At 43.7% G+C, this 115343-nt stretch carries 105 protein-coding genes and 1 tRNA gene (2 of these 106 cut by a window edge); 82 read left to right on the top strand and 24 right to left on the bottom strand.

The annotated features are described in order from the left end of the window. The 12 genes from rplR to rplQ all read left to right on the top strand — a co-directional run. Positions 1-197, top strand: partial view of a 50S ribosomal protein L18 gene (gene rplR / locus RA086_RS04275; protein ID WP_308702651.1) — the 3' portion only. It extends 169 nt beyond the left edge of the window; only the last 197 of its 366 coding nucleotides appear in the window; its start codon lies off the left edge, out of view; it ends in the stop codon at positions 195-197. A gap of 20 nt (positions 198-217) precedes the next feature. Then, positions 218-718, top strand: coding sequence for a 30S ribosomal protein S5 (gene rpsE / locus RA086_RS04280; RefSeq protein WP_308702652.1), 501 nt, complete (start codon positions 218-220; stop codon positions 716-718). Between the two features lie 14 nt (positions 719-732). Beyond that, a complete protein-coding gene (gene rpmD / locus RA086_RS04285; RefSeq protein ID WP_308702653.1) occupies positions 733-915 on the top strand; it encodes a 50S ribosomal protein L30 in 183 nt (60 codons plus the stop codon). Between the two features lie 31 nt (positions 916-946). Then, a complete protein-coding gene (gene rplO / locus RA086_RS04290; RefSeq protein ID WP_137624882.1) occupies positions 947-1378 on the top strand; it encodes a 50S ribosomal protein L15 in 432 nt (143 codons plus the stop codon). Between the two features lie 13 nt (positions 1379-1391). Beyond that, the gene (secY, locus tag RA086_RS04295; protein ID WP_407659082.1) at positions 1392-2675 is read left to right on the top strand and encodes a preprotein translocase subunit SecY; all 1284 of its coding nucleotides are present in this window, start codon (positions 1392-1394) and stop codon (positions 2673-2675) included. Between the two features lie 65 nt (positions 2676-2740). Beyond that, positions 2741-3391, top strand: coding sequence for an adenylate kinase (locus RA086_RS04300; RefSeq protein WP_308704413.1), 651 nt, complete (start codon positions 2741-2743; stop codon positions 3389-3391). Between the two features lie 179 nt (positions 3392-3570). Next, on the top strand, positions 3571-3789 hold the full coding sequence (infA, locus tag RA086_RS04305) for a translation initiation factor IF-1 (protein ID WP_003638082.1): 219 nt from the start codon (positions 3571-3573) through the stop codon (positions 3787-3789). A gap of 35 nt (positions 3790-3824) precedes the next feature. Continuing rightward, entirely contained in the window at positions 3825-3944 is a 120-nt protein-coding gene (rpmJ, locus tag RA086_RS04310; RefSeq protein ID WP_003638083.1) for a 50S ribosomal protein L36, read from the top strand. Positions 3945-3971: 27 nt separating this feature from the next. Beyond that, positions 3972-4337 (top strand): 30S ribosomal protein S13, encoded by a 366-nt coding sequence (rpsM, locus tag RA086_RS04315; RefSeq protein ID WP_105448034.1) that lies wholly within the window; start codon positions 3972-3974, stop codon positions 4335-4337. A gap of 24 nt (positions 4338-4361) precedes the next feature. Next, positions 4362-4751, top strand: coding sequence for a 30S ribosomal protein S11 (gene rpsK / locus RA086_RS04320; protein WP_308702655.1), 390 nt, complete (start codon positions 4362-4364; stop codon positions 4749-4751). 86 nt (positions 4752-4837) lie between these two features. Continuing rightward, positions 4838-5782 (top strand): DNA-directed RNA polymerase subunit alpha, encoded by a 945-nt coding sequence (locus RA086_RS04325; RefSeq protein ID WP_137606032.1) that lies wholly within the window; start codon positions 4838-4840, stop codon positions 5780-5782. 21 nt (positions 5783-5803) lie between these two features. Then, positions 5804-6187: a 50S ribosomal protein L17 gene (rplQ, locus tag RA086_RS04330; RefSeq protein WP_308702656.1), complete on the top strand. Its 384-nt coding sequence runs from the start codon at positions 5804-5806 to the stop codon at positions 6185-6187. A 379-nt stretch (positions 6188-6566) separates the two neighbouring features. Here rplQ and RA086_RS04335 read toward each other — a convergent pair whose 3' ends face one another. The 4 genes from RA086_RS04335 to RA086_RS04350 form a co-directional block, all read right to left on the bottom strand. After that, positions 6567-7556, bottom strand: a complete 990-nt coding sequence (locus tag RA086_RS04335; protein WP_308702657.1) for a polyprenyl synthetase family protein — start codon at positions 7554-7556, stop codon at positions 6567-6569. 7 nt (positions 7557-7563) lie between these two features. After that, a complete protein-coding gene (locus RA086_RS04340) occupies positions 7564-8124 on the bottom strand; it encodes a Gx transporter family protein (protein ID WP_308702658.1) in 561 nt (186 codons plus the stop codon). 6 nt (positions 8125-8130) lie between these two features. Then, a complete protein-coding gene (locus tag RA086_RS04345; protein ID WP_308702659.1) occupies positions 8131-8622 on the bottom strand; it encodes a NusG domain II-containing protein in 492 nt (163 codons plus the stop codon). A gap of 92 nt (positions 8623-8714) precedes the next feature. Then, a complete protein-coding gene (locus RA086_RS04350) occupies positions 8715-10583 on the bottom strand; it encodes an NAD(P)/FAD-dependent oxidoreductase (RefSeq protein WP_308702660.1) in 1869 nt (622 codons plus the stop codon). 285 nt (positions 10584-10868) lie between these two features. Here RA086_RS04350 and pplA point away from each other — a divergent pair, with 285 nt between their 5' ends. The 10 genes from pplA (at position 10869) to RA086_RS04400 (ending at position 29106) form a co-directional block, all read left to right on the top strand. Further along, positions 10869-11795: an extracellular electron transfer flavoprotein PplA gene (gene pplA / locus RA086_RS04355; RefSeq protein WP_308702661.1), complete on the top strand. Its 927-nt coding sequence runs from the start codon at positions 10869-10871 to the stop codon at positions 11793-11795. Positions 11796-11941: 146 nt separating this feature from the next. Next, entirely contained in the window at positions 11942-13051 is a 1110-nt protein-coding gene (locus RA086_RS04360) for an FAD:protein FMN transferase (protein ID WP_308702662.1), read from the top strand. Positions 13052-13120: 69 nt separating this feature from the next. Then, complete coding sequence (locus RA086_RS04365; RefSeq protein ID WP_308702663.1) at positions 13121-13963, top strand: energy-coupling factor ABC transporter ATP-binding protein; 843 nt, start codon at positions 13121-13123, stop codon at positions 13961-13963. Next, positions 13939-14826 carry an energy-coupling factor ABC transporter ATP-binding protein gene (locus RA086_RS04370; protein ID WP_308702664.1) on the top strand — a complete coding sequence of 296 codons (888 nt, stop codon included), beginning with the start codon at positions 13939-13941 and terminating at the stop codon, positions 14824-14826. Before RA086_RS04365 ends, RA086_RS04370 begins: the two co-directional genes overlap by 25 nt. Beyond that, positions 14816-15616 (top strand): energy-coupling factor transporter transmembrane component T family protein, encoded by an 801-nt coding sequence (locus RA086_RS04375; RefSeq protein ID WP_308702665.1) that lies wholly within the window; start codon positions 14816-14818, stop codon positions 15614-15616. Before RA086_RS04370 ends, RA086_RS04375 begins: the two co-directional genes overlap by 11 nt. Before the next feature lie 60 nt (positions 15617-15676). After that, entirely contained in the window at positions 15677-16459 is a 783-nt protein-coding gene (gene truA / locus RA086_RS04380) for a tRNA pseudouridine(38-40) synthase TruA (RefSeq protein WP_308702666.1), read from the top strand. 107 nt (positions 16460-16566) lie between these two features. Further along, positions 16567-17010: a 50S ribosomal protein L13 gene (rplM, locus tag RA086_RS04385; RefSeq protein ID WP_308702667.1), complete on the top strand. Its 444-nt coding sequence runs from the start codon at positions 16567-16569 to the stop codon at positions 17008-17010. Positions 17011-17023: 13 nt separating this feature from the next. Next, entirely contained in the window at positions 17024-17416 is a 393-nt protein-coding gene (gene rpsI, locus RA086_RS04390; RefSeq protein ID WP_308702668.1) for a 30S ribosomal protein S9, read from the top strand. A gap of 365 nt (positions 17417-17781) precedes the next feature. Next, complete coding sequence (locus tag RA086_RS04395) at positions 17782-22950, top strand: SpaA isopeptide-forming pilin-related protein (RefSeq protein ID WP_308702669.1); 5169 nt, start codon at positions 17782-17784, stop codon at positions 22948-22950. A gap of 396 nt (positions 22951-23346) precedes the next feature. Further along, entirely contained in the window at positions 23347-29106 is a 5760-nt protein-coding gene (locus RA086_RS04400) for a SpaA isopeptide-forming pilin-related protein (RefSeq protein ID WP_308702670.1), read from the top strand. A gap of 95 nt (positions 29107-29201) precedes the next feature. Here RA086_RS04400 and RA086_RS04405 read toward each other — a convergent pair whose 3' ends face one another. Further along, positions 29202-30065 carry an oxidoreductase gene (locus tag RA086_RS04405; RefSeq protein ID WP_308702671.1) on the bottom strand — a complete coding sequence of 288 codons (864 nt, stop codon included), beginning with the start codon at positions 30063-30065 and terminating at the stop codon, positions 29202-29204. A 141-nt stretch (positions 30066-30206) separates the two neighbouring features. Between RA086_RS04405 and RA086_RS04410 the strand changes: the two genes are divergently transcribed. The 5 genes from RA086_RS04410 to rbsU all read left to right on the top strand — a co-directional run bounded on the left by RA086_RS04410 (position 30207) and on the right by rbsU (position 34361). Then, positions 30207-30797, top strand: coding sequence for a TetR/AcrR family transcriptional regulator (locus tag RA086_RS04410; RefSeq protein ID WP_308702672.1), 591 nt, complete (start codon positions 30207-30209; stop codon positions 30795-30797). Between the two features lie 220 nt (positions 30798-31017). Further along, complete coding sequence (gene rbsR, locus RA086_RS04415; RefSeq protein ID WP_308702673.1) at positions 31018-32016, top strand: ribose utilization transcriptional repressor RbsR; 999 nt, start codon at positions 31018-31020, stop codon at positions 32014-32016. A 101-nt stretch (positions 32017-32117) separates the two neighbouring features. After that, positions 32118-33038, top strand: a complete 921-nt coding sequence (rbsK, locus tag RA086_RS04420) for a ribokinase (RefSeq protein ID WP_308702674.1) — start codon at positions 32118-32120, stop codon at positions 33036-33038. A 3-nt stretch (positions 33039-33041) separates the two neighbouring features. Next, positions 33042-33437, top strand: a complete 396-nt coding sequence (gene rbsD / locus RA086_RS04425; protein ID WP_308702675.1) for a D-ribose pyranase — start codon at positions 33042-33044, stop codon at positions 33435-33437. Between the two features lie 39 nt (positions 33438-33476). Continuing rightward, complete coding sequence (gene rbsU, locus RA086_RS04430; protein ID WP_308702676.1) at positions 33477-34361, top strand: ribose/proton symporter RbsU; 885 nt, start codon at positions 33477-33479, stop codon at positions 34359-34361. 710 nt (positions 34362-35071) lie between these two features. Here the strand turns inward: rbsU and RA086_RS04435 are convergent. Continuing rightward, positions 35072-35494, bottom strand: coding sequence for a hypothetical protein (locus RA086_RS04435; protein ID WP_308702677.1), 423 nt, complete (start codon positions 35492-35494; stop codon positions 35072-35074). 222 nt (positions 35495-35716) lie between these two features. On the opposite strand from RA086_RS04435, the gene RA086_RS04440 reads away from it, so the two are divergent. Genes RA086_RS04440 through RA086_RS04450 form a run of 3 tightly spaced genes read left to right on the top strand, consistent with a single transcriptional unit; the run spans position 35717 to position 38258 of the window. Further along, positions 35717-36460, top strand: coding sequence for a metal ABC transporter ATP-binding protein (locus RA086_RS04440; protein ID WP_308702678.1), 744 nt, complete (start codon positions 35717-35719; stop codon positions 36458-36460). Beyond that, a complete protein-coding gene (locus RA086_RS04445; protein ID WP_308702679.1) occupies positions 36457-37317 on the top strand; it encodes a metal ABC transporter permease in 861 nt (286 codons plus the stop codon). Before RA086_RS04440 ends, RA086_RS04445 begins: the two co-directional genes overlap by 4 nt. After that, positions 37314-38258 carry a metal ABC transporter solute-binding protein, Zn/Mn family gene (locus tag RA086_RS04450; protein WP_308702680.1) on the top strand — a complete coding sequence of 315 codons (945 nt, stop codon included), beginning with the start codon at positions 37314-37316 and terminating at the stop codon, positions 38256-38258. The genes RA086_RS04445 and RA086_RS04450 overlap by 4 nt, the downstream gene beginning before the upstream one ends. A gap of 234 nt (positions 38259-38492) precedes the next feature. Here the strand turns inward: RA086_RS04450 and RA086_RS04455 are convergent, their stop codons facing one another. The 3 genes from RA086_RS04455 to RA086_RS04465 all read right to left on the bottom strand — a co-directional run bounded on the left by RA086_RS04455 (position 38493) and on the right by RA086_RS04465 (position 40406). Continuing rightward, positions 38493-38939, bottom strand: coding sequence for a hypothetical protein (locus RA086_RS04455; protein WP_308702681.1), 447 nt, complete (start codon positions 38937-38939; stop codon positions 38493-38495). Positions 38940-39147: 208 nt separating this feature from the next. Beyond that, positions 39148-39459: a hypothetical protein gene (locus RA086_RS04460; RefSeq protein WP_308702682.1), complete on the bottom strand. Its 312-nt coding sequence runs from the start codon at positions 39457-39459 to the stop codon at positions 39148-39150. 59 nt (positions 39460-39518) lie between these two features. Then, on the bottom strand, positions 39519-40406 hold the full coding sequence (locus tag RA086_RS04465) for a LysR substrate-binding domain-containing protein (protein ID WP_308702683.1): 888 nt from the start codon (positions 40404-40406) through the stop codon (positions 39519-39521). A gap of 217 nt (positions 40407-40623) precedes the next feature. Here RA086_RS04465 and RA086_RS04470 point away from each other — a divergent pair, with 217 nt between their 5' ends. The 4 genes from RA086_RS04470 to RA086_RS04485 all read left to right on the top strand — a co-directional run bounded on the left by RA086_RS04470 (position 40624) and on the right by RA086_RS04485 (position 45649). After that, positions 40624-42255: a malolactic enzyme gene (locus tag RA086_RS04470; RefSeq protein WP_308702684.1), complete on the top strand. Its 1632-nt coding sequence runs from the start codon at positions 40624-40626 to the stop codon at positions 42253-42255. Between the two features lie 67 nt (positions 42256-42322). Beyond that, positions 42323-43294, top strand: a complete 972-nt coding sequence (locus RA086_RS04475) for an AEC family transporter (RefSeq protein ID WP_308702685.1) — start codon at positions 42323-42325, stop codon at positions 43292-43294. A 240-nt stretch (positions 43295-43534) separates the two neighbouring features. After that, positions 43535-44959, top strand: coding sequence for an amino acid permease (locus RA086_RS04480; protein ID WP_308702686.1), 1425 nt, complete (start codon positions 43535-43537; stop codon positions 44957-44959). A gap of 99 nt (positions 44960-45058) precedes the next feature. Beyond that, a complete protein-coding gene (locus RA086_RS04485) occupies positions 45059-45649 on the top strand; it encodes an ECF transporter S component (RefSeq protein WP_308702687.1) in 591 nt (196 codons plus the stop codon). 652 nt (positions 45650-46301) lie between these two features. On the opposite strand, the gene RA086_RS04490 is transcribed toward RA086_RS04485, so the two are convergent. Then, entirely contained in the window at positions 46302-46478 is a 177-nt protein-coding gene (locus RA086_RS04490; RefSeq protein ID WP_308702688.1) for a hypothetical protein, read from the bottom strand. Positions 46479-47035: 557 nt separating this feature from the next. Between RA086_RS04490 and RA086_RS04495 the strand changes: the two genes are divergently transcribed. The 4 genes from RA086_RS04495 to cydC all read left to right on the top strand — a co-directional run bounded on the left by RA086_RS04495 (position 47036) and on the right by cydC (position 53055). Next, a complete protein-coding gene (locus tag RA086_RS04495) occupies positions 47036-48475 on the top strand; it encodes a cytochrome ubiquinol oxidase subunit I (RefSeq protein ID WP_308702689.1) in 1440 nt (479 codons plus the stop codon). Further along, a complete protein-coding gene (gene cydB, locus RA086_RS04500; protein ID WP_308702690.1) occupies positions 48468-49463 on the top strand; it encodes a cytochrome d ubiquinol oxidase subunit II in 996 nt (331 codons plus the stop codon). The genes RA086_RS04495 and cydB overlap by 8 nt, the downstream gene beginning before the upstream one ends. Before the next feature lie 116 nt (positions 49464-49579). Then, positions 49580-51313, top strand: a complete 1734-nt coding sequence (cydD, locus tag RA086_RS04505; RefSeq protein WP_308702691.1) for a thiol reductant ABC exporter subunit CydD — start codon at positions 49580-49582, stop codon at positions 51311-51313. Then, positions 51313-53055, top strand: a complete 1743-nt coding sequence (gene cydC, locus RA086_RS04510; RefSeq protein WP_308702692.1) for a thiol reductant ABC exporter subunit CydC — start codon at positions 51313-51315, stop codon at positions 53053-53055. Before cydD ends, cydC begins: the two co-directional genes overlap by 1 nt. A gap of 731 nt (positions 53056-53786) precedes the next feature. On the opposite strand, the gene RA086_RS04515 is transcribed toward cydC, so the two are convergent. Both RA086_RS04515 and RA086_RS04520 read right to left on the bottom strand, forming a co-directional pair. Beyond that, on the bottom strand, positions 53787-54068 hold the full coding sequence (locus tag RA086_RS04515) for a DUF3781 domain-containing protein (RefSeq protein WP_308702693.1): 282 nt from the start codon (positions 54066-54068) through the stop codon (positions 53787-53789). Between the two features lie 22 nt (positions 54069-54090). Beyond that, positions 54091-55068, bottom strand: a complete 978-nt coding sequence (locus RA086_RS04520) for a polyprenyl synthetase family protein (RefSeq protein WP_308702694.1) — start codon at positions 55066-55068, stop codon at positions 54091-54093. 120 nt (positions 55069-55188) lie between these two features. Here RA086_RS04520 and RA086_RS04525 point away from each other — a divergent pair, with 120 nt between their 5' ends. The 3 genes from RA086_RS04525 to RA086_RS04535 all read left to right on the top strand — a co-directional run bounded on the left by RA086_RS04525 (position 55189) and on the right by RA086_RS04535 (position 57148). Then, a complete protein-coding gene (locus tag RA086_RS04525) occupies positions 55189-56103 on the top strand; it encodes a 1,4-dihydroxy-2-naphthoate polyprenyltransferase (RefSeq protein WP_308702695.1) in 915 nt (304 codons plus the stop codon). Positions 56104-56685: 582 nt separating this feature from the next. Next, positions 56686-56943, top strand: a complete 258-nt coding sequence (locus RA086_RS04530; RefSeq protein ID WP_308702696.1) for a hypothetical protein — start codon at positions 56686-56688, stop codon at positions 56941-56943. A gap of 76 nt (positions 56944-57019) precedes the next feature. Further along, positions 57020-57148, top strand: a complete 129-nt coding sequence (locus RA086_RS04535) for a hypothetical protein (protein ID WP_308702697.1) — start codon at positions 57020-57022, stop codon at positions 57146-57148. Between the two features lie 102 nt (positions 57149-57250). Here RA086_RS04535 and RA086_RS04540 read toward each other — a convergent pair whose 3' ends face one another. Further along, on the bottom strand, positions 57251-58225 hold the full coding sequence (locus tag RA086_RS04540) for a Gfo/Idh/MocA family protein (protein WP_308702698.1): 975 nt from the start codon (positions 58223-58225) through the stop codon (positions 57251-57253). 136 nt (positions 58226-58361) lie between these two features. Here RA086_RS04540 and RA086_RS04545 point away from each other — a divergent pair, with 136 nt between their 5' ends. The 12 genes from RA086_RS04545 to rlmD all read left to right on the top strand — a co-directional run bounded on the left by RA086_RS04545 (position 58362) and on the right by rlmD (position 73676). Beyond that, the gene (locus RA086_RS04545) at positions 58362-59012 is read left to right on the top strand and encodes a glycoside hydrolase family 73 protein (protein WP_308702699.1); all 651 of its coding nucleotides are present in this window, start codon (positions 58362-58364) and stop codon (positions 59010-59012) included. Between the two features lie 42 nt (positions 59013-59054). Next, complete coding sequence (locus tag RA086_RS04550) at positions 59055-59639, top strand: xanthine phosphoribosyltransferase (RefSeq protein WP_308702700.1); 585 nt, start codon at positions 59055-59057, stop codon at positions 59637-59639. A 23-nt stretch (positions 59640-59662) separates the two neighbouring features. After that, positions 59663-60208, top strand: a complete 546-nt coding sequence (locus RA086_RS04555) for a DUF2179 domain-containing protein (protein WP_308702701.1) — start codon at positions 59663-59665, stop codon at positions 60206-60208. Between the two features lie 99 nt (positions 60209-60307). Then, positions 60308-61480: a 5-(carboxyamino)imidazole ribonucleotide synthase gene (locus RA086_RS04560; protein WP_308702702.1), complete on the top strand. Its 1173-nt coding sequence runs from the start codon at positions 60308-60310 to the stop codon at positions 61478-61480. Between the two features lie 685 nt (positions 61481-62165). After that, on the top strand, positions 62166-64424 hold the full coding sequence (gene pcrA / locus RA086_RS04565; RefSeq protein ID WP_308702703.1) for a DNA helicase PcrA: 2259 nt from the start codon (positions 62166-62168) through the stop codon (positions 64422-64424). 21 nt (positions 64425-64445) lie between these two features. Then, a complete protein-coding gene (gene ligA / locus RA086_RS04570; protein WP_308702704.1) occupies positions 64446-66488 on the top strand; it encodes an NAD-dependent DNA ligase LigA in 2043 nt (680 codons plus the stop codon). Further along, entirely contained in the window at positions 66485-67660 is a 1176-nt protein-coding gene (locus RA086_RS04575; RefSeq protein WP_308702705.1) for a CamS family sex pheromone protein, read from the top strand. Before ligA ends, RA086_RS04575 begins: the two co-directional genes overlap by 4 nt. 29 nt (positions 67661-67689) lie before the next feature. Further along, positions 67690-68004, top strand: coding sequence for an Asp-tRNA(Asn)/Glu-tRNA(Gln) amidotransferase subunit GatC (gene gatC, locus RA086_RS04580; protein WP_308702706.1), 315 nt, complete (start codon positions 67690-67692; stop codon positions 68002-68004). After that, on the top strand, positions 68004-69467 hold the full coding sequence (gatA, locus tag RA086_RS04585; protein ID WP_308702707.1) for an Asp-tRNA(Asn)/Glu-tRNA(Gln) amidotransferase subunit GatA: 1464 nt from the start codon (positions 68004-68006) through the stop codon (positions 69465-69467). Before gatC ends, gatA begins: the two co-directional genes overlap by 1 nt. Next, positions 69467-70891: an Asp-tRNA(Asn)/Glu-tRNA(Gln) amidotransferase subunit GatB gene (gene gatB / locus RA086_RS04590; protein ID WP_308702708.1), complete on the top strand. Its 1425-nt coding sequence runs from the start codon at positions 69467-69469 to the stop codon at positions 70889-70891. Before gatA ends, gatB begins: the two co-directional genes overlap by 1 nt. A gap of 182 nt (positions 70892-71073) precedes the next feature. Next, complete coding sequence (locus RA086_RS04595) at positions 71074-72084, top strand: diacylglycerol kinase (protein ID WP_308702709.1); 1011 nt, start codon at positions 71074-71076, stop codon at positions 72082-72084. Positions 72085-72305: 221 nt separating this feature from the next. Continuing rightward, positions 72306-73676, top strand: a complete 1371-nt coding sequence (gene rlmD / locus RA086_RS04600) for a 23S rRNA (uracil(1939)-C(5))-methyltransferase RlmD (RefSeq protein WP_308702710.1) — start codon at positions 72306-72308, stop codon at positions 73674-73676. A 133-nt stretch (positions 73677-73809) separates the two neighbouring features. Here rlmD and RA086_RS04605 read toward each other — a convergent pair whose 3' ends face one another. Both RA086_RS04605 and RA086_RS04610 read right to left on the bottom strand, forming a co-directional pair. Beyond that, positions 73810-74559: a DUF4811 domain-containing protein gene (locus RA086_RS04605; protein WP_308702711.1), complete on the bottom strand. Its 750-nt coding sequence runs from the start codon at positions 74557-74559 to the stop codon at positions 73810-73812. Further along, positions 74556-75998 carry an MDR family MFS transporter gene (locus RA086_RS04610; RefSeq protein ID WP_308702712.1) on the bottom strand — a complete coding sequence of 481 codons (1443 nt, stop codon included), beginning with the start codon at positions 75996-75998 and terminating at the stop codon, positions 74556-74558. Before RA086_RS04610 ends, RA086_RS04605 begins: the two co-directional genes overlap by 4 nt. Positions 75999-76165: 167 nt before the next feature. On the opposite strand from RA086_RS04610, the gene RA086_RS04615 reads away from it, so the two are divergent. The 5 genes from RA086_RS04615 (at position 76166) to RA086_RS04635 (ending at position 80994) form a co-directional block, all read left to right on the top strand. After that, positions 76166-76723, top strand: coding sequence for a TetR/AcrR family transcriptional regulator (locus tag RA086_RS04615; RefSeq protein WP_308702713.1), 558 nt, complete (start codon positions 76166-76168; stop codon positions 76721-76723). A gap of 142 nt (positions 76724-76865) precedes the next feature. Beyond that, positions 76866-77225 carry a PadR family transcriptional regulator gene (locus RA086_RS04620; RefSeq protein ID WP_308702714.1) on the top strand — a complete coding sequence of 120 codons (360 nt, stop codon included), beginning with the start codon at positions 76866-76868 and terminating at the stop codon, positions 77223-77225. Continuing rightward, positions 77209-78576, top strand: a complete 1368-nt coding sequence (locus RA086_RS04625) for a DUF4097 family beta strand repeat-containing protein (protein WP_308702715.1) — start codon at positions 77209-77211, stop codon at positions 78574-78576. The genes RA086_RS04620 and RA086_RS04625 overlap by 17 nt, the downstream gene beginning before the upstream one ends. 224 nt (positions 78577-78800) lie before the next feature. Continuing rightward, positions 78801-80126 (top strand): PTS transporter subunit EIIC, encoded by a 1326-nt coding sequence (locus tag RA086_RS04630; RefSeq protein WP_308702716.1) that lies wholly within the window; start codon positions 78801-78803, stop codon positions 80124-80126. Then, a complete protein-coding gene (locus tag RA086_RS04635) occupies positions 80116-80994 on the top strand; it encodes an alpha/beta hydrolase (protein ID WP_308702717.1) in 879 nt (292 codons plus the stop codon). The genes RA086_RS04630 and RA086_RS04635 overlap by 11 nt, the downstream gene beginning before the upstream one ends. Positions 80995-81263: 269 nt before the next feature. Here the strand turns inward: RA086_RS04635 and RA086_RS04640 are convergent, their stop codons facing one another. Further along, on the bottom strand, positions 81264-82775 hold the full coding sequence (locus RA086_RS04640) for a gluconokinase (protein ID WP_308702718.1): 1512 nt from the start codon (positions 82773-82775) through the stop codon (positions 81264-81266). A gap of 104 nt (positions 82776-82879) precedes the next feature. Between RA086_RS04640 and RA086_RS04645 the strand changes: the two genes are divergently transcribed. Together RA086_RS04645 and RA086_RS04650 are read left to right on the top strand one after the other, a co-directional pair. Further along, positions 82880-83770, top strand: a complete 891-nt coding sequence (locus tag RA086_RS04645; protein ID WP_308702719.1) for a MurR/RpiR family transcriptional regulator — start codon at positions 82880-82882, stop codon at positions 83768-83770. Positions 83771-83798: 28 nt separating this feature from the next. Further along, positions 83799-84575: a GH25 family lysozyme gene (locus RA086_RS04650; protein ID WP_308702720.1), complete on the top strand. Its 777-nt coding sequence runs from the start codon at positions 83799-83801 to the stop codon at positions 84573-84575. Positions 84576-84629: 54 nt separating this feature from the next. Here the strand turns inward: RA086_RS04650 and RA086_RS04655 are convergent, their stop codons facing one another. After that, positions 84630-85013, bottom strand: a complete 384-nt coding sequence (locus tag RA086_RS04655; protein WP_308702721.1) for a DUF4828 domain-containing protein — start codon at positions 85011-85013, stop codon at positions 84630-84632. 272 nt (positions 85014-85285) lie between these two features. Here RA086_RS04655 and RA086_RS04660 point away from each other — a divergent pair, with 272 nt between their 5' ends. The 3 genes from RA086_RS04660 to RA086_RS04670 all read left to right on the top strand — a co-directional run bounded on the left by RA086_RS04660 (position 85286) and on the right by RA086_RS04670 (position 87778). Beyond that, a complete protein-coding gene (locus RA086_RS04660) occupies positions 85286-86296 on the top strand; it encodes a Gfo/Idh/MocA family protein (RefSeq protein WP_308702722.1) in 1011 nt (336 codons plus the stop codon). 12 nt (positions 86297-86308) lie between these two features. Further along, the gene (locus RA086_RS04665) at positions 86309-87655 is read left to right on the top strand and encodes a DEAD/DEAH box helicase (protein ID WP_308702723.1); all 1347 of its coding nucleotides are present in this window, start codon (positions 86309-86311) and stop codon (positions 87653-87655) included. Between the two features lie 50 nt (positions 87656-87705). Beyond that, positions 87706-87778: transfer RNA gene (locus RA086_RS04670), tRNA-Arg, on the top strand. A gap of 92 nt (positions 87779-87870) precedes the next feature. Here the strand turns inward: RA086_RS04670 and RA086_RS04675 are convergent. Continuing rightward, positions 87871-88644 (bottom strand): DUF1828 domain-containing protein, encoded by a 774-nt coding sequence (locus RA086_RS04675; protein ID WP_308702724.1) that lies wholly within the window; start codon positions 88642-88644, stop codon positions 87871-87873. 35 nt (positions 88645-88679) lie between these two features. Continuing rightward, the gene (locus tag RA086_RS15945) at positions 88680-88889 is read right to left on the bottom strand and encodes a DUF6978 family protein (protein WP_407659083.1); all 210 of its coding nucleotides are present in this window, start codon (positions 88887-88889) and stop codon (positions 88680-88682) included. A 372-nt stretch (positions 88890-89261) separates the two neighbouring features. Between RA086_RS15945 and RA086_RS04680 the strand changes: the two genes are divergently transcribed. Continuing rightward, positions 89262-89798, top strand: a complete 537-nt coding sequence (locus tag RA086_RS04680) for a DUF1697 domain-containing protein (RefSeq protein WP_308702725.1) — start codon at positions 89262-89264, stop codon at positions 89796-89798. Between the two features lie 58 nt (positions 89799-89856). On the opposite strand, the gene RA086_RS04685 is transcribed toward RA086_RS04680, so the two are convergent. Further along, complete coding sequence (locus RA086_RS04685; protein WP_308702726.1) at positions 89857-90297, bottom strand: universal stress protein; 441 nt, start codon at positions 90295-90297, stop codon at positions 89857-89859. A gap of 138 nt (positions 90298-90435) precedes the next feature. On the opposite strand from RA086_RS04685, the gene RA086_RS04690 reads away from it, so the two are divergent. Both RA086_RS04690 and RA086_RS04695 read left to right on the top strand, forming a co-directional pair. Then, positions 90436-91752 (top strand): PTS transporter subunit EIIC, encoded by a 1317-nt coding sequence (locus RA086_RS04690; RefSeq protein ID WP_308702727.1) that lies wholly within the window; start codon positions 90436-90438, stop codon positions 91750-91752. After that, positions 91742-92605, top strand: a complete 864-nt coding sequence (locus RA086_RS04695) for an alpha/beta hydrolase (protein WP_308702728.1) — start codon at positions 91742-91744, stop codon at positions 92603-92605. Before RA086_RS04690 ends, RA086_RS04695 begins: the two co-directional genes overlap by 11 nt. Before the next feature lie 59 nt (positions 92606-92664). On the opposite strand, the gene RA086_RS04700 is transcribed toward RA086_RS04695, so the two are convergent. Together RA086_RS04700 and RA086_RS04705 are read right to left on the bottom strand one after the other, a co-directional pair. Beyond that, positions 92665-93486: an IS3 family transposase gene (locus RA086_RS04700; protein WP_308702431.1), complete on the bottom strand. Its 822-nt coding sequence runs from the start codon at positions 93484-93486 to the stop codon at positions 92665-92667. Positions 93487-93524: 38 nt separating this feature from the next. Beyond that, positions 93525-94052 (bottom strand): helix-turn-helix domain-containing protein, encoded by a 528-nt coding sequence (locus tag RA086_RS04705; RefSeq protein ID WP_308702430.1) that lies wholly within the window; start codon positions 94050-94052, stop codon positions 93525-93527. A gap of 496 nt (positions 94053-94548) precedes the next feature. On the opposite strand from RA086_RS04705, the gene RA086_RS04710 reads away from it, so the two are divergent. The 3 genes from RA086_RS04710 (at position 94549) to RA086_RS04720 (ending at position 97548) form a co-directional block, all read left to right on the top strand. Beyond that, positions 94549-94995, top strand: a complete 447-nt coding sequence (locus RA086_RS04710) for a hypothetical protein (RefSeq protein WP_308702729.1) — start codon at positions 94549-94551, stop codon at positions 94993-94995. 542 nt (positions 94996-95537) lie between these two features. Then, positions 95538-96101: a hypothetical protein gene (locus RA086_RS04715; protein WP_308702730.1), complete on the top strand. Its 564-nt coding sequence runs from the start codon at positions 95538-95540 to the stop codon at positions 96099-96101. Between the two features lie 208 nt (positions 96102-96309). After that, positions 96310-97548 (top strand): ISL3-like element IS1165 family transposase, encoded by a 1239-nt coding sequence (locus tag RA086_RS04720; RefSeq protein WP_308702118.1) that lies wholly within the window; start codon positions 96310-96312, stop codon positions 97546-97548. 182 nt (positions 97549-97730) lie between these two features. Here the strand turns inward: RA086_RS04720 and gdhA are convergent, their stop codons facing one another. Beyond that, positions 97731-99086: an NADP-specific glutamate dehydrogenase gene (gdhA, locus tag RA086_RS04725; RefSeq protein WP_308702731.1), complete on the bottom strand. Its 1356-nt coding sequence runs from the start codon at positions 99084-99086 to the stop codon at positions 97731-97733. Positions 99087-99619: 533 nt separating this feature from the next. On the opposite strand from gdhA, the gene RA086_RS04730 reads away from it, so the two are divergent. From RA086_RS04730 to RA086_RS04760, 7 genes are all read left to right on the top strand, one after another. Further along, on the top strand, positions 99620-100783 hold the full coding sequence (locus RA086_RS04730; protein WP_308702732.1) for a serine hydrolase domain-containing protein: 1164 nt from the start codon (positions 99620-99622) through the stop codon (positions 100781-100783). Positions 100784-100800: 17 nt separating this feature from the next. Further along, positions 100801-102348 (top strand): serine hydrolase domain-containing protein, encoded by a 1548-nt coding sequence (locus tag RA086_RS04735; RefSeq protein ID WP_308702733.1) that lies wholly within the window; start codon positions 100801-100803, stop codon positions 102346-102348. An 86-nt stretch (positions 102349-102434) separates the two neighbouring features. Next, the gene (locus tag RA086_RS04740; protein WP_308702734.1) at positions 102435-104126 is read left to right on the top strand and encodes a serine hydrolase domain-containing protein; all 1692 of its coding nucleotides are present in this window, start codon (positions 102435-102437) and stop codon (positions 104124-104126) included. A gap of 123 nt (positions 104127-104249) precedes the next feature. Next, positions 104250-105365: a non-hydrolyzing UDP-N-acetylglucosamine 2-epimerase gene (gene wecB / locus RA086_RS04745; protein WP_308704414.1), complete on the top strand. Its 1116-nt coding sequence runs from the start codon at positions 104250-104252 to the stop codon at positions 105363-105365. A 184-nt stretch (positions 105366-105549) separates the two neighbouring features. Then, positions 105550-105888, top strand: a complete 339-nt coding sequence (locus RA086_RS04750) for a helix-turn-helix domain-containing protein (RefSeq protein WP_308702735.1) — start codon at positions 105550-105552, stop codon at positions 105886-105888. Next, positions 105881-106705 carry an ImmA/IrrE family metallo-endopeptidase gene (locus RA086_RS04755; RefSeq protein WP_308702736.1) on the top strand — a complete coding sequence of 275 codons (825 nt, stop codon included), beginning with the start codon at positions 105881-105883 and terminating at the stop codon, positions 106703-106705. The genes RA086_RS04750 and RA086_RS04755 overlap by 8 nt, the downstream gene beginning before the upstream one ends. Then, positions 106686-107321, top strand: a complete 636-nt coding sequence (locus RA086_RS04760) for a hypothetical protein (RefSeq protein ID WP_407659053.1) — start codon at positions 106686-106688, stop codon at positions 107319-107321. Before RA086_RS04755 ends, RA086_RS04760 begins: the two co-directional genes overlap by 20 nt. A 146-nt stretch (positions 107322-107467) precedes the next feature. Here RA086_RS04760 and RA086_RS04765 read toward each other — a convergent pair whose 3' ends face one another. Further along, positions 107468-108409: a glycosyltransferase family 2 protein gene (locus tag RA086_RS04765; protein WP_308702737.1), complete on the bottom strand. Its 942-nt coding sequence runs from the start codon at positions 108407-108409 to the stop codon at positions 107468-107470. 124 nt (positions 108410-108533) lie between these two features. Here RA086_RS04765 and RA086_RS04770 point away from each other — a divergent pair, with 124 nt between their 5' ends. The 6 genes from RA086_RS04770 to RA086_RS04795 form a co-directional block, all read left to right on the top strand. Further along, positions 108534-109442, top strand: a complete 909-nt coding sequence (locus RA086_RS04770; protein WP_308702738.1) for a YihY/virulence factor BrkB family protein — start codon at positions 108534-108536, stop codon at positions 109440-109442. A gap of 186 nt (positions 109443-109628) precedes the next feature. Then, positions 109629-110342 carry a D/L-lactic acid transporter LarD gene (gene larD / locus RA086_RS04775; RefSeq protein ID WP_308702739.1) on the top strand — a complete coding sequence of 238 codons (714 nt, stop codon included), beginning with the start codon at positions 109629-109631 and terminating at the stop codon, positions 110340-110342. Positions 110343-110623: 281 nt separating this feature from the next. Beyond that, positions 110624-111739 carry a UDP-galactopyranose mutase gene (gene glf / locus RA086_RS04780; RefSeq protein ID WP_308702740.1) on the top strand — a complete coding sequence of 372 codons (1116 nt, stop codon included), beginning with the start codon at positions 110624-110626 and terminating at the stop codon, positions 111737-111739. A 93-nt stretch (positions 111740-111832) separates the two neighbouring features. Further along, positions 111833-112411, top strand: coding sequence for a YveK family protein (locus tag RA086_RS04785; protein ID WP_308702741.1), 579 nt, complete (start codon positions 111833-111835; stop codon positions 112409-112411). Then, positions 112398-115019, top strand: coding sequence for a YfhO family protein (locus RA086_RS04790; protein ID WP_308702742.1), 2622 nt, complete (start codon positions 112398-112400; stop codon positions 115017-115019). Before RA086_RS04785 ends, RA086_RS04790 begins: the two co-directional genes overlap by 14 nt. A gap of 2 nt (positions 115020-115021) precedes the next feature. After that, a protein-coding gene (locus RA086_RS04795) for a sugar transferase (RefSeq protein WP_308702743.1) crosses the window boundary here: on the top strand, positions 115022-115343 show its 5' portion. Its footprint extends 290 nt past the window's final position; the window shows 322 of its 612 coding nt (coding positions 1-322); the start codon lies at positions 115022-115024; its stop codon lies off the right edge, out of view.

The following is a 115343-nucleotide window of genomic DNA, read 5'->3' on the forward strand; positions in this document are numbered from 1 at the left end:
CAAGTGCCTCAACATTAGATAGCGAAGTAACAGGCAACACCAAGTCTGAAAAGGCTGCTTCTGTTGGTGAAGTTGTTGCAAAACGTGCTGCCGAAAAGAAGATTGCTGAAGTAGTCTTTGATCGTGGCGGTTACTTATATCACGGCCGGGTTCAAGCTTTAGCTGAAGCTGCTCGTGAAAACGGACTTAAATTCTAATAAAGGAGGAATAATACCACATGACTTTCATTGATCCATCAAAATTAGATCTTGACGATAACGTTGTTGCCATTAACCGGATTACCAAAGTTGTTAAAGGTGGTCGTCGTCTACGTTTTGCCGCATTGGTAATCGTTGGTGACCACAAAGGACACGTTGGTTTCGGTACTGGTAAGGCTCAAGAAGTTCCAGAAGCAATTCGGAAAGCCTCCGAAGCTGCTAAAAAAAACTTGATCACTGTACCAATGGTCGGTACAACCATTCCTCATGAAACTCTCGGTGTATTCGGTGGTGGCCGCATTATGCTTAAGCCTGCCGTTGAAGGTTCTGGTGTTGCCGCTGGTGGCGCCGTCCGTGCCGTCATGGAATTGGCTGGTATTGATGATGTTACAAGTAAGCGTCTTGGCTCAAACACCCCAGTGAACGTTGTTCGCGCAACATTCGAAGGCTTGAAGAGCTTACGAAAAGCAGACCAAATTGCTGCTTTACGTGGCGTTTCAGTTGAACATTTAGCTGAATAGGGAGGACAAACAACATGGCTCAATTAAAGATCACTTTAGTGCGCAGTGCGGCTCATCGTCTTCCTAAGCAACGTAAAATTGTTAAGGAATTAGGTTTAGGCCGAGTTAACAGCTCTGTTCTTAAACCTGATGACGCAGCAACTCGCGGTCAAATCTTCCTCATTGCTCATTTGATCGATGTTGAAGTAATTAAGTAATTAAAATTTTTAAAGAGGAGGTGCCTACTAGATGAAGTTACATGAATTAACTCCAAGTGAAGGTTCACGTTTTTCACGCCGTCGCATTGGTCGTGGCGACTCAAGTGGCCAAGGTAAAACTTCTGGTCGTGGTCAAAAAGGTCAAAAGGCGCGTGGGAAAGTTCGTGTAGGGTTCGAAGGTGGCCAAATGCCATTGTATCGTCGGATTCCAAAACGTGGATTTACTAATATCAACCGTAAAGAATATGCGGTTGTCAACCTTGATGGCTTGAACCGTTTTGACGATGGTGCCGAAGTAACACCAGAATCATTGAAAGAAGCTGGCTTGGTTAAGAAGAGTGCTGCCGTTAAGATCCTTGGTAACGGTAAACTCGACAAAAAGTTAACAGTTAAGGCAAACAAGTTCTCCGAAACTGCCGTAAAGGCAATCGAAGCTGCTGGCGGTAAAACTGAGGTGATCTAACTTGCTGACTACCATGAAGGACGCTCTGAAAGTTAAGGATATTCGGAATAAAATTCTGTTCACGTTGGGCGTTTTGATTGTATTTCGTCTTGGCTCTTATATCACAGTCCCAGGGGTTAATGCACAAGCGCTGCAATCCGTTGCATCCTCTGGGCTGATAAGTATGTTGAATACATTCAGTGGTGGCGGTTTAACTAATTATTCCATCCTTGCTATGGGGGTATCCCCTTACATTACTGCACAAATCATTGTTCAGCTGTTACAAATGGACATTGTTCCGAAGTTTGTTGAATGGGGCAAACAAGGTGAAGTTGGTCGACGTAAGCTTAATCAAGCGACGCGTTGGTTGACGATTATCTTGGCCTTTGTTCAATCAATTGGGATTACGGCTGGTTTTAACTCTTTAAGTTCACTTAAACTTGTTAATAACCCAAGCGTGTCGACTTATCTAACGATTGGGGTCATCTTAACTGGTGGCGCCATGTTGACTACTTGGATGGGTGATATGATCACTGATCGTGGGATGGGTAATGGTGTTTCCATCATTATCTTTGCTGGGATCATTGCTCGGACACCAACCTCGTTATACCAAATTTACCAAGAACAATTTGTCAATGTTTCAAAGAGTCAATGGTGGCAGAGTGGTTTGTTTGTCTTGGGTCTGTTATTAATTGTTTTGATTATCGTCATGTTTGTGACGTGGGTCGAACAAGCTAATGACCGGATTCCAATTCAATACACTCGGCGTGCAGCTGGTGCACCTGATAGTAGTTATCTACCATTAAAGGTGAACGTTGCTGGGGTTATTCCTGTTATCTTCGCGAGTTCATTCATTGCAACACCACAAACGATTTTGCTTGGTTTCCAATCCAGTCATGGTGACGAAACTTGGTACACAGTCATGAGTAACATCTTTAACATGCAGTCAACGACCGGAGCAATATTGTATACTGTTCTGATTGTGCTTTTCACTTTCTTCTATGCGTTTGTTCAGGTCAATCCTGAAAAACTGTCGAAGAACTTACAAAAGCAAGGCAGCTATATCCCAGGCGTCTGGCCTGGTAAAGATACCCAAGACTGGGTTTCAAAATTGTTGATGCGACTAAGTACGGTCGGAGCCCTTTACCTTGGATTAATTTCCTTGATTCCATTGTTAGCCTCAGATATCTTTGGCTTAGATGAATCAATTGGTTTAGGTGGGACGAGTTTACTAATCGTTGTTGGGGTTGCCCTTGAAACAATTCGTCAAATTAAAGGGTTAATGATGAAGCGAGATTACGTCGGTTTTATTCGTTAATCAGCGAGTGTGTTGGGGAGACTCAGCACATTTGTGCATTATAGGAGGAAATTACGATGTCAACAATGAACCTGATTTTAATGGGTTTACCAGGTGCCGGTAAGGGTACTCAAGCACAGAAGATCCTTGAAGATTTTGATATTCCTCATATTTCAACGGGTGATATCTTCCGGGCAGCAATTAAGAACGAAACCAAGATGGGTTTGGAAGCTAAAAAGTATATTGACCAAGGCAACTTGGTCCCAGACGAAGTCACTAACGGCATCGTCAAGGATCGTTTGGCCGAAGCTGATACGGCTAATGGTTTTCTCTTGGACGGTTATCCTCGAAATATTGATCAAGCTCATGCGCTCGATCAAATCGGAAAAGATTTGAACAAGCCATTGGACGGTGTCATTAATATTCACGTTGAACCTGCAGTGTTAGTGGAACGGCTTTCGGGTCGTTTCATTTGCCGGACTTGTGGCGCAACTTATCATAAGTTGTACAAAATGCCAAAAGTTGAGGGGACTTGTGATGTTTGTGGCGGTCATGATTTCTATCAACGGGATGATGACAAACCTGCGACTGTTAAGAATCGTTTGGATGTCAACGTTAAGTTGAACACACCATTAATTGATTTTTATGGTCAAGAAAAATTGCTTTACAATGTCGATGGTGATCGCGACATTGATGACGTTTATAAAGACATCAAGTCAATTCTTGATAACCTTTAGTCTCGTAAGCCCGCTAACTCGCGTGGTATTTGCTTTTAAAGTACTGTTGTGATAAACTTATTCAGGTTTAGCCGTTGAATAATTTTAATGTTTTTAAACATAATTTAGATAACGACTGGTTCAAAAGTGGACCATCAACGTGGCAACACGAAACCATATAATAAGGGAGGGACTCATACTTGGCAAAGGAAGACGTCATCGAAATTCAAGGCACCATTAAAGAAACATTGCCAAATGCAATGTTTAAGGTTGAACTTGAAAACGGCGCTGAAATCTTGGCACACGTCTCAGGTAAAATTCGGATGCATTACATTCGGATCTTGCCTGGTGACAAGGTTACAGTCGAAATGTCACCTTATGATTTAACTAAGGGCCGGATTACCTACCGTTTCAAGTAGGCCGACGCTTTGTACCTTATAGGAGGTAAATATTCATGAAAGTAAGACCATCTGTAAAGCCTATGTGCGAACACTGCAAAGTTATTCGTCGTAAAGGCCGTGTGATGATTATCTGCTCTGCTAATCCAAAGCATAAGCAACGCCAAGGTAAATAATTTAACTAAGTCGGAGGTGAAAAATTAATGGCTCGTATTGAAGGAATTGACTTACCACGTGACAAGCGTATTGTCATCGGTTTGACTTACATTTTCGGTATCGGTAATACTTCTGCTCAGAAGATTCTTGCTGAAGCCGGTGTTTCAGAAGACGTACGTGTACGCGACTTAACTCCTGAACAAGAAGATAAGATCCGTGCCGTCGTTGACGGTTACAAAACTGAAGGTGACTTACGTCGTGAAGTTAGCTTGAACATCAAGTTACTTCAAGAAATTGGCTCATACCGTGGGATGCGTCATCGTCGTGGCTTACCAGTTCGTGGTCAACACACGAAGAACAACGCTCGTACTCGTAAGGGTAAAAAAGTCAGCATTGCTGGACGTAAAAAATAATTATAAGGGAGGTTTTCGAATTTTATGGCAACTAGAAAGACAACCCGTCGTCGTCGGGTAAAGAAGAACATTGAATCCGGTGTGGCTCACATCCATTCAACGTTTAACAACACGCTTGTTATGATCACTGATATGCAAGGTAATGCAATTGCCTGGTCATCAGCTGGTTCATTAGGTTTCAAGGGTAGTCGTAAGTCAACACCTTTTGCTGCCCAAATGGCCGCAGAATCTGCTGCTAAGGCATCAATGGAACATGGCATGAAGACTGTTGAAGTCGCTGTTAAAGGACCTGGTTCAGGTCGTGAAGCTGCTATCCGTGCTTTACAAGCCACTGGTTTGGAAGTTAGTGCAATTCGCGATGTTACGCCAGTTCCTCATAATGGTTCTCGTCCTCCAAAGCGCCGTCGTGTTTAATCTGTGACGTTCATTTTGAGGGCTAACTTCATTTTGTACGCACAACTACTAAACACCACGCGTTTTGAAAGGGGTAAAAGATAAGAATGATTGAATTTGAAAAACCTAACATTCATAAAATTGATGAAAACGACAACTATGGTAAGTTTGTTGTAGAACCACTTGAACGTGGTTATGGTACAACTTTAGGGAATTCACTTCGTCGGATTCTTCTTTCTTCTTTACCTGGCGCTGCTGTTACCAGTATTCAAATTGATGGTGTGCTTCATGAATTTTCAACGGTTGAAGGGGTAACGGAAGACGTTACGGCCATCATCTTGAATGTGAAGAAGATCGCACTTAAGTTGGAATCAGACGAAACTAAGACATTGGAAATCGATGTTAAGGGTCCTGCGAACGTTACTGCCGGTGATATCATTGGTGATGCGGACGTTGAAGTCTTGAATCCAGACTTGGCAATTTGTACGGTAGCAGACGGGGCACACTTCCATATGCGTATGACCGCTAATACTGGTCGTGGTTATGTTTCCGCTGAGGATAACAAACATCGTGAAGATGATATGCCAATTGGCGTTTTGCCTGTTGATTCATTGTATTCTCCAATCGAACGTGTCAACTACCAAGTTGAAAATACGCGGGTTGGTCAACGTGATGATTTCGATAAGTTAACCTTAGACGTTTGGACAAATGGTTCAATCACTCCAAGTGAAGCCATTAGTCTATCAGCCAAAATCCTGACTGATCACCTTTCAATCTTCGTAAATCTCACTGATGAAGCTAAAAATACTGACGTGATGGTTGAGAAGGAAGAAACGCATAAGGAAAAGATGTTAGAAATGACGATTGAAGAGTTAGATCTCTCCGTTCGTTCATACAATTGTTTGAAACGTGCTGGTATCAACACGGTTCAAGAATTAACTAACAAAACTGAAGCTGATATGATGAAGGTTCGCAACCTTGGACGCAAGTCACTTGAGGAAGTTAAAGCAAAATTAGCTGACCTTGGGTTATCATTACGCAAAGAAGACTAATACAAGGGAGGATATCCGTTCATGAGTTACCGTAAATTACAACGTACAAGTTCACAACGTCGTGCCTTACTTCGCGATTTAACAAGTGCATTGGTCGTAAACGGCCGTATCGAAACAACTGAAGCTCGCGCTAAAGAAGTTCGTTCAACGACTGATAAGATGATTTCATTGGCTAAGAAGGGCGATTTACATGCTCGTCGTCAAGCTGCTGCTTTCATGCGCGACATTGTTGCTGATGTTAAAGAAGAAGACGACAACGTCACTGTACAAACTGCATTGCAAAAGCTATTTAGTGACTTAGCTCCTAAATATGCTGATCGCAATGGTGGTTACACACGAATTTACAAGACTATGCCTCGTCGTGGCGACGGTGCACAAATGGTTGTCTTGGAACTCGTTGACTAATTAAATTATTTTACGGATCACTGGGATTGATGGTTGACGGACGCTATGATGTTGGTTACTGCAATAGGTAACTTTAGTCTAGTTCGGAAGTTGTTTATGTTATACATAGATGGCATATCGCAATCTTAAGTGATTTTTTTTGGCGCCAGCCAACGGAAGCCTCAGCTTTGTAAGTTAACTAACTTACGAGCTGAGGCTTTTTGTCTTGGACTTTTTTGGCTAATAAACCGAAATTATTGGCGAATTTCCAGAGGTAAGGTGGGTCTACAGCGTCAACTTCAGTCTAACGATCCGTTGCAGCCGAGTCCGTACGGGATTTATTGTGAGACAAAAAAAGGGCCCTGATTCAGCGACGAATCAAGGCCCAATTGAGTTTTGATTAATTATGGCGTGTGAGTAACTGTTGTGTTAGACGAATCAAGTTATCACGCGCTGGAACAGCTGGTAACTTGTTTAAGAGTTTGAGTGCGTCATTGGTGTACTTGGTGGCAAGCGCTTGTGCTTGTGTCACACCACCAGCGTCAATGACGAGCTGCTGAACACGTTCTAAGTCAGTTTGGCTAATATTACCTTGTAAACGTAGTAAGGGTAATAACTCGCGTCGAGCATCTGTCTGTAATGCGAAGATCAATGGTGAGGTGTACACCCCTTCGACGACATCTTCCAAAATTGGTTTGCCAATTTCGTGACTAGTTTCTTGATAGTCGAGAATATCATCGAGAATCTGAAAAGCCATCCCAATCGCCATCCCGGCTTTTTGGGCCCGCGCAGCGAAACGATCGCTAGTGCCAGATTCGAAGGCCCCTAAGAAACAGCTGAGCGCAAATAATTCGGCTGTTTTCCCTTGGATCTGTTCCTGATACTGTGCCATGGTGATATCAATATGATAATGTCGATCTTTTTGCTGGACCTCGCCGACTAAAATTTTTTCCATTTTTGAAGAGTTCAATTGAATACTCTTAAAACTACTAGAATAATGAGACAAAATCTTGAAAACAACAACGAACAAGTAATCGCCAGCATAAACGGCGACATCTTTCCCAAATTGGGCCTGAATGCTCGTCGTATGGCGTCGGAGCGTAGCATCGTCAATAATATCATCATGGATCAGGGTGGCCGTGTGCAGTGTTTCTAGGGAAGCTGCCAACGCGATCATTCGCTGCCGATCTGTGGACTTAAATTGCGAAAATAATAAACAATAAGCGGGGCGTAACAGCTTACCACCACTATGAATCATTTCCAAAATGGCTTCGGTAATGGCCGTATCCGAAATATTGATATTGTCGTTCATCAACTGCATGACCTGTTTTAGTTCCGGCTGAAGTGTCGGGTAATCGTGCCAGATTGGATGTAATTGCGTTGCTTGCATGGTAGCGTTAGTCCTTTCTTGATTTTTCATGGTTAAAACGTAGGTACTTTAAGATGGTCACATGAGTAAATAAATAATTGGCGGCAATCCCCAAGGCGCCACCGGCTGCTAAACCGATGATCGATAGGACTGGTAAGTAAAGCATGACGGTCCAAGTCTGCGCAATTAAGCTGGCAACTAACAATTGGCCAACGTTGTGCATCACCCCACCAGTGGCGGAAATACCAATCAAACTGACACGCTTAGGCCCAAGTTGCTTCACTAAAATCATTGAAAACAAACTCAGAAAGGCGCCGCCAAAACTATATAAGAACGTGGAGAGTGTCCCACCTAGCAAAGCCGTCAAAATGAGTCGTAGCCAGGTGAGGGTGATTACATCTCGAAAAGATAAGGTGAAGATTGCCACGATGGTGATCAAGTTGGCTAGGCCGAGCTTGGCGCCGGGGGCGAAGGCGAACGGGAAAGGAATCATCCGTTCCAGAATGCCAATGATTACCCCTTGGGCAACGAGTAGGGCAATATAAATATTGCGATGCGTTTTATTAGATTGTTCATACGAATTATTCACTAGTTTTTACTCCGTAACCAGCCCATTACCGCCGGATTGAACTTTCCCGGTACTGGACTTGATTTCAACCAAAAGTTTGTGTGGTAAACAAACGATGGTTTGGCCGGGTTTGTGAATCCAACCCCGGCGGACGCAAACTTGGTCCGTACAATTAGCTTTAGTAATAGCGACCCGTTTCGGTTCAAAGGTGACACGGTTGTAATGGCCACCTGCATCGCGGTAAGTATAATGTTGTGTTTTGGTGAGCGTCGTCAAATTGACCCGTTTCAAAACTTTACCATCATGTGACACGACCGCGGTCAAGCTGTGACGTTTCTTCTGCGCTGTTTTCTTAGCCACTTGAGCTTCACGAATTGCCTGTTGCCGCTGTTGATATGAGAACACGGCCAGCGGTGCAAAGGATAAGATCAGTAAGCCGACAATGAGGACAATGTCGAATGGCCGGATCATATCGCCGTAGCGCTTGAGCACGTGCCATGTTGAACGTAATCGTTGCATTGCCGGGCCTCCTTTTAGATTGAATAAAAAATGGTTCAAGGTAAAAGCTACCCTTGAACCATCGGGAAACTATTTAATTAATTATAACGCATCTAGCGGGTTTTGACAGCATCGTAATGTGAGCTGACGTTGCCATACCACCAATGACCGAGGTGTTTTTGCATCCACGGAACAACCCAGAAGTCCAAACCAAATGTCCGGCCGGAACCGTTCATCAAGGCGAGGGCCGCAAAGACCATCCAGAGGTTGACCCAGTAGAACATCCCTGATAGGCAGAAGACCACAACCAAACCAATGGTGATGGCGTTTGCTAACCAAGTGAAGAGGCCAAAGAAGATACATAATGCCACGGCGATTTCCACACAAGTCATCAACTTCTGGAAGAAGAAGGCCATTTGCATGTTTGGAATGAAGACCTTGGTTACGGATTCGAACCAAGCAGGCATCTTGTCAAAGACAAGCAATGGATCTTTACCATACATGTATGACAAACTGAAAATCCCTTTAGCAGCCTTAGTGGTTGATTCACTGGCACCACTGGTTGCGGAAACTTGTAACCAAGAGAAGGAAGTCAATCGAAGTTTGTCAACAAACCATGATTCTTTCCCTTGTACCTTGGTCCAGCAATCCCAAAGCCACATGGCACCATAGAAGAAGCGTAACGGCACACTCCACAAGACGTTACCCATCCGTGACGTCCAACCGCGGAAGACATTCCGACGATTACGTGTCCGGAAGAATTCATGCATGAAGTACTGGAATAAATAATAGCCAGAGAAAATCTGAACATAATAGAGCCAGTTGATCGCATGTTTTAATAAGACCGCGATGAAACCGGAAACGTTCCAGTTATCAAGCACTTGTGCAACGGCATACTTAGAACCAATCGAGTCAACTGAGGCTTGATAGGCACCATGGAATGGCTTAACTTTCGTATCCGTATGGTCCACGTTTTTGATAATACCTTGAACCGCTGTGGCAGCTGTTTCTTCAGCACCTTGAACGATTTGTGGTACTGGCCGTGGTTGACCAGGTTCTTGATAGCTAGTGGAATCCCCAGCTAAGAAGATGTTTTTGGCATCTTTAGCTTGCATAAATTCGTTAGCGACCAAACGGCCACCACGAGGCGCAGTTTCGATACCAAAGTTCTTAACGACACTGTTGGCACGAACCCCAGCCGTCCAGATTAAGGTATAGGTTGGAATTGGTTCCTTGTCTTTCAAGGTGACATGATCTTCAAAGACTTCAGTGATCATGGAGTTGGTTAAAATATCTACCCCATGTTTGGTCATATATTTAGCCGCTTTACCGGCTTGCGTCCGATTTAACATGTTGATAATCGTTGGCGCTGCTTCAACCAATTGAATGGTGATTTCGCTAGGATCAAGCTTGTTGTCCTTAGCTAAAATGTCACGATATTCAATTAATTCACCAACTAATTCGGAACCCGTAAAGCCAGAACCACAGACGGTGAAAGTCAGCATTGCTTTACGTTTAGCTGGATCAAGTTCAGCCGCCCCGCGACGGATGATGTCTGCCAAATGAGCCCGTAAACTCATTGCTTGTTCAAATGACCACAATTCGTAGCCATGTTCTTTAACGCCCGGTGTCCCGAAGTCGTTAGATTCGCCACCTAAACTAATTAACAGTTGATCATATTGATAACTGCCGTGTTCAGTCGTGACGGTTTGTTGATCCTTGTCGATTCCCGTAACCGTGTCGGTAACGAGGCGGACGTTTTTGCGACGAGAGAATAACCGTTGCAAATCATATTGAATATGCTCTGGTTCAACTCGTTCAGTCGCAACTTCATGTAATTCGGTCATATACGTGAAGTATGAATGCCGGTCAATCAGCGTGATTTCGACGTCAGCATTCTTTTTGAAATGCTTAGCCAATTTCTTCGTCGCATAAACTCCGGCAAAACCCGCGCCGACAACGACAATATTTTTCTTTGCCATTGCGTAACAACTCCCTTGAATAAATAATGTAAAAAAATAATAATTCCACTTACAATTATATAAGTAATGTAAACGTTTGTCTATGAATTATTGATTAGAATGCATAATAAATCACATTATACCAAACTGGAATTTTTGCGTTATAATAAATGAATAGTTAAGCGTAACCAACGTTAGTACCATAGCATTTATTACTAATATTTTTATAATTACGATTGACTAACTTGAGAATTAACGTTAAGATTAATGTGAATTTTCATACAAAAAGGTTAGGAGTGGGAAATTATGAAGTTTAAGTCAGTTATTACAGGTGCGTCAGTTGTTGCCATTTCAGCATTAGCTTTGGCAGGTTGTGGGAGCAGCTCATCAAGTTCTAGTTCGTCATCATCAAAGAAGAGTTCATCATCATCTTCTTCAGCAAAAACGACCAAGGTCGCTAAAATGACCGCTGGGAGTAAAATGAAGGCGGGAACTTATAAACTCGCTGAACAAAATTATTCACATGGTTATAAGACAACGTTTAGTATTACCGTTAACAATAAAGGTAAGATTACGAAGTCAAATTATGACCAAATCAACAAGAAGGGCAAGTCCAAGGTCGATGATGCTTCATATAACAAGCAAATGAAGAAGATCTCAAAGACTAACCCTAAGACTTACGAACCTAAGTTGAACAAAGCCTTAGAAGGTGCGGCTGCTACTGGTAACGTTGGCAAGATCGACGTTGTTTCCGGTGCTACTGAATCATCAAAGAGCTTCCAAAACTATGCACAACAATTGATTCAAGCTGCCCAAGCCGGCAACACTAGCACTATCAAGATTAACAATGGCGCTAAGATGAAAGACGGCACCTACACCTTGAACGAAAAGAACTATTCACATGGTTACAAGGTAACGTTTGCTATGACAGTTAAGGACAACAAGATCACTGAATCTAAGTATGACCAAGTGAACAAAGATGGTAAGTCCAAGACTAACGATGCTTCATACAACAAGCAAATGAAGAAGATTGCTAAGACTGATCCAAAGACTTATACCCCAGCTTTGAACAAGTCATTGGTTAAGAATAGTGACCCAACTAAAGTTGACGTTGTTACGGGTGCCACTGAATCATCCAATACCTTCGTATTGTATGCTGAACAACTACAAAATGCTGCTCAAAATGGCGACACAAAGACAATCACGGTTGACAACATGGTCTTCTCTGACTAGCACTTATTACATTTAATTATTTTTTGAGGCCTGAGGCGTATCTGTCTCGGGTCTTTTATTTTCGGTTCTGACCGATAAAAGTGGCAGTCATGGTTGAGAAACTTTGTTATAATTACGATTGAAAATATTTAAGGGGAAGTCACGTTATGAAACTGAGAAAATGGATTCAGTTAGGATTAGTGCTGTCATTAATTGTGCCACTAGCAGCCTGCAGTCAAAATAAGGCAAAGAAGCAAGCGAGCAACCGGCCCAAACCGACCAAAGTGATTCAAACGCCGATTGAGGACACCCAATTTATGATGGGGACCGTGGTGACGTTACGGGTCTACAATAAAGGTAAGGATAAAGTGGTCGATGGGGCTTTCAAGCTTCTGAAAAAAGAAGCCAAGGAAGTCACGACTAATGCCAAAGAGTCGGAAATCGACAAGGTCAACGATGCGGCTGGCAAACATCCGGTCGTTGTTAGCAAGGACGTTTATCCGATTTTGAAGAAAGCTTATTACTATAGTAAGAATTCGGATGAATCGTTTGATATGGCGATTGGGTCGATCACGCAACTCTGGCGGATCGGTTTCTCGGATGCGCGGGTGCCAAGCCAAGCTGAGATTGCGTCGAACGTTAAGTTAGTTGACTATACAAAAGTCAAATTAAATGATAAAAAGCACTCGGTTTATTTAGCCCAAAAAGGCATGAAACTAGATCTTGGTGGGATTGCTAAAGGTTACATGACAGATCAAGTTCGCAATTACTTTTTGGATCATGGGGTTTCAACGGCCATTATTGACTTGGGTGGGAACATCTTTGTTATGGGTGATAGCCCTAAAGGAACCAAATCTGGTAATTGGACGGTTGGGATTCAAGATCCAAAACAGTCACGTGGGACCTCGATTGGCTCACTGCCGGCTAAGAATATGTCGATCGTGACTTCTGGGATCTATGAACGTTTTCTCAGAAAGAATGGTAAAGTTTATAGTCATTTAATGGACCCGAAGACCGGGGCACCTTTCCAGAATAATCTGATGGGTGTGTCGATCATCTCGAAGAAATCAACCGATGGTGATGGCTTATCCACGGCGACCTTTGACAAAGGGTTAAAGGGCGGCATGAAATATATCAACGGTAAGGCTGACCAAGGTGTCGGGGCGATCTTTATTACCAAAGATAAAAAAGTTTATGTTTCCAATAATTTAAAAAAGAAGTTCTCACTCTTTAGTGATACTGGCTACAAGTATGGTCCCGCCAGTGATTTGAAATAGTCAAAAACCAATCCTGTCGGTGAATGTGATATGATTAGAACCATAAAATGATGGAAATGAGGGACGACGGTGAGTCAGATTATTGACGTTGCACATTTAAATTATCGTTACCCGCAACAGTCGGCGGATGACTTAACGTTAAAAGATATATCGTTTTCAGTCGCGGATGGCGAATGGGTCGCTATTGTCGGCCATAACGGTTCCGGTAAATCGACATTAGCTAAAAACTTAAATGGGTTACTTGCCCCCGTTTCCGGTACCGTGACGGTCGATGGCCAAGTCCTATCAGAAACGACCGTTTGGGACATTCGGAAGAAAATTGGGATGGTCTTTCAAAATCCTGACAACCAATTTGTGGGCGCAACGGTCGAAGATGACGTGGCGTTCAGCTTAGAAAACCAAGGCATTCCGCGCGATGAAATGCTTGAACGGGTTCATGCCGCACTTAAACAGGTCGACATGGCTGATTTTGCGACTCGTGAACCCGCCCGGTTATCCGGTGGTCAGAAGCAACGTGTGGCTTTGGCGGGGATGATTGCGGCGCAACCGCGCATCTTGATCTTAGATGAAGCGACTTCAATGCTTGATCCGCGTGGCCGCTACGAAGTGTTACAAACGATTCAACAAATGAAAGCTAATTCAGATTTAACGGTTTTATCAATTACCCATGATATTGATGAAGCAGCCAACGCCAATCGTGTCTTGGTGGTCAACGATGGTCGTTTGGTCGAAGAAGGCACGCCGGCAGAGATTTTTCAACACGGTGCCGCGCTCATTAAAATGGGGCTGGACATGCCCTATGCCGAACGGCTAAAAGCCGCCTTGAAGCGTCAAGGGGTCCAGGTACCAGCGACATATTTAACGGAGAAAGGGATGGCAGACTGGTTATGGCAATTGATTTCAAACAAGTAGATTTTACTTACCAACCGGGCACGCCTTTCGCTACCAAGGCCTTAACTGATATTAATGTCACGATTCCAGATGGGTCTTATACGGCGCTAATTGGTCATACTGGGAGTGGCAAGTCGACATTATTACAACATCTTGATGCGTTGCTCAAGCCAACGAGTGGAACGGTCACGATTGGCGAGCGGGTGATTACGCCAACCACGAGCAATAAAGATTTAAAATCGCTACGACAACATGTGGGCATTGTTTTCCAATTTCCGGAAAACCAACTTTTTGAAGAAACGGTTGCCAAAGACATCGCGTTTGGCCCCCAGAATTTTGGTGTCAGTGAAGCGGATGCCTTAAAAACGGCAGCTAAAATGTTAGCGCTAGTTGGCCTAGACGCATCCTTATTAGAACGTTCACCATTTGACCTATCAGGTGGTCAGATGCGACGGGTGGCAATTGCGGGTGTTCTAGCCATGCAACCTAAAGTGCTCGTGCTAGACGAACCGACAGCTGGCCTAGATCCACAAGGGCGACTTGATATGATGGAAATGTTTGCACGTCTAAGGCATGAACAGCATCTCACGGTTGTTTTAGTGACACACCAAATGGATGACGTGGCTAATTATGCGGATCATGTGATCGTGATGGATCAAGGCCGCGTGGTCAAGACTGGGACGCCACAAGCAATTTTTAAAGATCCTCAGTGGCTCGTTGAGCATCAGTTAGGATTACCCAAAACAACCGCGTTTGCACAACAATTGATGGCTAAGGGCATGCAGTTTGATCCGGTGCCTTTGACAGAAGATCAACTTGCGGCGGCTTTAGTGCAGCAATTACCAGCGAGTGCGTTTGGGGGTGCGACGACCCATGATGAATAAATTGATTTTTGGCCGTTACATTCCTGGCAATTCAGTCATCCACCATATGGATCCACGAGCCAAGTTATTATTGAGTTTTTATTTTATCGGTATTATTTTTATTGCCAATAATTGGCCGACTTATGTGGTCTTATTCGCTTTTACGTTATTAGCCATTAAATTATCTGGCGTTAAGTGGTCATTTTTCATCAATGGTGTTAAACCGTTGATTTGGCTGATCTTATTCACGGTTATTTTGCAGGTGCTTTTTAGTGCCAGTGGTGGTCATGTTTACTTTCAGTGGGGGATTATCACCATTAGCCAACTTGGGTTGGTCAATGGGATCTATATCTTCTGTCGTTTCGTTTTGATTATCTTCATGTCGACGTTGTTGACTTTAACGACGCCGCCATTGGAATTGTCGGATGCCATCGAATATATTTTGATGCCGTTAAAAGTAGTGCACTTTCCTGTGTATGAAGTGGCGTTAATGCTGTCGATTGCCCTCCGATTTGTCCCAACATTAATGGATGAAACTGAAAAAATCATGAACGCGCAACGTGCTCGTGGGGTCGATTTTGGTGAAGGCAATATTTTTCAACAAATGCGTGCCATTGTGCCGTTACTGATTCCGTTATTCGTGAGTTCATTTAACCGAGCTGAAGATTTAGCTACGGCGATGGAAGCTCGCGGGTATCAAGGCGGCGAGGGCCGCAGTAAGTTTCGAATTTTAAAATGGCAAGTCCGAGATAGCTGGGCGACGGTCAGTTTTGTGGCGTTGACGATCGTGTTAGTCTTTTTACGGGCATAAGTAGGATTTTTTTAGGCGGGCAGTGTTGCCGCCTTTTTAGGTTAATGGAGGAATTTTTTAGTGACCAGATATAAGATTATCTTGGCATATGATGGCACGAATTTTGCCGGTTTTCAGCGCCAACCCGGTCAACGGACCGTTGAACAAGCTTTAACCAAGGCAGTGAATAAAATGGCAAAGGATCCAGCTACGCCAATTGTGATTTACGGGGCTGGCCGGACGGATGCCGGTGTTCATGCTTTTGGTCAGGTCGTTCATTTTGACCTGCCAACAGCGATAAATCCGGAAGGCGTGCGCCGCGGCTTGAATAGTCTGTTGCCAGTGGATATGTTAGTGAAAAAAGTTGAGGTCGTCCCCCTTGATTTTCACGCACGATATGATACAGTTGGTAAACGTTATTGGTACCGGGCGTATCAAAATGAGTTCGTTGATCCGTTCAAGCGGAACTATACGGGACATTTTAAATTTACGGCCGATATTGAACGGATTCAGCAAGCAATTCCGGCATTGATCGGTAAACATGATTTCACAACTTTTGTGGCTTCAGGCTCACAGGCACATGACCATGTGCGGGAAATTTATTCCGCCAAAGCCTGGGCATTAGCGGATGGTGAAATTCAGTTTGAATTTTGTGGGAGTGGCTTCTTATATAACCAGGTACGTATCATGGTGGCTGTCTTGATGGAAATTGGGCAAGGCCGGCGCACAGTCGACTGTATCCCGCAATTGATTGCTGCCAAGAATCGTGCTCAAGCTCGTGGTACTGCGCCTGCTTCTGGGTTATATATGAAAAAGGTCTATTATGACCGAGCTGAATTACAGTCAGACTTAAATTCTTATTGACTTCTCGGGGTAAATTCGGTAAACTAATCGTTGGTATTGTTTGCCCCACGATAAGCCCCGGAAATCTTATTGAGTGTCAAGCAAAACAGAAAATGGAGGAACACAACGTGCGTACAACATATATGGCTAAACCAGGTGAAATTGATCGTAAATGGTATGTAGTTGATGCAACTGATTTACCTTTAGGTCGGCTCTCAACAGTCGTCGCATCAATCTTACGTGGTAAGAACAAACCAACATTCACACCAAACGTGGATACTGGTGACAACGTAATTGTAATTAATGCAAGTAAGATTGCTTTAACTGGTAAGAAGGCAGAACGGAAGATTTATTATCACCATACTGCCTATGCTGGTGGTCTAAAGGAACGGACCGCTGGTGACTTCCGTGAAAAGGAACCTGAAAAATTAATTGAAACTTCAGTTAAGGGTATGCTTCCTCACAACTCTTTGGGTCATAAGATGGGCTTGAAGTTGCATGTTTATGCTGGTGCAGAACATACGCAACAAGCACAAAAACCTGAAGTTTTGGATATCTCGAACTTAATCTAAGGAGGAAACTACATTGGCTCAAGTACAATATCGCGGCACAGGCCGTCGTAAAGATTCAGTAGCCCGCGTACGTTTAGTACCAGGTTCTGGTAAGATTGTTATGAATGATAAATCAGTTGATGATTACATTCCATTTGCGGATATTCGCAAGGAATTGTTACAACCATTCGAAGTAACTGAAACAACTGAACAATATGATGTTTTAGTTAACGTTATCGGTGGTGGGTTCCACGGCCAAGCCGGCGCAACTCGTCATGGTATCGCTCGGGCATTGCTTGAAGTTGACCCAGATTTCCGCGGTCCTTTGAAGCGCGCAGGTCTTTTGACTCGTGACGCTCGTATGAAGGAACGTAAGAAGCCAGGTTTGAAGAAAGCCCGGAAAGCTTCACAATTCTCAAAGCGTTAATATTTTTAGAAAAAGCGTTGCATTATCAACATTTTCTGAATCCAAAGAAGAACACTCGTCCATTTGGGCGGGTGTTTTTTTATACCTCAATTGGCATGATAAGTGGCTTCGTTTTAACTGCGACGTTGTCAGAACAAGTCGGTAATTAGATACGGCGTTGAAAGAAATTTACAACAAAACTAGTTCCCCGTGTTTTCGAGGGGTAGTTGGGATGCGATGTACCAATACTTTACCACTAATGGGGCTAAACAATAGCAAAGAAACCGTTTTCGCATTCATAAAACAGTACTAGTATTTTATTAATTTTATGATAACCTTTAGTAGAGGGTAACAACTAAAATTCCTAGACATCTAAGGGGAGTATTATGATGCAGAAAAAGGGTAGAATAGCGAATTTCTTTATGGCTTTGTTGTTGATGTTACAAGTCTTGGCGATACCCATGGGTGTCATCAGTGCTGATGACACGACAGGCGCGTCGACATTAGGCGGCGGGGTGGAATTGTTCAGTGTTAAGCAGGGGGCTGATAAGCCAACGGAAAAGCTCAGTATTAGTTCGTACAGCGGTGACTATAAAATAGCCGCTAAACTGAACAATCAGAGCCAAACCTCATTTGATGGTGGGAAGATTAGGATTCGGCTCGATCGTCGCGACTTTGATCAGCCAACCGCGGAAGGACTAGCCAAGCCCGCCGATAACGATTACGCTGATAAGCTCGAAAGTGGTGAGGTGATTACCACTGACTCTAAGGACTGGATTATTGAATATTCGTTAAAGCAAGTAAGTCCAGGCGAAAATTTAGAAATTCCGTCAGTTGTGCGACCTAAGGATTTGAACGTCGATCAGACCCGCGGGACCATAGTTGAGGAAATTCTAGACCAACATAATCAAGTGGTTGCCACGGCCAATAAGGGTTATTACATTGATTCTTCGCCGCTGGTTGATCGCGGTTTCAGTATGGCGCAGAGTACCATTACCAACCAACAGAATGATTTAAACTATTATTACAATTATCAGGGTAAGGAAAATCAAGTGAAGCCGAATGGTGATGGCTCTTACACCACCTTATCTGATCAAACGACGAATATGTATGTATCTTATCTTTATGGCACCAATGATAGTCGCAAGATTGTAGTGACTATGGATCTAGGCAAGTTGAAGATTTTACAATTTAAGACGGATGCCCCGAATGGTTGGACCTATGACGCTGCCACTAAGAAAGCCACCCGGACTTTTACCCGAGATGAATTTACTGGCGACCAGCGGCAGCGCTATTTGCCACTTAAAGTTACTGCGGGGAGTCAGCTCAAATTTAACCTGAATGACAAGTATCAGGAGCGAATTGGCTATGAGGTGAAGTACGAGGGTAGCACTACGCCAATTACCATTGATCGCAGTTGGCCGGTAACAATTGCTTTGAAAGGCGGCCAAAATTGGGATCCGGTACCGGAGGGCAATGGGGTTCACAACGAAACGAATCGCAACCAGGCTGAAGTCGCGGATGTAAACGGGCAAACTAAAGTGCGCTATTCTGCGCAAGCGGCTGGTCAAATAGCGGGTGGTGGTTATCAGCATATTCCGGCCGGTGTGGAATTGCCAGTTTCCACATTAAAGGTTACGCTACCAACGAGCTTTTATCAGGATAATACTTTGCAAAGCTTTGCTTTAAAAATTGCTAAGACACCGAATTTACCGGGGATGACTGACAATCATTTATATGGGATTAATGCCGATGGTAGCAAAGAATTACTGAAAGACAACTTAGGTATTACCCCTTGGGATGCGACTCAGCTGACCAAAAAATATAAAGGCTTTCAATTGGAATTTGATCATCCCATCATGGTGACCAATCAGGATGCTGCTTTTGGATTTAATATCGTTACGACAATGAACGAACAACCCTTGCAGGATTTTCGAAAAGATCCTGAAAAGAAAGTTAAATATTATACGTTAGATTCGGTTTATGCGAAGTATCCCGGCTACTATAAGGATGGCTTTGAGAGTGGCCGTGGCTATGGGAACTTCTATTTATATAAATATAAAGAGGGCAGTCAGTCACAACCGGCTGATATTAGTAGTAATGACAAGGCAGATCAATTGAACGTCGTGAATGGACATGATTTCACGATTAAACGCAGTATTATTCTGCAAAGTAATTATGCTAATACTCAGCCAGAAAATGCCAAAGTTTACTTTTTTGTCCCTGAGCATATGCGGTTAGCAGCCGATCAGAGTGGTTTGAAGGGACTGGCTAAGCCGCAAATAATTCCTAATTTTCATAATAGTGGTCGAACAGCTATTGTCGCTGATTTATTACCAGTTGACAGTGATCAATATGGGTATACTAGATATGATATTAATTTGCCGTTAGATGCCGCTCAGCTGCGGCAGGGTGACAATTATAAAATTGAAGGCTATGTCGTTTATAACAACAATGATGGTAGTTATGATTTGACTAATCCAGCGGGAGCTAAGTCGATTGTGACCCCAACATTAACTGATGGTGATCCGTATCAATTATATACAGATACGAAAGATCCTAGTAAGGGATTTAAACTAGCTAATACAACCTTAAATTATATGCCAATTGCCGGCTTGAAAGTCTCTAATTTGGTGGCCAAGGGTGATGGGGGCTACTCATCTGATTTGGGTGCTTATGGTTATGCGGGTGATGTGATCAAGTATCGGACTAACCTATATAACGGTTACAGTGAAGCCGCTAAGAATATTGGGTTAGTTGATTATCTGCCAGTGGCGGGAGTGAATGGCTCAAAATTTGATGTAAAGTTAGCTGGCCCAGTAACTGTTACCAACCAGACGCCCACAACTGCCGGCCCAATTGACTATGCGAAAGCCTTTAAGCTTTATTATGCGACGGCTAAGCCCAGTTATGATGCTGATGATTATAGTCATTCAGTGGTTTGGCGAACGCAGTCACAATTAGCACCAACCGATTATCCAAAAGTAACCATGATTAAGATGGTATTAGATCCAACCGTCCCGTTTAACCCTAAAGCTGAAGTTAACTTTGATTATCCAGCGCAAATGTCGACGGCCGAAACACCAGAGGGTAGTCAGGCGATTAATCAAGTGCAATTGGTCAAGAGTTCTGGCACTGATTACAGTTATTACAATGTGAACCAAGCCAAAGTTACCATGAATTATCCGGTTAATGCTGTGCAAACGACCAAGGTAGATAGTGCCACGCAGCAACCACTTTATGGTGCTAAATTCCGGTTGTTGGATAATACCGGTCAAGCCATTGGAAACCAGCTATATGAAACGAATGCGACTGGTAAATTCCAAATTAGTGAGCTAAAGGCTGGAAAATACTATCTGGAAGAAGTGGCAGCCCCGGATGGCTATGTATTGCCACAAGGTGATGCGGCTAAAACGGCCTTTACCATTGGGACCACTGCCAATACGCCAACAACAGTGAAGATAACAAATGTTTCCAAGGCGACGCCACAAGGTAGTGTTCTAATTAAGAATCAAGACACAGATACCGGTCAGCCATTAAATGGTAGTCGTTTTAGGTTAAGTCGCGTCACCGCAATTGGTGAAACTAGTGTGGATGCTAACCTGGTTATTGAGGCTAACGGTCAACTCAGCCATGCTGGATTGCTTCCTGGAAAGTATCGTATTCGTCAAAATACAGCACCGAATGGTTACTTGCTCAATAGTCAGGTATTCGACTTCACGGTTAATTCAGGTGAAACCAGTAATGTGCTGGTGAAAAATACGGTTATTCCAGAACCGGTCAAAGGTCAGCTCACGGTTATCAATCATGAGAAAAATCAACCAGCTAAGTTGATTGCGGGTAGTGAGTTTTCACTGATCGATTCAAGCACTGGTAAACGAATTGATGAAAAGTTAGTTACCGATAAGAACGGCCAGATTATTCAAAACAATTTGCCAGCCGGTGAGTATCAGTTGAAACAAGTTTCTGTACCAGCAGGGTATGTTTTGAATACTGATACGCAAACAGTCAAAATTTCTAAAGATAATCCCACGGTTACGACTAAATTTGAAAATGACCTTAAACCGGTGACGCCTGTGCCAGTTAAGGGTCAACTCACGATTATCAATCATGAGAAGAATCAACCAACTAAGCTGATTGCTGGTAGTGAATTCGCGCTGATCGATTCAAGCGCTGGTAAACGAGTTGGTGAAAAGCTAGTCACCGATAAGAACGGCCAGATTGTGCAAAAAGATTTGCCAGCCGGTGAGTATCAGTTGAAACAAGTTGCGGTACCAGCGGGTTATGTTTTGAATACTGATACGCAAACGATTAAAATTTCAAAGGATACGTCTAAGGTTACGGCTAAATTTGAAAATGACCTTAAACCAGTGACGCCTGTGCCAGTTAAGGGTCAACTAACAGTTATTAATCATGAGAAGAATCAACCAACTAAGCTGATTGCTGGTAGTGAGTTCGCGTTGATTGATTCAAGTACTGGTAAAAAAGTTGGTGAAAAGCTAATCACCGATAAAAATGGTCAGATTGTTCAAAAAGAGCTGCCAGCCGGTGAGTATCAATTGAAACAAATTGCGGTACCAGCAGGTTATGTTTTGAACACGGAATCGCAAACGGTCAAGATTTCCAAGAATACTCCCACAGTTACGGCTAAATTTGAAAATGATCTTAAACCGGTGACGCCTGTGCCAGTCAAAGGTCAACTCACGATTATCAATCATGAGAAGAATCAACCAACTAAGCTGATTGCTGGTAGTGAGTTCGCGCTGATTGATTCAAACACTGGTGAACGAGTTGGTGAAAAGCTAATCACCGATAAAAATGGTCAGATTGTTCAAAAAGAGCTGCCAGCCGGTGAGTATCAAATCAAACAGGTTTCGGTACCAACTGGTTATGTATTGAACACTGAATCGCAAGTAGTCACTATTTCAAAGGAACAACCGACTGTTGCCGTGAAGTTTACAAATGAGGCCAAACCAGACACACCAACGCCGAAACCAGTTAAAGGTCAACTGACCATCATTAATCACGAAAAAGGTCAACCAACCAAGCTGATTGTGGGTAGTGAGTTTGAATTAATTGATCAGAGTACGGGCAAGCGTGTTGGTACAAAGTTAATTACTGATAAAAATGGTCAGATTGTTCAAAAAGAGTTGTCAGTAGGTGAGTACCAGTTGAAGCAAGTTTCTGTACCAGCAGGTTATATTTTGAACACTGAATTGCAAACGATTAAAGTTTCTAAGGCGACACCAACAATTACGGTGAAAGTTATGAATGCTGTTAAAACAGGCACGACGAAGCCAGATGCTGATAAGCCACAGCAACCAACTACTAAAGAGAACACTAAACAGCAAGCAGCTTCGGCTGTAAAGTCTGCAGATACGACAGCAACGGCGCGTGCCCAAACTAAATCAGGTGCTGTTAGCAAAAAATCAACGACTAAGCATTTGCCACAATCGAATGAACAGTTGTCGATGGGATTGCTTGTGCTGGGTATTGTGTTGCTCGTTCTGGTCTTAGCTTATGCTTGGAGAAAGTCAAAATCTACAAAACACTGAGTTAATAGTGTTTCTATGATGATAGCTTTATGATAAAAAAGCGACTCTTTCTCAAGAGTTGCTCATGAATTATGTTATGAGAAATCAATTCACTTACGAATTGGTTTCTTTTTTTTCAGTTTTCGTTTTAAATAGCTTGATGAAATTTAAGATCATGATGATATAACTTGTCAGTAAGTAGTGGCTTAAAAATTAATCTGCAAACGAAATGAGCCATCCAATGATTTCGGGGGCTATCTATACCGCATCTACTAGAGATCGGCTGGAAATTTGGCTATAAATCAATGAATAAAACGTTTTCTTAATATCAAAATGTTACTAGTATTTTATTGATACTATGATAACATTTAGTAGAGGGTAACAACTAAAATTTCTAGTCATCTAAGGGGAAGTAATATGGTGCAGAAAAAGGGTAAGATAGCCAATATTTTAATGGCTTTATTGTTGATGCTACAAGTGCTGGTGATGCCAATCGGCGTCATCAGTGCGGATACCACGACGGGGGCGTCGACGGTAAGTGGCGGTTTGGAACTATTTAACGTCAGAGATGATGTCAATCGACCAACGGATATTGTACAGATAAATGATTTTGACAGTCAGTATAAAGTAGCCGCAAAGTTGAATAATCAGACTGGTACGGATTTTGATGGTGGTAAGATCCGTATTAAGCTTAATCGTCGTGATTTTAGGGAGCCAACGGCGGATGGACTAGCTAAACCGGCTGATAATGAATTTGCAGATAAACTTGCAAGTAGTCAAGTCATTACCACTGATTCTAAAGACTGGATTATTGAGTACACACTAAAAAAGGTCAGTCCAGGTGAAAATCTGGAAATTCCTTCAGTGGTACAGTCGCTGAATCCTAATGTTGATCAAACGCCAGGCACAATCAACGAGGAAATTGTCGATAGTCATGATCACGTGCTGACGACTGCCAGCAAGAATTATAAGATTGATTCTCGGCCCGTCACTGGTACCGATTTTTCGATGTGGTCTTCAGGTGGGTTACTTTACTATTATAATTATCAAGGTAAAGAAAACCAGGTGACTGCGAATGACGATGGGAGTTACACTACCCTTGCTGATCGAAAAATTGGCATGTATTTAAGTAACAGCAAATATTCTTTTGATAGTCGTCAGATTGTCGTGACGATGGATTTAAGCAAATTGAAGTTGTTACGTTTTGATACGGATGCGCCAAACGGCTGGACTTACGATGCAGCAACTAAAAAAGCCACGCGCACTTGCACGTACAGCGCACTTGTTGACAGTAGTAGCAACAAACGAAACCTACCACTAGTATTGCCGAAGGGGACCCGTATCGATTTAGATCAGTATGGTCGTTATTATGACCCACTTAGCTATGACTTACAGTATGTAGGTAGCAAAACTCCCATCGTTACTGGTCGTAAAGGTAATGCAGAAGTTTCACTCAAGAGTGGTCAAAATTGGAATCCACGGCCTGATGGGCATGGCGTAAATAATGCAACTGGTCAAAATCGTACGTATGTCGGAGATGCTAATGCTAAAACTAAAGTGCGTTATTCGGTAGAGGCCGCTGGTCAAATACCTGATGGTGGCTACCAGCGGATTCCGGCTGGTGTGTCCCTGCCTGTAAAGGCTTTAAAGGGTATGCTACCAACTGATTTTTATCAAGATAATGTTTTGCAAGGCTTTTCGCTAAAAACGGGTCAAACGCTTAATTTGCCAGGAATGACTAATAATCATCTGTATGGCATTAACGCTGATGGTAGTGAGGACTTGCTGAAAGATAATCTGGGTGCTACCCCATGGGATGCAACTCAGATTAGCAAAAAGTATCAGGGATTCGAATTGAAGTTTGATCAGCCAATTATGGTGAAAAATCCGGATGCAGCTTTTGGTTTTAACATCATTGCATCAATCACTGAGAAAAGTATCCAAGATTTTCGCAATAATCCATCTCAGTTATTTAGAGATTATGGTTTAGGAAAGTTTTATGGAAATTACCATGGCTACTATCAAGATGAATATGAGCCTGGTTGGTCATATAACTATTTTAGCTTAAATAAGTATAACGATAAAAATTCGCAACCAGCTTTAATTAGAAGTGATGATCACAGTGATCAGGTGAGCGTGGTAAATGGGCATGATTTTACACTTAAGCGTAGTTTCTATTTACAGAATAATTACGCTAATACACCAATGGAAAATGCCAAGGTTTACTTTTTAGTCCCTGAGCATCTGCGGCTGGCAGCTGATCAGAGCGGTCTGCAAGGGTTGACTAATGTGCAAATAATTTCTAATTTCCATAATAGTGGCCGAACCGCGATTACGGGTGATTTAACACCGGTAGAGACTCAATATGGGTTTACTACTCATAGTATTAGCTTGTCATTAGATGCTGCTCAGCTACGCCAAGGCGATAACTATCAAATTGAAGGTTATGTGGTTTATAACAATAATGATGGTAGCTATGATTTAAGTAATCCGGCCGGTACTAAGTCAATCGTGACACCTAAGTTAGCTAGTGATCCCTATCAATTGTATACAGATACTAAGGATCCAACTAAGGGACTAAAGCTAGCTAACATGACCTTAAATTACATGCCAATTGCTGGTCTGAAAGTAACCAATTTGGTGGCTAAGGGCGATGGTGGTTATTCGTCCGACTTAGGTGCCTATGGTTATGCCGGCGATACCATCAAATATCGAACCAATTTATACAACGGTTACAGTGAAGTAGTCAAGAATATTGGCCTAGTGGATTACCTTCCAGTAGCTGGGATCAATGGGTCGAAATTCGACGTGAAGTTAGCCGGTCCAGTGACGGTTACTAACAAGACAGCATCGACAGCCAGCCCAATTGATTATCAACAAGCGTTTAAGGTGTACTATGCGACCACCAAGCCGAGTTATGGTGCTGGTGATTATAGTCATTCAGTGATTTGGCGAACACAGTCACAAATGGCACCAACTGATTATCCAAAAGTAACGATGGTTAAGATGATGTTAGATCCAAACATCCCATTTGACCCTAAAGCTGAGGTTAACTTTGACTACCCAGCGCAAATGACCTCAGCGGCAACGCCAGAAAACAGTCAAGCAATTAATCAGGTGCAATTGATTAATGGTTCGGGAGGTTATTACAATGTCAATCAGGCTAAAGTGACGATGAATTATCCGGTCAATGCCGTGCAAACGACCAAAGTTGATAGTGTCAGTCAGAAGCCGTTGTATGGCGCGCAATTCCGTCTGTTAGATAGTACGGGCAAGGCAATTGGCACCCAATTATATGAAACTAATGCGAGTGGTAAATTTCAAATTAGCGCGCTCAAAGCAGGAAAATACTATTTAGAAGAAGTTGCAGCGCCCACGGGTTATATTTTGCCGCAAGGTGATGAGGCTAAAACGCCCTTTACCATTGGAACCACTGCGAACACACCAACAATCGTAAAAATAACCAATATCTCTAAGGCGACGCCTGAAGGTAATGTGCTGATTAAAAATCAAGATACAGCTACTGGAAAATTGCTAAACGGCGGTAGTTTCAGTCTTAACCGGGTGAACGCAGTTGGTGAAACTACGGTGGATCCTAATTTGGTGATTAAGACTAGCGGACAGCTCAGTCATGCCGGATTGCTCCCAGGAAAGTATCGTATTCGTCAAAATACAGCTCCGAATGGTTACTTGCTCAATAGTCAGGCATTCGATTTCACGGTTAATTCCGGTGAGACGAGTACGGTGTTGGTAAAAAATTCGATGATTCCAGCGCCAATTAAAGGTCAACTCACAATTATCAATCATGAAAAGAATCAACCGACTAAGTTGATTGCGGGTAGTGAATTTGAATTAATTGATCAGAGTACGGGCAAACAGGTTGGCACAAAGCTAATCACTGATAAAAATGGTCGGATTGTTCAAAAAGATTTGCCAGTGGGTGAGTATCAGTTGAAACAAGTTTCGGTACCAGCAGGTTATGTTTTGAATACTGATACGCAAACGGTCAAAATTTCAAAGGATAATCCCACGATTACGGCAAAATTTGAAAATGACCTTAAACCGGTAACTCCTGTGCCAGTTAAAGGTCAACTAACAGTTATTAATCATGAGAAGAATCAACCAACTAAGTTGATTGCTGGTAGTGAGTTTGAACTGATTGATCAAAAAACTGGCAAGCAAGTTGCCGGCAAGCTAGTCACCGATAAGAATGGTCAAATTGTTCAAAAAGATTTGCCAGCCGGTGAGTATCAGTTGAAACAAGTTTCTGTGCCAGCAGGATATGTTTTGAACACAGAATCGCAAACAATCACGATTTCAAAGGATCAGCCAACGGTGACGACGAAGTTTACGAATAAACTTAAACCGGTGACGCCAGAGTCAGTTAAAGGCCAGTTAACAATCACTAATCACGAAAAGAATCAGCCATCGAAGCAGATTATCGGTAGTGAATTCGAATTGACTGATCATAGTACTGGTAAGCGGGTCGCCGCGAAATTAGTGACGGATAAAAATGGTCAGATTGTTCAAAAAGATTTGCCAGCCGGTGAATACCAAGTTAAACAAGTTTCTGTACCAGCAGGTTATGTTTTGAACACTGATACGCAAACCGTTAAGATTTCAAAGGATAATCCCACGGTTACGGCTAAATTTGAAAATGACCTTAAACCAGTGACGCCTGTGCCAGTTAAGGGTCAACTAACAGTTATTAATCATGAGAAGAATCAACCAACTAAGCTGATTGCTGGTAGTGAGTTCGCGTTGATTGATTCAAGTACTGGTAAAAAAGTTGGTGAAAAGCTAGTCACCGATAAGAACGGACAGATTGTTCAAAAAGATTTGCCAGCCGGTGAGTATCAATTGAAACAAGTTGCGGTACCAGCAGGTTATGTTTTGAATACGGAATCGCAAACGGTTAAGATTTCCAAGGATACGTCTAAGGTTACGGCTAAATTTGAAAATGAAGCTAAGTCAGTGACGCCGGTACCAGTCAAAGGCCAACTCACGATTATCAATCATGAGAATAATCAACCGTCTAAGTTGATTATTGGTAGTAAATTCGAACTGATAAATCAAAAAACTGGTAAACAAGTTGCCAGCAAGTTAGTCACTGGTAAAAATGGTCAAGTCGTTCAAAAAGATTTGCCAGCGGGTGAGTATCAGTTGAAACAAGTTTCTGTACCAGCAGGTTATGTTTTGAACACAGAATCGCAAACAATCACCATTTCAAAAGACCAGCCAACGGTGACGACGAAGTTTACGAATGACCTTAAACCAGTTACGCCAGCGTCAGTAAAGGGTCAATTGACGATTATCAATCATGCGAAGAATCAGCCATCGAAGCTGATTGCGGGTAGTGAATTCAAATTGATTGATCAAAATACTGGCAAGCAGGTAGCTGGGAAGTTAGTCACTGATAAAAACGGTCAAGTCATGCAAGCCAATTTGCCAGCCGGTGAGTATCAGTTGAAACAAGTTTCCGTGCCAGCTGGGTATACTTTGAATACCGAATCGCAAACAATCACCATTTCAAAGGACCAGCCAACAGTGACGGCGAAGTTTGTGAATGAAGCTAAAACAGTTACGACAGCGTCAGTCAAAGGTCAATTGACAATCATCAATCATGAGAAAAATCAACCATCGAAATTGATTGCTGGTAGTGAATTTGCGTTGATTAACCAGAGTACCGGTAAGCAAGTTGCGGGCAACTTAATCACTGATAAAAATGGACAAATCGTTCAGAAAGAATTGCCGGAGGGGAGCTATCAACTCAAACAAGTTTCGGTCCCATCAGGTTATTTGATGAACTCCGATAGGCAAGTCGTGACTATCTCTAAAGACACGCCAAAAGTGACCATCAAAGTTGTCAATGAAGCTAAGCCGATAGTTTCCAAACCAACTGTTAAAAAGCCACAGCAGCCAACTGCCGAGGCGTCTGCAAAGTCGTCCTCAAAGGCATCTGCGAAGTCGTCAGCAGTTGCTTCAGTAAAGTCTGCGGCTACTACTCAGCCAGCTAGTTCTAAATCTAAGGCGGCAGCTATTAGTCGTAGCTCAAAGACTAAGCATCTGCCACAATCGAATGAACAATTGTCGATTGGTTTATTAGTTTTAGGTATTTTGTTGCTCGTTGTAGTTTTGGCTTACGCTTGGAAAAAAGGTAAATCCTCAAAACGTTAAGTTAATCATGTTTCTGAAGCAAGAAAGCGCACTCGTCCCCAATTAGGACGGGTGCGTTTTTTATGGCTGATGGCTGAAAATTAGCAGTCATTAGCTTAATTTTGTTGACTTTCAGCAGATCGTTCCTGATTGTGGTTACTATGAGCCCCTAATCGTGTGGCTAACCGCATGCCACGATCGAACATCTTATAAGATAACTTTCGCGCCGCTACCACGGCTAGGGTATCCATTAGCGTTAATTGATAGCGTGTTTTGGGATGTCGTGCTGTCACGGCCTTCAGCATTAACTGAGCAATATCGTCGCCAGTTGCTTTAAAATGCCACGTTCCCAAGGCATAGGTTTCTACCATTTTGCGGTATGCGGAATCTTTTGGTGTGGCTGCTAACATGTGGTCAACTGCGGTTTGTTGCCAGTTCGTTGCGGTACCACCTGGTTCAATGATCATGACATCAATGCTAAAGTCCTTAACTTCCAAACGTAAAGAATCACTCAAAGCTTCTAAAGCGTGTTTTGAGGCATAGTACCAGCCCCCTAATGAGGAATACAGTTGACCACCAATGGAAGAGTTATTGACGATTTTTCCAGCATGTTGGCGTCGCATTGTTGGGAGAACTAGTTGAATAAGATTGGCTGCGCCAAAAACGTTGACATCAAATTGACGTCTGGCTTCAGCGGGTGCCACATCTTCAATGGCCCCCATGGAGCCATAACCCGCGTCATTGATCAAAACATCAATGCGACCTTCATGATCTAGCGCTGCCTGAACAAAGGCCTGATTCGAAGCTGGTAGCGTCACATCCAGTTTAAGGGTATGAATACCTTGTGCGGCTAAATCAGCCATCCGATCAAGGCGGCGTGCACCGGCATACACTGTGTAGCCAGCTTGATGAAAGCGGATGGCAGCGGCCTTTCCCATTCCAGATGAAGCACCTGTAATTAAAGCAACTTGATTTGTCATTTTTTCTCCTCGTCGAACTAATTATTTTTTTGAGTTGTTGAGCGTGTACACACTATAAAAGAAAGACCTTTCTTTGTCAACTGATAATTACTAATAATTTCCAATGTTGACTAAGAATAGATATTCTTTTATAATTGAAACATGAAAAAGAAAAATGAACAGCGACCACAAGAAATCATTGATACTGTTGCGAAGATGATTATTGATCGTGGGATTGTCAGCATCACGATGCCGCAAGTGGCCCGGCGCGTGGGAATTTCACAATCAAACATTTACCTGTACTTTCATAATAAAGATGATTTGCTTAAGCAGACTTTCTTAACGCAAAAAAATCTGATTAATAATTACCTGTTAGCTCATTTTACGGATCAGCCAACCGTCACGGCAGCGATGCGATTATACGCCCGGATTATCTATCAATTTGCACTCGATGAACCAATTGCCATTGACGTCATGATTCAGTACGAAAATTCACCTATTATGAAGCAAGTTGATATTTCTGCGGAAGAAGCGACATTAGATTTTGATCGGATCACGGCACTAGTCAAACACGGCATGGTAACTGGTGAAATTCGTCGCACAGATCCCAGGGTCTTATTATCGATTGGCTATACGACGATTATTAATTACGTGCAAGCCGTCAATAATCGGACGATTGATCCAATCCAGGTTCCATTTGATGAAATTTTGGCTATGCTTGAGGCCATGTGGAAACAACCAGTGAACGGTTAAGCGATGGTCACGGGCAGCTTTAAGCAAAAATAGCGAGGATAAAATCGATTAATTAGGGCCTTTCGTTTGCAAGAAACTTTCAAGTCGAAGTTAGAGACTGCCATCTAAATAAACCGAGAAACCCTCAGTGGCTTCTCGGTTTATTTAGAATAGTGTCAGTGGGCAGGGCTGACAATCTGGTATACAATGATAACAGCTAATATAAGGGGAATTATAATCGATGACAAATAAAAAGATTACGATTAGGGACGTTGCACAACGCGCTGGCGTTTCAATTACAACCGTGTCGCAAATTTTAAACAGTAATGGTGGTCGATTTAGCAAGGCAACAATCGAAAAAGTACAGACTGCCAAAAATGACTTACATTATCAGGCAGACTACTTTGCGCGTCGAATGATTGTGAAAAAAAGTAAAACAATTGGCGTTTTGGTGCCGGACATTACAAATCCATTTTTTAGTGAACTAGTTCGCGGTGTTGAAACTATTTTGTATCAAGAGAATTTTATTACAATGCTCTGTACCGCTGACTCAGATGTCGTCAAAGAACAGGCCTATTTGACGGAACTCAGTCACCGTGGTGTTGATGGTTTTATTATCGCGAGTTCGGCCATTCCCAATGAAGCGATACGAACCGTTTGGCAAAGTCAGCACCAACCGTTAGTGGTGTTAGATCAAAAACAAGCTGCTGGAATGAGTGATGCTGTCATGAGCGATGATCGAATGGGGGGACGCTTGGCAGCGCAACATCTTCAGGCATTAGGGCATCAACAAGTGGCAGTCTTACTCCCAGCAAAGCCAACTGCCAACATCCAGGCGCGCTTGGCAGGAATTGAGACCGTGTACAATCGTCAGGCGTTAACACTTATTGATACCGATTTGACCAAAGCAGCTGGTGATGGCGCCGCCAAAGCCTTGTTAGCCTCGCCAGCAACGGCAGCAATTACGGTCAGTGATGAGATTGCTTTTGGACTCTATCATGGGTTGGTCGCGGCCGGTAAACGAGTACCGGATGATTACAGCATTGTTGGTTATGATAATGTTGAAATGAGTCGCTATGTATTCCCACCCTTAACGACGGTGGCGCAACCAATCTTTGAACTTGGTCAAACGACCGCCAAATTATTATTGAATCGTATTCAGAATCCAGACCAGGCCTGGATTGAGAAACGGTTACCAGTTAAATTAATTAAAAGAAATTCAACCGCACGCTTGAATTAAGATTCAAGACGTGTTATATTTTTGTCATCGAGTTAAAACGTTTTACTAAAACGTTTTAACAAAAATGTATCCGCTTTATTTAGCAACTGGAGGGAAAACAAATGAAAACAGTCACAGTTATCGGAAGTATTAATTTAGACCGGACGATCCGGGTTAAAAATATGCCTAAACCTGGCGAAACGATTCATACAAAAGAAATTTTTTCAGCTGGCGGTGGTAAGGGTGCGAACCAAGCGGTCGCAGCTAAACGGTCTGGTGCGACCACGAACTTCATTGGCGCAGTCGGTGACGATGATGCTGGTAAGGTTATGTTAGATCTGCTAGGTCAAGAAGAGATCAATTTGACCGGTATTCAAACTATTGCGAATTTAGCAACTGGTCAAGCCTATGTGACCGTTGATGATGCTGGCGAAAATCAGATCATGATCCATGCCGGTGCTAATGAGGCGTTTACCCCCGAGTATGTGCAAGCTAAAGCGGCGTTAATCAAAGAAAGTGATTTACTGGTTGCTCAATTTGAAAGCGCTGTCAAATCCACAATTGCCGGGTTTAAAGTGGCCCGATCAGCTGGTGTAACGACTATTTTGAATCCAGCACCAGCAATGGCAAAGGTTCCTGCTGAGTTGTTAGCGGTAACGGATATGATCGTTCCAAATGAAACTGAAACCGAAACTTTAACTGGGATTCACGTGACCGATGAAGCCAGCATGCAAGCAGCAGCGGCCAAACTACATGCGTTGGGAATTGCGGCGGTCATCATTACGATTGGGAGTAAAGGGGCCTTCTATGATGTTGCTGGTCGGCACGGTATTATTCCAGCTTTTAAAGTTAAAGCCGTGGATACGACTTCTGCTGGGGACACGTTTATTGGCGCCATGAGTAGTGCTTTAAATCCTGATTTCAGTAACTTGGAAGCTGCGATTCGTTATGGTAATTTAGCCTCTTCGTTAGCTGTACAACGCTTTGGTGCTCAACCATCGATTCCCTATCGCAACGAACTAATGACGAAAGATGAGGCGTAAACAATGAAAAAAGGGACTGTAATTAATTCTGATCTGTCACGGGTCATTTCTCAAATGGGGCACTTTGATCGATTAAGTATTGGAGATGCTGGGATGCCGGTTCCGATGGGGACTGAAAAAATTGATCTGGCCGTCCAAAATGGCATTCCAAGCTTTATGCAAGTTCTTAACAACGTATTGGCAGAACTTGAAGTACAACGAATCTATTTGGCAGAAGAAATCAAAACGGAAAATCCAGCGATGCTAAAACAAATTCAAAAAAGGTTACCAGAGACGCCCATCACGTTTATCCCGCATCGTGAAATGAAACAAGACTTAGCTAAGTGCCGAGCCTTTGTGCGGACGGGGGAAATGACGCCTTACGCGAACATCCAATTGGAAAGTGGCGTCACATTCTAAGTAACACGGTGTGAGATAAGCTAGAGGAGGAAATTTAAAATGAACGCAACCGCATTACTCATTGGTTTAGGACCGCTGCTTGGCTGGGGCTTATATCCCACGATTGCTTCAAAAATCGGTGGTCGTCCAGTGAACCAAATCCTAGGGTCAACTTTAGGAACCTTGATCTTTGCCTTAGTTTTAGCCTTAATTCAAGGACTAGCCTTCCCCACTGGGACCGACTTAGTTTTTTCAATTATTTCAGGAATCGGCTGGGCGAGTGCCCAAATCGTGACCTTTAAAGTCTTCGGGATGGTCGGTTCATCGCGAGCAATGCCAATTACGACTGCCTTTCAATTATTGGGAGCGTCCTTATGGGGTGTTTTTGCCCTAGGAGATTGGCCAGGGAACACTGCAAAAATTTTGGGTGCTTTAGCCTTGATTTTCATTATTATCGGGGCGACGTTAACGGTCTGGGCAGAGAAAAAGGATTCTGGCAATCGTCAAATGCTACGTCGGGCAGTCCTTTGGTTAGCGGTTGGTGAACTTGGCTACTGGGCCTATTCCGCTGCGCCACAGGCCACTAATATTGATGGAGTGCATGCTTTCTTGCCACAAGCGATTGGAATGTTACTGGCCAGTGTGGTTTATGCCATCTTTTTGAGCTTGCGAGGTGAGAAAGCTGCGATTACGGAAAGCATTTCATATAAACATATTTTCTCCGGTTTCTTCTTTGCTTTTGCGGCACTAACTTACTTGATCTCCGCTCAGCCGGATATGAATGGATTAGCGACTGGTTTTATCTTGTCACAGACCTCAGTCGTACTAGCGACTTTAACTGGAATCTGGTTCTTAGCGCAAAAGAAAACGCGTCGCGAAATGCAAGTAACTGTCCTAGGCTTAATCTTAATTTTAGGTGCGGCAACGGTGACCGTTTTAATCTAGTGCATTGTAGCCTAATATAAGACATTAAGTGTCCGTCTCCATCAGCGCGTTTTACTGTGAGGGGTAGCCTTGCCAGCTCAAGAACAGCCTGCAGGGCGCTTTCAAGCCAAAAGCCCACGTTTTAAAAAAGTCGGACAGAACTAACCTAGGTAAAACCGCCCAGCTAAGTGCCTCAACACGGCAAACGCGCTGATCCACTTCGACGTTAAATAGTGGTTGTGATCAAAGCACCGGTAATCTTAATATCCTTAAAATTCGATTAATATTAAAGATCACTGATTAGTGCAGGGCGGGCTGGATGATGCTCAGTGGTGAAATTTTTTAGAGTGTGAGGACCAACGGGTTGCTCCTGAGCATTGCCCAGCCACCACAATTACTCGATGGTTTTCCGAGTGGTTGTGATGGCGTAGCAAGCGGAGGGCGCAGTTGGACCGAACACGTTTCGACTGATGGTGAACTTCCAGCTTAGGAAAAGCCCGGCTTGTGAGACCGCACTTTGGCTCGCAAACGTGGCCACCACGTTCCAGCATCAATCCAGACCAACCGGAACGGCAAGTTAAACGGATATTTATGAATATGATATGCTACACCACTATAATTGAAAATTAAATTGTTAAATTTTAGTCGCTGATAGTGCAAACTATGGGCGACTTTTTTAGACTAAAAAAGGATCGTCATTAGTGAACCATGCGATCCTTTGGTGAGGTGTCTCAATGTGCTGGGTGTTGAAACAGTTTCTTTAAGACAATCAAGTTGGCCCCCAATAAACAACCGCAAATGAGTGCAGCGAGTATGACTTGTTGCAACAGTCGCCAGCTTGGTCGACCGGTGAACAACAAAATTGTGGCATAGCCAAGCGCCATTAGGACTGCCGACAATATGGCCAAATTTGATAGGGTTGATTTTAAAGGTAAAGATAACTGCTTTTCGATAAATTGAGGGCGCTTACATTTTGCAAAATGGACTAACCCCCATTGCAGATAGGAGGCTAGGACGACGAGAAGCGTGGTTCTCGTCCAAGTCACACTAAAAGCGAGTCCCAAGTAGAGGACCGTAGTGATTCCCATGAACCAGCCGTTGAGTGTGCTGATTAAGTTACGTGACGTTAAAGCTTGTCCAAGACTAATTGGCATAGTAGATTCCTCCAAGTTAATTTTAAATAGTTTAGCAGAGAAAACCGAAGTGACGCCAAGATTTACGCTTACAAACCCATGTTCATAAAATTAATTAATTTGAATTATATTGGTTTACAAATAAAGTCAACACTGCCTAACAATTATTTGCATAGTAGTTAATTATCAGTTAGAATGACAATTAAGATGGTTAGTAACTTAGGATAAACGGAGGGCTCAACAATGTTAGACATTCAGAACCTGACCGTGGCTTACGATGACACACCAGTTTTAACTGATGTTGCCGTTCACTTTAACACCGGCAAGATTACTGGAATCATTGGTCCCAACGGTGCGGGTAAATCAACGTTGATCAAGGCTATGCTTGGCTTGATTAACGCACAAACAGGTACGACGACGTATGGTGGTCGGCCGCTTAAACAAATGCAGTGTCAATTAGCCTATGTCGAACAACGGAAGGATCTAGATTTATCGTTCCCGATTACGGTGTTTGAGGTCGTTCTTACGGGAACTTATGGTCAATTAGGATTATTTCGGCGACCCGGAAAAGCGGAACGGGCAGCGAGTTTAGCCGCGCTGGCACAAGTCGGTCTAAGTGAATTTGCTGATCGTCAAATTGGCAATTTATCTGGTGGCCAATTGCAACGCGTTTTCGTAGCGCGTGCGATTGTGCAACAGGCAGAAATTATTATTTTGGATGAACCCTTTGTCGGGATTGATCTCCAAAGTGAGGCCGCCATTATGACGATTTTGAAACAGTGGCGTGACGCTGGTAAAACGATTATCGTGGTCCATCATGATTTAAATAAAGTATCACGTTACTTTGACGATTTGGTGATCTTGAACCATGGCATTGTGGATGCGGGCACGGTGGCTGAGGTGTATCGACCTGCCAATATTGCGAAAACTTTCAGTAAGGATCTTTCAAAGGTACTGTTTACGGGTGCCGAGGAGGGTGCGTTATGACAACGATTACGACTTTTGTGGCCGCACTCGGACGTTATGATTTTCTACAAAGTGCCTTGATAACGGCGATTATGGTCGGGGTGATGTCCGGTATTATCGGCTGTTTCATTATTTTACGCGGAATGTCTATGATGGGGGACGCTATCTCACATGCCGTATTGCCTGGGGTGGCCGTAGCATACATGTTAGGGATAAATGTGTTGATTGGTGCGTCAGTTTTTGGCCTCCTAGCTGCCGGATTGATCGGATTTGTGGCTAGTCATAGTAAGTTAAAAACAGATACGTCAATCGGTATCGTATTTTCGGCATTTTACGCGTTAGGGTTTATTCTAATCTCGCTTGCAGAGAGTGCCACGAATTTACATCACATTTTATTTGGTAATATTCTGGCCGTGAGCGATACGGATATCATGACCACAACGGTGGTGCTGGGCTTGGTGATCCTCTTTGTCGTCTTTTTCTACAAGGAACTCCTAGTGACCTCGTTTGACGCGACGTTTGCCAAGACCTATGGCTTAAAAGTCCAACTATTGCACTATGCCCTAATGCTAGTTTTGACGCTCGTCACGGTGTCAGCCTTACAGACGGTTGGGATTATTCTGGTGGTTGCGATGCTTATTACGCCAGCTGCCACGGCGTTTTTGTGGACGGATAAGTTGGCGACGATGTTAGTTTTAGCTGCGACGATTGGTGCTGTCGCTGCGGTGATCGGTTTGTACTTTAGTTATACCTTGAACTGGGCTTCGGGTCCGGCAATTGTGTTGATTGCAGCGATTATCTTCGGTATTTCATTCTTGATTTCGCCTAAACAAGCGCTGTTCACCAATTTACGGCGGCCAAGGCAGGTGCCAGCATGAAAAAGAATTTCGTTGCCGTGTTGGCAGTGATTCTCATGATCAGTGGCGTGGCGCTATTTCTGCAACAACGCCAGCAAGTTGAAGCGGAGACGACTAGGCAGCCCGGTAACTTGCGGGTGGTTAGTACCAATTCGATCATAGACGACATGGTGAAACAAGTTGGTGGCGACAAAGTGACGGCTTACTCAATCGTGAAACGGGGAACGGATCCCCACGAATACGAGCCACAACCCACAGATATTACCGCTACTGCGGATGCTGATGTGGTTTTCTATAACGGTTTACAGCTTGAAACGGGCGGCAACGGCTGGTTTAAAAAGTTGGTCAAAGCTTCAAAAAAAGATTTTGATGAGGACGTCTTTGCGGCCAGCCAGGGAGTAACGGTTCGCTATCTAACGACGAATCGACATGAAGCCGATCCTCATGCTTGGTTGGATTTAGCCAATGGGCAACAATACGTTGAGACAATCAGTCGAGTGTTACAGCAAAAGGACCCCGAAAACGCGGCATTTTATCAGAAGAATGCCCGAGCCTATCAGGCCAAGTTGGCGAAATTACATCAAAGTTCGCAAGCAAAATTTGCAAAATTACCAGCCAATCAACGTTTATTAGTCACTTCTGAAGGGGCGTTTAAATATTTTGCAGCGGCGTATCAGATTCAGGCGGCTTATATATGGGAAGTCAATACTGAATCACAAGGCACCCCCGAACAAATGCAAGCCGTGGTGAAAAAGATTCGACAGTCCAATGTGAAAAATCTATTTGTGGAGACCTCGGTGTCACCCAAGTCGATGCAAAAGCTATCACAGGAAACCGACTTGCCGATCAAGGCGACTTTGTATACAGATTCGTTGGGAGCGGCTGGGTCGACTGGTGCCACCTATTATCAGATGATGCACTGGAATCTAACCAAGATTTACCAAGGCCTGGCTAATTCATAACGAGGTTCAAACGGCATGATGGTCGGGATTCGATTCATTGAATCGTTATTCCCATCCTGATTGAAACGAATTATTAATTATCCGTTTCTGTTGACTAAGATGTTCGCTGTGAGGCAGACCAACCGGAACAGCAAGCTGAGTTTATAAATAGAACGATTTTCTAGCCTGGGACCATCGCCCTGGGCTTTTTTTAACAAAAAAACTCCCCATCAAATGATGAGGAGCATTGGTCAATTACTGCTGCGAACGATGAGCTGTAATTAACGTTAATAATTGCTGAAACTCGGGTGGTACGGCGCCTTTGCCACTACGATGAACGTAGTCGGTCGCGTGCCGCAGGGTCCCATTTGAAACTTGCTGACTGCTTCGGTAATGACTTTCAAGTGACAGCCCGATTTCCCATTCGATCTTTGTGATTGGGGACTGCGTCAGTGGTTCACTGCGAGTCGGCCAAGGCTGTACTAGCCCCATCAATTCTTTGACGAGTGGTGGGAGCGTTTGGCGATCAATGGAAAAATGGGTGTGCCAGTAACTGGCCGAAAACCAATGTTTTAGCGTTGGCCAGCGGGTCTCGTGAACAATTAACCGCTGAGGGCCAGTTTCACACCGAAGCTGATAGTAACCGTCATCATTTCGCAACTTAAAGTACAGAGTTGCCACTGCTACCGGTTGGTTAGACATGTTTCATTCTCCTGATAAAAATTTTCCAAATTGGTGCATACCAGTATTATGGACGCACTTGGTCGTTTACACAAGTAATTCTTACGCTAATTCGTAAATTTATTTAAACAGTAGCGATTACTAAAGCGTGGTATGCAAAAAGGCAACAGCCGATTGACTGTTGCCTTTAAGGTCACCCCTAACTGACGAGACAGTTTACCGGGTGATTTTAATCTTCTTGTTCGAAAGATAGTTCCGTCATGGAGAGTTCTAAGTCGTCTAAAACGTCATTTTCACTGAGAAAAGCCGCCCACGCTTTTGGTGTTTGTTCGCGTGTGTGGGGCACGATTTTGCCACGGATATTTTCGATGACTTCATCCAACATTTTATCAGCTTGACGATTGATTTCAGCGTCATTAAAACGGCGAGCGGGTAAGCGATCCATATTTTGTTTGTTCAAATAGTCGGTGCATTTATCCATAAAGATACTAATCACTTGTGAGTTGTCAGCAAGGTATGTTTTTAACGTGTCATTGTCCAAGATGTTTCCTCCTACTAATCTGGCTAAGTGCCTATCACTACTATAACACAGCGTGCTGTTTACTCAGTTTCCAAGGCGCTGTGCAAAATTTCTAATAACTTTAATTGTGGTGGTGTCAAAATATGGGAGGTGCGGTAAACAATGCTCGTGATGAATTCAGGCTGTTCATCATCGAGCAGTTCTAAGCGGACAACATTGTCATTGTAATGATCGACGACATTAGTGAGAAAGCCCACCCCGACATTTTCGGCAATAAGTTTCATTAAAACATGGGTGTCATTGGATCTAAAAACAATATTTGGACGAAAGTGATTGCGGCGGGTCAGCTTGTTAAAAGCATTATTATGCACGAAATTACTATTGAAGAAAACAAAATTTTCGTGTCGTAATTCACTAAAGTAGAGTCGCTTTCTACCGGCCAGTGGATGTTCACGTGAAACGAAGATGCTAAAGGGTTGGCGGTCGAACTCTTCAGCAAGCAAGGTTTGATAGGAGAGGGGTTCCACCGAACCTAATAACGCCATGTCGACGCGCCCATTACGAACGGCTTCACGCAGGGCAATTGAACCACCCTCGACGGTTTGAATCGTCGCTAACAGTTCTGCAGCGGCTAGTTTGGCCGCAATTTGTGGAAAATAATGATTTTCAATAATTGGCGGTAAACCTAGCACAATCTGTTGTTGAGTTAAATTGTGGATTTCTTGTTTGGCAATCGTTAGCTGACGGAGAATGATCGCGGCGTGTTCTGCTAACTGCTCACCACTAGCAGTGGGGCTCAATTCGTTATGTACTCGATCGCGAATAATTAATTTTGTATTGAATTCAGTTTCCAATCGTTTAATGGCGGTCGTGATTGTGGGCTGACTGACATTGAAAAAAGTTGCCACTTTTGAAAAGTTTTTTTGTAAAATTAATTGATGAAAATAGTCTAAATCTTTTGTGTTCATGATAACTCCTTTATAATAGGCGTTTTTAGCAACCTTATAAATTTTATTTATATCATAGCACATATTTGACTATATGTTTTCTAGGGCGCTAAACTGTTGTTTGTAAATTGATAAGCGCAAAGCTTTGATGAACGTTCAGGGATACGGTAGTCTGTTAGCCGTTAGAGCAATCAGTTCATTCACTTAACTTATTAAATAAAAAATGGAGGAATTAATTATGACTCAAACTGCAGATCGAATTTTAAATAACCCATTTTTAAATAAAGGGACGGCGTTCACGAAAGCGGAACGTCAACAATTAGGTTTAACTGGGACGTTACCTAGTGCCGTACAAAACATTGAAGAACAAACGACCCAAGCTTATGGGCAATTCCAAAGTAAGGCAACTCGCTTAGAAAAACGGATTTTCTTAATGAATCTGTTCAATGAAAATCGGACATTGTTCTATCATTTGATGGACCAACACGTCGTGGAATTTATGCCAATCGTATATGATCCGGTTGTTGCGGATTCCATCGAACAATACAATCAATTATTCTTAGATCCTCAAAATGCGGCTTTCGTTTCAGTTGATGCGCCAGAAGACGTTGAAGCTACTTTGAAGAATGCTGCTGAAGGCCGTGATATCCGCTTAGTTGTGGTTACGGATGCAGAAGGTATTCTAGGGATGGGTGACTGGGGTGTCAACGGGGTAGATATCGCGGTTGGTAAGCTGATGGTTTACACCGCTGCTGCCGGGATCGACCCATCACAAGTCTTACCAGTTAGTATCGATGCTGGGACGAATAACCAAAAATTATTGGATGATCCAATGTATCTTGGAAATCGTCACAAACGAGTTTATGGTGATCAATATTATGATGTGATCGATAAATTCGTTGTTGCTGAACAAAAGTTATTCCCAGAATCACTCTTACATTGGGAAGATTTTGGTCGTTCAAATGCCCAAGTCATTTTGGACAAATACAAGGACAAGATTGCAACTTTCAATGATGATATCCAAGGTACTGGGATGGTCGTTTTAGCCGGAATTCTAGGGGCTTTGAACATTTCTAAGGAAAGCATTAAAGATCAAAAAATCTTATCCTTTGGTGCTGGGACTGCCGGCATGGGGATCGCCAATCAAATCATGGACGAATTGATGCAAGCTGGCTTGACTGAAGCTGAAGCCAAACAACATTTTTATGCGGTTGATAAGCAAGGGTTGTTATTCGATGACACCGAAGACTTAACACCAGCTCAAAAAGCATTTACGCGTTCACGGAGCGAATTCAGTAACGCTGACGAATTGACTAATTTAGCAGCCGTCGTTAAAGCCGTTCATCCAACTGTAATGATTGGGACATCAACTCAACCAGGTACCTTTACCGAAAGTATTATTAAAGAAATGGCTGCCCATACGGATCGACCAATCATCTTCCCATTATCAAATCCGACGAAATTAGCAGAAGCTAAGGCCGAAGATTTGATCAAATGGACCGATGGCCGTGCTTTGATCGCCACTGGGATTCCAGCTGATGATGTTGAATACAAGGGTGTGACATATCAAATCGGGCAAGGAAACAACGCCCTCATGTACCCAGGTCTTGGTTTCGGCTTGATTGCGGCGACTGCCAAAGTCTTGAACAGTGAAACCTTATCCGCAGCTTGCCATGCTTTAGGTGGCATCGTGGATACGTCTAAGCCCGGGGCAGCAGTTTTACCACCCGTGGCTAAAATTACAGAATTTTCACAAACGTTAGCTGAAGTTGTGGCACAAAGTGTGCTCGACCAAAAGCTGAACAAGGAACCAATTGCGAGTGCCAAGCAAGCAGTTGCTGACATGAAGTGGGTCCCAGAATACAAATAGTAGTGGTCGCATTAGAGAAGCGAATCGATTAGTTTTAAAAAAATGTTGAAAGTGGGAATAAAAACTCATGGCTGTTTTATGGAATTCGATCCAAAGCGTGCTCGTGGTCGTTTTGATCATGGTGCTTGGATTTATCTTACGTCGGACCGGTTGGTTTGCCGATAGTTTTGCGGGAAATATCTCAAAATTTATTAAGAACATTGCTTTGCCGGCTTCAATCTTTGTGTCGGTATTAAGTCGCTTGACACGTGGTCAATTAGGATCATTTTCAGGCTACTTAGCCTATGCTTTCTTAGCGGTCATCATTGGTTATGTGATCGCCTTCGCGTTAGTCAAGATTATGAAGGTCCGTCCTGGTCGTAAAGGAATCTTTATTAACGCGGTCGTCAACGCCAACACCATCTTCATTGGCTTGCCTTTGAACATTGCGTTGTTTGGTGAGAACAGTATGACTTACTTCTTGGTTTATTATATTGTCAACACGGTTTCAACTTGGGCGTTTGGGGTCTTCTTGATCTCCAATGATGATCCAACTAAGCCTAAGGAAAAGACGCACAATAAGATTGACTGGAAGAAAGTTATCCCAATGCCATTAGTTGGGTTCTTGGTTGCCTTGGTCTTCTTATTATTGAATATTCCAATTTTGAAGATTTCCTTCATTAATTCAACGTTAACTTACGTTGGTAACTTAGTGACACCGTTATCCTTGATCTATATTGGGATCGTTTTGGCGGATGCCGGGTTAGGGAGTATCAAGTTTGACCGAGATACGGTGGTTGCCTTGATTGGTCGATTCATCTTGTCACCAATCGTGATGATTGCGGTCATCATGGTCGCTGGTAACTTGGGGGCTAACTTCCCAACCATGGCTTCACAAACGTTGATCGTTCAATCTGCCACACCAATGCTCGCTGTTTTGCCAATTTTGGCGAACGAAGCCCATGGTGACGTGGAATACGCGACAAACGTGGTTACGACCAGTACCGTTTTGTTTATTATCGTCGTCCCAATCTTAATGTCATTGATTCAATTTATCTAGAATTAAAAATTGATTAAAAAAGGAAGCGAGCCGTTGGGCTGGCTTCCTTTTTCTCATTTAGGCTCGTGGGGGGTTAGAAAAGTTTGGCCACAATGGCTAAATTAGGCAAAAGTGCTAATTAACACGCTTTCAATTGCCTTTTTTAAAAAAATAATCAGAAATCCTTGACTAATGTGGTGAAAGTCCATAAAATTAAGTTCGTTGCATTAATAAGAATTCAATTAGGAGGCACTCATTACTATGAAAGAATCACAGCGGTTACTGGTCAAGAAACCAGTGAACCCAGCGAGTTTTAATCAAGGTGGCTTAGCTAAGTCCCTTGATGCCTTCAGTTTAACGATGATGGGAGTCGGGGCGATTGTTGGTTCCGGGATTTTCATTACGCCTGGGATCATTGCCGCAAAGTATGCCGGTCCCGCTGCGATGCTGTCATTCGTTATCGCAGCCGCGGTTTGTTCGTTGGCGGCATTATGTTATGCCGAGTTTGCGTCGACGATTCCATTAGCTGGGAGTGCCTACACATACGTCTATACGGTCTTTGGCGAATTTTTAGCTTGGATTCTCGGTTGGTCCTTAATTTCCGAATATTTATTTGCGGTTTCGTCTGTTGCGGTGAGTTGGTCAGCGTATTTCCAAAATTTACTTAGTGGTTTTGGCCTAAAATTACCCGCGTTTTTGGCCGCTGCGGCCGGAACTGCCGGTGCCCCGCATGCGGGTTTTAATCTGATTGCTTTTGTGGTTGTTTTAGCGATTTCATTGCTATTGGTGGGTGGCGTTCAAGAATCCACGCGGGTTAATTCAATTATGGTCATTGTTAAAATATTAGTGATTGTCCTCTTTATCGGCGTGGCGATTTTCTTCGTCAAACCGGCTAATTTCCACCCATTCATGCCCCATGGGGTGAATGGGTTAGTCAAAGGGGCGTCACTAGCTTTCTACGCATATATTGGCTTTGATGCCGTTTCAACCGCTTCTGAAGAAGTCAAAAATCCTAAGCGGGATATGCCAATCGGTATTATCGGATCGTTGATTGTCGCTTCAATCTTGTATGTAGCGATGGCGGCGGTGTTGGTCGGTGTCGTGCACTATACAAAATTAAATGTCGGTGATCCAGTTGCTTATGCCTTGGCAGTGATTCATCAAAACTGGGCCGCTGGGATTGTTTCTCTCGGTGCGGTTGTCGGGATGACAACGGTATTGATCGTCATGTTATATGGTGGGACCCGGTTACTTTTTGCCATTAGTCGGGATGGCTTACTACCAAAAGCCTTTCAAAGTCTAAACACCAAGACTAAAGTTCCCGTCAAAAGCACTTGGATCTTTGGGATTATTGCTAGTATCTTTGCTGCCGTGATTCCACTTGATAAAATTGCGGAACTAGTTAATATCGGGACGTTATTTGCGTTTGCGATGGTTTCAATCGGGGTCGTCTTCCTCCGTAAACATGAAACGTTGCAGCAAATCAACAGTTCATTCAAAGTGCCATTCTATCCGGTCTTACCCGTTGTGTCGTTCTTAGCTTGCTTGTACTTGATGATTAATTTGCAAGCTTTCACGTGGCACATGTTTGGCATTTGGATCACGATTGGGATTATTATCTACTTTGCTTATAGTTACCGGCACTCACGAATTCGAGCAGGGTTACGTGCAAAAGAAAATCAATAATATTTTTAAAGCGGGCCGATTTTTGGGCTCGTTTTTTATTTTGGGAACATGTTATAATTAAGCTTATTCTATACGGTAAGGGTTTGGGAGGGGTTGCGGATGCAACGACGATCTAATGCGTATCATATCAGTGTTTTGGCCGTTTTAATTGCCATTGTGATCATTCAAAATGTGGTACCATTTTTCGGCTATATTCCGATTTTGGGTTTGAGCTTGACGACGATTCACGTGACGGTTATTATTGCGGCCGTTGTGCTGGGGCCAAAAGATGGCGCAATTGTTGGTGGTGCGTGGGGACTGATTGACTGGATTCGCGCATTCACGGCGCCAACGAGTGCGTTGGCACCATTAGTCTTCACCAATCCACTGGTTTCGGTTTTGCCACGTGTGTTGATTGGGGTAGTTGCCGGTTGGACCTTCATCTGGTTGCGGCGTCACTTAAAGCCAGCGCCAAGCCTCCTAGTGGCAGGAGTGGTGGGGGCCTTAACGAACACGATTTTGGTTTTGGGGTTAATTGGGACGCTGTATCGGCATACGGCAGCAGGTTTTTATCAGGTCGATTTAAGCAAATTAATGCCCTATTTACTTGGAATCGTTGGCACAAATGGGGTGCCTGAGGCGATCTTAGCTGGCGTATTAGTGCCGCTAATTGGGCTACCACTCATGCGTTTTCGGCAAGTTAAAAAGTAAATGGGTTGAGCCGGTCAAGAGTAGCCTTGTTGCTGGTTTAACGCTAAATATCTAAAGGTTGAAAGTTAAAAATTGCCGGTCTGCACCACTACGTCAACAATCCGGTAATGAAAACTAGTCGACTACTGCCGCTTCCGGTTGTTGCCGATAACATGCGGACGAGGGACCGGTTCAAGCCATAGAAACGTCTTGAACCTCGCCCGGAAACTTTGCCAAATCCGCAAATCTCCCGGACCGTCCGTGGTGTAAGGCCGGCAAAAGAACGCCGGTCAAACACTACCTGCACGTCCGATGCTATCAGCAACAACCTCCAGCTAAGTCAGTAGTTATTTATGCTTAGCGGAGTCAGTCAAAATCGGTGTGTAGTGTCGGCGAGATTAATCGGCGTTTTTGGCTGACTAATCTCGCGGGGCAATTCAAAGACGTGTTTTGTCGGCTTGGAATTGAGGCGTCAGACCGTACCTTGGCTGGCGCCGTCCCCCCACAGCACACCGATTTTGACTGACGGAGCGCTAAATTTAGGTGAGTCTACTTTAGACTTATGGGTTACCGATACTACAACATTTGTGGTGCTTTTGAGTCTTTCAACCTTTAGTTAAATATCTGATATAACAAAAACGAGATCAAGGAATTTTCCCTGATCTCGTTTTTGTTATTGAACCGCTTGAACTTGTTTTTGACTAATGATTACTTTGTTGTGATATTTATCCACGATTTCAGGGTCAGAGCTTTCAAAGGTGATCATGTAAGAATTCGTGTAGGCTTTAGCAATTTCGCCTGTAAAATTTTGACCATCGAGCTTAAAAGTGACTTTAGTGCCGATTTCCATGCGTTAGCCTCTTCTCTAGTTAGTGCCATTAAATATAACATGGCTGAGGGAAATGTCAATCAAACACCTTGGTGAAGCGCCGTTTTAGCGGTAGTTTCGAGCGGTGAAGGCCATTATTTGAAACTACCTGAAGTCATAGCCAAGCCTGGTAACTGTGATACTGAGACTAGCCAACGTTTTCCGTGCTTAAATAGTTTAAAAATGTTGTCGTTAGAATTTTCAAAATGAGTGGCGTTATTCATCTCTTTCGCTTAATTGTTTAGGCATTTTTGGCCGTTGACGAGATGAGATGAAAAAGTGGTTTCTTCAGCAAAACCCCAAGTCATCTTGTGTAATGGGTGGCAAACTTGATTAAGTGTGTCCCGTCCAATAAAATCAGGTCAATTAACAAACTAATTAGGGGACTAACGTGGGCTTGAAAATTAGCGGGTTTGACTATTTTATGAATAAAAGTTGAGTTTGATTGTATTTTCACTTATCAGTTGATATGATAAGAGTGAATCGATTGGTTTCGCTTACTCAAGTGAACCAAATAGTTTAATAAAGGGGGGACCACTATGAATCTCGGATTAAGCATTTTATCCTTGGCGCGGTTTCAATTTGCAATGACCACGGTATTTCATTTCTTCTTTGTGCCATTATCAATTGGATTAGCACTAGTTGTTGCAATTATGGAAACAATCTATGTTGTGAAAAAAGATGTGCTTTACAAACATATGGCGCAATTCTGGGGACGGATTTTCTTACTTAGCTTCGCCGTTGGGGTTGTAACGGGGATTATTCAGGAATTTCAATTTGGGATGAATTGGTCTGATTATTCACGTTTTATGGGTGACATTTTTGGGGCACCACTAGCGATTGAAGCGCTGGTTGCGTTCTTTATGGAATCCACGTTTATTGGTCTTTGGATGTTTGGTTGGGATCGTTTTAATGCCAAAATCCATTGTGCATTTATTTGGTTAACATCGATTGGGACGATGATCTCTGCGATGTGGATCTTAGCGGCCAATAGTTTCATGCAAAACCCAGTGGGCTTTATGATCAATGCCAAGACCGGTCGTGCACAAATGACCAGTTTTAGCGCGGTCATCAAGAACCCACAGCTTTGGGTTGAACTACCGCACGTGTTATTTGGGGCATTTGTCACGGGGTCGTTTGTGGTTGCTGGGATGGCAGCCTTCTCGTTGCTCAAAAAACGCAATGTTAAGTTTTTCCGTAAGTCACTCAAAGTTAGTTTAATTATCGGCTTGGTAGCAACGATTGGTGTCGTTGCTGTGGGTGATTTACAGACGCGTTACATTATTAAAGAACAACCGATGAAGTTTGCCGCTACCGAAGGGTTATACAAAGACTCCGGTTCACCAGCAGCTTGGTCTGTGATTTCCAGCATGGATACTCAGAACCACAAAACCAATTGGTCAATTGATGTGCCATATGTTTTGGATATTTTAAGCTATCATAAGCTATCTGGGAATGTTAAGGGTCAGAATACGTTAAACAAGGAATTCCATGCCAAGTATGACAAAAAGTTTGGTAAGAACATGAATTACTATGTGCCAACCAAAACCTTGTTCTGGAGCTTCCGGGTCATGACGATTTCTGGCGGTCTATTTGCATTAATTGCCATTGTTGGCTTGATCTTTAATCGCGCCGGCTCAGAGTTGATTCTCCGTCAGCGTTGGTTCTTATGGGTGCTCGGTATTTGCACGTTCTTACCATTCGCTGCCAATACGACTGGTTGGTTGATTACTGAATTGGGTCGTTATCCATGGGTAGTCTATGGGCTCTTAACGATTGCGGATGCAGTTTCACCAAATGTCAGTGTGGCGTCCTTGTTGATTTCTAACATTGTTTACTTCTGCGTCTTTAGTGGGTTAGGGGTTGTCATGATTGTGTTATCACGGCGTGCCTTGCATCACGGGCCAGACGACTTGTTGAAGGCGGCTGACGACGCACCATACGATCCTTATGGTAAGGGGGCGCTCAGTCATGAGTAACTTACAATTATTATGGTTTGTGTTAGTCGGTGTCTTGTTTAGTGGGTTCTTCTTCCTAGAAGGCTTTGACTTCGGTGTTGGGATGACAATTAAGAGTTTGGCCCAAAATCGAGCTGAACGTGACGTGGTCATTCAGACCATCGGGCCACATTGGGATGCCAACGAAGTGTGGTTGATTACTGCTGGTGGGGCGATGTTTGCTTCGTTTCCAATGTGGTATGCGACTTTATTCTCAGGCTTTTATCTCATCTTGTTATTGATCCTAGTTGCCTTGATCATGCGGGGCGTTTCATTCGAATTTCGTAGTCGTATGGAAAGCGATGCTGGTCGTAACTTCTGGGAATGGGCTGCAGCGATTGGGAGTTTCTTGGCAGCATTCCTGTTTGGGATGATGTTTACCGCGATGGTCAAAGGAATGCCAATCAATGCACGTGGCGATATGACTGCGCACTTTACCGATTACGTGAACTTGTTCTCAATCGTTGGTGGAGTGGCTGTTACCTTACTTTGCTACTTGCATGGTCTCAACTTTATTCGGTTGAAGACGACTGGAACCTTACGTACCCGGGCGTTACAATGGGCTAAACCATTGTATTGGGTGCTCTTTGCTGGTGAAGTTGTGTTTGCGATTCTATTGTACTTCAACACGGACTTCTTCGTGAAGAAGCCAATTTCAACGTTGATTCTAGTGGTCGCATTGGTCGTCTTAACTTGTTTGGCGACTTGGGGCGTTTATGGTAATCATGAATGGTTATCCTTCATCAGTAGTGGACTTTCCTTAATTGATGTTGTTGTCTTATTGTTCAACGGCTTATTCCCACGAGTCATGGTCGCTAACAACGCTGCCAACAGCATCTTGATTAAGAATGCCTCGAACTCACCGTATACGTTACATTTGATGACGGTCATTGCGTTGAGCGTGCTCCCAATTATGCTGGTTTACTTTATTTGGAGCTACTGGGTCTTCTATAAGCGTTTAGCGTCTTAATGAGTTTTAACCACCAAATAGTTAATGTGGTGGTACAATTAAATTGCACGAACAGGGTCGTGACTTGGCCGAGTGCCAAGTCGCGGCCTTTTAATATTTAAGCGGGGGTGACGGAGATGTTTGATCCGGCGCTATTTAAACTCCCTGGCATGCGGCGGTTGACGGTGATTCTAGCCTTGTTAGCCGTCGTTGAGGGGATTTGTATTATTATTCAAGCCCAATTTTTGTCGGTCGCCATTGTGGGCTTATGGCACTTGAAGACCTTGGCAACGATCGTCCAACCCATGTTAATTTTTGCGTTAGCGTGGATCGGCCGCCGATTGTTAGTTGTCTTTAAAAACCGACTGATGTATCCCATCGTTGAAAAAACGACTGGTGATATGCGGCGTCAAGTGATGCAAAAATTGTATCGCTTAGGGCCAAGTTATGTGGCCAAAACTGGGACAGGAAATGTTGTCACGACGGCTTTGGAGGGTATCGATAAGGTTCAAACTTATTTGATGCTTGTTGTGATCAAAGTCATTGATATGATGGTCATTCCGTGGGTGGTTTTACTTTATATTGCTTGGCTGCGCTGGCGAGAAGCCTTGTTCTTATTAGCTATTTTTCCATTAATTATTCTATTTATGATTATTCTCGGCTATGCTGCGCAAGCGAAGGCTGACCAACAGTATGTCGGCTATCAACGGTTGTCGAACCATTTTGTCGATACCTTACGTGGTTTACCAACGCTCAAGCAATTGGGATTAAGTAAGCAGTATGCCAATAACGTTTATCGGGTCAGTGAAGGTTACCGGAAACAAACGATTGCGGTAATTAAGATTGCGATGTTGTCGACGTTTGCCTTAGATTTCTTCACGACTTTATCCATTGCGGTCGTTGCGGTTTTCCTTGGTTTTGGATTGATCAATGGCACGATCACGTTATTGCCTGCGCTAGTGATCTTGGTGTTGTCACCAGATTACTTCCTGCCATTGCGAACCTTTGCCAGTGATTACCATGCGACATTAAATGGGAAGAACGCTTTTGCGGCGGTACAAAAAATGTTGGCCTTGCCAGTGCCAACGGATCGTGAGCAGTTAGGGACGACGCCACTTGACTGGCAAGCGGATAGTACGTTGCGCTTGCAACAAGTTGACTTTAGTTATGATGAACACAAGCCAGCGCTAACTGATGTGACGCTGCTGGCGACCGGTTATCAGCGTATCGGGATCATTGGGGCCTCTGGCTCTGGTAAATCCACTTTGATCAACTTATTGGGGGGCTTTTTAACGCCAGATGCTGACCATGGGACGATCCAAGTTAATGGTCAAACGGTCACTCATTTAAGTCAAACGGCTTGGCAACAAAGCTTTTTCTATATTCCACAAAATCCTTACTTATTCCATGCCACTTTGGCAGAAAATATTGCGTTTTATCAGCCACATGCTGGGATTAGTGCGATTGGTCAAGCCGCTGCAAAAGCCGGCTTGACTGACTGGATCAAGACATTGCCTGAGGGCTTAAACACCCAGATTGGTGAAGGTGCCCGTGGCGTCAGTGGCGGGCAGGCACAACGAATTGCGCTAGCTCGGGCCTTTTTGGACAGTACGCGAAAAATTCTGTTGTTTGACGAACCGACAGCGCATTTGGACATTGAGACCGAAGCAGAATTAAAACAAACGATTCTGCCCGTTTTTGAGCATCATTTAGTCTTCTTTGCGACGCATCGACTCCATTGGATCAATCAGATGGATTATGTGCTAGTTTTGGATCATGGTCAGATTGTGGAACAAGGGACGCCAGCCGAGCTCACAGCACACAACGGGGCGTATGTCCGGTTACGTGATGAAATGGTAGGTGCAATCTAATGAAAGACTTTTTAACAACTTTTAAACATGATACTTGGGTCATGCCCTATTTACGCAAATATAAGAAGTTATTGGCGTTAACGCTGTTTCTAGGTTTAATGACTTTTTTCTGTGGTTCCGCGTTGATGTTTAACTCGGGATACTTAATCAGTAAAGCGGCGCGGCATCCTTATAATATTTTGATGATCTATGTGCCAATTGTCTTGACGCGTGCCTTTGGGATTGGTCGGCCGGCCTTTCGATATGCCGAACGAATCACCAGTCATAATTGGGTGTTGCGTATCGTTTCAGATTTCCGAAAAAAGCTCTACCAAGCGGTTGCTAAGCATGCCGTAGCGATTCGGCAGAACTTTCAAACAGGGGACGTTCTCAGTATTTTAGCCGATGATATTGATCATATTGAGAATCTCTATCTGCGGACCGTTTTCCCGACGGTGATTGCTTGGACGATGTACCTGATCATTGTGATTGCACTCGGTTATTTTAGCTGGTGGTTCGGCTTACTCATGTTGCTGATGCTTGGCTTGATCGTCATTGTGATGCCACTCTGGTCAGTACTGATAAATGGGGCGCGGGAGTCTCAGAGTCGCAAGATCCAACAGACGTTTTATACGCAGTTAACGGATGCCGTGATGGGATTGGGTGACTGGTTGATTTCTGGCCGCCAAGCCGACTTTAACGACCGACAAACTGCGCCAATTGATCAGATTGCTGATTTGCGGCGGGCAGATCATCGCTTTCAATGGTGGCGTGATTTTACGATTCAATTGTTGTTTGGAGTAATTTGTATTGCTTTATTGATCTGGAGTAGTTTTTATTGGACGAGCAATGCGGCCAGTGCCAACTGGATCGCTGCGTTTGTGTTATCGGTCTTTCCGCTAGTTGATGCTTTTCAATCGGTCAGCCAAGGTGTCAGTGAATGGCCAAGTTATCAACGGTCGATTCGTCGGGTCAATGCATTAGACACGACCCCAACGGATGAAACCGATCAGACCACGTTGACTGAGCCATTTAGTGTCCTACAGGTTGCCGACTTGAACTTCCAGTATCAGGAGGGCAGTCGTCAGATCTTCAAACAGTTAAATCTGAGCTTGCAGGCTGGTGAAAAGTTAGCCCTATTGGGACCGTCTGGAACGGGTAAAAGTACCTTGTTGAAGCTAGTTCTGGGCGATTTGCAGCCTACTGCTGGGACAGTACAGTTGAATGATGTGCCGATTAGTCGGCTACAAACTGAACGAGCAAAATTATTCGGTGTCTTGGACCAACAACCTTACTTGTTCAATACTTCGATCATGAATAATGTCCGCATGGGTAATCCGGATGCGACGGATGCACAAGTCAAAGCAGCGCTCAAATCCGTTGAATTAGCGCCATTAATCGAAGGCTTGCCTGATCAGTATGACACGGTCGTCGAAGAAGGTGGCGCACGTTTTTCAGGCGGGGAACGGCAACGGATTGCGCTAGCCCGCATTTTGTTACAAGATGCCCCAATTATTATTTTGGATGAGCCCACGGTCAGTTTGGACCCAATTACAGAATCACATTTATTAGCCACAGTTTTCCGTGTGCTGCACGATAAAACAATCCTATGGGTGACCCACCATTTAGCAGGGATTAACTATGTTGACCAAGTCCGTTTTTTGGAAGCCGGCGAGTTTGATATGGCCGGCACGCCGCAAGAATTATATGCGACGGCACCACGGTTTAAGCGATTATATGATTTAGATCAAGGACATGATTAAAGTTTGGATTATACTATCGCATTCATATTTACGCATTCATATTTAAAATGTGGCATTAATTGTCCGTCTCCGTGGACCAGCTCGTTTGCTGTGGGGGCAGACCTGCAGCCAAAGAACGGTCTGCAGGGCGCTTTCAAGCCGAAAACCCGCGTCTTAAAAGTCGGCCAAACACTAACCTGGGGAAAACCACCTAGCTAAGTGTTTTGGCACGGCAAACGAGCTGGTCCACTCCGACGTTAAATAGTAGTTTAATCAAAAAGATACTGATAGCCCAGTATCTAATGAAAGGCCAATTGATGTTAGAAACGCTGATTAACGTAGGGTGGGCTGGATGATGCTCAGTGGTGAAGTTTTTCAGAGTGTGAGGGTCAACGGGTTGCTCCTGAGCATTGCCTAGCCATCACAATGACTCGGTGGTCTTCCGAGTGGTTGTGATGGCGTCCCAAGCGGAGGGCGCAGTTGGACCGAACACGTTTCGACTGCTGGTAAGCTTCCAGCTTAGAGAAAGCCCGGCTTGTGAGACCGTACTTTGGCTCACAAACGTGGCCACCACGTTCCAGCATCAGTCCAGACCAACCGGAGTGGCAAGTTAAGTGGATACTTATAAATATGATAGCTACAATACATCAGTGGTTTTTAACTGATGGTTAACAAAAAGCCGATTGGTAACGACTCAGTATTTGCTGAGGGTTACCAAATCGGTTTTTTTGTGGTTTGTCTGAAAAAGACAGTTAAATCGGATTGACCGTAATCAGACGATTGGTGAAAGAATTAATAACTAATTCTACATGATACTGATCATTCGAAACATAATTGTTTTTACCACGTCGCACGAGTCGACTGGCAGGCGTGTCAAGGACTCCCTTGACTAAAGTTTCAATTTCCGCGTGCGTGAGATTAGTTTGCAACTTTTTATTAACGCGTTGATAGACTAATTGGGTATAGCAAATCTGATTGCTGAGTTGTGCCAACGTTTGGCTGAGATGGCTATCCGGCAGGTGTGAATGCGCCAATTTTGTGGTCTGATCGTTCGCCTTAATGATTACGTACCAATAATTGGGTCACTAGTCGGCGAATAGTTTGTTGGGTGGTACCTGCTGGCAGGTCATTGATCAGGCTCAAAGCTTGCTGCGTGTAATTGGTCGCGAGCTGCTGAGCTTGTGTCACACCACCTAAAGCGATGACTTGATCGCGGATGTTCAATAGTTGGTCGTTGCTGACTTCTGTCCCAGGCATCGGCAATTGTTTCGCTAAACTTGGGTCCGTCTGGAGCGCATAGATCAAGGGCAGGGAGTACACGCCATCTTTTAAATCGGCTAACACGGGTTTGTGAGTGAGCTTTTCATCGCCGGTATAGTCGAGGATGTCGTCAAGCATTTGATAAGCGAGACCTAATTGATGCCCAATTTGTTGTGCCAATTGAACGATTTCTGTTGGGGCTTTAGCCAAATGGGCACCTTGTTCACAGCTTAAACTAAATAAACGCGCTGTTTTGCCTGCCGCAACAGTTAAATAATCTGTTAAGGTCGTGCTCGGCTTGAAATTGTGGGCCATCTGATCCAGTTCACCTTGCAAAATACCTCGCATGGCCGCGGTATTACGTTTGACGTCTTCGCGTGTTAAAGCGGCAATCAGCACTTGATCGAAATAGCAGGTAAATAGGAGATCACCAGCATAAATCGCATTGCGTTGACCATAATCTTGATGAATCGTGGTGACATGCCGGCGTTCAGGAGCTTCATCGATGACATCATCATGAATTAACGTTGCCACATGGAGTAGTTCCATGGCGGCTGCTCCTGCTTGCAACCGAGTTGGATCTTGATCTGGACCGAATTGGCTAAATAGGTAGAAAAAGCCCGGCCGTAAAAATTTTCCTCCGGCAGCTAAAAGTTCGTGAACACGCCCATTAATTGCTGGATTATTAATTTGGACTTGCGCCAAAAGGTAAGGCTTTAGCGCCTTTAACTGTTGATGGACTTGTGGATTTGGTTGCCAGATATTCTGAATCATGCTTTTTCACCCCGTCAGTGGGGGTGTGTCAAAACTTGCAGCCCCACGCATTCTAAAATACAATCTAACTTAAAGGTACAAAACACTCGAAAACTTGTCAAATAAAAGGGGAGTCTATTCTTGAAACCGAAAGTTTTTTTGGAGTTTGTTGAAATCAAATCGTTGATTGCTAGTGTTTTACCATTTGTACTCGGCAGTTTGTATGCTGTCTATAACTATCACCAAGTGCATCTCGGCTATTTACTTTTATTTTTCATCGCTTCTTCCTTATTTCACATGGCTACCAATGCTAATGATAATTACCAAGATTTTTTGCATGCGCCACGCGATAAAGCCAATCAGGAATTTTTGGAAGCAACGAATGTGGTTGGCGTTAATCAGATTTCGATTAGCCAAGCGCGGACAATCACGTTCGGTTTGGGTGGGGTCTCGTTGCTACTTGGTCTGTGGTTGGTCACACAAACCGGTTGGCCGTTGTTGTGGATGGGACTTTATTCGTATGCCGTCGGTTACTTTTACGCTGGTGGGCCAAAACCGATTTCAGCCGGCCCGTTTGGGGAATTCTTTTCCGGCTTCACGATGGGCTTCATGATATTTTGGATCTCGGTTTATATTAATACCTTTGATGTGGCACCAATTACGTGGCAGTCAACAGCCAACGTCTTGATTTCCGCAGGGTTAGCAATTTTTGCGATTTCAAATATTATGTTGGCGAATAACATTTGTGACCGGGATGAGGACATCGCCCTCGGTCGGCATACGATTGTGTCCTATTTTGGCAAACGCGTCATGTTACAAGTTTTTGCTTGGAGCTACATTGTCGGTTACGTGTGCTTAATGATTGCGGTTTGGTTAGGGGTTTTGCCTAAGCTAAGTTTGTTAACCTTACTAAGCGTCATTCCAGTGTTGAAAAATACGCGCCAATTTATGCGGAAGCAAGTTAAACGTGAAACCTTTATTCTGGCAATCAAAAACGCAAGCATTATTTGTTTGACCTTCGTTGTTTGCATGGGTTTAGGATTGATTTTTGATTAGTGCAGTGGAGCTATTATATTTATAAGTATTCGCCCAGCTTGCCGCTCCGGTTGGTCTGGACTGATGCTGGAACGTGGTGGCCACGTTTGTGAGCCAAAAGGCGGTCTCACAAGCCGGGCTTTTCCTAAGCTGGAAAGCCCACCAGCAAAGGAAAATTTCACCACTGAGCATCATCCAGCCCGCCCTGCGTTAAATAGCGAATCTAATACTAACTGTTTCTTTTCAGGCTCTGACTTTAACTATTGTCTAGATTAAAATCGCAATTTAACGTCGGAGTGGACTAGCTCGTTTGCTGTGTCGAGACACTTAGCTGGGCTGTTACCCAGGTTAGTGTTTGGTCGACTTTTAAGACGTGGACTTCGGCTTGAAAGCGCCCTGCAGACCGGTCTTTGGCTGCAGGTCTGCCTCACAGCAAGCGTGCTGGTCCACGGAGACGGACAATTAACAACTGAAAAATATAATAGCTATGATGCACTAATTTCGAAGGTGTTCCTTAATGGTGTCAAATGAAACTGCTGGGGTTACTTCTATCGTAATGATTGGTACAATAGAGAACATAAACGGAAGTGAGGTGAACGACACATGTTAGCGTTGTTAAATGGCATTTTAGCCTTTATTGTGATTCGCAACATTGGGGTTGAATCACAACTTGAGATTCGATCCAAATATCGTTGGGGTCAATTAGTTGTTGCTGGTGTGCTAGTAGCCTGGGGTGCCGGGACATACGGTGGTTTGACCAGTTTTGCAGACTTACTGTTTTGGTCCTTATTCATGACTGTCAATATTATGATGGGAACTGGTGGGGTAGCCACGCATCGCATCGTTTCGGCGGACGGTTAAATTTGAAGATATCTCAGGCATTCAGATTGCCGCAATTCCGACCATTCCTTCAATCGAAAAAAAGACCCGTGTGATCGTGAAGTTCATCTTAAATTCGCATCGTGAAATTAGTATGGTCTTTACTGGAACCGTAACGACGGTTAAAACGGCATTGCAAGCCAAGTTTGGGCAGCATGTCGCAATCGAAGTTTCAAAATTTGAATAGTTTTTTATCTCAAGTACGTTGATCAATGACGATCAGCGTGCTTTTTTGCACGCAAAAAAGGTTCGGGAGCTACCCCGAACCTGCAACTAAAACTATTATGAATTATTTTTCGAATGGATAACGGTAATCCCATTGTGCACGAGCCGCCGTCATGACGTCCATCACATCGGTTGTCTTGCTGAGACTAGTGTTTTCAAGATCGCCAGCAATCATTTTTTGCATGTCAGCAATTTCGTAATTCATTGCTTGTTTGTAATCGCCAGCCTGAATCGTTTCAGTTTTCCCAGTTGAATCGGTGAATAGGGCAGTCGTAGCACGTGGGTAAGTGTCAATGGTGAAGTAACCCTTTTCGTAAGCCACGATGCCTTGTTTAGGCATCTTCGCCCGAAACGTTAAGGCCACGTTAGCGAGTTCATCGTTAGCGGTACGCAAACTAATCGTCTCAGCTTCATCAACACCGGTACTAAAGCGATGCATCGTTGTCCCGGTGATATAAGGTTTGGCGGTCAAAAATTCACGGACAAACGCCAACGCATAGACGCCAATATCCAAGAGCGCGCCACCAGCTAAATTGGGATTAAAGAAGCGCCCAGCTGGATCGGGTTCTTTGAAGCTACCGAAACTCGCCTGAACCATTTTTAATGGTCCAAGTTGGCGTTCGTTCGCAAAGTCATGCAATTTCTGATAAAGTGGCATGTGATATAACGTCATGGCTTCAGCTAAAACGAGGTGCTTTTTAGCCGCCAAATCTTTGGCCTGTGCTAATTGCGCACTGGACATGGTGATAGCTTTTTCACAGAAAACATGTTTGCCAGCTTTTAAGGCGGGCATAATGGTCTCAATATGGTAGTTGTGGGGAGTTGCCACGTAAATGATGTCAACTTGTGGATCTGCAAGCAACTCAGTCAAATCACCATACGCTTTGGAAATGTGATGTTCCTTAGCGAAAGTGTCCGCTTTGGCTTGCGAACGTGAACAAACGGCATAAATTTCACCATCTGGTTGATCAAAATAGTTAACGAAACTGTGAGCGATGTTACCAAGGCCAACAATGGCCCAACGATAAGTTTTAGACATCTAAAAAATCCTCCTCAACAAAATTTTGTAACCAACCCCATTTTAGCAGAAAAGCAGATTATTGACGTTTTAATTTAAGCGAAAAGTCGGTAAAATAGGTGACGTAATGATCAGATTCAGAAAGGATAACAACAGTATGGCCAAAAAACGGCGGGCGAGTCAGTCCAATGGCATCTTAATTAAGAATCAGCAGATTCAATGGGTGAACTTACTTATTGTGATTATCGTAATCGGTGGGCTCGGAATGGCAATTAGGTCGAAGTTTGTGGCCGACGTTCCAGCGACTGCCGTTCAAACGAAACGGGCCAAGCCGACCGTGTTGTCCCACCCAGCCTTTATTAAAAAACTCGCGCCGGATGCCCAACAGATGCAGACAAAATACCACGTACTAGCAAGTATCAGTCTGAGTCAGGCCATCCTGGAATCCAATTGGGGGCGGAGTGCCAATGCGCGCCAAAATAATAATTTATTTGGGGTGAAGGCGACCGGTCAGGAAAAAGGTAAGCTGATGGCGACTAAAGAGTTCCATGACGGGGCTTACCATCAGGAAAAGCAACGTTTTCGGGTTTATGACAGTTGGCATGCCTCGATGGTCGGACATGCCCGGAAATTAGCGTATGGCACGCCTTGGGATAGTAAACATTATCAAGCAGTCATTCAAGCGACCGATTATCAGACAGCTGCGGTGGCTTTGGTGAACGCGGGGTATGCGACTGACCCGGCCTATGCGCAAAAATTAATTAATATTATTCAAAAATACGACTTACAACGGTATGATAAGAAGTAAGTTCTTTATAATTAAGTCAATCAAAACAATCAGGAGGTTATTATGCGACAACTTGAACAACGCATTTTACAAGACGGTCGGGTGTTACCTGGCGAAGTGCTAAAGGTTGATGGTTTTTTAAATCATCAAGTTGATCCCGATTTAATGTTTGCCATCGGTTCAGAATTTGCTCAGCTTTTTCGGGGGGCTGGGATCACGAGAATTTTGACCGTTGAATCTTCTGGAATTGCGCCGGCTGTGATGACCGGTTTACAATTGCACGTCCCAGTCGTATTTGCGCGGAAACATAAATCAATCACGCTGATTGACGATTTGTTCACTGCCGAAGTCTATTCATATACTAAAAAAACCTCCAATCAGATTTCGATTTCCAAGAAGTTTTTGCATGCAGATGATAAAGTATTAATTATTGATGACTTCTTAGCAAATGGGCAAGCAGTCCAAGGGTTATTTGAAATTTGTGATCAAGCAAAAGCTGAAATTGCTGGCGCTGGGATGGTCATTGAAAAGGTCTTCCAAGCGGGTCACCAAATGATCAAGGATCGCGGGGTTCGTTTAGAATCATTGGCCCAAATCACATCGTTTGAAGGGAACCAGGTCCATTTTGCCTCTGAAACCACCAACTAGATTAAGCGAAAGCAGGCGATCCCATGCATGTTGAACTTGGAATGTTAGTGCTCATTTTTGTGATTAATTTTGTCTACATTACGTTGAATACGTTGCGATTCTTACTGGTTATGCGTGGGTATCGCTACTTTGCGGCGTTTATGTCGGTGTTGGAAATCACGATTTATGTCCTGGGCTTGTCGTTAGTTTTAAATCGATTAAGCAACCCAATTAACCTAGTCGTCTATGCGTTAGGTTATGGGGTCGGGGTCTATGTTGGCATGATGTTAGAAGACAAACTCGCCTTAGGTTACACAATGATTTCCGTGATCTTGCCGGACCCCAAGTCGCCACTACCAGGAGTCCTACGCAGCAATGGTTTTGGCGTCACCCAGCATGTGGCCTATGGTTTAGAAGGGGAACGATTGGCGCTAGAAATCTTAGCTCCCCGTAAGAATGAACGCCGGTTATACGATTTAATCAAGACGACGGCACCAAATGCTTTTATTATTGCTTATGAACCCCGTTATATTTCGGGTGGCTTTTGGCTGAAACGTGTCAGACGGCGGAATGCCCGGCAAAAAAAGTGAGCTGGGACTTGCAACGATGCGGCAGGGAACGTATGATTATAAACGGATAAGAATTTCGGTAATTTAAATCTATTTAATGAGAAGAAAGTAGGGACGAATGTGGACAACTCGGTTTTAAATCCAGGTGGTACTTTAGGCATTATCGGTAATAGTACCAACGGTGTTGGATTGGTAATTGCCGCGCGCAATGCTGGCATTAATGTCGGGGTTTACGGTGATGACGAAAATACTGAGACCATGGAACTGGCAGATTTTCGTGTTGTCGGGGCCCTAAATGATCAGCAACAGTTACAAAATTTTGCAGAACGTTGTGATGTCGTCACGTATGAATCTGAAACGGTCGATGCGTCAGTGATTAACTTTTTAGCTGGTCACACCCAAGTGCCACAAGGGGCGGATGCACTAGAAATTATGCAAGACCGCTCACTCGAACGTGCCTTCTTTAGTCAGTTAAACTTAAACGTGGCGCCATCTGCGACTATTGTTAGTTTAGATGACGTTTATCAAGCGATTGGGTCCATTGGCTATCCAAGCATTTTAAAGCCGATTCAAAAGGGCCTTGGTCAAAATCGACAGTTAGAAATTAAGACGCAGACGGATATCGTCAAGGCGGCCGATTTACTAGACTGGGGAACTTATTTGTTGGAATCATTGATTCCCTACGAAAAAGAATTGTCAGTCGTTGTTGCCAAAACGTCATCAGCGACGGAATATTTTCCAATTGTCGAAAACCGTTACAAAAATCATGAGTTAGTCACGACAATCGTGCCGGCTCAGATTGATTCCGCGGTAAACGATGAAATTTTACGAATCACGACTGAAATTAGTGATAATTTGAGTTACACCGGTATTTTTGAAGTCGCTTTCTTTTTAACTAAGAGTGGCAACTTGTACGTTAAACGGGTGGTGCCAGCGATGCATCAAGCCGGGTATGTGTTTGATCGGGCCACGAATATCAGTATGGCCGAGCAACATTTACGAGCAATCGCGGGGTTACCGTTAATGCCGATTAAAACCTTGATGCCGGTCGTGGCTGTTTATTTCACGACGGCACAAGTTTCAGGAATTCGAACACAGTGGCAGATCAAGCCAAACTGGTTCTTTAATTTCTATCATCGTACGAAGTTACAATCAGAGAAGACGGTCGTCGCTGGCCACATTCTGGTTGAAGCAGACACGGTGAAGGAAGCCTTGGATCAGATTGATGATACTGCAATCTGGCGAGAAGCCGCACCAGTGAATGATAATAGCGCGGAAGCAGATGCTGAATAATTAAATGTCTTTAGATAGTCGTTGAACCTTTATGGTTAGCGGCTATTTTTATTGTTTGTCAGGTTTGAAACTTATTGGATTAATGATGCGTTGATTGCGCAAGATTTGTTACAAATTTAAAGCGGTAATCGATCCGTTTTGCGATGGGGTATTGGTATAATTAAACTATGTGAGCTGCAGTTTTGAGATTGGCTAACAGGGAAAAAATAATTTTAAGCGCAGCACCGTGTTTTAGCTATTAAGGAATATTTTGGGGCTAATCAGCAGATCCAGTCCTGATTGGTTCTCATTTGAATTAAGCTTGCCAAGATATGATGGTTAAAAACCAATTTGACGTCGGAGTGGACCAGTGCGCTCGCCGTGTCGAGACACTTAGCTGGGCGATTTTGCCCAGGTTAGTGTCTGGGCCGACTTTTAAGACGTGGGTTGCGGCTTGAAAGCGCCCTGCAGACCGGTCTTTGACTGCAGGTCTGCCCCACGGCGAACGTGCTGGTCCACGGAGACGGGCAATTAACGATGACAACTTGGCTGAGTGAGGACTTGAATTTCAAACGATTAACAGCAGTTGTTTCGCTAAATCAAAATCACAGTTGGCGCGCGGGTTTTTACACGCCAAATTGAGCATTAACGCCCAAAATTTGCTATAATATTTGTTGACTGATTTTTAGAAAGGGTGGCGAACAGCGTGTCGAAAGAAAGCCTATTGGCAAAAATGAACGACAAGCAACAAGAAGCCGTATTAGACACTGAAGGACCGCTACTAATTATGGCCGGTGCGGGCTCAGGTAAGACCCGAGTTTTAACCCATCGAGTAGCCTATTTAATTGAAGAAAAAGGGGTTAATCCCTGGAACGTTTTAGCAATTACATTTACGAATAAAGCGGCGCGCGAAATGCGTGAACGGGTCGGAAAATTGTTGGGCGAATCGGCGCGCGATGTCTGGGTCTCCACGTTCCATGCTTTGTGCGTGCGGATTTTACGACGAGATATTGACAAAATTGGTTATAATCGGGCCTTTACGATTGCCGGAACCAGTGAACAACGGACATTAGTTAAGCGAATTTTAAACGATCAAAACATTGATTCTAAGAAGTTTGACCCGCGTTCGATTTTGTCAGCCATTTCAAATGCCAAAAATGATTTACAAACGCCCGCGATGTATAAAGAGTCAGCGGCGAGTCCGTTTGAAAGTATTGTGGCGGATGTCTATGATCAATATCAACATGAATTGGCGGCGGACCAGGCCGTAGACTTCGATGATTTGATCATGTTAACGATCCAATTGTTCCGGAGCAATCCAGAAACTTTGGGTTGGTATCAAGATAAATTTCATTATATTCACGTGGATGAATATCAAGATACCAATAATGCGCAATATACTTTGGTCAATATGTTGGCAGAAAAGTATCAGAATCTTTGTGTGGTAGGGGACGCCGATCAATCCATTTATGGTTGGCGTGGCGCTAATATGGAAAACATTCTTAACTTTGAGCAAGATTATCCGCAAGCGGACAGTGTCAAGTTGGAACAAAATTACCGTTCCACGAAGACGATCTTGGCAGCTGCCAACGATGTGATCAACCATAATACGACGCGACGGCCTAAAAAATTGTGGACGGAAAACGATGAAGGCGACCAGATCTCTTATTATCGTGGGCAAAGTGAAAATGACGAAACCCATTATGTTATTTCCAAGATTCAAGAAGAGATGGCAAAAGCAGACTTTAATTATGGCGATTTTGCCGTTTTATATCGTACGAATGCCCAATCGCGTGTGATGGAAGAATCACTCGTTAAGGCGAACGTACCATATACGATGGTCGGGGGCAACAAGTTCTACGATCGTAAGGAAATTCGTGACGTGCTCTCTTATTTGACTTTGATCGTCAATGACCAAGATTCGATTAACTTTGAACGTGTCGTCAATGAACCTAAACGTGGCATTGGTCAAACGAGTGTTGACAAGCTGCGGGCGTTTGCGGACGAAGCCGGTTATTCTATGCTGGAAGCGGCTAGCAATGTTGACATGGCGAATGGCATCTCAACGCGCGCTAAAGGTGGTATTGCAAAATTTGCCGCTACGATGAATGAATTACGAGCGATGCGCGAGTATTTATCAGTAACCGATTTGACCGAAGAAATCTTGAAGCGGTCTGGCTATATGAAGGCCTTGAAGGATGCTAAAGCTTCGAAACCGTTAGAATCACAAACACGAATCGAAAATATCGAAGAATTCTTATCTGTTACCAAACAATTTGATGATGGTTATGAACCTGAAGATGAAGAAAGTGATAAGTTCGTTGATTTCTTAGCGGACTTGGCATTAGTTTCCGATGTTGATAATGTGGAAGAAGAACCACAAGCCGTGACGTTGATGACGTTACATGCGGCGAAAGGTCTGGAATTCCCAGTTGTCTTCATGATTGGGATGGAAGAAGGCATTTTCCCATTATCACGTGCGATGATGGACGAAGACGAGCTTGAAGAAGAACGACGGTTGGCGTATGTCGGGATTACCCGTGCTGAAAAGAAGCTGTATCTGACCAATGCCTATTCACGGATGTTGTATGGCCGTCGTCAAAGCAATCAAGCGTCACGCTTCATCGAAGAAATCGACCAAAGTTTAATTAAAAATGATAATCAATTAGAAGGCGGCTTATCGAGTGGCCCAGAAGTGCCATTTGCCACGAAGAAAGCTTTAACGCCTCGTTACAAAAAGAATCCAGTCGGCACACGACCAACGGTTAAAAAAGCTAGTGGAACCGGTGCGGATAAGAACAGCTGGCGGATTGGCGACAAAGTCAAACATCGCAAGTGGGGTACGGGTACCGTGGTGAAAGTCACTGGTGCCGGTGAGGACGCGGAATTGGATATTGCGTTCAAGTCTGAAGGCATCAAACGCTTGTTAGCAGCCTTTGCACCGATTCAAAAAGTTCAAGATTAAACCTTTGAGGGGGCAAAACACATGGCAAAACAACCCATTGAGTCTTTAAATGCCACTACGGCGGCGACTGAAGCTGCGGATCTGCGGGTTGAGTTGAACCAATGGCGGCAAGATTATTATGATAATGACGCGCCGAAAGTTGAAGATGATGTTTATGATCGTGAATATGCCCGTTTGGTCGCTTTAGAGACGGCTTTTCCAACCATTGTGACGCCAGATTCACCGACACAACTGGTCGGGGGAACGGTCAAAGCTGGTTTCACGAAAGTTCAGCATCCGATTCCAATGTTGTCACTTGGTGATGTCTTTTCACAAGGTGAATTGCAAGAATTTGATGAGCGGTTACGTCAAAATGTTGATGAACCGTTTGATTATAATTGTGAATTAAAAATTGATGGTTTAGCGCTTTCATTACGCTATGAAAATGGGCGCTTGATTCAAGGGTCGACGCGAGGAAATGGGACGATCGGCGAAGATATTACTAAAAATATTATGACGATTGCCTCAATTCCACATCAATTGAAGCGGCCACTGACCGTGGAAGTTCGCGGAGAGTGTTATATGCCTAAAGCAGCGTTTGCTGACCTGAACGCTCGTCGTGAGGCCGCCGGAGAACCTGTTTTCGCCAATCCGCGTAATGCGGCTGCTGGCTCGTTACGCCAATTGGACACCAAGGTGACTGCGGAACGGCAATTGAGTACATTTATGTACAACGTTGCCGATTACGCGCCATTGACTGCCCGGACGCAAAGCGACATGTTGACGGAATTTGCTGACTTAGGCCTAACTATTAATCCCGATTTCAAAGTGGCTCACTCGATGACGGAAGTTTTCGATTATATTGATCATTATCAGCATGAACGGCCAGATTTGGCCTATGGGATTGATGGGATTGTTATCAAAGCCAATCCGTTACCTTTACAGCGGTCATTAGGGGCTACTGTGAAAGTGCCGCGGTGGGCGATTGCTTTTAAGTTTCCACCAGATGAACAGCCAACTTTGCTTGAAGATGTCGAATGGACGGTGGGGCGTACCGGGGTAGTGACACCTACTGCGGTGATGACACCGGTCCAACTCGCTGGGACGACGGTGGCTCGCGCCTCATTGCATAATCCAGATTATGTTCAAGCTAAGGATGTGCGCATTGGGGATACGGTGTTACTGCATAAGGCCGGTGACATTATTCCGGAAATTGCCTCAGTTGATTTGAGCAAACGGCCCAAAGATGCGGAACCATTACCGATTCCAACTCATTGTCCTTCTTGTGGCGCACCATTGGTCCATTTGGAAGATGAAGTGGCACTTCGTTGTCTTAATCCGAAGTGTCCCGCCCAAGTTCAAGAAGGTTTGGTGCACTTCGCCTCACGGAATGCCATGAATATTGATGGGTTAGGGCCGAAGTTGATCGCCCAATTGTATACGAGTCAACTAGTGACGGATGTTGCCGATCTATATCGGTTAACCAAGTCGCAATTACTCGAATTAGATAAAGTAAAAGATAAATCTGCCGAAAATCTCTTGACAGCGATTGACCGTAGTCGCAATAATTCACTTGAACGATTATTGTTCGGTCTCGGGATTCGACATGTGGGCGCGAAGGTTGCGCGGTTGATTGCGCAACATTTTGGTCGTATCGAACCGTTGATGGCAGCGGATCAGGCTGAAATCGCGGCGATTGATTCCATGGGCGATATCATTGCGAATGCGGTGGTACAGTATTTTGACAGCGCGGATGTGCAAGCGTTGATCAAAGAATTGCAAGCCGTCCACGTGAACACCACTTATCAAGGACCGAGCGAAACGGCCACGCAGACGAGTGACAGCTGGTTTGCTGGCAAACGAGTTGTTTTAACAGGTAAGCTCCAGCGCTTTACGCGACCAGCGGCAACCGAATGGCTCGAAAATCATGGCGCCACAGTGACTGGGAGTGTGTCTAAAAAGACAGATCTCGTGGTTGCGGGCGCCGATGCTGGGAGTAAGTTGCAAAAGGCACAACAGTTGGACATTACCGTCTGGGATGAAGACCGGTTCAGCACGACTATGAGGGAGGATGCAGAAGCGTGAACATTAAACGCATACGCACAGTTGGCTTAGTGGCAGTCCTTGCCATGGCATTAGCGGCTTGTGGAAATTTAAAAAATTCATCATTTGGGTCTAACAGTACGAGTACCACGACCACGGGATCGAAAACGACCACGACAACGGGGTCAACGGATTCAGAATTCTATCAAGGGGTCATTAAGAACGGTCGTTATACGCCTAGCAAATCACGGGGCGTCAGTGTGGCTCAAAATGACAACGTCATGAACTTGAAGAGTTTTGAAACTGGACTGTTGGACGTCTCGAAGAAGCAATTTTCAACGAGTAAGTATGTTTATCAAGAAGGTCAGTACCTGAATACCGCCACGGTTCAAAATTGGTTAGGTCGTAAGTCTAAATCAAACGCTGAAGGCTTAAACCCGGTTAACAATGGTAAAAAGGGTGCCACGACGCGTAACCCAATTTATTTACAACAGTTGGAAGAACAAGACTATATGATCCAAAGTGGCAGTAAACTCACACTTGGTGGTGTCACGGTTGGACTTGGGATGAACTCGGTTGATTATTACACCAAAGTTCAATACGGGGCGACTTACGAAACCGATATTTCCGATACGGTCTTAACGGAACAAGGTAAGAAAATGGCCAATACCGTCTTACAACGGTTACGTCAAAAATCAGCTTTGAAGAGTGTGCCAATCGTTTTAGCACTTTACAAGCAGTCATCGAATGATAGTCTAGTAGGTGGGAACATGGTCGCTTATGCGGTTTCTAAGAATGGCTCAACGGCTATTTCTGATTGGAAGTCGTTGAATTGGCAAAATTATGTCTTCCCAGCAACCTCTGAATCGAAGAATTCTGGCGCGAATAGTAATGATGAATCTGATTTCAGCTCATTTAAATCACACGTTCAGAACTTCTTCCCGAACTTATCTGGTGTGACGGCGAATGCCCACTACAAAGATAAGTCTTTGAGCAAGTTGAGTGTGAACGTCACGACTAAGTTCTACAGTGAGACCGAAATTATCAGCTTTACCCAGTATTTGGCGACAGCTGCGAAGCGGTATTTGCCATCTGGGGTACCTGTTGAAATTACAGTCAAGAGTGCTAATGGTGATGTTCAAAGCTTCTTAGCACGAACGGCTAAGGGGAGCTCTTATTACACCCATGTCTTTAGTGATCAAGGGGACAATTAATTATTATTAGGTAGAAAGAAGGAAATTTGATGGCTGAAGAACGCATTAATGCTGAACAAGTCGCCCATGTGGCGGGTCTGGCAAAATTAGAATTCACGCCGGACCAACTGGAGACCTTTACGGGTCAACTCGAAAAGATTATTGGGATGTTTGAAGAATTGAGTACGGTTGATACTAAAGGGGTTGCGGTGACGTCACGTGTGACTGATCGCCACAATGCTTTACGTGAAGACGTGGCGGTCAAAAGCAATGATCGTGCGGCTTTATTGGCCAATGCACCTGAAACGGCTAACGGCTTAATTAAAGTGCCAGCAATTATTGATGAAAGTGGGGACGGCGAATAATGGACTTTTTCAACCAAGATCTAACCAGCCTACACACCGACTTAGTGAACAAAAAGCTGAGCGCTGAGGAATTGACGAAGGCCACGTTTGCCAATCTTAAGCAAACGGATGCTAAAATCGATGCTTTCTTAAATTTGAACGAAGACGCTGCTTTAACTGCAGCGAAAGCCTTGGACACGAAAGGGATTAATCCAGCTAACGTTTTGGCTGGGATTCCAGTCGGGGTCAAGGATAATATCGTCACAAAAGGGTTAACGACCACTGCGGCCTCAAAGATGCTCGAAAACTTTGTGCCGGTTTATAATGCGACGGTTGTTGATAAGATGACTCAAAATGACATGATCATCGTTGGTAAGACCAACTTAGATGAATTTGCCATGGGCGGGTCTACTGAAAACTCAGCCTTTAAAGTGACTAAAAATCCTTGGGACGTCAGTCGAGTTCCTGGTGGTTCTTCTGGTGGTTCAGCGGCAGCAGTTGCTGCTGGTCAAGTGCCAGTAGCTTATGGTTCTGATACCGGTGGTTCGATTCGTCAACCAGCTTCCTTTAATGGGATTGTTGGGATGAAGCCAACTTATGGTCGAGTTTCACGTTGGGGCTTAATTGCGTTTGGCTCATCTTTAGACCAAATCGGACCAATGACCCGGACCGTCAAAGACAACGCCACGGCGTTAAATTTGATTGCCGGTAACGATGTGCATGATGGGACGTCTTCTAAGCAAGCAGTGCCTGATTTTACCGCTGGGTTAGATGGCGATATTAAAGGCATGAAGATTGCCTTACCAAAAGAATACATGGACGAAGGCATTGATCCTAAGGTACGTGAAGTGATTAAAGCGGCCGTTAAGCAGTTTGAAGCGCTGGGTGCGACCGTTGAAGAAGTTTCTTTACCACACAGTCGTTACGGTGTTTCGGCTTACTATATCATTGCTTCTTCAGAAGCGTCTTCAAACTTACAACGGTTTGATGGCATTCGTTATGGCTTCCGAGCCCAAGACGTGAAGAATCTGGAAGATGTTTATGTGCGGAGTCGTTCCGAAGGCTTTGGTGATGAAGTGAAACGACGGATCATGTTGGGGACCTTCTCCTTATCTGCCGGTTACTATGACGCCTATTTCCACAAAGCTGGTCAAGTTCGGACGCTGATTATCAATGATTTCAACAAAGTCTTTGAAGACTATGATTTGATCATTGGCCCCACAGCGCCAACACCAGCCTTTAAGATTGGTGACGAGATTTCAGATCCAATCACGATGTACATGAACGACGTTTTGACGATTCCAGTCAACTTGGCTGGTCTACCAGGAATGTCCATACCAGCTGGTTTTGCGGACGGCATGCCAGTTGGGCTACAATTGATCGGTAAATCATTCGATGAAAGCACTCTCTATAAAGCGGGTTATGCTTTTGAACAAGCGACTGATTTCCATCAAGCTACCCCAGATTTAGGAGGTCAGAATTAATGAATTTTGAAACAACTATTGGGCTAGAAGTCCACGTTGAATTAAAAACGAATTCAAAGATCTTTAGTCCGTCACCCGTACAATTTGGTTCTGAACCAAACGCCAATACAAACGTGATTGATTGGGGCTATCCTGGGGTGTTACCAACGGCCAATAAGGGAGTTGTCGAAGCCGGAATTAAGGCTGCGACAGCGCTACACGCTCAGATCGAGCAAGAAACTTACTTTGACCGGAAGAACTATTTCTATCCTGATAACCCGAAAGCTTATCAAATTACGCAACATGAAAAACCGATTGCGCATGATGGCTGGATTGAAATCGAAGTTGATGGGGAAAAGAAAAAAGTCGGCATCGAAGAAATGCATATTGAAGAAGATGCTGGGAAAAACACCCATGAAAACGACTATTCTTATGTCGATTTAAACCGGCAAGGCACCCCGTTAATTGAAATCGTCTCAAAACCAGAAATCAATTCGCCCGCAGAAGCTTATGCTTACTGTGAAGCGTTACGGCAACGAATCCAATTTACTGGTGTTTCGGATGTTAAGATGGAAGAAGGGTCAATGCGGGTCGATGTCAATATTTCGATTCGACCAGCTGGTTCTGACAAATTTGGTGTTAAAACCGAAATGAAGAACTTGAACTCTTTCACTTACGTTAAGAAATCTCTGGAATTCGAAGAACAACGTCAACAACAGGTGCTCATGTCTGGTGGCCAAGTGCAACAAGAGACTCGGCGTTTTGATGAAACGTCTGGTCAAACGATCTTGATGCGGGTCAAGGAAGGTAGCGATGATTATCGTTACTTCCCAGAACCAGATATTCCAGCGGTTTCCATCAGTGATGACTGGATCAACGAAGTACAGAAGACTATCCCAGAAATGCCAGGTTCACGGCGTGATCGTTACGTCAATGACTTTGGCTTGACGGCTTATGATGCGGGTGTTTTGACGCAGACGAAGGAAATGTCTGATTTCTTTGATGCCACAGTCGCAGAAGGAGCCGATCCTAAGTTAACTTCGAACTATTTGCAAGGGGACGTCAATGCGTTCTTGAACGAAAACAAGGTTGATTTACAAAATACCAAGTTAACGCCAGCAAACTTAGCTGGCATGATCAAGATGATCTCCGATGAAACGATTTCAAGTAAAATCGCGAAGAAGGTCTTCAAGGCGATCATGCAAGGTACTGAGCCGGTTAAATGGGTCAATGACAAGGGTTTGATTCAATTATCAGATCCAGCCAAGCTACAACCGATTGTTGACAATGTTTTAGATAACAACCAGCAATCAATCGACGACTTTAAGAATGGGAAAGACCGCGCCATTGGTTTCTTAGTGGGTCAAATCATGAAGCAAACACATGGTCAAGCTAACCCTAAAGTCGTGAACAAATTATTGATGACAGCTTTAAATGCACGGTAATAAAAAGAGTGTGTTGATGGGCGGGAGCTGCTGAGCATTGCCTAGCCATTAGTTCCATGCGTTTTTGGCATGGTGCTAATGGCGTAGCAAGCGCAGGCCGCTGCCCATCATAAACACGTTTCGACGATAAAGTTAGAAACGTGGACACCAATTTTTACTGTTAGACGCGGAGGAAAAGGAACATGCGTAAACGGGCACGGATCATTTATAACCCGACATCGGGGCGTGAAGCACTCGCTCATGACCTCGTTGAAATTCTTGGAATTTTTGAACAAGCTGGGTACGAAACCAGTACCTATGCGACAACGCCAGCGCCTAATTCAGCGGCTGATGAGGCGCGTCGGTGTGCCAAAGACGGGTTTGAGTTACTCGTAGCGGCAGGTGGTGATGGGACCATCAATCAAGTTGTGAACGGTATCGCCGGTTTGAAGCGGCGACCGCGCATGGCGATCATCCCCGCTGGTACGACCAATGATTATGCCCGGGCCTTACGCATTCCGCGTAATGATCCGGTTGCGGCGGCAAAGGTCGTTTTGAAAGATCAAACTGTCAACATGGATATTGGTCAAGCTGGTGAGCAGTATTTCATTAATATTGCGGCTGGTGGGTTGTTGACGGAGCTCACTTATGATGTGCCATCACAACTGAAATCCATTTTTGGCTATGCGGCGTATCTTGCTAAAGGCGCCGAATTATTACCTCGGGTTAAACCAGTCGAAATGGACCTCAAGTATGACGGGGGCCATTTTACGGGCAAAGCCTCGATGTTTTTCTTAGCGTTGACTAATTCCGTTGGTGGCTTCGAACAAATCGTCCCTGACGCTTCATTGGATGACGGTAAGTTCACCATGATTATTGTGAAAACCAGTAATGTGGCTAAAATGCTGCACCTGATGACGTTGGTCTTAAACGGCGGCAAGCATATCAACGACCCCAGCATCATTTATGTGAAAACACGTAAAGTGGTTGCGCGGGCGTTAGATGACCGTTTGATGATCAATTTAGACGGCGAATATGGTGGCGATGCGCCAATGACGTTCCGTGATTTAAAGCAACATATTGAAATGTATGCTGACACGGATCGCATTCCGGACGACGCCATCACTGATCCTGAATTACAAAGTGCTGAACGTAATTTTGTTTCGGCGGTCGATCAATTGCCAGAAGCAAAAACGGATGCTGAAACTGAATAACTTGCTTAAATTACCGTTTACCGATACAATGGTGGACGGTAATTTTTTTAGAGTGTGTTGATGGGCGCAAGCTGGTGAGCAAGGCCTAACGATTGACTTAATGCGGTTTTGGCATTGAGTCGGTCGTGTAGCCTGCGGAGCCCGCTGCCCATCAAAAGCACGTTTCAAAAAATCAAACACAGTTCGCGTAACCAAAGAAAGTAAAAAGAGGAAACGAATACATGAAAGTTGATTTACCAGTTTATAAAGGCGAAGTCTTAGATGTCACCATCATGGACTTAACTTATCAAGGCATGGGTGTGGCTAAGGTCGATAACTACCCAATCTTCATTGAAAATGCCTTACCTGAAGAAAAGATCTCTGTCAAAGTCACGAAGACGACTAAGAATTTTGCGTTTGGTGACGTTGAGAAGATCCAACAAGTGAGCCCACATCGCGTTAATCCTAAAGGGCGTGTTTACCGTCAAACCGGGATTGCACCATTACAACACTTGGAATATTCTGAACAATTAAAGTTCAAGCAACATCAAATTGCAGAATTGTTTGCGAAGATTCACATGGATGATGTTGAAGTGTTACCAACGATTGGGATGGCTAATCCGACGCAATATCGGAACAAGGCCCAAGTCCCAGTGCGTCAAGTCCAAGGTAAGCTAACGACTGGTTTCTTCAAGAAAAACAGCCATCAATTAATGCCGATTGAAGATTACTATATTCAAGATCCAGCAATCGATCATGCGATCGTGGTCGTACGTGATATTTTACGTAAATATCATGAAACGGCTTTTGATGAATTTCATCATAGCGGGACGATTCGGACGATTATGGTTCGTCGCGGTTACTATAGCCATGAAATGATGATCGTGATTGTGACGCGGACGAAACATTTGCCAATGGCGGATGTCGTCGTACAAGAGATTCAAGCCGCTTTACCAGAAGTCGTCTCAGTTATCCAGAACGTTAACCAAAAGCGGACTAACGTCATCTTAGGCCCAGTTAACAACGTGTTAGCTGGTAAGTCAACTATCAATGACCAATTGTTAGGCTTGACCTTTGCGATTTCAGCGCCATCATTCTATCAAATTAATCCACAACAAACTGAAAAGTTGTATCAATTAGCAATTGATCAAGCCGGCTTGACTGGTAATGAAACGGTGATTGATGCGTACTCTGGGATTGGGACGATTTCTTTGACCATGGCGCAACATGCTAAGCAAGTTTACGGTGTGGATATCGTGCCTGCCGCGATTGATAACGCGCGTCAAAACGCTGACAAGAACGGTATTACTAATGCGAAGTTCGTATTAGATAGTGCTGAAAAGGCAATGGCTAAATGGGCAGAAGACGGTATTAAACCTGATGTGGTTGTCGTTGACCCACCACGTAAAGGGCTGGATGAAGCCTTTATTGAAAGTGCTGCTCAAATGGGACCAAAACGCGTGGTTTACATTAGTTGTAACCCATCAACTTTAGTTCGAGATGTCCAACGTTTCGGTGAACGGGGCTATCATATTGCCGCACCAATCCAACCAGTCGATCAATTCCCACAAACACCACATATTGAAAGTGTTACGGTGTTAGAAAAAGACTAGATAAATTTTTAAAGCAGTCCCAAATCAATTTTTGATTTTGGGGCTGCCTTTTTTAGTGTAGATAGTGGCCGGTTGACTCATTTGGCCTAAAAAAGACATCAAGCCCTAAATTGGGATTGATGTCTTTTAATATTTAATGAATGGACCGCGACTGAGCGGCTTTGATCAATTGTGCCAGTCGAACGGGTTCCTGTTGCTTGGCTGCAGCGGTTGCCGCTTGTTCAACTTTTTTAGTCAATGCGGCAAGTTGTTTCGTTGATAAGGTTGGATCAGCGGTGCGTGCGGCTTGGACTTTGGCAGTGACGGCTGCTTTGACCGCTACGGAAGCTTGGGTTTCAGCAGTCTTCGCTTGTTTTTCGAGCCATTTGGCTTGGCTGACGCTTAATGTCGCCCAAGTTTTCGGCAAGACAAAGGTATTTTGACGTTTAATTAAAGTGGTGTGTACCCCGGTATCCTCGTAAAGCCAGCGCCAAAAGTGAGTCTCATAAGTCCAGCGCGTTGTTTTAGTGATCAAGGTGGCCGACTTCACGTTAGCCGTTTTAACGTGATTAGTCGTTTTTAAATTAATCGCGGTATGTTGCCGTTTGTTGGTTGTCGTAGTCCGATAAACGTAAATTTTTTCGGTGTTGGACTGCTTAACTGGTTCAAATAACAATAAGTTGACGTATTGATTAGAAACAGCTGATTTTAAAGTGGTCCTTTGTGTCGTCGTTGTTTGACGCATGCCCCAATGTTGGGTATCGTTACCGATCATTAGAATGGCGGCCCCGACCAATAAGATCAAGCCGAGATCGCCAACAACATGTCGCTGCCAACCTTTTTTGAAAGCCAAATAACCGACAATAAAACCAATTAACCCCAGACTTAAAATAATCAGAATCATTGAATGTCACCAGCTTTCGGAGTGCGTTTAACCAGTAGGGCGAAAATCATGCCGAGCATACCCATTGCCGTAGCAACTAAGAAAGCGGCATGGAAACCTTGCATCGCTGCGGCATAACTCTGATCGCGATAAGCCAAGGGGGCACTAGTGAGGAGGGCTTTGACCGGTTTGGCATTGGCCGTGACATTTGCGAGCACACTGCCTAAAATGGCGGTCCCCATTGAAGTCATGATCTGGCGCATCGTACTGTTAATCGCCGTCCCATGGCTGAGCTGAATTCCTCGTAGATCAACCGAACTTGCCGCCGTTAATGGCATGGCAACTAAGGCGACACCACTCATTAACACGACATATTCCATGATAATGTAAGTGTAAGGTGTGTGTTGCGTGAGCATCGCAAATGGCAATGTCCCAAGGGTGAGTAGGAACGTCCCCATCAATGCCAGTCGGCGGCCACCAATATGGTCATAGGCGCGACCACTAATTAGGCTGATGACGCCATAAAGTAGCGCTCCTGGTAAGATCATTAACCCAGATTCTAGAGGCGATAATCCTCGGACATTTTGCAAATACATCGGTAAGACCACTTGAATCCCAATCATGGCGGTATTTGCGAGCGCCGTGATCATCGATGCAATGGTAAATGATGGAATTTTGAGTAAACGAAGATTTAACAGTGGCTGCGCTTGTGGCCACTCCCGCCGAACAAAAGCAGCTATGAAAATGAGACCGAGCAGAATGCTAATGATGACTGTTTTAGATGTCCAGCCGTCATTACCAACCGAAGAAAAACCGTATAATAAACTACCGAAACCAATCGTTGACCAAGCAATCGCCCAGCCATCAATCGGAGATTTTTTCAGCGGAATGACGGGGCGGACGGTGTAGCAGGCCAAGACTAGCACGATTAAAACTGGCGGAATCATCATGCCAAATAAATCACGCCAACTTGCATTGTCTAAGATCCAGCCAGAAACAGTCGGTCCTAAGGCTGGGGCTAAACCGATGACAATACCACCGAGGCCCATCATTGCGCCACGTTTTTCCGGCGGATAGATGACTAGTAAGACGGTTTGAATCGTGGGAAAAGTCACCCCAATACCGACCGCTTGCACGAGTCGACCTAAAAGAATTAATTGAAAATTACTAGCGGTGTAACTAATAATCAAGCCAATCAAAAAACAACTCAAAGCGGCCGTGTAGATCAACCGTAAGCTGAAATTGTTCAATAACCAGGCACTGACCGGGATCATGATCCCCATGACGAGCAACGAGCCGGTCGTCAGCCATTGGACGGTCGCACTTGAGATTGAGAAGCGCGACATCATCGTCGGATAAGCCGTTACGAGCATGTTAGTGGTTAGTGCAGTACAAAAAGTCCCTAAAACTAATGTGAGCGTTAGCCAGAGTTGACTATAACGTTTACCATTCGTATCCATTATTTTTTTAGCCTCATTTAATAGTAATTTTAAACTGTTTAAATCAGTTTAGAGCCATTATAAGCTATTTCTTAAAAAAAATAAACTGATGGGTGGCGTTTACATAACTAACTTAATAAAATGGGTTATAATAAGACACATATGAATCACGAGGGTGGGGAAATAACATGGTTAAAAGAAGAACACTAACCCAAGCAAAAGTGTTGGCTACGGCCAACCAACTAATTGAAGCAAATGGATTGAATGGTCTAACGATTCGCGATTTAGCGGTGGCGTTAGATGTGCGCCCACAATCTATTTATAATTATGTTGATAGTTTAAGCGATTTACTGGATCAGGTCGGGCTGCAATTCGTCCAAGGCGTTACGGATCGATTGACTGAGCAATTGAATAATGCAAGTAAAGAAGAAAAGCTGATGGTTTTTGCGCAAGAATTCCGTGATGCTTGCAAACGGCACGTTGGTTTAGCGCCATTATTATTGAGCCTAACGGATTCGGTGAAGAGTCCCAAGACACAAAAGGCCTTAATAAAACTCTATCAAGATATGTTTAGACCACTTCAATTGGACGATAGCTCACGGGTTGAAAATACCTTGTATCGTTCAACGTTGTTTGGTTTTATCATCCAAGAACTAGGTGGCTTTTTCACGTTGTCGCCCGCAGAACTGGATACCCGGTTCACACAAGTCATGCAACTGGCGATTGATCAGGAAAATGTGCAATAATCTATAAAACGCAAAACACTAACTTTGACGAGTTAGTGTTTTTTTGAACCAATTACTTTGACACACACAGTAATTGGTGGTAAATTATATTTATTGAAATTACTGTGTGACACATAATAGTTTGTTTGAAAGGAAGGTCAGCATGCAACCGGAGATTTCGAAAGAAACGATCCGTGGTCATACCACAACGATCGTACTGAATATTTTGGCTCAGGGTGACAGTTATGGTTATGCCATTGCGAAGACAATCAAGCGGTTGAGTCATGGCGCTTATGATATTAATGAAGCGACACTCTACACGGTTTTTCGTCGGCTGGAAAAAAACGGCGAGATCACCAGTTATTGGGGAAGTGAGACCCAAGGTGGCCGACGAAAGTATTATCAAATTTCTGCGCAAGGTCGGCAGACGTTAGCTCACAATATTGAAGAATGGCATTTTGCTAAGAAAGTTATTGATGATTTGATTTTAGGAAGGATTGACGCAGATGACAGAAAAGATTGAACAATTAGTTGTGATGCGCTTAAATACTTATTTCAAAACCCAAACGATGACGCCAGCTTTGACGGAGTTAAAAACGGAATTGGCGACAGATTTAAATGAAGCAGCGAACGATAAAGCGGCTAATGGGCGTGATCCTGAAGCCGCGGTGGCAGAAGCTTTCAGTGATTTTGGTGACATTAACGCTTTGATTCAGCAAATTAATGCCGAAAACGGCAACAATCAAAATCTACATGCGCATCATGTGGTGATGGATGATGATGGTATTGAAATTAATGATGGTGAAACGTTGAAAATCAACGCTGATGGTATTTATTTGAATGGCGGCCGATCTTTTAGCGCGGACGCTGACGGCGTATCTATTAATAATGGCGCCATTAAGGCGGATAGTGATGGACTAAAACTTGGCAATATCGTCATCAACAGTGACGGCATCAATCGTCAGACCCAACCAGATTTTCGGCCAGACTTTGGTGAACCGGTCCCACCAGTAAATCTCGCGGGTGAATATCATGATAGTTTGAGCTTGGTCAACGAACAACGCTTTGAGTTAGCAACGATTAAGGACTTATCAATCGCTTACCGTTCAGCACGGGTCAAAGTCTTACCAACGGTTGGTGGCGAAGATGAAATTATCGTTCGCGAGTACATGAACCATAACAATGCCGCCTATAATGCGGTGACGACACAAACTGGGTCTGCGTTGACGATCGAACAAGGCAAAGTGCCTTTCCTGATTCCATTGCGGGTCCATGTCCAAATCCTGATACCAGTTAAATTTACCGGTGACTTAAAATTGGCTAGTCATTCAGGGTCGGTCTTGATGGCTGGCTTACCGCAATTGAAGCGCGTTAATTTACGGGTAACGAGTGGTAGTTGTAAAGTTGATACAGTGGTTGCGCAAGCCTTCAGCGCGGATGTGGTTTCAGGAAGCTTAGCTATGAACCATGTTCAGGTTGCTGAACAATTAGGCATGTTGGTCAAGAGTGGACGGCTCAAGATGACGGCGGTACAAGCCGGACAGTATACCGTCAATGTGACTAGCGGTAGTATTCAAGGAACGCAACTTATTGGTAGTGGGAGTTGGACTGCTAGATCGGGATCGATGAAGTTGGCGTTTGATCAACTGACAGGCAATCTTAATTTGAACGCTAAAAGTGGGACAATTAAATTTGAACTACCGGCGGATGCGAGCTACCACTATGAATTGGAAGCCCATAGTGGTCGAGTGATTGCACCAGCGAACGCGCAACCAGAACACCTTGCGGATGGCTATCAAACGGGTCAAGTTGGCGCAGCACCAAAATATAAAGTGCAAGGCCGCACGACTTCTGGATCAATTCATTTGTATTAAGATTAACATTTAGGCATAAAATTAATGAACAGGGACTGATTTGGTGAAACTACCGGTCAGTGCCTGTTTTTTATGATGACCAAAGTCCCGATAGCCCTTTTAGATCAACGCGAGTAATGAATTAGCCTGATCTTTCTGAAAGTTCACGTAAACTTTTCTTTTCAGTTTGTAAATAAACGGGCTATAATCAAAGCAACGAGTAAACAGAGAGCGGGGATTTCACGATGGGGATTAGTGAACAACAAATTATTAAACGGCTGGTACCGACCGTTTTGCGGGTGCGCCAGACTGATTTCTATCGGGTGATCCAACGCACCGTGATGCTGACTTTTCCTTTTGTGTTGATTGGGAGTTTCAGTCAAATTATTCAGGTCACCTTGTTAACGAAGACTGGTTTTTTGGCAAGCATCTTTCATCTCTCCACTTGGGTGCCTTATTATAAATATCTACATTATCCTTTTGATAGTCTAACCAGTTTAACTTTGGATAGTGTTGCGATTGTGGCGGCGTTTGGGGCCGCCAAATACTATGCAAAATTACATCATCGTGATGACCAGTTGGCAGGATTGAGCGGGGCAATTGCGTTGTTACTGATTGCCTATCAATATTCTGATCAGTCTCCGGATATGTTTAACGACATTTTACTGGGAACTAATGGCCTGACCAGTGCCATTCTAGTCGGGATGGTGATTGGGCTGTTATTCCGTTGGTTTGGTCGACCAGCCGATGAACCGCAAGAATCGCATACTTCTCAGATCCTTGATCGGACTTTTGCGTCTTTGTTACCAATGACGTTAGGATTCTTATTGGCGGTGGGTGTGGGCTTAGCTTTGAATTGGTTCATGTTATTTGATTATTCAGAACAGACTTTGGATCAACTCCAGAAAATCGCGACGACCAGTCATAGTGGGTTAATGACTTTTGGGATGGCGGCGTTAACGCTATTGATGGAAATTTTCGGCTTTGCTGGGCCGTTTCAACAGCGGCTCCTTGCCAATACCCCAACAATGACGACCAATCTCAATTATGCGCTCAGCCATCACTCGGCAATGCACGTGCCCTATCGGTATACCGCGCACACTTTATACGATGCTTTCGGGACATTCGGTGGTACAGGGATGTTGCTGGCACTTATTATTGCGATTGTGATCAGTAGTCATAATCATAATTATCATGTGGTTGCACGCTGGAGCTTGGTGCCGGCGCTGTTTAATAGCAATGGTCCAATGATGACAGGGTTGCCAGTGCTCTACAATCCGATCTATTTGATCCCATTTATCGTTGCGCCGCTGGTCAATATGGCCATCGGTGCGATCGCCATTTGGCTACAATGGTTACCGCCGATGGTCTATCCGGTTCCACTAGGGACGCCGGGACCACTGATCGCGTTTATTGGGACGAATGGTAACCTAGTTGCGTTATTGCTTGGTGGCGTGGATTTGGTGATTTCCGTGTTGATCTATTTGCCGTTTATGCGCTTAGCGGAAGCCACGCTACATGCCGCGCATGAGGAAAGTCTGCGAACGGAGATGACGAGCAATGAAAATTAATCTTTTTCAACGTCGACGCCGAAATAGTCTGCGGGTCTTACTGTTGGTTGCACTTTTCATTGCGGCACTGATCTGGCCGGCGTATCAATGGACCCAAGCCAACGTTAAATCAATGGCGGGGCGGCATGATTCGCGGCTGTCACCGGTCATTTTGATTCCGGGGAGTAGTGCGACACAAAACCGTTTTGATCGACTAGTGACTCAGTTGAATAAGGCAGATAAACAGCGACATAGTTTAATCAAATTGACGGTTAAAACGGATGGAACGGTCAAATCAACTGGCACATTGCGACCACGTGATAACGAGCCATTTATTGTGGTTGGTTTTGAAAATAATAAAGATGGTTATAGTAATATTCAAAAACAAGCGCGTTGGTTTTCTATTGCCTTTAAACAGCTTGCGCGTCGCTATCAGTTTAATAATTTTAAGGCGATTGGTCATTCCAACGGTGGTCTGATCTATACGTATTTCTTTGAGCATTATTTTACACGGGATGATATTACTGTGAAAAAATTGATGACGATTGGGTCGCCATATAACTTTTCGGAACCCAACCTCAGTCACAAGACACAAATGTTAGCGGACTTTATCAAATACCGTGATCAACTTCCGAAGCAATTAGCCGTCTTCTCTGTGGCGGGGACGGAAAATTATGATTCGGATGGGCTAGTGCCTGCGCGCAGTGTGGAAGCCGGCAAGTATGTGTATCAAGGACGTGTCAAGCACTATACCGAAGTGACGGTGACCGGTGATAACGCGCAACACTCGGATCTCCCACAGAATGAACAGATTGTTAGCTTGATTCAGGAATACATTTTAGATAGCAAAAAGAAGACGCCAACTAAATCACTGGTGGGTGCTAACTAACGAACCTATTAAGAATTTCGTCTCCGTCTTGCGGCCAAAATTTTACAGCTTAAAAGTTAGTCAAACACTAACTTTGGTAAATTCCTCCAGTTTAGTGTCTCGAAACAATTTATGGACTGGTCTACTCTGATTTAGTCCAGCCCAACCGGAGCGGCAAACAACGGCCTATTAACAACTATGAGCACTCAAAAAAGCAATTGGTCCTGACTTCACATTAATGAGTCAGGGCCAATTGCTTTTTTACGGTCATCAATCCCATGTACTGGGGGTTATTTGAATTTAGCGAGTTCTTTAAAAATCGGTTGATATGCCTCCGCGAGTTGTTCGTAGATGGGGAAGAGGGCCTGATAGGTCTGAACGTTGGTTGGGTTTGGCACTTGCGAGGTGGTGTTACCCACCAAGTGATGAACTTCAGCCAAGTTCGTGATTAGGCCGAGACTCTCAAAGCCTAAAACAGCGGCACCTAGACTTGACCCCTCGGTACTAGCAGGGACGGTGACGGTAGTATCAAAAATATCTGCTAGGATTTGCCGCCAGGTCGTCGAGCGAGCGAAGCCACCGGTTGCTTGTAAGTTGGTGAATGGTCCGGTTAAGGCTTGGACCATCTTTGCCACGTGTGCGAGGTTGAAAATGATGCCTTCCATGGCGGCCCGCGCCATCTCAGCACGCGTGTGGCGAGCGGTTAAGCCGAAGTAAGCGCCGCGCGCATTTGCATCCCAAAGTGGCGCTCGTTCGCCATTGAGATACGGATGCATCAAGAGACCATGGCTTCCGGCAGGCACCTTAGCTGCTAGACTGGTGATCAGGTCGTAAGTACTTTGACCGGTGGTTGCGTTTGCGGCAGTTTCTGCGGCAAACAGCGTTTCTTGAACCCAATGAAGGACGTTACCACCATTATTGACGGGACCACCTACGACCCAACGATGTGGGGCTAAATAATAACAAAATAGCCGACCTTCTGGATCGAGTTTGGGAGTATCGGTGACGACTCGCACCGCTCCGGAAGTCCCAATTGTCACGGCGGCAATCCCAGGATCAATCGCATTAACGCCTAAATTTGCCAGACAGCCATCACTGGCGCCCACAATAAGGGGCGTGGCGGGTGATAAATGTAACGTGGCAGCCAGTTGTGGGTCAAAACCAGTCAATTGTGTCGTGGTATCAACCAGTTGTGGCAGTTGCGTGGCTTGAACTTGTGCCAGTTTCAAAGCTTGGGCATCCCAGTCAAAGGTTTGCAGATTAAATAGCCCAGTCGCGTTTGCCAACGAATAATCGGTCACGAGTTGGCCGCAAAGCCGATGTAAAATATAGGCTTTGATATCCACGAACCAACGGGCTTGTTGATGCAAAGTCGGTTGTGTTTGTGCCAGCCAGACTAGTTTTGAGAGTGGCGTCATTGGATGTAGCGGGGTTCCGGTATGGCGGTATAACTCGTGGGCGTTCGGTAGCGCACGTAATTGTGCCGCGGCCGCCGCAGCGCGGTTGTCCGCCCAAGTATACATGCGGGTGAGTGGGACGAATTGGTCATCAAGTAAGATCAAGCTATGCATGGCGGCGGAAAAGCTCAGGCCAGCGACTGGCTGGGTTGCTTTAGCCGCTACGGCCGTAATGCCTGCCACGACGGCGTCATAAATTGCCGTGGGACTTTCTTCTGCCATGCCAGGGACCGTTTGATACAGCGGGTAACCGTGATTTTCACTGGCGATGATTTTGCCAGCTTGATTATATAAAATGACTTTGGTACTGGTAGTGCCAATGTCGACGCCAATAATTTCTGCCATAATTGTGTCCTTTCACTGAGTGATTACTCCTAGTTTAGTCAACTTTGGTAGCGGTCGCAACGAGAAATGTCCGACGATTTGTTAAATTGTGGTAAAATTTGGTCATGGAGGTGGGCAGCGTGTCTGCAAAAGCCACACATCGTAATCGCGTTTTGACCTTGATCCGGTCGTATTACCCGAACTTGAGTCACACGGATCGCAAAATTGCGGATTACATCGTTCAGGACCCCGTGAAGACGGCAGCCCTATCAATTTCAGACTTAGCCGCGGCAGTGGGGGTTTCCACAGCCACTATCTCGCGGTTCGTCAAACGAATCAGTTTTAATAATTTTCGCGATTTTTCTCGCGAACTGACTGCGGCGGAACCATTAGAACGAACCAACGCCGAGGCCTTTCGTGATGTTGAAAAACAAACTACGTTGAAGGGAATTGCGAACTCGACCTTTAACAGTATCCGTAGTTCGCTTGACCAGACCAGTCAGGTGATGACCGAGACAGATTTGGCGCAAGCAGTCAAATTGTTGACAACCGCGCGGAGCATCGGCTTTTACGGGCTAGGTGGTTCAGCGGTCGCCGCCTTAGATGGTTATCATAAATTTGTGCGGACCGGCATTCCTTGTGCGCACAATAGTGATTATGATATGCAACTCATGCAGGCGGCTCAAATGACTGCGAAAGATGTTGCTGTCGTTATTTCACATACTGGTCGCAACCAACAAACGTTACAAATTTTAGCAACATTGGCGACGCAACATGTGCCGGTGATTGCGTTGACAAGCTTTGGCAATTCTCCTCTGGCGCAGGCTAGTACCGTTGCGTTTATTTCGGTCGCCGAGGAAGTTAATTATCGATCAGAAGGCTTAACATCTTTGATCGCACAGATGAGTATTATTGATAGTTTGTTCTTAATGACGGCGGTCCACGGTAACGATAAAATGGCCGCCAGTTTAAGCCGCGTCCGGCGAGCAATCAGCCAAACGCGGACGGAACTTTAGTTAGATTTTGTAAGATGGGATGGATGGTATGACGAAACGACAACAATTTCGGCCGGTATATGCCAAAACACGGGGCGCAAAATGGCGCCATCGTTTGGGCTGGCTACTGGTGTTGTTGCTCATTGCGGGGCTCGTTTGGGGCGGGATGCAATGGCTACATCACCGACAAGCCGCGGTCGTTAAAGGGTTTGATGTCCGGGGCATCGCAGTCACGCAGAATGACGGCTATTTAGATTTTGATGCGCTGGCTCAGGACGGTTTAAAGTTTGTGTATTTAAAATCAACCCAAGGTGCGAGTTATACGGATGATAATTTTTCTAGCAATTATTCACGGATCTTAGGCACAAACTTGGGGGTTGGCGTTTCACAAGTGTTTAGTTTTTCCAGTTCTGGGAAGGCTCAAGCCGCTTATTTTGAAAAGGTGGTCAATAACAATATTGGTAATCTGCCGATTGCCATTCAAGTCCAATATTATGGCGACTATACGGCAAAAACAGTTGACGTGAAAAGGGCGCAAAACCAGTTGCGTACCTTGGTGTTGAAACTTACGGATCATTATGACCGAAGTTGCGTCATTTGGTCGACACCTAGCGTCGCCAAGCAAATCGTCAAACCTGTGATCAAGCAATCGCCATTGTGGCTGGACACCAGTAATACGCAGCATCGTCCGACACGTGTCTTATTCATGAGTTATTCGCAACGAGCAGTCTATCGTCAAAATGGGACCAGCCAAGAATTTACCGGCGTACTCTTTAATGGCGGTAATGAGGCTTATCAAAAATTAGTGGCCGCTGGGTTGAACTAAAGGTTTAACCGGCCAAAGAGACAAAAATTGCGACCACCAAATGGGTCGCAATTTTTAATCGGCGGCTTGGTCAACTGCACTCGGCGAAAGAATCACATAATTGCGATTGTCCGCTTCGTCGAATAGGCTGACTGGCCGTTGTTCGTTGGCTTTCACTTCCAAGTGGAAGCCATATTTATCAAGAAGCACTAATTCACTCGGTGAAATTGATTCCACCGTTGCAGGCATCCCGCGGCCATCGATTCGGATGATCATGTTTGGATCAATTTCGAGCTTATGATCCCGGTGATGTTCTTCGTCGCGATAGGTCCAAGTGCCTGCATAAAAGACTGCTAAGTCACCCGTTGCAGTTTTTGAAGTGTGCTGTTTGCGGAAAAATGTGCTTGAGAGTCCTGCTAGTAATGATAAGCCAAATAGAATGGCGCCACGTCGCTTCACCGGATCAACCTTCTTTCATTAAGTTTACTCTTAGAATATACCACTAATGAAAGGGGCACGTCACGCAATAACTGATTCTTAGCAAAGCTTTTAGAACACTGTTACTTGTTGGTAATGAAAGTAACATTTCGTAAAATAATTGATGGCCTAATGTGTCCAACAAAATTGCTGAAAGCAGATATTTAATTAAAAAAACTGGTAAACTATAATTATCAATAACTTTAGTTCTGCGTAAATTAAACCGGTTACATGAATTTGGAAGGAGTCTTAGTATGTTAAAATTAGGAATCATTGGGACGAATTGGATTACTCAACAATTTATTGACGCTGCTAATGAATCTGGTGAGTGGCAGTTGACCACGGTGTATTCGCGACATTTGGCACGCGCTAAAGAATTCGCGGCGCACAATCATGCGACAGAAACTTTTACTGACTTAGAACAATTTTTTAGTCAGGGAAGTTTTGATGCGGTCTACATTGCTTCGCCCAATAGTTTACACTTCGAACAGGCTAAACTGGCGCTAGAGCATGAGAAACATGTGATTGTCGAGAAGCCAGCGGTGGCTAATCAGGCTGAGTTTGAAGCATTGGATGCTTGTTTACAAGCTCATCCGAACTGTTTATTGTTTGAAGCCGCGCGTCAAATTCATGAAGTGAACTTCAAACGTGTTCAGGATCAATTGGCTAAAATGACCCAGATTCAAGGCGCAACGTTGACTTATATGAAATATTCGTCACGTTATGATGCGGTTTTAGCGGGGGAAGAACCTAATATCTTCTCACTAGACTTCGCTGGTGGCGCATTACAAGACTTGGGTGTTTACTTGGTTTACGATGCTGTGGGTTGGTTTGGTATGCCCGAAGCCGCGACTTACTATCCAACGTTGATCCGAACCAAAGTTGATGGCAAAGGCGTGGCCGTTTTGCGTTACCCAGACTATACGGTAACTTTAAATATTGGCAAAACGAGTAATTCGTTCTTGCCGTCTGAAATCAATGGTCGCCGCGACGCACTCTTAATGGATAACGCCGCTGAACTTGGACGTATCATCTATCACAATGACAAAGGTGAGTCAGAAAACATTGGGGTGGAACCAGATGATAACCCAATGTTGGCGGAAGCCCGTGACTTTGCGGCAGTCATCAATGATCCGGCTGGTCATCAAACTGAATATCAAGCATGGCGGCAACTCAGTCGCGATGTTAATAAATTATTATTTAATTTACGGCAATCTGGTCACATCTATTTTAAAGATGCAGAATTTAATTTGCCGACTAAATAGAAACGAGGAACTATGTTAGACGTATTTAAGGAAAAATTTGCCGCGGCGGGATTCACCGAAATGTCGCCGATTCAAACGGCAGTTGCCACACCAATGGCCGCTGGAACGTCAGTCTTAGGACTAGCGCCGACCGGTTCTGGTAAAACACTGGCCTTTACTTGGCCAATGTTGGAAAGTTTACGCGTGGGTGAGGGGACACAAGCCTTGATTTTAGCCCCTTCACAAGAACTTGCCATGCAAACGACGGGGGTTGTCCGTGAATGGGCGCAACTTATTGACGCAAAAGTCTTAGCCATTACTGGTGGCGCCAATGTTAAGCGTCAGACCGAAAAGCTTAAACAACATCCAGAAGTTGTGGTTGGGACACCAGGTCGAGTGACCAATTTAATTGCGGATGGTAAGCTCAAATTGGGCCATTTGAAGTTGATGATCATTGACGAAGCCGATGAATTGTTGACAGATGAAACGTTAGACCAAATTCGTGAAATCTTGGATGCGACATTTGCAGAAACGTTACAATTGGGCTTCTTCTCTGCGACCGAGACAAAGATCTTAGATGAATTGCCACGTTGGTTTGGGCAAAGCGTTGAAAAGATCGATGTGCGGGCAATTGATGAAACCCAAGGTGTTGTGCGGCATCGGACGATGGAAGTAGGTAACCGTCACCGGGTTGACTTATTGAAACGGATCAGTCGTGTGGATCATTTGCGGGCGTTGGTCTTTTTCAACAAGATGCAAGAGTTGCAACACGTTTCACTAGAGTTACGCCATCAACATGTCAGTTACGTGGCATTGACCAGTAACCAGCGACAAGTCGAACGTGAAAAAGCGCTACGCTTATTCCGTCAAGGCAAGGTCGAATTACTGTTGACGACCGACTTGGCCGCGCGAGGCTTAGATGTGCCAGAACTCCCAGCAGTGATCAATTATCAGCTGCCTAAAGATGTGACGACTTATATTCATCGTAGTGGCCGTACGGGACGGATGGGCGCAGAAGGTCTGGTTTTAACTTTAGGTGATGACCATGATATTCGAGACTTTAAGAAAATGATGAAGTCAACGGATTATGAGGTGAAACCGGGGTATTTGGTGGATTATCAAATTGTGGATACGAAACCTGATAAAGTTAAACCAGCGTTGACCTTTGACCACCCAAGTCGTGTGACTGAAGCTGCCAATGGTCGCCATCGTGTTGAAGGTGCGGGTCATCCTGATACCGTGAAACGTGGTGCGGCACCAAGCCAGCCCGTTTCAGTTCGTGCGAGTGAATTTGAGACGCCTAAGAAACATAAGGGGCACAATAAGCACTCTAAGAAAAAGGGTATGCGAAAGAAGAACCGCGATCGGTTTAGTAAGTAACGATTGAAAATTATTTCAATCCGTGAGATGATATTTTACGGATTGATTTTGGCCCCATAGCACAACTGGATAGGGCACCCGCCTCCTAAGCGGTTGATTCCGGTTCAAGTCCGGATGGGGTCATGATAAAATCGCTTCACACCAACGCGTTAAGCCGGTGTGAAGCGATTTTTTGTCGGTAGGATTTAGCTTATAATGACGTCTTATCCGCACGATTATTTTGCTAATTGTTTGACATAATCTGAACGTTTTGAAAATGGAATTGCAATGATATTCTCAGAGCCAAACAGATTTAGTATGGTGCTATCAATTGGTTCTTCATCGTTAATAATTGCATAAAAAGAAGTGTTAGGGCGAGTTTCTTTGGTTTGGATTGTATCCATAGTAATGGATTTTGCATAATATTCATTACTAGAAGTATTCATAGTTTTAATTAATTTTTCTGGTATATCTCTAATTCCGGGGATTGAGAAGTCATAATGATGAATCATTCCAGATGGGCCGATAATATTTGGACCATTGGTGACACGGATATTATGAGATTCAAAGAAGGTGGCCACCTCATTAATAAATAAAGAAGTGATTCTTTTATTTGAAAGCATAAACATATCATTGGTAAAAAGCATCGCTTGTATCAACAAATTTTGTTTTATCGGATATTCCTCAATAGATGTTTCGATAAAGAGTTCATTATTCTCGATATTTATTTTCACTGAAAAAGCATTCAATTGTTCTTTAAGTACACTCAGTCGTTTCTTGGATCTGGCTAAATACACACCATCAGATTCCAAATCATCAAGGACATAACCATAGTCGGTTAGCTTTATGCGGTTATTTCCCTCTGTTACAGCATAAAGGACAATGGCATCGCTATGTCTATCTAAAAAAGGCGTATCGATTCTGGTAACGCCTGCTTGTATTGCCGACAGAGTGATGTTCTGTTTATAAAAAACTTCAACTGTTTTTCTTAACTCTGAAATAGATGACATCAAGAACGCTCCTTTCGAAGAATTAACAGACGTGATTATTCTTCGTACTGTTCAGTATTAGTATAAATTAGAAACTGCTCTAAGGCTATAAATAACGTTGTAATATCATTAATTTCATCAGGAAGTGGAACTGCCACGGCGTCTTTTCTGAGGCCATCTATCTTATGGTAGATGTGCATATGATTTTGTGGTATTTCAACACCGTTTGGATTTAAATGAGTCCCATTATGACTATCAATGCGAATAAGGGAATAAGGATGTCATTAGTTGTCATAAATCTAATGTGTAAAATATTTTTGCACAATCTAAGCAATGATAGTCATGTGATTTATTTAAGCGAATATCACTGGTGGTTAGGGTAAACATGTCATTAGTTAAAACAGCTACAGTCTGTGGTTGTCATCTATAAACTCCGCAGGTATTGGTAAATTCTATTTGTGTTAATGATAGAAAATTCTATTGCCTGTTATCACAAATGAAAAAGTCGGCTCCTAAATGACGGCTAACTTTTGGCCCGACCGATGATATAATGACTTGAGATGATAACGAGACGACTGGTTATACCAAAGCGTGACGGTAACCAATCACATGATAATGATTGAAATGGAGAACGACTAATGACTTATTTATTACTATTACGTGGCGTCAACGTGGGTGGTCATCACCGCGTACCCATGGCGACTTTACGGGAGTTGTTTGTGGCTGCGGGCTGTACGCAGGTCCATTCCTATATCAACAGTGGCAATTTATTCTTTACTAGTGCCCAAACCGTGCCGGCAGTTGAACAACTTACTGCGACTATTTTGACCACTAATTTTGAGTTTCCTATTGATTTTCGAATCTTGACCGAAACTGAATTTATGGCAGACCTGGCACAAGCACCGAGTTGGTGGGGCCAAGCGCCCACTTTACGCCATAATGCGTTGTTCAAATTGTGCACTTATGAGCACGACCATGATACCTGGTTACCGACGAAGTTGACGGCTTATGATCAAGTCTTGATTACGCCCAACGTTATTTTTTGGACGTCGACACTACGGGTTAATTTTAGTCGATCATTTTATTCGAAATTGCTAGGCACCGCCTTTTACCAGCAAACGAGTGCGCGTAATTTTAACACGACGATGAAATTAAAAACGTTATTTTTCAACTAAAAAACGACTCTGGCATTTTAAATTAACCAGAGTCGTTTTTGTATTTTAAGTGAGTTGATTAGCGAATGACGATGACATTACATGGGGCGTGGTCGACCACATAACTGGTCGTTGAACCCACCGCAACCCGGTGAGGAGAATCTTTGCCAGTTGCCCCTAAAACAATTAAATCTATTTCAGAATGTTGTTTGGCGTATGCTTCAATCAAGCGTTTAGGATTGCCATACGCCACTTCATCTTTGAAGACGGGGACGGTGGTGGTCTGAACGAATTTACGTCGGTCAGCCATGGCCGCTTCTGCGTGTGACCCCTCGGCATTCAGCAATTCAGTCAAAACAGGGTCGAGCGCTGGGGTATGATATGCACTATCATCCACAACGTACAGCGCCGTTAACTTCGCCTGATGCCGCTGGGCAATATTGACCGCTTCATTAAACGCGGTTTGTGCAGCCGCTGAACTGTCCACGGGAACTAACACATGCTGATAAGTACTTGGCATGATTAACCACCTCCATTAATTTGCCTTAATCATAACGGATTACGAGACGTTTAGGAAGCTAAATGCACCTTTAAAGTAAGTCTAATAGCCTAATTATGTTGGAACGGGTATATTATAACTAACATTGGTTTAGAGGGGATGAGTCGGATTAAGCAAGTTGCGAATCAGTTGTTGAAATGGGAAGACTGGATTAATCACCAACGCTATTTTCACGCGTTACGTTCAACCTTAACTTTGCTATTTCCATTCGTGTTGATCGGAGCATTTATTAATATCTTTAATCAGGCTATTTTTCAAAGAAACGGGTTTTTAAATCATATTTATTATTTGAGTCATTGGTTGCCCGGTTTTAAAACGATGACGCTTTATACCACACTATTGAGTTTGACGGTCAATGGCCTAATTGCGGTTGTCGCAGCATTTACGGCGGCGAACTTTGCGGTTCGAAGCCTACGTCGGGATAACTTATTGGCAGGGTTAACGGCGGCGTTGAGCTTTTGTTTGCTGAATTTCAATTACGCCGCCTTTACTAAAAATAATCAGACCGACAGCGCACAATTTTTAATGGGTAACTTGGGCTCACAAGGTATTTTTCTGGCACTGTTAGTCGGATTAGTGACGGGCTGGCTGTTCAACCACTTAGCCTTTAAGCCGCATACGCACCAATTGGTTGAGACGCGCCGTCATTTGCTTAGTCGAGCGAAGGATAATTGGTTGCCAATGGGGGTTTCGCTAGGTGGTTTTAGTGTACTTAGCTATGGCATTGGTCTAATCAGTAAAAATGGCCTAAATGGGTTATTCTATAGTGTTTTCCGGCTACCATTTGCCAATCCAGGTTCTGTGTTATTAATGATAATCAGTGTTACTTTTCTCAGTAATTTCTTCTGGTTGATTGGCATTATTGGGCCAATTGATTTCAGTGGTAATAGTTCGGTCAGTACCGTCCAAAACTTAGAATACGCCTTGCAACACGGTTCGGCTTGGGGGGCTCCCAACCCCATTACCCTCCACACGGTATTTGATAGTTTTGCCAACGTGGGTGGACCGGGGATGACGTTAGCGCTCGTGATTGCAATTTTGTGGCGCTCGCATAACCAAGACTTTCGTACGGTTGCCAAGGCCAGTTGGCTACCGAGTTTGTTCAATTTTAATCAACCATTGCTTGTTGGATTGCCAATTATGTTCAGTCCAATCTTGGCCGTGCCGTTTTTGTTGGCGCCGTTGGCCAGTTTGTTGATTACTTGGACAGCATTGAAGCTTCAGTTAATGCCGCCGGTGGTTTATCCCGTTGGCCGAACCATGCCGGGCTTTTTGATGGGGTGGTTAGGTACGGGTGGTGATTGGCGTGCGTTAGCCGTCAGTTTGGTTAATCTAGCGGTAGCGACGGTAATCTATTTGCCATTCGTTTTGCTAGAAAATCGGGTCGTTGAAGGGGGTGCCACGGATGCGGCGTAATTGGTGGCGTTGGTTAGTTGGCGTGATCTTGTTGATAGCGGTTTGTTGGCCCGCCTATACTTGGTCCAAAGCAAATATTAAAACGTTGAAAAGTGCTGGTCGAACTCGGATGGCCCCTGTTATTATGATTCCCGGATCGAGTGCGAGTCAAAATCGTTTCGATGATCTGATCACAGAACTGGGTAAAGAAACGCCGCAAAAGCACAGTGTTTTAAAGTTAACGGTGCAGACGGATGGCAAAATTAAATATAGTGGGTCCATTCGGCAAAATGATAATCAGCCGTTCATTATTGTCGCGTTTGCGAATAACCACGATGGTAAAGCCAACATCGATAAGCAGGCCGTGTGGCTCAATATTGCGTTTAAGGCGCTGATTAAAACATATCAGTTTAATCATTTTCGGGCGTTGGGGCATTCGAATGGTGGGCTGATTTGGACATTGTTTCTAGAACGTTATTTGAAGCAGTCACCAAAAGTGCACATTGATCGGCTAATGACGATTGCGGCACCTTTTAATATGGAATCAACGAGTACCACGACGAAGACTGGCATGTTTAAGGAACTGTATCAATATCGACAAGGGCTCCCAGATAGTCTGACTGCTTACTCGATTGCGGGTACTGAAAACTACACAAGTGACGGCACCGTCCCGTATAACAGTGTTAATTTTGGTAAGTATATTTTTCAAGATGAGGTTAAGCATTTTACGGAAATCACAGTGACCGGTGCCAATACGGCACATTCAGATTTACCGCAAAATAAGCAAATCGTTGCCTTGATTCGACAATACTTGTTGGACGAAAATGTCCCTAATAAAATTCGGAAACAAAATCAGCAACAAATGCGCCAATAACAAAATGAGCCTGGGAAAATTGAAGTGCAATAGAAAAGTTAGACAAATGGTAATTTAATTTATGCTGCTAAGGCTTGAGTCCTGTAACTTATAGGGCTTAAGCCTTTTGTCTTCATTGAAATTCGATCATGATTAAACCATTCAATATAAGCGTTTAGGATACCGCGTAATTCGGTAATATTCTTGATCTTGTATTGGTTCAAACACTCCCGCTTAAGTAGACTAAAGAAACTCTCTACGGGTGCGTTATCATGACAATTCCCTTTTCGGGACATGCTTTGAATAATGCCCATTTCTTTGAGCTTTGATTGATAACCAGGAATTTGATATTGCCATCCTTGGTCGGAATGGAGGATTGGGTGAAGATCATTTGGAATATGCTTTTGGGCTGTCCTTAAGGTCGCTTTGATTAGCTTCTTATTAGGTGAATAACTTGTCACTGCTGAGAGCACTTCCTTACTGGCTTCGTCAATAATGACTGAGATATAGCTCCATTTACCATTATATAGTGCCACTTGGGTTACATCAGTGTGCAAGACAGTTAAAGGCTTGGTGGCGTTGAACTTTTGTTTGAGCAAGTTCGGCGCAATCTTACCAACGGTCCCCTTATAGGAGCTATATTTGCCAGTATGTTTGGAGAATAAGGTCACTTTAAGATCCATATCGGTCATGATTTTTCGAATTGTTTCTTCGGAATACGTGAATCCAGCATCGATGGCCTCTTTATGCATACGTCGATAACCATAGCTGGCTCCAGAATTAACATATTCCTGTCGAATAAAATGTTTGACCTTAGCGTATTTATCAGGTTTGTGGTTACGCTTTAAACGGTCATAATAAGTCGCTCTAGGCAATTTAAGCTTGCGTAGTAGTTCCTTCAACGGATATCGCGACCGTAACTTAGAGACAATATTAGCTTTTACTTTGGTTGTTTCCTGGTTATGGTCGCTAGTGTTTTTAAAATGTCACGATCCAATTCAGCGTTGTGCAGTTGCCGCTTTAATTCAGTGATTTGTTGTTTGTATTTTTCCTCTTTAGTTGCGGTTAATCGTTTTGGGGAGCGGTTTTGATTCTTATGTTTACTCATGGTTGACCTTCTTCCACGAGGTTTAGGACGCAATCCAGCCACACCTTGTTCCTGGTAAATTTTCATCCAACTATTAGCCTGGCTACTGGAAATTCCAAAGTGAATTGCGGCTTGGTTACGACTGATCTCGTGAGTTTGAATATAGTCTACCACGCTTATCTTATAATCCTGTGAATACTTGTTACGATGATGACTTACTTTTAGTGAACTCATACCATGAACTTGAGCACGTTTTACCCATGAAGAAACAGTACTATGCCGGGCAATCTGATACTTTTGTTGTAATTCATTTAATCCAATCCCCCCATCCAAATATTCATGAACCACCTTAGCTTTAAATTTACTGCTATATTTAGTCATAATAAAAACCCCACAATCGTTAGACTCATCTGTCTAACAATTGTAGGGCACTTCAAAATTCCAGACTCATTTTTGCTGATTCTAGGTTCGACAGTGAGTTACCGGCGAGTATGGCGGCTAGATCGATGGTGCTTAATGACTTTTGTTTTATGTGCGCGCACGGGACGCCTGAATTTCAATCGCAAGCGTAAGACAGTCCGTGGTGTGGCGCGGCGGGCCGCGTTAGCCGTTAGTGTGGGTGTACAGGCAAGGCTGGCGGTGATCCCCAAAGTTAACGCCAGCAAGCCGAGTCGTGGTAATTTCATCCCATAATTCCCCCTCAATGATGTCTTAAGGTTACCGGTTTAAGTCTAGAAGGTCAATTGTGGTTGGCTGATTATTTACCAAACTTTTACACAGTGTTAATGAAGAATTAACGAAAACTGTCGGAATATGATTGTATTTTGGCAGGGTTTCCTTTAAGGTGAAGATATTAACAAAAAGGGAGTTACTAACAATGAATATTGAAATTTTAAACTCAGCCATCCAAGATCTTCATTTCCAAATCATTTATGATCGCGATGAAAGTAAAGACGAACCTGGCAAGGGCCAATTCAGTTACACGCCAGCCAACGATGATGTTAAAAAGACATTTGGTGATGATGTTGTCCAGGCACAACTTGAAGTAACTTATAAAGAAGACATGTACGATTTATCAGCGACTGTTTTTGCCATTGTTCGTTTAAGTGGCGAATTAGTTGGGATCATCGAACGTCAATCCAACGATAAGAAGATTGAAGACGATGAACAAGCGATGTTAGATAACTTGAATAATGCGATTATCCCAGCATTGTCCGCAAAAGCCCGGGCATATGCCGCATTGCTTTCAACCGAAGCCAGCAACTTTGCCATCATGCCAGCTGACTTTGATAATCAACAAGCAAACTCAACTGACGCTGAATAAGGTCAAACAGGATTGGTTTACCAAATTTTTTGGTAAGCCTTTTTTCATTCTAAAGACTACACTTATGCCTGAAATAAGCTGGTTATTTAGTTAAAAAGTGTTAATTAGTTGTCTGTAAAAAGTTAGGCTTTAGATTGTGTAACCGCTAACAAGCATGCTATAATGTGTTCGAGCCTAGATATGAACTGTGAACTAACCTCGGCGATCAGTTGGAAGTGTCAAAAGGTTTTTTGGAGGATTTTGCCATTATCGCATTGGTTCGTCGCGCTTAATAGTCCTTGTCAAAGATGGGGGTGGCGGTTTGAGTGAAGTTGAGCCGTCAACACACATACTTTTTCAATCTGCAACTGCGCACATAGAATTGGCAACCATAACGACGATCAAGTAAGTAGTGCCTGAATCACGGCTTTGACGTGATTTGGACACTATTTTTTTGCTTCAAACAGGGGGCATTGATACGACAAGTTCAATAACCCTTGCGTTCAAATAGCTGAAAACGGCATTGTGAAAGCGTATACTTAATGGTGAGGGGAGTGACCGACATGTTTAAACCAATGGCATCAGTTTTTACGAATCATCAGATTGCTGGGCATTACCGTGCCATCGATCGAGCTCAGAAGTGCATCGTGCCATTTCATTTTGAAATTCAAGGCGTTGAGTATCCGAAACCAGCCCGGGAACGGAACTGGCTGCGGCGCTTATCCGGAACGCGTAGTGAAAAGTATGCAGTGGTGGAGTTAACACCAACGAAAGTGATCTTGTGGTCGCCTGAACAACGTAATTTAGGTGAGATGGCCTTAGCTGATGTGAAGTTGATTCAAGTCGGCGCGATCCGTTGGCACGTGACGCAAGGACTAGATCCGCGCCATGCTTTTCGAGCAACGATCTTTGTGGTGACTGATAAAGGTAATTATTATTTTGCAAATTCTGATATGGAAGTTTTACCCGCAATTTTTAAGTTTGCACATAGCCACCAGATTCCGGTGGAAGATCCATTACGATTATTGCCATTATTGAAACTCGGTTGGAAAGTCGCGGCAGTGACGTTGCACGAAACCTATGCACAATTATGTGAGCATACCGGCTATCCAAATTCTAAAGTTTAATCTTAATAAACACTAAAACACCCCTTACAGGTTTGAGCCTGTAAGGGGTGTTTTAGTGTTTGGCTTTTTTTGGGTCTAGAATTTTTGGTGTTGGAAAGTATTTCCATTCCAAAAGTACTAGGCCCTTTTTGATAACAAAAAAAGCATCTAAGCCTCCCTAGTGCTATGCTTTAAGCGACTAAACTCAAGATAAGCGGGGTAGGAATAGATGTCTCAACTAGATAATACACTTAAATTACTGGGAATTACAGACACAAACATTCAGGTGTTCGGTACTCGTGAGGAATTTAATGGTCGGGGCTCGGGTCGCAAAAAGTATTTGGTCATCCAGGCAGAGCTTACCTACACACTCAGGCGCTGTCCCAGCTGTGGATACAATACGTTGCACCCTAACGGACACAAGCTCACTCATGTCCACATTTCAGGACCCATGGACCGGCCCGTAATTCTAGAGCTAAACAAGCAACGCTGGCGTTGTAGTAACTGCCATAGCACTTGTACGGCCACCACTCCAGTGGTATCAACCAACCACGCCATCGGTCACGGACTAGCGACTCATGTGCTGAAGCTAGCCAGTAAATCACTCCCGGCTAAGACTATCGCCAGTCTCACCGGTATTTCGACAAACTCAGTTCAGCGTATTTTGACGGCTAATATTCATCCACACGCGAGCCGCCGGTTACCGATTAATCTATGCTTTGATGAATTCCGTTCCACGCACGGCTCCATGTCGTTTATTTGCATTGACGCCGACACTCACAAATCAGTTAAAGTACTTAGCGACCGCCTTAATAGAACCATCAAACAGTTCTTTCTTAGTCAGTACAGCACCGTAGAACGGGCCGCGGTTCAACGCGTCATCATGGACATGAACGCCTCCTATCAGGCATTCGTGCACGAACTATTCCCTAACGCCGAACTCATTATTGATCGGTTCCACATTATTCAATTAATGGGCCGGACGATGGATACCATTCGCACTCAATGTTTAAAGCAACTCGACAAGCATTCGCGGGAATATAAAGTACTGAAATCACTATGGCGCCTATTCCACAAGGCCACCCCTGACGCACAAAAGAGCCGCTACCTCTTCGGCCTGAATGAGTACTCGACCGAACAGAACGCTATTGATATTGGAACCGATACGTTTCCGGCCTTCAAAACAGCTTATGAAACCTACATCGATCTCCACGATGCTTTGATGGGGCGTCACGCTGATGAACTCAAGAATATCATCACTAACTATCAGCCTAACGGCACGCCCCTAGATACGGCCATGCATACCCTACGAAAGAATCTTAATGGAGTAATTAATGCCGCCAAATCGTCCTACTCTAACGGACCGATAGAAGGCATCAACCGTAAGATCAAGGAGCTCAAACGTGCTTGTTATGGCTTCTCCAATCAGGCCAATATGTTCACACGCGTCTACCAGCTGATTGCCTAGATTATCTACCACAATAACGTCACGATGGTAGGCTTATTTGTTATGCCTTCAAGTACGATATTCAGACGACACACCAGATTAAACGCCGCAACTAATAAAAAAACAAAAAAGATCTCCCACACGAGGAGATCTCCAAAGGATAGAAACTATCCTTCAACACCATTTGACAAAGAGCCCTTTTTTTAAACGAGACCTTGTGCTAACATCGCATCGGCAACTTTAGTAAAGCCGGCAATATTGGCACCGCTCAAGTAGTCACCACTGACATGATACTCGTCAGCTGCGGCAACCGATTGTGCAAAAATCGTTTGCATGATCTTTTTCAAACGGGCGTCAACTTCCTCGAAAGTCCAGCTTAAACGCATGCTATTTTGACTCATTTCTAACGCTGAGACTGCAACACCACCAGCATTGGCAGCTTTAGCAGGTCCGTATAGCAGGTGAGCGGCTTGATAGGCAGCGATAGCTTCAGGTGAACTTGGCATATTAGCACCTTCAGCAACAGCTTTAGCGCCGTTAGCAATCACGATTTGTGCTTTATCAGCGTCAATTTCGTTTTGCGTGGCACAAGGGAGCACGATATCGTAGTTTAATTTGGCTGTCCAGACGGAACCGGTGTGATATGATGCGCTGTCAATGCGGTCAGCGTAATCTTTAATACGTCCACGTTCCACTTCTTTGATCTGTTTAACGGTTTCAAAGTCGATCCCATTTTCATCAATCACGTAGCCATTGGAATCGGAGCAAGTAATCACTTTGCCACCAAGTTCAGTGACTTTTTGAATCGCATAGATGGCAACATTACCCGCGCCAGAAATAGCGACCCTTTGACCAGCAAAAGTTAGGTGATTGGTTTGCAACATTTCAGCCGTGTAGTAAGCCAAACCGTAACCAGTAGCTTCGGTTCGAGCTAGTGAGCCGCCATAAGAAAGGCCTTTACCAGTCAAGACACCACGATCTGCGCCACGCAACCGCTTGTATTGGCCGTATAAGTAGCCGATTTCGCGACCACCGACGCCAATATCACCAGCAGGAACGTCGGTATCAAGGCCAATATATTTGCTGAGCTCGGTCATGAAACTTTGACAAAAACGCATGATTTCATTGTCGGATTTACCCTTGGGATCGAAATCAGACCCACCTTTGCCACCACCAATTGGTAAACCAGTGAGGGCATTTTTGAAGATCTGTTCGAAACCTAAAAATTTTACGATACTCAGGTTCACGGAAGGGTGGAGCCGCAATCCGCCTTTATAAGGGCCGATGGCAGAGTTGAATTGAACCCGGAACCCGCGATTGATCCGTGCGTGACCAGCGTCATCTAACCAAGGTACTCGGAATTGAATGACACGTTCTGGTTCGGTTAACCGTTCCAAAATGTTGGCGTCGATATATTCAGGATGTGCCTCAAAAACAGGCGTCATCGTTTTAAAGAAGTCATGGACGGCTTCCAAAAATTCGGATTGGTTCGGATCGCGTTGTTCAATAATGCTGTAAACCTGTTGTAAATAGTCGGTTGCTTTGCTCAATATGATCATCCTTCCATGTATACGTTAACTATGACTCATATTCTAATGGTTTTGTTCGTAAAATGCACGAGTTAAATTGACTAACTTTTAGTGACTTTTTAGTGATTATGCCACACAACTGTCTAAAGCGACTGATGCCTAGCAATAACCACATTGATAACTAGCTGTTCTGGTTAGGTTGGGAGACAGCTGAAACATTTTCATCTTACGTCAATCAGTGATTCTAATAGTGATTGGTTTTTTATTAGGTCCTAATAGTGTCACTACCTTTTGATTAAAGCCATAATTTAACGTCGGAGTGGACCAGTTTGTTTGTCGCGCCCTACAGACCGATTTTTGGCTGCAGGTCTGCCCCCCACGGCGAACAAACTGGTCCACGGAGACGGGGAGGTAACCAACTATATAAGTGAGCTGTGTCCAACTGCCAAGTTTCAACAATTCGCCTGGGACGTCGTTCGGTGGCTTAACATAAGTTTGGCTTTGCGTGCAATTTTTTTGTGGGGGTCGTATTCTAGCGACATACCGATTGAGGGGGGATCAGGATGAAACGACAACAATTGATCATTGCGGCAATCGTTGGTGGCCTACTTTTAGCGGGAATTAGTGGCGTGGTATTTAAACAAGTTGCCACTGAGAAACCGATCCACCGTGATACGAATCGTGCGTCGATTGTTGTTAAAAAGCCGCAACCAGCACCTAAAAAAGCCCCGAAAGTGGTCCATCACGCCGGGAATTATACGAAGGCGCAAGCGATTGCGAAGATCGACACGCTAATTAAGAATGGACATATCATGGGGACCTTGTTGATCACTAATAATGGTCCGGCTGGCGTGGTCACTCGGACGTATGGTTACGCGGATGTGGCTAGTGCGAAGCTGAGTAGCGCTAACGAAGTTTACCCGTTGGCGTCATTACAAAAAGCGCTCACTGGTGCGGTGGTTCAATGCCTGATCAATCAGGGAAAGCTGCGAATGACCACGCCTTTGAGCAAGTATTTTCCACAAATTCCCTATGCTCAAAATATTACCGTACGTGATTTGTTAGATCATCGTTCCGGAATTCGGATGGGTGAGCCGGCCCCAACGACGGTGTTACCGGATGAAGCCGCCCAGATTAAATTCACAGTCACGCATCTGACCTCTACCAATAATCATGCGTACGCGTATTCCAATGCCAATTTCACCTTGCTAGCGGGAATGATACGCCGAGCAACCGGCCAGTCATACTTGACGAATCTAAAGACGTTTGTGTTGAAGCCGTTAGGAATGCGGCACACTTTTGCCTATAACCAGATTCCCGTGAATACGGTCGATCCAGAAGCTTATCAGCTCACGAGCGGGGATTCGCGTCCTGTGACGATTTCAAAAGCTTTACAATCCAGTGAGCTTGGCTGTGGCAGTTTATACAGTAGTGTTGGCGATTATTATAAATTTATTAATGCTTTATTGACTGGCAAGCTTGTCGGTCATGCTGGATTTAATGAACTGTCCGCGCAACAACAGTTGAACTATGCGGCGGGGATCTATTACCTCGGTGATGGCAATATCCGGATTGGTGGCAGCGATAATTCCTTCAACACGTATTATATGGGGACGACGAGCGGCAAAATTGGCGTCGTCTTGTTCGATAATCAGGGCAATTTCAGAGGTGACAATGGGATTGGTTACGAGATTCAAGCGATTTTAGCTAAATCAGATTTATTTTGAGCGAGGGAGTTGATAAGATGTGTCTCAAACACAGCTGGTTGGGAATTATCAGCCTCCTTTTGGGGCTGTGGTGGGGACCAGTAAGCTGTCATGATGACTTGGCTACCATGGTGTACGTCACGATTCCCACGCCGACCGTCACCACAACGGCCGAGTCACCTAATAGTGGCAAAGTCGTGCACCATCAAACGACCCAGATTCCAGCAGGGCAACTCTATATAGGCGCACGCCACGCTGATTATTTGAAAACACGTTATTTACCGTTGACGAGCTTGAGTGGACAGCGACTGGGTTGGGTCGCACGTCGCGACGTCCACGTGGTGACGACTGTGCCGGCCAAGAAGAAGTTGCCCGTCTGGGATAAACAAACCTTGAACGGCCGCTTACAAACCAAAGAAAAGCCCCGCCGCGTCACGGTGACGGCAGGGGGACCGATTGGGACGGCGCAAGCGCGAACCAGTTGGACGACCACGACGAAACGACTGGCATCGGCCGATTTTCAAGTCATTCAACGTATCCAAACGCCTTTAGGACGCTATTATCTGTTGCAACATAATCAACATGATTATGGTTGGGTTGCGGCGCAAGCCTTTCAGTATGAGCGGGTGAGCTACCAGACCATTAGTGCTAAAACTTGGCAGCGGATTGATCAACTGGTTGCTGATCAAGGCGTGCAGGGTACTTTACTGGTGGCGCAGGCGGATCGTGCCCGGCCAAGTATTCGAAGTTACGGCTTAGCTGACCGGCAGACGCACCGCGCGAATACTGCGGCAACGATTTACCCGATTGCGTCATTACAAAAAGCGATGACGGGGGTCATGATCGGTCAGTTGATAGAAGGGCACCAATTGAGTCTACAAACCACACTTGCGCAATTCTATCCACATTTAAAAGGGGCCAACCAGATCACGATTCAGCAATTATTAAATCACACTTCCGGTATCATCATGCCGGAGGTCGCCCCGCCTAAGCAACTCTCAGAATCGGCTGCGATTCGTTGGGCCTTGCAACATTTGACGGTCACGGACCAGCACACTTGGCATTATTGTAGCGCCAACTATACCTTGCTAGCTGGGGTGATTCGACAGCTCACTGGGCAGTCTTATGGCAAAAATTTGCAACAACGCATTTTACGCCCCACTGGCATGACCCAGACGATGACTTGGGACCAGTTCGACCAGCATAACGTCGTCACGCCTTATTTACCGGATGGACCCGCGACTAAGATGTCCACGGCACTCTTATCCAGTGAACTGGGCGCTGGCGATATCGGGACGACGGTCACAGACTATTACCGGTTTGCCGCGGCATTTAATCAGGGTGTCTTTTTGTCAGCCGCGATGCAAACCCAGTTGACGGCGGCACGCACGAACACGTATGCAGCCGGATTTTATTACGGCTTTGATGGCGCCCAACACGCGTCAGGTTTTGATAATAATATTAGTAATTTTTATAGTCGGACTGCTGCTGGCGATTATACGGTGATCTTATTTATGAATCGTGGTAATCATCAACGTGCCAAGCAGTTAGTTAATGAGATCATGACGGAATTACAAACACGATAATTGGCTCGGCAGGTTAAATAAAGGCGGTGATTTTGACTTAATCGCAATAAAACTGACGCTGTTTGGCAGATGAGGGGGAAATCTTGATGCAACGGTTACCGTTATTAATGGGGGTCGGAAGCTTGGTTTTATTGCTAGGAGGATCATTGACCGCTCAGGCGGATACGACGGATTTTGTGCGATTACGTGAGCCCACGAATCAAGTGGCAGTCTACGATCAATTGCCACGGAGTACACGGACTTTGGCTCGGCCGCAACAACGTCAAGTTTCAAAAAGCGCAGTTTTCAAAGTTTTACAACGGCAGCTAGGGGCAAGCGGGATGTATTTGAAATTAGCCCAGCTCGGTTGGGTTCGGCAAGCGTCAACCATACAGTTGACGCATGTCAGGGCCAATGGAACGCTAGTCATCTTTAAACAAGCCCCGATGATTGATCAGGTGAGCGAATTGCCTGGTCAAACGACGCTGACTTTGACGACTAATGGCCCCATCGGCACGCAAACCCACACCGATTATCGCGACGTGTCGGCGAAGGACTTGCGGCAGGCGCATGTCAAAACGACACAGGTAGCTTGGACTGATTTAGGAAAATTTTATCAGTTACAAGGTCACCAGGTGAGTGGCTGGGTCAATGCGAGCACGGTGGTTTTGACGACACCGTCCAAGCACAAAAAATCGGCCACTAAAAAACAGGTTAAACGCGTCCAAACTAAACGTCAAAAAGTGGCCAAACCGACTAAAAATAAGCAATCAGCCGCGATTAAGCACCAGGCAAGTCAATCAGTGAAAACCAAACGACCCGCTAAGCCGACGTCGACCATTTCCACCGCGACGATGGCTAAGATCAACGCGCTCATTAATCAGAATCACCTCATGGGGACCTTGTTAGTGACGAACAGTGGTCCGAAAGGGGTGCAGATTCAATCCTATGGTGAAGCGGATGTGGCTAAGCAACAAGCCAACACCAATAATGAAGCGTATCCCTTGGCCTCACTTCAAAAAGCGGTAACTGGTGCTTTGATCCAGCAGTTGATCAATCGCGGTAAGTTGCGCATGACCACGCCGCTGGCTAAATTTTACCCGAACGTCCCATATGCGAATCAAATTACGATTCGAGAGTTGCTCGATCATAAGTCGGGCATCCAAATGGGTGAGCCGGTGCCAACCAGTATTTTGCCGAATGAAGCAGCAGCCGTAGCGTTTACGCTGAACCATTTGACCTCAACTAATGACCACGTTTGGCACTATTCGAATGCTAATTTCACAATTCTGGCAGGAATCATCAGCAAGGTTACGGGGCAATCTTATTGGCACAATGTCCAGACGGGAATTATCAAGCCGTTAAAATTACGAAATATGTATTTGTATAACCAAATTCCTGCTCGTGCGGTCACACCGTTGTCCTACACGTATACGGCGACCGGTTCAGTTGCTGATCCCATTTCAGACCCGCTGCTCTCAAGTGAGCTCGGCTGTGGTAATTTATATGCCAGTGTCGGCGATTATTATACGGTCATCTATAATTTGCTGGCGGGACACTTGGTGGGTCTAGCGGGGCTCGCGCAACTGTCAGACCAGGCGGCCTTGCAATATTCTGGTGGCATTTATTATCAGGCCAATCAGCGGGTTCGAATCGGTGGTGCCGATAATTCGTTCCACACGGTTTATGAAGGAACCAATAATGGGCGCGTTGGGGTCGTGCTCTTTACGAATCAGAGTCGTTGGAAAGTTGCTAATGCCGTTGCGGTACAGATCCTACAGTTAATTGATCCGTCATAAAGTTTCGATGCAAGGCTCGCTAAGGCGGGTCTTTTTGGCTATCAACTTACCGGAAAAGTTCGCAGTTTGAGCGGTTTAACGGTATTATGGGGGTATGAAATTTTTGTAGAAAGCGTGTGGATGATGACAAAAAAACTAAAAGTGATGACGATTTTTGGAACGCGCCCCGAAGCTATTAAAATGGCCCCAATCGTGTTGCAATTGCAACAACAGACCGATAAGTTTGTCCCCATTACGGTCGTGACCGCGCAACACCGAGAGATGCTTGATCAAGTGTTGACCATTTTTAAAATTAAACCTGATTACGATTTAAATATTATGCGGCCTAACCAAACTTTGGCAGGGATCACGAGTCGCGTGTTAACGAAACTGGATGCAATCATGACCGAGGTACAGCCGGATATCGTACTCGTTCATGGGGATACGACGACCACTTTTGCGGCGAGTGTCAGCGCATTTTATCATCAGATTCCCGTTGGTCACGTCGAGGCTGGTTTGCGGACTTGGAATAAGTATTCGCCATATCCGGAAGAAATGAACCGGCAGTTGACGGATGTTTTAGCAGATCTGTACTTTGCGCCGACCGCGTTGAGCCGGGAGAATTTGTTGAAGGAAAATCATGCGGATGCTCATATTACCATTACCGGTAATACGGCCATCGACGCCCTAAAACAAACGGTTAGTGCGGATTATCATCATGCGGCACTGGATTTGATTCAACCTGGACATCGGATGATCCTACTCACGATGCATCGGCGGGAAAATCAAGGTGCCCCTATGGAAGCGGTGTTTAAAACGATTAAAGCCGTCGTTGCGAGCCATCCAGACGTTGAAGTGGTGTATCCGGTCCATTTGAGCCCGGCAGTACAAACGGTCGCTAAGCGTATCTTAGGCCATACTGATCGGATTCATTTGATTGACCCATTGGATGTGGTGGATTTTCATAATATGTCGGCCCGTAGCTACTTCATCATGACGGATTCGGGTGGCGTGCAAGAAGAGGCGCCATCGCTAAATAAGCCAGTGTTAGTGTTGCGCGACACCACTGAACGACCAGAAGGGGTCACGGCCGGAACGTTGGAACTCGTCGGGACGCAACCCGCACACGTGCAAGCTGCGATGGAACGGTTACTGGATGATCAGGCTGAGTATGATCGGATGGCGGCTGCCAAGAATCCTTATGGGGATGGACATGCGGCCGAATATATTTTGGCTGCGATTTGGAAAAGGTTTAATTAGTGAGATAAGCGGCATGTAAAACGTTCACGGCACAATTAGTGCAAAGTGAGCGTTTTTTTAGTGCGGTTAATTACGGCTATTAATGTTTACAATAAATCAATATACTTTGTAAATATTTACAAGCATGCTAAAATACTTGTAATATAACATGAACACAAGATTGACTATTCGGAGGTGGATTGAAATGAATAATGTGATTATTATCAAAAATATTCAAACTTGGTTAAAAGAAAATCAGCGGCCGCAATCTTGGCTGGCGGAACAAATTGGTCTCAGTACAGCAATGATTAGCCAGATATTTAGTGGAACAAGAAAACTGCAAACTAAGCATTTGTTACGAATCTTGAAGGTGACGGGCTTGCAAATGGCAACGTTAACGTCGGCCTCAACTGATCAATTAGCTAATGATATCCATTATGAGTTGAGAGGAGCTTTTTCGAATAAAAATTCTGAAAAGACGTTTAAACGGTTACTCTGGGATATTAAACGATATGTCGATCTTGAGGAGACCATCAATGACTAAGGAAAAGCAAATGGCACGTGTCCAGTTTTCCGAAATGGTTGCAGAATATGCCGCGAATAGTTTCCTGATTGACAACGTTGGCCTAGATTTATTTATTGGAGCAGATATAGAAAAGTTTATTGCTCAAAATGCACAGGTGATTTATCAGAATATCGATGATGCTAACTTTTCGGGCGCGTTGATTCACTATCGTGGAAAAGTCTTTGTAGCACTGAATACAAATCAATCTTTAAGAATGCGGTACTATAGCGCTGCGCATGAAATGTGCCATTTGGCTTTCACTAAGTCGCTTTTTGGCTCTGATAGTAAAAAGCTCAATGACATGGCGTTATCGGCATCTTTTGACGAAGAGCGCGCCGCTGACCACTTTGCAGCGGCGGTGATGTTACCAAAAGATGCCGTGACTAAGATTTGGGATAAATATGTTCAAAATCAGCCTGAGCCACCTTTGACCATGGTGAAAGAGGCGGTCATTCGAATCGCAAACGTTTCATCAGTGCCATACACAGCAGTTTTTCGGCGATTAACTGAGCTCAATCTACTTTCAAATCATCAGTTGATCAAATGGGATGAGACTCATTGGCAGACCTATTTAGCTCAGTCGGATTTTCCGCCCAGTTTATTAGATCAAAAAATTCCATTCAAACAGTTTAGTGGCCTGGCTGATTTTGTGCAAGCGATGGTTGAGACACACCAGATGACTTTCATGGAAGCGGCTAATTTATTGACCGATTCAGATCCACAACGAGCTCTAAAGTATTTGAATTTACGTCAGGAACAAGTCGAACGGCTTGCTAGTGAAGATGATGATGAATAGGCAGAATGCGCGCGTCTTTATTGATACGAACATTTTAATATTTGCAGAAAATTATCAAAAGGAAAATATTTTTGATTGGATTGATAAGCTTTATGGTCATGTTTGGATTCATAGTGATGTTTTAGCGGAAGTCCTGCAAGGGAAGGCTAAAATTGAACAAGAAATTTCGACCAGAAAATGGGCTATTTTTGACCCCGCCGAGTTGTCTATAGATGAAAATGAAATCTATGAATTTTATATAGAAATGATTGAAACCGCGATGCAAAGCATGAATGACGCACGAGCAAGGCAAGGAAAACGTGCAAAGAATACGGCTGACACAGGTGAAATTGCAACATTGGCGGTCTGTCTTTTACAAGATGCCCAGTTGATTTGTTCTGACGACGCGGATATTGCTGAAGTAGTTGCTAGAGAAAGATACAGTTATGTGGATGAACAAGATCAGTCAAAACTTATTGTCCAAGACACCGCCGCAGATTTTTGTTACTACGCGGTTGTGGAAGCTGGCTACTCAAAATCAAAAGTACGTCATTTTTATAAAACACTCTTTGAAAGTAGGCCGCTTAGAGCGCGTCAACTTGCTGCTTGGGATCATCGCTTTGATACTTTGGAATAGTGATTTTTCTGCTAAAAATAGATTGAGTATGACACCCTTAAATAACGCAACGGATAAACTTCAATGAACAATAAAATACTTTTTGCAATCAAAAAAACGACTTCACCTAGGCTATTAAGTGAGGTCGTTTTTATGACTAAAACGAGTTATTTTTCTTCTTCAACCACATAGAGTGGCCGGTGTTTGGTTTCAAGATAAATCTTACCGATATAGTTACCGATAATTCCTAGGCAGGATAATTGAATCCCACCGATGAAAAGCATCAAGGTAACCATCGAAGCCCAACCACCAACACTGTTGCCAAACATTAATTTACGGATGATCACGAAGATAATCCCGATAACGGCTAGAAAGGCAAATAGGCCACCGATAAATGTCGCCATTTTTAATGGAACATCGGAAAAGTCGACGATTCCTTCAATGGAGTAGTTAAACAATTGCCAGAATGACCAGTGCGTTTCACCGGCCGAGCGGGGAGCATTCTCAAACTTTAAGTAGGTCGTTCGGAAACCAACCCAGTTAAAGATCCCCTTAGAAAACCGATTGTATTCTGGCATCGCTAAAATGGCATCGACCATTTGACGCGTCATCAAACGATAATCACGCGCATTGGGAATGATTTGAACTTTAGAAATCTTATTAATGACTGAATAGAAGGTCCGTGAGAAAAATGACCGTAAAATTGGTTCACCTTTCCGGTCCTCACGCATGGTCCCAACACAATCATAAGCGCCACTTTCAAGCGTTGTCAGCATTTTTGGCAATAGTTCCGGTGGATCTTGCAAATCAACATCCATGACCGCAATGTAGTCACCCTTGGCATGTTGTAAGCCAGCTGCTAAGCCAGATTCTTTACCAAAGTTTCGTGAAAATGAGACGTAGTGGACGACATCTGGATGGGCGGCGTTTAATTTGCGGAATTCGGCCAGCGTCCCATCGCTAGAGCCGTCATTAATAAACATATATTCATGGTGAATATCTTTAAACTCATCTGGATGGTCACTGAAGACCTTCTCAACGGTGTTATAAAAGATTTCAATTGTGGGCTCTTCATTGTAGCAAGGCACAATTAAACTCATGGTTTTCATATAAAAGTATCTCCTAAGTCCCTTTTTTTACTATCTATTAGCTTACCACAATGGATTTAAGATGTTTCAATTTTCAAACAATTGTATAATTGACTGAACTAAGTTAAATATTGGAGAAACCGTGATGAAATTAAAAGAGCGTTACCCCAAAACAGCTAAATGGATTGAAATTGTTATTCGGCGTTATAACCAAGCTAATGTTAGCAATAATTCAATAATTTTAGCTTACTATGCGTTAATGTCAATTGCACCAATTATTTTGATTATCGGGAATATTGTGGCGCGTTTTAACTTGCAAACGCGCCAGATTTTGGCGTACGCCCAGGAATTTATTCCCAGTAATATCTATGCGACGATTAAACCGATCCTACTATCTTTCTTGTCTTCAAGTGGGAGCGGAAGTTTGTCGATTGGGATCGTGGTCACGATCTGGTCGGCCTCACAAATTATTGCGGCCATTCGTCGTAGTTTAAATGAAGCCTATGGTGTGACGAGTTCGCAAGGCGCCATTGTGACGCGATTAATGGCCTTCTTATTAACGTTAGGGTTGTTGTTACTGATTGTTGGGCTATCGATTTTCTTCACTTTGAGTCAAGTTGTCATGGATGCAATCTTGAATTTGACCAATACCTCGGCAGCGTTTATTCCCAAGTGGTGGGCTAAACTGTTAGCCAATAAAAACTTGATTACCTTTGTTGGGATGTTCGTCTTAGCGATGCTGCTGTATTATTTTGTGCCGAATGCAGCTGTGAAATTGCGATACATTTGGATTGGCGCGCTAGTGACCACTATTGGTTGGTTAGTGATCTCGCAAGGTTTTCGACTGTATGTGGAGTTATTTGCACAACGGGTGACCTCATATCAAACTATTGGTAGTTTGATCGTGCTAATGTTCTGGTTAAATTTTTCTGGGATGTTGCTGATGTTTGGCGGGGTCGTGAATGCGTCCGTGCAAGAGTGGTTTGAGCACACGATCAAAGCGAAGTCGCCACGCGTGATGCGTCGGTTGCGGCAACGGTTTAGTAAAAAGTAGCGTCTGCAGATTTGTTGCGTTTCAGACGCACTTTTTTGTGTTAAATCGGTTAATTAAGAACATTAGTAAAGTTTTCGTATTAAACAGTTAGTTTTTTGTGTATAATGGTGTTCGTGTGAAAAAAGACTAGTTACTTTCAGAAAGTCAAATAAAACGGCGCCAAGCGCGCCACAGGAGGAGAATATAGTGATTCATCAGCTTCTGGCAGAGTTCATGGGAACCGCCTTGATGATTATTTTTGGTGTCGGTGTCCATTGTAGTGAGGTTTTGAAGGGAACCAAGTATCGTGGCTCAGGTCATATTTTTGCTATTACGACTTGGGGTTTTGGGATTACGATTTCGCTATTTATTTTTGGTAATGTTTGTATTAATCCAGCCATGGTTCTTGCGCAATGTTTGTTAGGTAATCTCCCTTGGAGTGCCTTCATTCCTTATTCAATTGCTGAAGTTTTAGGTGGGGTCGTTGGTGCTGTGATCGTTTGGATCATGTACGCGGACCACTTCAAAGCATCAGAAAATGAAATTTCACCAATTACCATTCGTAACTTATTCTCCACAGCACCAGCTGTTCGGAATTTACCGCGGAATTTCTTCGTCGAATTCTTTGATACCTTCTTATTTATTTCAGGTATCTTAGCGATTTCACAAGTGAAAACGCCTGGTATTGTGCCAATTGGCGTTGGTTTGTTAGTCTGGGCCATTGGGATGGGGCTCGGTGGTCCTACCGGTTTCGCGATGAACCTGGCGCGAGACATGGGTCCACGGATCGCACATGCCATCTTACCGATTAAGAACAAAGCAGACAGTGACTGGCAATACGGTATTATCGTTCCTGGGATTGCCCCATTCGTTGGTGCTGCTTGTGCGGCGTTGTTTATGCGCGGATTTTTCGGAATTTAAATAGATTATTTTAAATAAAGATCAATATTGTATGAAAAATAAGCTCAGTCTAATTTTTTGCCAGTGTGCAAATGTTAGAGTGGGCTTATTCTTTTGAGGGGAACGATCACCAGCTCAGAATGAGGCATATTTACAATTATCAGTTTGGGTTAAGGCGGTAGCATTCTTCGTCAGTAGGAATAAAATATGGCAAATAACTGACAAATCAACCGATGACTTTATTCTTCACTTTTTTTTGATATAATACGATAGTGACACTTTATTATTTGGAGGAAATTTAATTGAAAAAATACGATTACTTAGTAGTAGGTGCTGGTTTATTCGGTGCAGTTTTTGCCCACGAAGCTGCTTTAAAAGGGAAAAAGGTAAAAGTGATTGAAAAACGTGATCACATCGCTGGCAATATTTATACCAAAGAAATTGATGGTATTCAAGTCCATCAATATGGTGCGCATATCTTTCATACCTCAGACAAGGATATCTGGGATTATGTGAATCAATTTGCTGAATTTAATCGCTATACTAATAGTCCTGTTGCAAATTATAAGGGCCACATGTACAACTTGCCTTTTAATATGAATACTTTTAGTGAGCTTTGGGGAGTTCGAACACCCGCTGAAGCACAAGCTAAGATTCAAGCTCAGAAGGATGCTGCACAGTTAAGTGGTCAACCTAAAAATCTTGAAGAACAAGCAATTTCTTTAATTGGTACTGATATCTATCAAAAATTAATTAAGGGTTATACCGAAAAACAATGGGGCCAAAAGGCTACCGATTTGCCGGCTTTTATTATTCGTCGCTTACCGGTTCGTTACACTTATGATAACAATTACTTCAACGATACATACCAAGGTATTCCAATTGGTGGTTACACGCAAATCGTCGAAAAAATGTTGGATCACCCGGAAATTGATGTTGAAACTAATGTTGATTTCTTTGAAAATAAGGACAAATATTTACAAGATTTTCCTAAGGTTATTTTTACAGGAATGATTGATCAATATTACAATTATCAATTAGGAGAGTTGGAATATCGGTCATTGCACTTCGAGAGTGAAGAATTAGATACCGACAATTATCAAGGTAATGCAGTAATCAATTATACCGATTCAGAAACACCATTTACTCGGATTATTGAACATAAGCATTTTGAATTCGGTAAAGGTGATGCTGGTAAAACCGTTATCACGCGTGAATATCCGGCAGACTGGAAACGTGGCGATGAACCATATTACCCGGTCAATAATACTAAGAATAATAGTTTGTATAAGCAATACGCTAGCTTGGCTAAAAAAGAGGGCAATGTGGTATTTGGTGGTCGTTTAGGGCAATATCGTTATTATGATATGCACCAAGTTATCCATGCGGCCTTAGTTACAGTAAAGGCAGAATTATAGAAAATATATTTCATCTTTCACCTGTAGATTGTGACTTGCTTTTTATGCGCGACACTTGCTGTTGCTCGTTATAGTGGTGATGGGGGAATCTAGATGCGCCGGTTTAAACGATTTATAATTGTTGTATTGTCATTAATAGTGTCTATTGGGGTAGCATATGGTTCTTATCTTTCGAATAGGGATCATGTCTACACTGCTTCGACACTAGTGATTCTTGAAGCAAGAAAAAGTGATGAGTTAAAAACACAACAAGACTTGCAACAAAAGGTGAAGGCTCTTTCTGAGTATACACACAGTTCAGAGCAAATGCAGTATCTGTATAAAAGAACACAAAATGTTACAAATATGACAAGCGATTACGATTCTTTAAAGTCATCGTATGGAGTTACAACGACTGATAATTCAACTGTTTTTTCAGTGTGGTCAAATGATAAAAATAAGTTGTCCGCAATGCGAAAATTAAAGGTTGGTTATAGTGGGATTCGGAAGCATTTGACTGGTTCTCATCAGTATATGATCCGAGTAATTAGAAAGCCTCAAATTACTGGTAGCTTTATAACATACGGTGGGCATAAGCTATATAAATTTATGGTCTCTGGTGTTTTAATTGGAATACTGATAGGAGTTTTGTTGGTGAACATATTTGACGGTGATAAAAATGACAAGCAATAGACGTTTGGACAAGAAAATAATTTATTTGTTTGGCTTAGTTTTTCCAATGACTGTTTTTTTAGTTGTTCTTGCACTCAAGGGCGTCCATCCGTTTGGCAGTACAGCATTGTTCTCAAATGATATGGATGAGCAATATATTGCTTTTTTTAGTTATTATCGCAGAGTATTGCTAAGTTCACCATCTCAATTTTTATATTCTTTTTCTAATGGATTGGGAGGGAATATGATTGGAATATGGGCTTATTATTTGTTGAGTCCATTTAATCTGATATTATTGTTCTTCCCAACTAATGCGACAGCTACGGCTGTAGTAGTATTGACCACTCTAAAAATTGGTTTTGCTGGCTTGTCCATGACCATTCTTTTAGTTCATAAAAATAGAAAAGTTAATCGTTTGTTAGTTTTGTTGCTTTCAAATAGTTATGCATTGATGTCGTATGTTATTAACTATAATAGTAACATCATGTGGATGGATGCCGTTGTGTTATTACCACTTGTAATATTGGGTGTTGAACGGATTATTGATAGAAATAAAGGGGTGTTGTATAGCGTCACTCTGGCGTTGGTAATCATAACCAATTATTATACTGCATATATGACGGCGATATTTGTCTGTATTTACTTCATTTGGTATCTGTCTTTGAAAAAAAATGTTACCTTTAAGATATTCGCAAGTAAAGGATGGCTTTTTGTTAGAAACTCAATGATTGCTGGAATAATTTCGGCGGTTATTGAAATGCCAAATCTATATGTTCTGTCGCAGTCTAAAATACAAAACCAAACGTCTTGGAGTGGCAACTTTCTATATAATCCTTTGCTTTTGCTTGTGAAAACGATTGGATATTATTACGATGACACATTGCCAATTATTTTTGTTGGCAGCTTTGCATTAACACTTTTTGTATTATATTTTTTCAATCAGAATATTTCAAAAAAAGAACGGGCAAAAACAGGCTTGATATCATTGGTTTTGTGGTTATCTGCCTGTTATGATCCTACAGTAATTATGTGGCATGCGTTTCAAAGACCAATTGGTTATCGATACCAGTTTATGTTCGTCATAGGCTTTTGGATAATTGTGATTGCTTTTCGCTCAATAGAGAATTTAACAAGAGTATCTTTTAAATCTTTGGTCGGTTTAATAGAATTTTTTGTACTGATAGTGATTTTTGCTATTATGGTCAGAAAACAATTTACGTTATTAAACAATGCCGCATTGTTTGGAACACTTCTGACGGAAATAATAGTTGTATTTTTACTCTACTATCTGCATAGAAATAAACCCCTAATTGTTTTTGGATTAATCGTGGTAGTAAGTTTTCAGTTAGGAGCAAATGCCTACTTTTCTTATAATGGGATTGCGCTTGCAAATAATACTAAAATTGATGCTTATTATAACGATTTGAACCTTGCTCTAAAAAGAATTCCGAAAGATACTCTAAAAAATTCAAGAGTTGAAAAAACTTTTTTAAGAGACTCTGATAAATTGAATGACTCATTTCAAATGGGCTATAATGGTGGATCGGTTTATTCTTCGACACTTCAACAAAGCGTTGCAAAGTTTTACAGAATAATAGGACAACCATCGCGTCCGGACAATATGAATTATTTCTTGTCCTACACGAATGGTACAGTGCCAATGGATACATTACTTGGATTTAGTTATATATTCGGTCAAACACGTCATGACAAAAAAAGTCCAATAATGAATAATATTGAATCAAGATATGATCTCAAAACATATAAGAAGTTGTCAGAAAAGAAAAATGTTGGGATTTTTAAAACAGATGCTTTACCAATTGCATTTGTTTCAAATGGTAATGTTGGTGATGTTAAACTAAGAAACAACACAGCAATTTACAACCAGCAAAAAATTATTAATGGCGTGTTTGATAATAAGACTACGTATTTCAAGCAGTTAAAAGTAAAAGTTGTTAAGTCGCAAAATGTGGAAAAAGAAGAACTTAAGCGCGGCCAGATAATTAGAAAATCAGGCAATGGCAAGTCTTGGGTAGAATTATCCGTAAATACTAGTCTATCAAAACTAGTATATGCAGAAGTAAGAAATCAATTACTTGCAAAAGCAAAACTTACAACTGATGCTGGTAAAGTATTGTCATTTCACACATTAATTAATAATCCCATTGTATTGTCTATCCCGAATGGGGGGAAGGATACGATTATACGAATGGAAGTTGAACAAGACAATTTAAGTTTATCTGATCTTCGCTTGTTTGAGTTTAACGGCCTGCGATACAAGAAAGATTTGAAGAAAGTGCATGCGGAAAATCAAAACAACAATATCCAAGTAGCTGGTAACAAGGTTTCAGGAACATTGAAAGCGGACCAAAATAATGAATCAATAATTTTGAGCATACCCTTTGAAAAAGGGTGGCAGATGCATATTGATGGTGAGCAAGTAAAATATAGTAAAGTTTTTGGAACCTTTATGGCTGTTAAAGTAAAAAAGGGTACACATCATCTTGAAATGAATTATGTGCCACCTTATTTAGCACTTGGATTTATCATGTCTATTATTGGAATTTTGTTATTGGTGTTTGAATTCTTTTATGAAAGAAAACGACAAGATTTTTGGAGGGGAAATTGAGTATGTATGCTAATGTAAAACGATTTTTCGACATTATTGTCTCTATTTTGGCGCTTGTGTGTTTTTCTCCATTCTTTTTGATTGTATTTGTACTGGATTTGTTTGGAGATAATCGTGGTCCACTATTATACGCGCAAGTACGTGTCGGAAAAAATCATAAAAAATTCAAAATTTTAAAATTCAGATCCATGATTGTAGATGCTGATAAAAAGCTAGCAGCTGATCCCGAGTTGTTTGCAAAATACGTAGCGAATAATTACAAATTACCAAGTGGAGAGGATCCACGAGTTACAAAATTGGGCGCTTTTCTACGTAAAACAAGTC

Source organism: Lactiplantibacillus brownii, assembly GCF_031085375.1.
In the GTDB taxonomy this organism is placed as follows: Bacteria; Bacillota; Bacilli; order Lactobacillales; family Lactobacillaceae; genus Lactiplantibacillus; species Lactiplantibacillus brownii.

Excerpts from the sequence above, each read along its gene's own strand:
- rpsE (WP_308702652.1), top strand. The coding sequence starts at position 218 with ATGACTTTCATTGATCCATCAAAATTAGATCTTGACGATAACGTTGTT.
- rpmD (WP_308702653.1), top strand. The coding sequence starts at position 733 with ATGGCTCAATTAAAGATCACTTTAGTGCGCAGTGCGGCTCATCGTCTT.
- rplO (WP_137624882.1), top strand. The coding sequence starts at position 947 with ATGAAGTTACATGAATTAACTCCAAGTGAAGGTTCACGTTTTTCACGC.
- secY (WP_407659082.1), top strand. The coding sequence starts at position 1,392 with ATGAAGGACGCTCTGAAAGTTAAGGATATTCGGAATAAAATTCTGTTC.
- RA086_RS04300 (WP_308704413.1), top strand. The coding sequence starts at position 2,741 with ATGAACCTGATTTTAATGGGTTTACCAGGTGCCGGTAAGGGTACTCAA.
- rpmJ (WP_003638083.1), top strand. The coding sequence starts at position 3,825 with ATGAAAGTAAGACCATCTGTAAAGCCTATGTGCGAACACTGCAAAGTT.
- rpsM (WP_105448034.1), top strand. The coding sequence starts at position 3,972 with ATGGCTCGTATTGAAGGAATTGACTTACCACGTGACAAGCGTATTGTC.
- rpsK (WP_308702655.1), top strand. The coding sequence starts at position 4,362 with ATGGCAACTAGAAAGACAACCCGTCGTCGTCGGGTAAAGAAGAACATT.
- RA086_RS04325 (WP_137606032.1), top strand. The coding sequence starts at position 4,838 with ATGATTGAATTTGAAAAACCTAACATTCATAAAATTGATGAAAACGAC.
- rplQ (WP_308702656.1), top strand. The coding sequence starts at position 5,804 with ATGAGTTACCGTAAATTACAACGTACAAGTTCACAACGTCGTGCCTTA.
- RA086_RS04335 (WP_308702657.1), bottom strand. The coding sequence starts at position 7,556 with ATGCAAGCAACGCAATTACATCCAATCTGGCACGATTACCCGACACTT.
- RA086_RS04345 (WP_308702659.1), bottom strand. The coding sequence starts at position 8,622 with ATGCAACGATTACGTTCAACATGGCACGTGCTCAAGCGCTACGGCGAT.
- RA086_RS04350 (WP_308702660.1), bottom strand. The coding sequence starts at position 10,583 with ATGGCAAAGAAAAATATTGTCGTTGTCGGCGCGGGTTTTGCCGGAGTT.
- pplA (WP_308702661.1), top strand. The coding sequence starts at position 10,869 with ATGAAGTTTAAGTCAGTTATTACAGGTGCGTCAGTTGTTGCCATTTCA.
- RA086_RS04360 (WP_308702662.1), top strand. The coding sequence starts at position 11,942 with ATGAAACTGAGAAAATGGATTCAGTTAGGATTAGTGCTGTCATTAATT.
- RA086_RS04370 (WP_308702664.1), top strand. The coding sequence starts at position 13,939 with ATGGCAATTGATTTCAAACAAGTAGATTTTACTTACCAACCGGGCACG.
- RA086_RS04375 (WP_308702665.1), top strand. The coding sequence starts at position 14,816 with ATGATGAATAAATTGATTTTTGGCCGTTACATTCCTGGCAATTCAGTC.
- RA086_RS04395 (WP_308702669.1), top strand. The coding sequence starts at position 17,782 with ATGATGCAGAAAAAGGGTAGAATAGCGAATTTCTTTATGGCTTTGTTG.
- RA086_RS04400 (WP_308702670.1), top strand. The coding sequence starts at position 23,347 with ATGGTGCAGAAAAAGGGTAAGATAGCCAATATTTTAATGGCTTTATTG.
- RA086_RS04405 (WP_308702671.1), bottom strand. The coding sequence starts at position 30,065 with ATGACAAATCAAGTTGCTTTAATTACAGGTGCTTCATCTGGAATGGGA.
- RA086_RS04410 (WP_308702672.1), top strand. The coding sequence starts at position 30,207 with ATGAAAAAGAAAAATGAACAGCGACCACAAGAAATCATTGATACTGTT.
- rbsR (WP_308702673.1), top strand. The coding sequence starts at position 31,018 with ATGACAAATAAAAAGATTACGATTAGGGACGTTGCACAACGCGCTGGC.
- rbsK (WP_308702674.1), top strand. The coding sequence starts at position 32,118 with ATGAAAACAGTCACAGTTATCGGAAGTATTAATTTAGACCGGACGATC.
- rbsD (WP_308702675.1), top strand. The coding sequence starts at position 33,042 with ATGAAAAAAGGGACTGTAATTAATTCTGATCTGTCACGGGTCATTTCT.
- rbsU (WP_308702676.1), top strand. The coding sequence starts at position 33,477 with ATGAACGCAACCGCATTACTCATTGGTTTAGGACCGCTGCTTGGCTGG.
- RA086_RS04435 (WP_308702677.1), bottom strand. The coding sequence starts at position 35,494 with ATGCCAATTAGTCTTGGACAAGCTTTAACGTCACGTAACTTAATCAGC.
- RA086_RS04440 (WP_308702678.1), top strand. The coding sequence starts at position 35,717 with ATGTTAGACATTCAGAACCTGACCGTGGCTTACGATGACACACCAGTT.
- RA086_RS04445 (WP_308702679.1), top strand. The coding sequence starts at position 36,457 with ATGACAACGATTACGACTTTTGTGGCCGCACTCGGACGTTATGATTTT.
- RA086_RS04450 (WP_308702680.1), top strand. The coding sequence starts at position 37,314 with ATGAAAAAGAATTTCGTTGCCGTGTTGGCAGTGATTCTCATGATCAGT.
- RA086_RS04455 (WP_308702681.1), bottom strand. The coding sequence starts at position 38,939 with ATGTCTAACCAACCGGTAGCAGTGGCAACTCTGTACTTTAAGTTGCGA.
- RA086_RS04465 (WP_308702683.1), bottom strand. The coding sequence starts at position 40,406 with ATGAACACAAAAGATTTAGACTATTTTCATCAATTAATTTTACAAAAA.
- RA086_RS04470 (WP_308702684.1), top strand. The coding sequence starts at position 40,624 with ATGACTCAAACTGCAGATCGAATTTTAAATAACCCATTTTTAAATAAA.
- RA086_RS04475 (WP_308702685.1), top strand. The coding sequence starts at position 42,323 with ATGGCTGTTTTATGGAATTCGATCCAAAGCGTGCTCGTGGTCGTTTTG.
- RA086_RS04480 (WP_308702686.1), top strand. The coding sequence starts at position 43,535 with ATGAAAGAATCACAGCGGTTACTGGTCAAGAAACCAGTGAACCCAGCG.
- RA086_RS04485 (WP_308702687.1), top strand. The coding sequence starts at position 45,059 with ATGCAACGACGATCTAATGCGTATCATATCAGTGTTTTGGCCGTTTTA.
- RA086_RS04490 (WP_308702688.1), bottom strand. The coding sequence starts at position 46,478 with ATGGAAATCGGCACTAAAGTCACTTTTAAGCTCGATGGTCAAAATTTT.
- RA086_RS04495 (WP_308702689.1), top strand. The coding sequence starts at position 47,036 with ATGAATCTCGGATTAAGCATTTTATCCTTGGCGCGGTTTCAATTTGCA.
- cydB (WP_308702690.1), top strand. The coding sequence starts at position 48,468 with ATGAGTAACTTACAATTATTATGGTTTGTGTTAGTCGGTGTCTTGTTT.
- cydD (WP_308702691.1), top strand. The coding sequence starts at position 49,580 with ATGTTTGATCCGGCGCTATTTAAACTCCCTGGCATGCGGCGGTTGACG.
- cydC (WP_308702692.1), top strand. The coding sequence starts at position 51,313 with ATGAAAGACTTTTTAACAACTTTTAAACATGATACTTGGGTCATGCCC.
- RA086_RS04520 (WP_308702694.1), bottom strand. The coding sequence starts at position 55,068 with ATGATTCAGAATATCTGGCAACCAAATCCACAAGTCCATCAACAGTTA.
- RA086_RS04530 (WP_308702696.1), top strand. The coding sequence starts at position 56,686 with ATGTTAGCGTTGTTAAATGGCATTTTAGCCTTTATTGTGATTCGCAAC.
- RA086_RS04540 (WP_308702698.1), bottom strand. The coding sequence starts at position 58,225 with ATGTCTAAAACTTATCGTTGGGCCATTGTTGGCCTTGGTAACATCGCT.
- RA086_RS04545 (WP_308702699.1), top strand. The coding sequence starts at position 58,362 with ATGGCCAAAAAACGGCGGGCGAGTCAGTCCAATGGCATCTTAATTAAG.
- RA086_RS04550 (WP_308702700.1), top strand. The coding sequence starts at position 59,055 with ATGCGACAACTTGAACAACGCATTTTACAAGACGGTCGGGTGTTACCT.
- RA086_RS04555 (WP_308702701.1), top strand. The coding sequence starts at position 59,663 with ATGCATGTTGAACTTGGAATGTTAGTGCTCATTTTTGTGATTAATTTT.
- ligA (WP_308702704.1), top strand. The coding sequence starts at position 64,446 with ATGGCAAAACAACCCATTGAGTCTTTAAATGCCACTACGGCGGCGACT.
- gatC (WP_308702706.1), top strand. The coding sequence starts at position 67,690 with ATGGCTGAAGAACGCATTAATGCTGAACAAGTCGCCCATGTGGCGGGT.
- gatA (WP_308702707.1), top strand. The coding sequence starts at position 68,004 with ATGGACTTTTTCAACCAAGATCTAACCAGCCTACACACCGACTTAGTG.
- gatB (WP_308702708.1), top strand. The coding sequence starts at position 69,467 with ATGAATTTTGAAACAACTATTGGGCTAGAAGTCCACGTTGAATTAAAA.
- RA086_RS04595 (WP_308702709.1), top strand. The coding sequence starts at position 71,074 with ATGCGTAAACGGGCACGGATCATTTATAACCCGACATCGGGGCGTGAA.
- rlmD (WP_308702710.1), top strand. The coding sequence starts at position 72,306 with ATGAAAGTTGATTTACCAGTTTATAAAGGCGAAGTCTTAGATGTCACC.
- RA086_RS04605 (WP_308702711.1), bottom strand. The coding sequence starts at position 74,559 with ATGATTCTGATTATTTTAAGTCTGGGGTTAATTGGTTTTATTGTCGGT.
- RA086_RS04610 (WP_308702712.1), bottom strand. The coding sequence starts at position 75,998 with ATGGATACGAATGGTAAACGTTATAGTCAACTCTGGCTAACGCTCACA.
- RA086_RS04615 (WP_308702713.1), top strand. The coding sequence starts at position 76,166 with ATGGTTAAAAGAAGAACACTAACCCAAGCAAAAGTGTTGGCTACGGCC.
- RA086_RS04620 (WP_308702714.1), top strand. The coding sequence starts at position 76,866 with ATGCAACCGGAGATTTCGAAAGAAACGATCCGTGGTCATACCACAACG.
- RA086_RS04625 (WP_308702715.1), top strand. The coding sequence starts at position 77,209 with ATGACAGAAAAGATTGAACAATTAGTTGTGATGCGCTTAAATACTTAT.
- RA086_RS04630 (WP_308702716.1), top strand. The coding sequence starts at position 78,801 with ATGGGGATTAGTGAACAACAAATTATTAAACGGCTGGTACCGACCGTT.
- RA086_RS04635 (WP_308702717.1), top strand. The coding sequence starts at position 80,116 with ATGAAAATTAATCTTTTTCAACGTCGACGCCGAAATAGTCTGCGGGTC.
- RA086_RS04640 (WP_308702718.1), bottom strand. The coding sequence starts at position 82,775 with ATGGCAGAAATTATTGGCGTCGACATTGGCACTACCAGTACCAAAGTC.
- RA086_RS04645 (WP_308702719.1), top strand. The coding sequence starts at position 82,880 with ATGGAGGTGGGCAGCGTGTCTGCAAAAGCCACACATCGTAATCGCGTT.
- RA086_RS04650 (WP_308702720.1), top strand. The coding sequence starts at position 83,799 with ATGACGAAACGACAACAATTTCGGCCGGTATATGCCAAAACACGGGGC.
- RA086_RS04660 (WP_308702722.1), top strand. The coding sequence starts at position 85,286 with ATGTTAAAATTAGGAATCATTGGGACGAATTGGATTACTCAACAATTT.
- RA086_RS04665 (WP_308702723.1), top strand. The coding sequence starts at position 86,309 with ATGTTAGACGTATTTAAGGAAAAATTTGCCGCGGCGGGATTCACCGAA.
- RA086_RS04675 (WP_308702724.1), bottom strand. The coding sequence starts at position 88,644 with ATGTCATCTATTTCAGAGTTAAGAAAAACAGTTGAAGTTTTTTATAAA.
- RA086_RS04680 (WP_308702725.1), top strand. The coding sequence starts at position 89,262 with ATGACTTATTTATTACTATTACGTGGCGTCAACGTGGGTGGTCATCAC.
- RA086_RS04685 (WP_308702726.1), bottom strand. The coding sequence starts at position 90,297 with ATGCCAAGTACTTATCAGCATGTGTTAGTTCCCGTGGACAGTTCAGCG.
- RA086_RS04690 (WP_308702727.1), top strand. The coding sequence starts at position 90,436 with ATGAGTCGGATTAAGCAAGTTGCGAATCAGTTGTTGAAATGGGAAGAC.
- RA086_RS04695 (WP_308702728.1), top strand. The coding sequence starts at position 91,742 with ATGCGGCGTAATTGGTGGCGTTGGTTAGTTGGCGTGATCTTGTTGATA.
- RA086_RS04705 (WP_308702430.1), bottom strand. The coding sequence starts at position 94,052 with ATGACTAAATATAGCAGTAAATTTAAAGCTAAGGTGGTTCATGAATAT.
- RA086_RS04710 (WP_308702729.1), top strand. The coding sequence starts at position 94,549 with ATGAATATTGAAATTTTAAACTCAGCCATCCAAGATCTTCATTTCCAA.
- RA086_RS04715 (WP_308702730.1), top strand. The coding sequence starts at position 95,538 with ATGTTTAAACCAATGGCATCAGTTTTTACGAATCATCAGATTGCTGGG.
- RA086_RS04720 (WP_308702118.1), top strand. The coding sequence starts at position 96,310 with ATGTCTCAACTAGATAATACACTTAAATTACTGGGAATTACAGACACA.
- gdhA (WP_308702731.1), bottom strand. The coding sequence starts at position 99,086 with ATGATCATATTGAGCAAAGCAACCGACTATTTACAACAGGTTTACAGC.
- RA086_RS04730 (WP_308702732.1), top strand. The coding sequence starts at position 99,620 with ATGAAACGACAACAATTGATCATTGCGGCAATCGTTGGTGGCCTACTT.
- RA086_RS04735 (WP_308702733.1), top strand. The coding sequence starts at position 100,801 with ATGTGTCTCAAACACAGCTGGTTGGGAATTATCAGCCTCCTTTTGGGG.
- RA086_RS04740 (WP_308702734.1), top strand. The coding sequence starts at position 102,435 with ATGCAACGGTTACCGTTATTAATGGGGGTCGGAAGCTTGGTTTTATTG.
- wecB (WP_308704414.1), top strand. The coding sequence starts at position 104,250 with ATGACAAAAAAACTAAAAGTGATGACGATTTTTGGAACGCGCCCCGAA.
- RA086_RS04750 (WP_308702735.1), top strand. The coding sequence starts at position 105,550 with ATGAATAATGTGATTATTATCAAAAATATTCAAACTTGGTTAAAAGAA.
- RA086_RS04755 (WP_308702736.1), top strand. The coding sequence starts at position 105,881 with ATGACTAAGGAAAAGCAAATGGCACGTGTCCAGTTTTCCGAAATGGTT.
- RA086_RS04765 (WP_308702737.1), bottom strand. The coding sequence starts at position 108,409 with ATGAAAACCATGAGTTTAATTGTGCCTTGCTACAATGAAGAGCCCACA.
- RA086_RS04770 (WP_308702738.1), top strand. The coding sequence starts at position 108,534 with ATGAAATTAAAAGAGCGTTACCCCAAAACAGCTAAATGGATTGAAATT.
- RA086_RS04785 (WP_308702741.1), top strand. The coding sequence starts at position 111,833 with ATGCGCCGGTTTAAACGATTTATAATTGTTGTATTGTCATTAATAGTG.
- RA086_RS04790 (WP_308702742.1), top strand. The coding sequence starts at position 112,398 with ATGACAAGCAATAGACGTTTGGACAAGAAAATAATTTATTTGTTTGGC.